Consider the following 109,422-nt stretch of genomic DNA (forward strand, 5'->3'; position numbering starts at 1 on the left):
GATGTGGGTCCTGCGCCGTATCCTGATGCAGATGGGCACGGTCGACGCGATGCAGTTCCTCCTCGACAAGATGAAGGACGCCAAGTCGAACGAGGATTTCTTCGCTTCGATGAACCAGTAAGCGTCGCATGATCGGCTTCCCGACGCTCGATTTCGGAGCGGTGCTGACCGCGGGCGGGCTGTCCAAGCTCGGTCAGATCATCGTCGGCGATCTCACCATGGCGGGCGACAACGTCGTCATCATGGGATCGCTGGCGTCGGGGCTGCCGGAAAAGGACCGGCGCCGCGTCCTGCTGCTCGGCGTCGGCATGGCGCTGGTGTTCCTGATCACCTTTGCAGTGATCGCCACCCAGCTGCTCAAGGTAACCGGCCTGGTCTTTGCGGGCGGTCTGCTGCTGCTGTGGGTCGCCTACAATATGTGGAGTGAAATCCACCCGCGAACCCCGGTGATCAGCGACGATCCGGACACGCCGGAGATCGAAGGCCCACCACGGACCAAGACGTTCCTGCAGGCCGCCATCCAGATCACCGTCGCCGATCTCAGCATGAGCCTGGACAACGTCCTGCTCGTCGCCTCGATCGCGCGGGAAGAGCCGGCGCTGCTGTTCATCGGCCTGACCTGTTCCGTTCTGTTCATGGGCTTAGCGGCCAATTACGTCGCGCGGCTGATCCATCGCTATCATTGGATCAATTACATTGGCCTCGTCGTCATCCTGTGGGTGGCAGTCAACATGATCTACGAAGGCTGGGTGGGCGGCGAGAACGTGCTTGGCCTGCGATCGGCCCTCCACCTCGGCTGAAGCCAAGCACGCGGCCATTGGCGTTGCACTCAGCATCTTCTAGGAAATGGATGTGATCGACACGTTCATGATGTTGGCGGCCGAGGGCGGCGGGACGGGCCTCGGCGGACCCGCCGACATCTGGCACGCGATCCTCCGCGATTTCTCCAGCCTGGATCAACCGGGTGCGCTTGCAGCTTTCGCGCAAGTCCTGATGATCGACCTCGTCCTGGCCGGCGACAATGCAATCGTGGTCGGCGCGCTGGCTGCCGGCCTTCCGGCCGACCAGCGCCGCAAGGTCATCCTCATCGGTGTGCTGGCTGCACTCGTGCTGCGCATCGCCTTTGCTCTTGTCGTCACGCAACTCCTGCAGATCGTGGGATTGATCCTGGCGGGCGGAATCCTGCTCCTGTGGGTTGCCTGGAAGATGTGGCGCGAGCTTCGCCATTCCGGCGAGAGTCCCGGCTCGGAAGAAATCGTCGGCGACGAACATTCCGGCGTGGTGGCGGCCAAGAGCTTTGCCGCCGCTGCGTGGGGAGTGGCGATCGCCGACGTCAGCATGAGCCTCGACAACGTGCTCGCCGTAGCCGGCGCGGCGCGCGAGCACCCTGGTATCCTGATCGTGGGGCTGATCTTCGCGGTCGTGTTGATGGGCATCGCGGCGAACATCATTGCGCGTTACATCGAACGATACCGATGGATCGCTTACGTCGGTCTGCTCGTCATTCTGTATGTCGCGGTGAAGATGATCTGGGACGGGTATCATGACGTCGCGCCAGTGCTTGGCTGGCCGGCCGTTGCCGGCGCCGCCGCCCGCTAGCGTCACGCTGGCATGGAAAAGGTTGGGTCAACGCCGCCGACGATTTTCGCGCTTTCCAGTGGCAGCCCTCCCGCCGGGATCGCGGTGATCCGCATAAGCGGATCGCGCGCCCACGAAGCCGGCAGACTTCTCGCGGGAAACTTGCCGGCTGCCAGGATGGCGGTCGTCCGCGAGATCCGGAATCCGGTCAGCAGCGAATTGCTCGATGAGGCGCTGGTTTTGCGCTTCGATGGACCCGCCAGCGCAACCGGAGAAGACGTCGTGGAGCTGCATTGTCACGGCGGGCGCGCGGTGGTCGATGCCGTGGTGGAAGCGCTGTGCAGGGTTCCCGGCCTGCGGGAGGCGGTACCCGGCGAGTTCACGCGCCGGGCATTCGAGAACGGCCGCGTTGATCTGACCGAAGCCGAGGGGCTAGCCGATCTCCTGGAGGCGGAGACGCAGTCTCAACGCCGCGCGGCGTTGGCGGTTGTCGAGGGAGGTCTGCGTAAACAGATTGCGGAGTGGCAGGATCGGCTGCTCGCGCTGTCCGCGATGGCGGAGCGCGCGATCGATTATGATGATAACGATGAAGCCGTAGATCCAATGCTCACCGATGGGTGCCGCCTTTTGGCTGCCGACCTTGCGACGTGGCTCGATCAGCCGCGGGTCGAACCACTAAAACAAGGCCTGAGAGTCGTGGTAGCCGGCCCGCCAAACGCGGGAAAGTCTAGTCTTATCAATGCATTGGCCGGTGAAGACCGAGCAATCGTAGCGAGCGTTCCAGGAACGACGCGTGACGTGATCGAGGTACCGCTGTCGCTTGACGGGGTCCCGATCGTCCTAACGGACACTGCAGGGCTCAGAGAGAGCAGCGATCCGGTCGAGACGATCGGTATTGCGAAAGCCGAACAGATGCTCGCCGCCGCGGACGTCTTGTTATGGCTTGGCGATCCGAATCTTGCTCCTGATCACAAGCGTAAAATACTCGTCGCATCCAAGTCTGATCTGGCGCCGGTTGAGCCTCCCATTGGGTTGCCAGTGTCCACGCATACTGGCCAGGGTTTGGATAGACTGAAAATGGAGGTTTTGAAGTTGGCCCGCGCGCTGCTGCCAGGTGAAGACGCGGTGGCGCTCAATCGTCGGCAAGCGAGCCTCCTAGCGAGAGCGCATAATAGCTTGCGTGAAGCAGGCGAACAGCGCGACTTGCCAATATTGGCCGAGGATTTGCGGGATGCGCGGGCGGCATTTCAGCAGATTACGGGTCAGTCGGGAGTTGAGAACGTCCTAGACCAATTGTTTGGACGATTCTGCTTGGGGAAGTGATGTTCCACGTGGAACGATTTCCCGCTAATCGGTCGTCATGTACGATGTCTCGGTTATCGGCGCAGGCCACGCGGGTTGCGAAGCGGCAGCGGCGGCGGCTCGTCGGGGTGCACGAGTAGCCCTTCTAACCTTTCGGGAGGCGGACATTGGCCAAATGTCATGCAACCCTTCGATAGGAGGGGTCGGCAAGGGTCATCTTGTGCGGGAAGTCGACGTGTTCGACGGCTTGATGGCGAGAGCCGCGGATCGCGCGGCAATTCACAGACGAATGCTCAATCGCAGCAAAGGTCCGGCGGTGTGGGGGCCGCGCGTTCAGGCTGATCGACGTCTGTATCGCGAAGCTGTCGTGGAGATGCTTGCTGGATCGTCCATCGATCTGATCATCACGGAGGCGACTGGGCTTCGTTTGGATAGCGGGCGCGTAGTCGGGGTGACGACCGCCGATGGGGACATTGAATGTCGTGCCGTAGTTCTCGCAACCGGCACCTTCCTGGACGCTAAAATGTTCGTCGGTGCCCAGACCGAAGCGGGTGGCCGACGGGGCGAGCGAAGCTCTGGACCGATGGCCAGCCTGCTGCGCGAGCTTGGACTGGGGCAGGGGCGACTGAAGACAGGGACGCCGCCGCGTCTCGATGGTCGAACAATCGATTGGTCGCGTCTGCAGGATCAGCCCAGCGATGTGGAAGCATGGCACATGTCAGCGCTCGAAACCGGAGCGTCCATTCCGCAATTGTGTTGCGCCATTTCTCGAACGACGAAGCACACCCACGAGATCATCCAACAGAATTTTGATCGTTCGCCTCTCTTCTCCGGCGACATCGAGGGGCGCGGTCCGCGCTATTGTCCCTCGATTGAAGACAAGGTGAAACGCTTTCCTGACCGGGACGCGCATCAAATTTTCCTTGAGCCGGAGGGTCTGGGCGATCCACTCGTCTATCCCAACGGCATTTCTACGTCGCTTCCGGTCGATGTTCAGCAGGATTTCGTCCGGTCCATCCCGGGTCTGGAAAGAGCGGCCATCGTGCGGCCGGGCTATGCGGTCGAGTATGAGTTCGTCGACCCGCGACGGCTGGGGCAAACATTGGAGACAAGGGAGATCTCCGCGCTGTTCCTCGCCGGCCAGATCAACGGCACGACGGGTTACGAAGAGGCCGCCGCCCAAGGTCTGGTGGCAGGCCTTAACGCTGCTGCTACCGCGCTCGGCGTGGCTCCGGTGAAGTTCGACCGGCGAACCTCTTACATTGGCGTGATGATTGATGACCTGACGCTGCAAGGCGTCAGCGAGCCATACCGTATGATGACCGCCCGCGCCGAACACCGGCTGTATCTGCGTGCAGACAATGCGACTTCACGGTTGGGCGAGGCGGCCATAGAGGCCGGATGTCTTACGCCCGCGCGCCAGACCCAAGTTGTGACCCACCTCGGTAGCCGCAATAGCCAGGCGTGGGGGGACACCGCGGAAGGTCGTGCGGATGCCCTCTATGCACCCTATGTAGAGCGCCAACGGCGTGAGTGGGAAACAGTCCGTCGCGATGCGGCTGTCGCTCTTCCGCCAGGCTTCGATTTCGGTGTCGTTCCCGGACTCTCAACTGAGATGGTGGAGCGATTAGAGGCAGCCGGTCCTGAAACCCTTGATCAGGCGTCGCGGGTTCCAGGGGTCACTCCAGCAGCCCTATCGGCGTTGTACGTGGCTGTATGTCGCAGAGCCGCCTGATATCGCGCTTATCCGCCGCGGTAGGGCGCGATGTTTCACGTGAAACATTTGAGCGGATATCTTGCTACGTCGCGCTATTGAGAGAGGAGGCTGGGCGTCAAAACCTTATCTCGCCGTCAACCCTCGATCAGCTGTGGGAGCGTCATATTATCGATTGCGCACAGTTGGTGCGGTTCGAGCGCTATACAGGGGCGAGTTGGGCGGACATTGGCTCTGGCGCGGGCCTTCCGGGGGTCGTTGTGGCTTGCCTGGCGGAGGGCCAAGTCTGCCTGATTGAGCCGCGACGGCTAAGGGCCGAATTTCTCCACAAGATCGTGGAGCGCCTCGATTTAGCGGCGACGGTTCTTCCAATGAAGGTCGAGCGCGCTTCTGGCAGGTTCGAAACGATTACAGCGAGGGCCGTCACGAGGCTCGCCGATCTGCTGGCGTTATCCTCGCATTTGTCCACAAGAAACACCGTGTGGGCGCTTCCGAAGGGCAAAAGCGCCCTGATGGAACTGGCCGAAGCAAGGAAGCAGTGGCAAGGTGTGTTTCACGTGGAACATAGCGTCACGGATCCAGAATCTCGCATCATCGTGGCGACGGGAGTGGCTAGAAGATGATCCGCATTGCGGTTGCGAACCAGAAGGGCGGCGTTGGCAAGACGACGACCGCGATTAATCTTGCGACCGCGTTGGCGGCGATCGGCTGGCGGGTGCTGCTGGTCGATCTTGACCCGCAGGGAAATGCGTCGACCGGGCTCGGAATTACGCATGCGCAGCGAGAGCGCTCAAGTTATGATGTGCTGATCGGCAGCGCTTCGCCAACCGACGCGGCAGTTGCGACGCGTGTACCCAGACTAGACCTGCTCCCTGCCACTCAGGATCTTTCCGGAGCCGAGGTGGAGATGGTCGGCTTGGATGATCGTGCGCATCGGCTGGACAAGGCTCTTTCGTCGGCGCCGGTCGGCCGCTGGGATATCTGCCTCATCGATTGTCCCCCGTCCTTGGGACTGCTCACCGTGAATGCGCTCGTCGCGGCGCGCCACTTACTAGTGCCGCTTCAGTGCGAATTCTTTGCGCTCGAGGGTCTGAGTCAGCTTCTTCAGACCGTTGAGCGCATCCGGGTCGCATTCAATCCTGATCTTTCGATCCTGGGCGTTGCCCTGACCATGTTCGATCGCCGCAATAACCTTTCGCAGGCGGTAGCAGAAGATGTGCGCGCTTGCCTGGGCGCGGCGGTGTTCGACACCATCGTGCCGCGCAATGTTCGACTGTCGGAGGCGCCAAGCCACGGCTTGCCCGCTCTCATTTACGACCTGAAGTGCCCCGGCTCGGAAGCGTATCTCCGACTTGCGCGCGAGCTCATCGGCCGGTTGCCTCAATTGGCGGTAGCCGCATGAGTGCTGAACGGCCGGCCAAGGGGCTTGGAATGGGCCTGCAGGCGCTCCTCGGCGAAGCTGGCGCTTCCCGACGTCCGGCCGATGAGGCTAGCCAGCAACAGGGCAGGGGCGGCGTGCGGGAAATTGATCTGGCCGAGATCAAGCCGAGCCCGACCCAGCCCCGCGTGCATTTTGACGAAGAGGCGCTGGACGAGCTCGCCGAATCCATTCGTCAGCGCGGCGTCCTGCAGCCGATCCTTCTGCGCGCGGAAGGCGACGGCTACATCATCGTTGCCGGTGAACGACGCTGGAGGGCGGCGCAGCGCGCCCGCATCCATACAATCCCGGCAATCGTTCGTGAGATTGATGATTCTACCCAGGCCGAGCTCGCGTTGATCGAGAATATCCAGCGGCAGGACCTGAACCCGCTAGAAGAGGCCGAAGGATATCGCCAGCTCATCGAGCGTCACCAGCACACCCAAGAAGATATTGGCCGGATCGTTCACAAGTCGAGAAGCCACGTCGCTAACCTATTGAGATTGCTCGACCTTCCCGAATATGTGCGCGACTCGCTCCTGCGAGGCGATATCAGCATGGGTCACGCGCGGGCAGTCGCCGCCAGCGTCGATCCAGAGGAGCTCACGCGTGAAGTCGTCGCCAAGGGGCTCTCGGTCCGGCAGACGGAGGAGCGGGCGCGACGAGAGCGGAATCGCCCCGGTCCCGGCGCCGATATTGGTCGCGCCAGCGCCCGCAATGCCGCAAAGGCCGTTAACGCCGATATCGAGGCGCTTGAGCGCCAGCTAGGTGATGTTCTGGGACTCAAGGTGCAAGTCACGCACAAGGGGCAGGGTGGCAATGTGTCACTGCACTATTCGAGCCTCGACCAGCTCGACATGATTTGCCAGCGATTGTCCGGCGAGCCCATTTAGCTAGAGGCTGCGCGCCTTGCGAGCAATGGCGAGCAACTCTTCTCCCAGCGCCTCTCGTTCGGGCGCATCGGTAAACATCAATGACCGCTCCAGCCTGCTTGCCCGCTCTGTCACAATGGCGAGATCCGCGGCTTTCCATCTCGAAAGCATCCGCTGAATTCTTGCTTTTTCCTTGAAAAAGACGGCGCGGCCAAGTGACGTCATGACGGCATCGACGCGCTCTCCTCGCTCAATGCGCGCTCGCGCCGGGGCCAGCATCAGCAACCGCCGCTGCAAGGACCGCACGACTGGGATTGCCTCCGCTCCCCCGGTTGGCAGCCGGACTAGCTCTTCGGTCAGTTCCGCGATGTCGCCTCCCAGGGCCAAGTCCGCAAGGCGTAGAAAATCGCTCTCCGCGCTCTCGGCGCCCACGTCGTCAAGCGCATCGTGCTCCAACTCCTTCGGCGCATGTGGAGAGGCGTCAAGGTAAAGGGCGAGCTTCTCAAGCTCGCGGAGCACAATGGCCTGATCATTGCCGCAAGCATCCGCGAGGCGAGCAGCGACCGGAGCGCTGACCTTCAGCCCCACCCGGCGCCCAAGATCCGCGACCATTCGCTCGGCATCCTGACCTTCGGGCGCATAGGAGGCGAACGCGGCCGCCAATGGCGAGGATTCCGCTATCTTCAGGAGCGAAGAGGCTTTCGTCAGGGTCCCCGCAATCGCCACGACGAAATTCTCAGGCGGCGGGCCCTCCAGTAACGCCGTTATGCCGTCCTCGATGTCCTTTGTCGCCGGTTCGATCCACACGACGCGCGTGCCACCAAACAAGCTCAGCGCGCCCGCCTGATCAACCAGCGCTGCGGGGTCGGATTTGATCGCGCCGGAAGATAGCAAGATGCGGCTTGCCTGTTGTCCTTCGGCCAGACGCGCGGCGAGAGCGCGTGACTGTCCTTCGTCCGGCCCGTGGAAGAGATAGAAGCGAATGTCGCGGCTGGGCTGGTCCAGTGCCCGGGTCAGGTTAGCCTTGCTAAGCTTCACTTCGCCCCGGCTGTGCGCGACGCGTAGAGCGCCAGACGCGCGGTGATCTGATCTGCGACGGTATCGGCCAGATTCTCAAGCGCGGTCTGTTCGGCAGCCACGGTGGCGTATTCCGAACTGACGATGTCGATACCCATGTCGGATCCGGCAGTGGCATCGAGGACGACCATTCCGCTGCGGCTGTCGACGAGCTGGTAGCGGGCGCGCAGCGTTCGCCGCTCCTGCGTCGCTGCCCGGTCGCTGCGCAGACCAAACGAGGTGATGTTGTCGTCCAGCTTCACTTCGAGGCGATATGCCGAATTGCCTCCTTCCGCGCCCAGCCGATCGATCAATTTGTTGCGCACGAGCCATCCGGCCTGCCCATCGATCGGCGCCACCGACACGGAGCGCAGCGCGCTCGCCACGGGTCCGCTGCTTCCGCCACTATAGACGGGCGTGAGACCGCATCCCGTCAAGGCAATCATAGCAAAAGGCGGAAGGAGCCGCTTCATGCGACGATATTCACCAAGCGGTCGGGCACGACGATCACCTTGCGAGGAGCGGCGCCGTCGAGCTGCCGCTGAACCTTTTCCGATGCCAGCGCCAACGCCTGTGCAGCAGCGCGATCGAGCCCACGTGGCGCGCTGAGCGTGTCGCGGAGCTTGCCATTGATTTGCACGGCGAGGGTTATTTGGTCGTCTACCAGCAATGCAGGATCAAACGTCGGCCATCGCGCATCGACAATCATGCCCGTTTCGCCAAGGGCCGCCCACGCTTCTTCCGCCAGATGTGGCGCCGCGGGCGCCGCGAGCAGGACTAGAGTCTTCACGGCCGGGCGCCGAGTCGCGGAAGGTGGCGCTTTCTCGATGGCGCTGGTCAATTCGTACAGCTGCGCGATCGCCTTGTTAAACTGCAGACCCTCGATCGCTTCGCCGACGGCGGAGACAACCCGATTGACCTTGCGCTCCAGGTCACGATCATCGCCCTCACCATCGGCCACTGTAGTCGCCAGGCGCCAGACGCGCTGCACGACGCGCGCGGCGCCTTCGATGCTGGCTTCCGACCATTCGAGGTCGCGTTCGGGCGGGCTGTCGGAGAGCATGAACCAGCGCACCGCGTCCGCGCCGTATTTGGCGAGGATCGGCTCGGGATCGACCGTATTGCGCTTGGATTTGGACATCTTCTCGACGCGGCCGGCGGTGACCGGATGTCCACTTTCGATGTGCACCCAGTCGTCGCCTTCCTTGCGGACTTCGCCTGGGCTCAGCCAGCTGCCGTCGCCGGCGCGATAGGTTTCGTGCGTGACCATGCCCTGGGTGAAGAGGCCGTTGAACGGCTCAGCCATGCCGATGCGGCCGATGTGCTGGAGCGCGCGTGTCCAGAAGCGGGCATAGAGCAGGTGCAGGATCGCATGCTCGACGCCGCCGATATATTGCGCGACGGGCAGCCATTTTTCCGCTTCGGCGCGGTCGAACGGCTTGTCGCCCGGCTGGCTGGCGAAGCGAATGAAGTACCAACTTGAGTCGACGAACGTGTCGAGCGTGTCCGTCTCGCGGGTCGCCTGACCATTGCAGCTGGGGCAGTCGACGTGCTTCCAGGTCGGGTGCCGCTCTAGGGGGTTGCCCGGCTTCTCGAAATCGATGTCGTCGGGAAGCACGACCGGCAGCTGCTCGCGCGGAACCGGAACCGGGCCGCAGCTGGCGCAATGGATGATCGGAATCGGCGTGCCCCAGTAGCGCTGGCGCGAAACGCCCCAGTCCCGGAGCCGGTATTGCACCGTGCCATGACCCCAGCCGGCTGACTCGGCGCGGCGAATGATTTCCGCCGCCGCCTGCTCGGTGGTCAGGCCGTCGAGAAACTCGGAATTGACGGCGACGCCTGCCGCGTTCTCCGCCTCGTTGCCGATGGGCTCAGACGCGAGATTCGGCGCGAATGCAACAACGCGGCGAACGGGCAACTGATACTGCCTCGCAAATTCGAAATCGCGTTGATCGTGGCCTGGGACACCGAAGATTGCACCCGTGCCGTAATCCATGAGCACGAAATTCGCGATGTAGACTGGCAGGCGCCATTGCGGGTTGAGTGGATGAATGGCCTCGACAGCGGTGCGAAAGCCCTTCTTCTCCGCAGTCTCCAGCTCGGCGGCGCTCGTGCCGCCAGCCTTACACTCGGCAATGAAGGCCGCCGCGGCAGAATCCGCTGCTCCCGCGGCCTGCGCAATCGGGTGATCGGCTGCCACGGCGACGAAACTGGCGCCGAAAATGGTGTCCGGCCGCGTTGTGAAGACCTCGACGGAATCGCTCCCGCCAATTGCTTCGGCGAGGCGGAAGCGAAACTGCAGGCCCTGGCTCTTGCCGATCCAATTCTCCTGCATCAGCCGGACCTTTTCCGGCCATGCGTCGAGACCTTTCAGCCCTTCGAGCAGGTCGTCCGCGAAATCGGTGATCTTCAGGAACCACTGGGCAAGCTTCCGCCGCTCGACCTGTGCCCCGGACCGCCAGCCCTTGCCGTCGATGACCTGCTCGTTGGCGAGCACGGTCATGTCGACCGGGTCCCAATTGACCTCGCTCTCCTTGCGATAGACCAGGCCGCCCTCGAACAGGTCGAGGAAAAGCGCCTGTTCGTGTCCATAATAGGCGGGGTCGCAGGTCGCGAGCTCGCGGCTCCAGTCGAGTGCGAAGCCGATCTGCTTCAGCTGCTCGCGCATCGTCCGGATGTTCGCCCACGTCCATTCGCCCGGATGGACCTTGCGCTCCATCGCCGCATTCTCGGCCGGCATCCCGAACGCATCCCACCCCATCGGGTGCAGCACCTCGTGCCCCTGCATCCGACGGTAGCGCGCGATGACGTCGCCCATCGTGTAGTTGCGGACGTGTCCCATGTGAATGCGCCCCGATGGGTAGGGGAACATCTCCAGCACGTAGGTCTTGGGCTTGTCGCTTTCGCTGTTTGCGCGAAAGCTCTGCGCCTCGTCCCAGCGCGCCTGCCAGCGACGATCGGCTTCAGCCGGGTTGAAGCGGCTGCTCATTGCAAGAAACTAGCCGCGGACGGCGGCGCGGCGCAGGTCGCGAGCACGGGTCAGGATGATGTCCTCCAGCTTCTGGACCGTCGCGGCCGAAACCGGCGCATCGACCCACGCGCCGTTCTGGTTGACCTGGCGGGCTGCGGAAACGCGCAGGGCGTCAGCGCGCAAATCCGGATCGAGCACCGCCACGGTGAGCTTCACCCGCTCGCCCGGCGCGCGCGGATTGGCATACCAGTCAGTGATGATCACGCCATTCTGCGCATTAGCCTGCAGCAGCGGCGCGAAGGAAACGGTATCCACCGCAGCGCGCCACAAATAGGAGTTGATGGCCAGCGTCGTCACCTGCGACGGCGCCATGGTCGTGGGCAGGTCGCGATTGCGCGCGCAGCCGGCGGTGGCGAGGGCCAGAACCATCACGGCGGCGGCGGTCGTTTTGAGGCGGTTCATCAAAGGTCCTTGATAGACGAACTATGGGTTGAGCGGCGTTATAGATGGTCGATGCGCACTCGCAAGCTGTCCCATGCGGGGAAGCGATTGTGCCCTGAAGGCAACAGGCGCGGGATGAATCGATTCCGCTCATGGAACCCAAGGGCGAGTCTATCTATATCGACTCGTGACAGGGAGTTTGGATTGCTCAGAGTCGCGCAGAAGAAGGCAGGGAAGTGGGTTGCGGCAGCCGCCGCGGCCGGCCTCGTGCTGACTCCTGCGATTGCGGCCAATCTGCCGGGCACCAAGAAGAAAGCGCCGGCGATTGCGTTGAGCTTCGATCCCGTGTCCTCATTCACGCCGGCGAATGCGGATCCCAAGCTTGCCGCGGCACTTGCCGGCAAGGGTCTCGCGCTGACCGACTTCAAGTTTACGCCGGCACCGGCCAAGGGTCGTCCTTCACAGGTGCGGGTTGCGATCCGGGCGCGCGTTGCGACCCCGGCGCAGACCCAGCTCGCCAGCGTCGCCGCGCCGACGGCGGCGGTGAATGCGCTGACGCCGACGGGCTACAACCTCGGTGTTGCCGTGGGTTGGAAGCGATTCGCGGTGTCGGGTGACGTCGCGAAGGCCGAGAGTGCCGACAAGGCGATTGGTGGTCGCGAGACCGCGGTGCTTGGCGTCAGCTATTCGCTTAGCAATAAGCTGAGCACGCGCGTTGCTGTTGGTGCCGAACGCAGCACCGGCAATCCGCTGCCGGCGCTTCGCCAGGGCGATAAGGTTTCGGTCGACGCCGGTGCTTCCTACTCGCTATCGCGGCGCCTCGCTCTCACCGGCGGCGTCCGTTACGACCGCGAGCGGGCCTCGACGCTGCGTGATGACCGGCGCGATAGCCAGGCGGTCTACGTCGGCACCGCGTTCAAGTTCTAAACCCCGAAATTCCTGCCCACCCGATGAAGCCGAGCGGCGCGATTTTCGCGTAACGCCGCGCATTCATTCCACCGAGTGCGATCGCCGTCCGATTGGTGAGACGAGCGAGGGTGGCCGCGCGCATGCGCGGCATGGGCTGCCAGTCCGGATGGGTGCGCGTGGCATTGATCGGGGAGATCAAGATGATGGGCGAGCGGCGGCCGAGAGCCCGCCGCAGTTCACGCATATCGTGCACGCGGAACGACGCACCCGCCTTCTCTTCGATCAGGGGAAGCGCTCGGCGCCGGGATAGTCGCTTCACTTCCGTCCGTACGCCTGTCGGAACGTCCGGCAGGAGCAGCAGTCCGTAATGTCCAGTCCGCTCGCGGATGTCGGAAAGCGTTTGCGAACCGGTTACGATGAACCAGCGTTCCGGCAATGTCTGGCGGCGTGTCACGCCGCTTCCTATAGCGCAGGTCAATGAGCAGTCCCGCCCAACGTCGCCAGCAGATTTTGGATGACATCGCCCGCGCGGCGATCGTGGCCAAGCGCGATCCCGCCGATGTGCAGCTGATCGCCGTGAGCAAGGGCCATCCGGTTGAGCTCATCGAGCAACTGATCGACGTCGGCCAGCGCGACTTCGGTGAAAATCGCGTGCAGGAAGCGCTGTCAAAGTGGCCTGCGCTCATCGCCAGGTATCCGGACCTCCGGCTGCACGGCATCGGCCAGTTGCAGTCGAACAAGGCGGCGGAGGCGGTGCGGTTGTTCGACGTCATTCACTCGGTCGATCGTGTCTCGCTGCTCGACGCTCTCGCGAAGGAGGCTGTCAAGGCGGATCGGCGGCCGGCCGTCTATGTTCAGGTGAATATCGGCGAGGAACAGCAAAAGGGTGGCTGCCCGATCGATGAAGTCGGACCCCTGATCGAAGCGGTACGCGATTCCTCGCTTCCGCTTGCGGGCTTGATGGCCATTCCGCCGCAAGGCGTTGAACCATCGCCGTTTTTTGCCCTGCTGGCGAAGATTGCGCGACGTCATGACGTCAACGGTCTCAGCATGGGGATGTCGAGCGACTATAAAGCCGCAGTGATGCTTGGGGCCACTGCCGTGCGTGTCGGCAGCGCATTGTTCGAAGACTGAGCGTGCGGCCGCGGGCAATCATCTTCGACTTCGACGGCGTGCTGCTGGAGAGCGAGCTGGAATTCAACCGGATCGCTGCCGATCTGCTCACCGAACTCGGACATCCCGTGACTGTCGAGGAGGCGCTAACTCACTTCGTTGGCCTTAGCGGCAAGGACGTGGTCTCGGCGATCGAGAGCAAGATCGGTGCGCCGCTCCCGGCCGACTATCAACCGCGGATGAAGGAAAGCGGCCGGCGCGTGCTGCGCGAAGGCATTGCCGCCGTGGCGGGTGCAATCGAGTTTGTGCGATCACTTCCCCCGGAGATGCCGCTTGCCGTCGCTTCGTCCAGCTCAACGCGCTGGATGCAGGGTCACCTCAATCATCTCGGCTTAGCCGACGCTTTCGGCGACCACCTTTACAGTGGCGCCGAGCATGTCGAGCGCGGCAAGCCCGCGCCGGATCTTTATCTCCACGCGGCGCGCTCGCTTGAGGTGTCGATCGACGAGTGCGCGATCATCGAGGATTCGCGCGTCGGCGCGACGGGCGCGCTGGCGTCGGGCGGGCGTGTCATCGGGCTGGCGGCAGGGTCGCATTGTCTCGACGGGCATGCGGACATGTTGCGGGCCCTTGGCGTTAAGGACATTGCGCACAGCTTCGCGGATGTCTCGCGACTGCTCGGACTGGCTTAGCCGCCCAAGTGACCGCTGCGCCGCTGCTTCGTGGCGATATAGTCTGCGTTGTGCGGGTTGGTGGGCATATGATGCGCCACTCGCTCCGCGACCCGGATTCCGGCGGCCACCAGGCCATCGACCTTGCTGGGATTGTTCGTAAGCAGGCGAACTTCGTCGATGCCTAAAGCGCGGAGCATCGCCGCGGCGGGTCCGTAATCGCGGAGGTCGTCGGCAAAGCCGAGCCGCTGATTGGCGTCGACAGTATCGAGGCCCCGGTCCTGCAACGCATAGGCGCGAACCTTGTTGGCCAGACCAATCCCGCGACCTTCCTGTCGCAAGTAGAGGAGCACGCCGCCGCCGGCTTCGCCGATGATCCGGAGCGCCTCTCGAAGCTGCGGTCCGCAATCGCACTTGAGCGAACCGAACACGTCGCCGGTCAGGCACTCGCTGTGCAGGCGCACCAGTGGCGGGCGGCCGCCGAACGCGCCAATGACGAGCGCGATATGCTGCTGGCCATCGTCCATCGCGCGAAAGGCGACGATCTGCGTTGGGGGCAAGTCGTCGAGCGGGAGTTTCGCGCGAGCCACGATCTCCACCTTGGGATTCCGGCGCGCCTCCTCGATGTCCGCCACGCTGACGGCGGTCGTCGCCGCTGTCGGGTTGAGCAGCCAAAGGGCGGGCAGCAACCCGGCACTCCGGGCGAGATCCAGCGCGGCACTTCCGGTCTCAGCGCAAGGCGTGCTGACTGGCTGGAGCGGTCCCGCCGGCGCGCGTTCAACGTCACGGCCGGGATCGGCCAGCGCCAGGGCCGTACGCGCATCGAGCCAACCGGCCCGAGCGATAACGACCGGGGCGGCGGGATCCGCAGCCTCGCGTTCATTCGCCAGGTTCAGGGCGGCAGCGCGCTGGCCGCTGATCAGCAAGTGCGCTTCGTGTTTTGGATCGAGCAGATCCAACAATTCATGCGTCGCGGTTTCCACGGCGAGCACCGCGACCGGCATCGTTCCGTGAATCCGCACCGCCCGCCCAGCACGCAAGCTCGCGATCGCGGCGCGGACGGGGCTGTGTGTCAAACGTCGATCTCGCAAATCAGCGGGACGTGGTCCGACGGCCGTTCCCAGTTCCGGCACGGTTCAAGCACGGCATGGGCCTTGAGGTGACCCGCGAGCGTCGGCGAGGCCCACATGTGATCAAGGCGGCGGCCACGGTCATTCTTCGTCCAGTCGGGTGAGCGATAGCTCCACCAGGTGAACAGCCGCTCGGGCGGGGGCACGAACCTGCGGCCGATATCGATCCAGTCATGCGCCTGCTGCAGCCGGCCGAGCGCCTCGACCTCGACCGGCGTGTGGCTGACGACGTTGATGAGCGCCTTGTGACTCCACACGTCGCACTCCAGCGGCGCGACGTTGAAGTCGCCGACGATGATGGTCGGCTCGCGGAGCCCCTCGGACCAGCGGGTCATGCGCTCGATAAAGTCGAGCTTCTGCCCGAACTTGGGATTGAGGTGACGGTCAGGTGTGTCGCCTCCCGCGGGGACGTAAACGTTCTCGATGCGGATGCCGCATTCGAGCCGCGCGCCGATGTGCCGCGCTTCGCCATTGTCCTGCCAGTCGTGCTTGCCCGGATCCGCGAGCGGAACGCGGCTCAGGATCGCGACGCCATGGTGCATACGCTGTCCGTTGAGCTGGCGGTGCTTGTAGCCGTGACGGTCGAACATCTCGGTCGGGAAGATGCCGTCCACGACCTTGGTCTCCTGCAGGCACAGGATGTCCGGCTGCTGCTCGACGATCAGCCGTTCGACCAGCGCGGGACGCGCGCGGACCGAGTTGATGTTCCAGGACGCAATCTTCACGGCTGCCGCTTAGCCTGCCCCGCCCAGAATACGAAAGGCCCCCGCTCCGGGGGCATGGAGCGAGGGCCGACCGAGCGTAAGTCACGCAAGGGATCCCGATCGCAAGGGTAACAGGGGGAAACCCCAAGCCACAGGATCACGATGCCCCATATGACGTCTCCCCTGACGCCGCGATGAACAAGTCGCAAAAAGAAACGAATTATCGCTTCTTCTTTGGCTCCGCGTAGGTGAACGCGCTTTCGGGCACGGCGACATTGAAGCGGACGTTCGTCAATTTGACTGTGGTGCGGTTGTTTTGCGGGTCAATGGCCGTCCAGCCGTAGAGCTGAAGCCCGCCCGGAGCGGACGCGTTGCGCAGAAAGGCGAGCGTCAGCTGGCCATATTGCCCAGCGCTTTTGGCCCGGGCGACGACGATGCGGTTGTCGGTACTCGGCAGGATCTCCGCCTTGCCGTTGAAGTCCGGCGATCCCGACAGAAGCGGTCCGAGCGGCGTCCGCGACAGCGGCCAACTCGACTTCTGCCCGACGGTATAATCGAGGAAGGTCAGTCGCTTGCCGTCGGCGACCAGCAGGAGGTCGTTGCCGCCATATTGGAAGCGGATGCGGCCAGGCCGTTTCATCTGCAGCGTGCCAGTCGCAGCACGGCCGCGAGCATCGATCTGCGTAAAATTGGCAGTCATTGTCTGGACGCCAGACAGGTGCGCCTTGAGGCGGGCGAGGTCGGGCGATGGGGCCGCCGCGCTGGCCGGGACCGCGGCGACGATGGCCGCTGGAACAAGGGCGCGCGCAAAGGACTTGCTGAACATTCAAAACTCCTGGGATTTTGCCTGTCTTCTGGCGTTCCGGCTTTGAATGCGGACTGAACCTTTCGGTTCCGGCACGTTCAGGCTCAGATCGGATGCCCGTCAGGATCGATCAGGACTTCGCGGCGACCGACGTGGTCGGGCTGCCCGACCAGGCCCTCTTTCTCCATCCGCTCGATGAGCCGCGCAGCGCTATTATAGCCGACGCGAAGCTGCCGCTGGAGGTAGGAGGTCGAGGCTTTCTGGCTTTCGGCGACGATCTGAACCGCCTTGCGGAATAGCTGGGTCTCGGCGTCGTCCTCGCCTGTCGGCTGGCCGTCGAACAGGTAGCCGCCGTCTTCCGGCTCCTCGGTGACAGCCTGAACATAGTCCGGCGCGCCCTGACGCCGCCAATGCTCGGCGACCGCGCGGACTTCCTCGTCGCTGACGAACGGTCCGTGGACGCGGATGATCTGCTTGCCGCCGGGCATGTAGAGCATGTCGCCCTTGCCCAGCAGCTGCTCCGCGCCCTGCTCACCAAGGATGGTGCGGCTATCGATCTTGCTGGTGACCTGAAAGCTGACGCGGGTCGGCAAATTGGCCTTGATGACGCCGGTGATGACGTCGACCGACGGCCGCTGCGTCGCCATGATCAGGTGGATGCCCGCAGCGCGCGCCTTCTGCGCCAAGCGCTGGATCAGGAACTCGACCTCCTTGCCGGCGGTCATCATCAGGTCGGCGAGCTCGTCGACCACAACCACGATCTGCGGCAGCACGTCATATTCCAGTGCTTCGGTTTCGTAGAGCGGCTGGCCGGTATCGGCGTCGTAGCCGGTCTGGACGCGGCGGCCGAGCTTGGCGCCCTTGGCGCGCGCCTCACGCACCTTGGCGTTGAAGCTGGGCAAAGCGCGGACGCCGAGGTTCGCCATCATGCGATAGCGCTCCTCCATCTGCTCGACGGTCCATTTGAGCGCGCGGACAGCCTTGCCGGGTTCTGTCACGACTGGCGACAGCAGGTGCGGAATGTCGTCGTAGATGCTGAGCTCGAGCATCTTAGGATCGATCATGATCATCTTCACCTGGTCCGGCCCGTAGCGGTACAGGAGCGAGAGGATCATGCAGTTGAGGCCGACGGATTTGCCCGATCCGGTGGTGCCGGCGACAAGCAGGTGCGGCATCGGCGCGAGGTCGGCTATGACCGGATCGCCGGCGATATTCTTGCCGAGGATCAGCGGCAGCGACATGTTCTGATCTTCGAACGCCTGGCTTCCGACCAGTTCGGACAGCGACACCATCTCGCGCTTCTGGTTGGGCAGTTCGATGCCGATGACGCTTCGACCCGGGATCGTCGCGACGCGTGCCGACAGCGCCGACATGTTGCGAGCAATGTCATCGGCCAACGCGATCACGCGGCTCGATTTGACGCCGCTCGCGGGTTCCAGCTCGTACATGGTGACGACGGGTCCGGGGCGAACCTCGACGATGTCGCCGCGAACCTTGAAGTCTTCGAGGACGGTCTCGAGCAGGCGGGCGTTCCGTTCGAGGCCGGCGCGGTCGATCTGTTGGCGGGTCTCCTTGGGCGGCGGGGCCAGCAGGTCAATGGTCGGCAGTACGTAGCTGTCGCCAAGGGCCAGCGTCGGCTGCGCGCTTGACGGCTTGCGGCCGGCCGGCTTGGCCGCCGGAGCGACGGCGCGAGCGGGTTCGGCGACCGCTACGGTCGGCTTGGGTCGAGGCGGCGCAGCCGCGGCAGGACGATCTTCCACGATTTCCGTACGACGCGGTGCGGCGCGACGTTCGCGCGGCTCGCGCTGCACCAGACCACGAAGCCAGCCCCGCTCTTCTTCGGCCAAGCCTAGGGCGAAGAAGCCGACGGCAAGACCCGCCAGACCAAACAGCAGCAACAGCGCGAGGCGTGCAGGGCCAGCGATCTGTGCGTTAGGAATCAGGTTCACTAGCGCGTCGACGCCATGTGCCGCGCCCAGGCCGAGGGCACCGCCCCAGCCTGAAGGCAGGCCTGAAACTGCGGAAGCACTCGTGAGGCCTAGAGCGACACCGAGCAGCACGGCGCCGACCGCTGCCAGCAACAACCCGCGGCCAATTCCTGCGACCGGTTGAAGCCGTAAGAGCCGCAGGCCGGCGATCGCGACGACCGGGACGAACAGGGCTGCGCCAAGCCCGAAGAGAAGCAGCAGGATGTCGCTCGAATAGGCGCCGACACTGCCCAGCCAGTTGGTGGGCGGTCCGCCCGCGGCGGTGCTCAGCGACGGATCGTTGGGATTATGCGTCGCCAGCGCGAGACCGCCGGCTACGCTGACAAGGAGCAGCAGCACGCCTCCTGTGCGCACGAAGAATCGCCGTGCCGTTTCGCGCAGCGAATCCCGCCAATCGGGCGCCAGTTCTCGCTTGGCGGCGCGCGTTGCAACCGTTGCCATGTCCCACCCTTCCTTCCCGGCTAGATTCCCCCACGCGGACTCCGCGGTCAAGCGAAGTCGTGGCGTCGCTGCGACGAAGCGGCTAGGGCGTGGCGAATGGAGCGCAGTGACGTGATCATCCTAGGCGGCGGGCTGGTCGGCCTGACCATGGCCGCCGCGCTAGACTCGAGCGGCCTCTCCGCCATCGTGATCGACCCCGCCGATCCCGCGCCGCGCAGCGAGGCAGCGTTCGACGGCCGCACCAGCGCCGTCTCGTCCAGCTCGATGCGGATGCTCGAAACCATCGGCGTCACCGCGCACCTGGGAGCGCCCGGCTGCCCGATCCGCCGCATCGCGGTCGCCGACGGACTGAAGCCGGGCGCGCTGCATTTCGATGCGGATGAAGAAGAGCCGCTCGGTGTGATGCACGAAAACCGCCACCTGCGCCGGGCGTTACAGGCGCGCGCCGAATCTGGCGCCAACATTCAGCTTCTCTGGAAATCGCGTGTCGCGAAAATCGATCGCGGTGAGCACGGAGTTCTGGTTGCGTTCGAGGATGGCCGCCGCTTGACCGCGCCGTTGCTGATTGCCGCCGATGGGCGCAATTCGTGGACGCGCGAAGCGGCCGGCATCAACATCGCCCGCTGGAAGTATGACCATCAGGCGATCGTCTCAGTGCTGCGGCACGAACGACCGCACGACCACGTCGCTTACGAGATTTTCTTTCCGAGCGGACCGTTCGCGCTACTGCCGATGAACGACGATGGCGTCGGTCACCGGTCGGCGATTGTTTGGTCGGTCCCCAACGGCGACGCCGCAGGCTGGCTGTCGCTGAGCGACGCAGATTTCGCCGCCGAAGCCGAAGCGGCGATGGGCGGCTTTTTCGGCAAGGTCGAGATGCTCGCGCCGCGTTCGTCTTTCCCGCTCGGCTTCCACCATGCGGCGCAGATCACCGCGCAGCGGCTGGCGCTGATTGGGGATGCGGCGCATGCGATTCATCCAATCGCTGGGCAGGGTTTGAATCTCGGCTTCCGGGATGTTGCCGCGCTTGCCGAAGTGCTTGTCGAAGGCGCGCGGCTCGGGCTCGATCTCGGCGATCAGCAGTTGCTGACCCGCTATCAGCGCTGGCGCTCGCTCGATGCGCTGTCCGTAGCCTTTGCCACGGACAGCCTGACGCGCCTTTACGGCGTGCCCGGCGCCGCAGCGTCGGCAGTCCGCCGTTTCGGAATGGGAATCGTCAGCAAGATTTCGCCACTGCGCGATCGGCTGAAGAGCGAAGCGCAAGGAACGAGCGGCACGCTACCGCTGCTGCTTCGAGGACTGGCAATCTAATTATTGAAGCGTCGGTTCGATCTCGACGCCGCCGTTCACCGCCATCCGGTGGAATTGCATCAGCTGGACCAGGAGATCGGCGCGGCCGTTGAGCGAGATTTCTTCCAGCAGCGCCTGCTTGGCGCCGACGTCGAAGGGCGCGACCTGTGCAATCGCGTTGACCAGCATCTCATCGTCCAGGCGCGCGACGGCCGCCCAGTCCACCGCCAGGCCCAGGGCATCGCCGAGCTTGCGCGCCTCGCGCTCGACCTCGGCGCGCTGGATCATCGGTAGTGCATCGGGCTCACTGTCATTAAAGGCTGAGATGTCGACTTCGGCGCACCGGTAAAGCGTGTCGTTCTCGATCTCGCGGATGAGCCGGAATCGGTTGGATCCCAGCAGGACGATGTTGAACCGTCCGTCGTCCATCTCCTCGACGCCGACGATTTCGCCAACGCAGCCGACGCCGTAGAGTGGCGCCTTGTTGTCATCGTCGTAGCGCTGCGGCTGGATCATGGCGATCTGACCGCCGCCGTCGATCGCATCGCGGGTCATCTCGCGATAGCGCGGCTCGAAGATGTGGAGTGGAAGCTGCGAGCGCGGGAACAGCAGCGCGCCGGACAGCGGGAAGATGGGAACGCGGAGCGTACGGCTCATGTAAAGAGCAGGGCCGACAGGCGACGCCGCTGCGTGCTTGACCAGGGATCCTCAAGGCCTTGAGCCTCAAGCAACTGCAGGAAGCGCTGGCGAGCAGCACCGTCGTTCCATTCGCGATCCCGCCGGATAATCTCGAGCAACGCATCGGCGGCGGCATCGCGATCACCATCGGCCATTTTCGCGTTCGCGAGTTCTAGTCGCGCCTCATGATCGTCGGGATTGGACGCGAGTCGAGAATCAAGCCCGGACGTGTCGGCCTTTGGCGCCGACGCAATCTCAAAGGCCGCTCGCGCCCGGCTGATCTCGGGCTTCTTCCGCAGATCCTCCGGGAGACTTTCGAGAATGTTGTCGGCTTCGGTCAGCTCGTGGCCGGCAACGAGCGCGCGAATCAGGCCGCCAAGCACCTCCGGATTGTCGGGCGCCATCTCGCGCACCTGCCGGAAGACGTTGGCGGCGCGCGGCGGGTCGCCATCGGCCAGGATCTGCTCACCCATGGCGATCAGCGGCTCGATTTCGGCCTTCGGCGTTGCGCCTTCGGGCTCGATCTTCAGCTGCGCGAGCAACTGGTCGAGCGCCTTCTTGATCTGCCCCTCGCTGCGATAGTTGGTCAGATCTGCGACCGGCTGTCCGCGATAGATGGCGTAGACGGTGGGGATCGACTGGATGCGAAACTGCGCCGCCAGCATCTTTTCCTGGTCGACGTCGATCTTGGCGAGCTTCACGCCCTTGGCGGCATAGTCTTCCGCGACCTTGTCGAGCACGGGCGACAGCTGTTTGCATGGCCCACACCATTCCGCCCAGAAATCGAGAATCACGAGCGCCGTCATCGACGGCTCGATCACGTCGCGTTCGAAGCGCTCGAGCGATTCGCGCTCGGCTTCGGTCATTCCCAGGGTAGCCACGGCCTTGCTGCACTCCTCAAACGCGGGTTGAGGCCCATATGGGCGGGTGTCGAGGCGGTCACAAGCTTGCGCGAAAGGTCCCTTGCGAATGCGCGCATCCCCATGCTAGGCGCGCCGCCTCACCCCGCCGGACCCGTTCCGGCGTGATCGCCGAGCGGGCGTAGCTCAGGGGTAGAGCACAACCTTGCCAAGGTTGGGGTCGAGGGTTCGAATCCCTTCGCCCGCTCCATTTCCTCATAACCGGAACGTTTAGCGCGATCAGCGCCGCATGATCGGCACGCCGCTGTCTTGGTTGCGAAGTGCAACGGGTCTAGGGCTCCGGCAAAGGAGTCGGATATGAACGACCAGGCCCAACTGACCCGCCCTGCCAGCGACGATCGTCTGCAGACCGTTAACCCCGCAACGGGCGAGCCGGGCAAATCCTATGAACTGCACACCCTCGACGAGGCCTTGGACGCCGCGCACCGGGCGCATGATGCTCAGCGCGAATGGCGGCGGACGTCATTCGCCGAGCGCTCGCAAGTCTTTCACGAGGCCGCCGAGATCCTCCGCGCGCGGAAGGACGAGTTCGCCCGGCTGATGACCGAGGAGATGGGCAAGACCATCACCGACGGCCGCGCTGAGGTCGAGAAATGCGCTTTCCACTGCGACTGGTTCGCCGATCACGCGGAAGGATATCTGACGCGGCAGGAGGCCGACATCGGTGGCGGCGAAGCGTTCGTCACCTTCAACCCGATCGGCATCGTGTTGGCGATCATGCCGTGGAATTTTCCGTTCTGGCAGGTGTTCCGCGCGGTCGCGCCGGCGCTGATGGCCGGCAACGGTATGCTGCTGAAGCACGCCAGCAACGTTCCCGGGTGCGCGCTCGCGATCGAAGACGTGTTGCACGGGGCGGGCGTTCCCAAGGACTTGTTCCGGACGCTGCTTCTGCCGACCAAGCATATCGAAGCACTAATCAAGAGTGATCATGTCGCCGCGGTTACGCTGACTGGCAGCGTGGCGGCCGGGAAGGCGGTTGCCAGCGAATCGGGGGCGGTGCTGAAGAAATGCGTGCTGGAGCTGGGCGGGTCAGACGCTTATGTCGTGCTGGAAGATGCCGATGTCGAAGCGGCGGCGAAGGTCGCTGCGAAGGCGCGAATGGTGAACGGCGGGCAGAGTTGCATCGCCGGCAAGCGCTTCATCGTCGTCCGCGACATCCTCCCGCAGTTTGAGGCGGCGCTGGTCGAGGCGATGCGCGGTTTCGTCATGGGTGACCCCAACGATGAAGCCAGCCAGTTCGGTCCGATGGTCAGCATCAAGGCGCGCGATGAGATCCACGAGCAGGTCAAGCAGAGCGTCGCCAACGGTGCGCGGCTGCTGCTCGGCGGCGAAAGGCCCGACCGGCCTGGCGCTTGGTATCCGGCCACCGTGTTGACCGACGTCCGCGCCGGCCAGCCTGCCCACGATGAGGAAGTGTTCGGCCCGGTTGCGGCAATTATTGCCGCCGCCGACGAAGCCGACGCGATCCGCATTGCCAACGACAGCGAGTTCGGGCTCGGCTCGGGCGTGTTGACGTCCGACCTCGACCGGGGGCGGCGCATTGCGGCCGAAGAACTCGAAGCGGGTATGAGCTTCGTCAACGAGAACGTCCGCTCGGACTCACGCACGCCGTTCGGCGGCGTAAAGCACTCGGGCTATGGCCGCGAATGCGGCGTCTTCGGCATCCACGAATTCGTCAACATCAAGACCGTGCACGTGAAGCCGGTCGAGAGGGCCGCACCCGCCAAGGTCGAATAGGCTGACGTCACGACGTCACTGAGCTGGAGGCGTGCCCCCCGTCATAAGCGCCGCCGATTCGATCTCGTCGAGCGCGCGATGGACCGCGACGTAACGTCGCGCTTTGGTGGTCCACGCAGATGCGCTCGCCGCACCAGGCAGCCGCATCGTCTCTGCCAACGCCTGATCGGCATCGCCCGATTGAAGCATCAGCAGTGCTTGATTGTAACGCGCTTCCGTCGTGGTTGCAGGGCGATCGGCGCGATGCACCTGGATCAGCGAACCCAGCTCCCGTTTGGTGTTTGCCCACCAGCTATCCTGGGGACCGCCGCTGCGCAGATCCGGGGCCAGCAATTGATATTCTGAGATCAGGTCGTTCAGGCGCACCGGCTGATGCGATCCGGTTATGATCGTCGCCACGGCTGCCTGGTGTTGGGCAGCGAAGCGTGCGGTGAGCAGGTTTTCGAGATAGCCAAGCGCGACGCCCCGATCGATCGCGCGCCGGGCGGCGAAGGCGATGACCAGCGCATCGGCCCGGCCGGCTGAACCAGCGGCCCGCTCGGTCGCATTTTCGACCTGCGCAATCCGGTTTTCCAGCTGGGCAATCTGCGGAGGTGTTGGCGTAGGCGCCGGTTGTGTGGAGGGCTGCTGCGTCGCAGCGGGAGCCGGGCTGGTGATCAATGCCTGCGACGGTTTCGGCGCGATCCCGAAAAAGCGGGCTGCCGGCTCATAGCGTGCGAGAGACCAGACGGTGGCCGCGGCGCCGGCTAGGATCAGGATGAAGGCGATGAGCAGCCGTGCGCCCCACCCCATCCCACTGGGAGTTCCCGAACCATTCATTACGGGCGCGGCTTGTTACACAGGCGAGCGGCCAGCGCCAGCAACGCCTCGTCGGTCGGATGCTCGGCCACTTCCACTGCGCGCCAGCCGTCGCCAGCCGCATCGGCGGCCGCCTGGCTGATGGCGATTATCGTCAGAACCGATTTGTCCTGCGTCAGTTCTGACAGCCGGGCTCCAGCACGCGCGGAATGGATCAGCGCCGCGTCCGCATCCGGAAATTCGACATCATCGACCGGTTTGGAGCAATACACGGGAATCTCCGTGATTTTCTGCCGCGCTCCATTCGAACTACGACGATCGACGCCGCAGAGATGAAGTAACCTGAGGTCCGGCTCGATTGACCCGAGCAATCGCTCAACGCCCGCATCGCCCGTCGCGGCCACATCGAAACCCGCCTCGCGTGCTGCCTGCGCAGTCGCGTTGCCGACCACGTAGGCCTTGAGTCCGCGCAAGGCCTGGAGCCCGTCGCCGCCGTGCCGCAAAGCATTGGCGCTGGTCAGCAAGATCCCATCAAAGCCTGACGCCTGTGGAACGTCCCATTCGAGCGGCTCGACGACAAAAAGCGGGGTTGCGACAGCGTCCAGTCCCTGTGCGCGCGCCCGCTCGATAGTCGCGCGGGCGCCGGGCTCCGGACGCAGGACCAGCAAGCGCGCCATCTCAGGACTCGAACAGCCTCCGGATGGATTCGGGCGCTGCCGCCAGCATCGAGCGCGCCAATTCTTCGCAACTGCGCAGTTCGTCGCAATCGAACACCGCGCGCTGCTCGACCATCTCGCTGCCGTCCTCATTGAACAGCTGCGCGCGCATGCGGAGATCCCCATCCTCGAGCACGCAAAAGGCAGCGACCGGCGAATGGCAGGTCGCGCCAAGTGCGCGAGTGAAAGCGCGTTCGGCCATCACGCAATTGTATGTGATTTCATTGCTGACGGTGCTGAGGACGCTCTGCGTTCGCGTATCGTTCGTGCGGCATTCCATGCCGATCACCGCCTGGCCGGGCGCCGGCAGGATAATCTCGGTTGGTATCGCCGTGCCGGCATCGATTTCAAGCCGCTTCAGCCCAGCGGAAGCAAGCAATGTCGCATCGACCTCGCCGCTTTCGACCTTGCGTAGCCGCGTTTCGACATTGCCGCGGATCGGCACGATCTTCACGTCGGGCCGGAGCCGCCGCACCTGTGCAGCGCGGCGCGGCGACGATGTCCCCACAACAGCACCCTGCTTCAGCTTCTCAATCGATTCGGCGCCGATGATGCGGTCGCGCACGTCCCCGCGCGGTCGGACGGCGGCGATATGGATTTCGGCCGGTCGCTCACTTTCGACGTCTTTCATCGAATGGACGCAGAAATCGACTTCTCCAGCCAGCAGCGCCCGGTCGAGCTCCTTGGTCCAAAGCGCCTTCCCGCCAATCTCGGCCAGCGGGCGGTCCTGCACCTTGTCGCCGGTGGTGGTCACGGGAACGATCTCGACGAACCCATCGGGCCAGCGCTGCGCGGTCTCGATCGCCGCGGCGACCTTGCGCGCCTGGGCCAGCGCCAGTGGTGATCCGCGAGTCCCGAGGCGAAGTCCTTGCATGCCCCACCCCTAGTGCATCTCGAGAGGATCAGGCAAAGGGCCGGACACGAAATGACAGTCATCTTGGGTCTCGAAAGCAGCTGCGACGATAGCGCCGTGGCGCTCGTCACCGCCGACCGCCGCATCCTCGCGCAGGCGGTGGTGGGCCAGAACAGCGCGCACCAGCCCTACGGCGGCGTGGTGCCGGAGATCGCCGCCCGCGCGCATGTCGAGATTTTGCCCTCGCTTATTCGCAAGGTGCTGGATGACGCCAAGCTGTCGATCCAGGATGTCGATGCGGTCGCTGCGACGGCGGGCCCCGGGCTGATTGGCGGCGTGATGGTCGCGCTTCTGGCCGGCAAGGGGCTGGCGCTGTCGGCGGGCAAGCCACTGATCGCCGTCAACCATCTCGAAGGGCATGCGCTTTCGCCTCGGCTTGCCGATCCGGACCTACAGTTTCCGTACCTGCTGCTGCTGGTTTCGGGCGGACACTGCCAATTGTTGGAGGTGACAGGTGTCGGTGACTATCGCCGCCTCGCCACCACCATAGACGATGCGGCAGGGGAGGCGTTCGACAAGGCGGCCAAGCTGCTCGGCCTGCCCTATCCTGGCGGCCCCGCCATCGAACAGCTTGCCAAGGATGGCAGCGCGGACGCCGTACCATTGCCCCGACCGCTCGTGGGCTCGGGCGAACCGCATTTCTCTTTCGCCGGCCTCAAGAGCGCTGTGCAGCGCGCAGTCGTCTCGGGCGACTTCGCGCCGGCCGACCTCGCCGCCAGTTTCCAGCAAGCGGTAGTCGACTGCCTCGTCGATCGCACCCGCCTTGCGCTCGAACGTAGCGATGCTCCGGCGTTAGTTGTCGCGGGCGGAGTTGCCGCCAACCAAGCGATTCGGTCAGCCCTTGAGGAACTCGCCGCGCGCTATCACCGCCGCTTCAGCGTACCACCGGGCTGGCTGTGCACCGACAACGCGGCGATGATTGCCTGGGCAGGCGCTGAACGGTTTACGCGCGGCGATTGCGACGGACTCGAAGCACCGGCGCGAGCGCGCTGGCCCCTGGATGAAACAGCCGACAAGGTGCGCGGCGCGGGGGTAAAGGCATGAAGCTCGGCATTGTTGGCGGGGGCGCGTGGGGTACGGCGCTGGCGCAAGTTGCCGCGACAGGCGGACGCGAGACCATGCTTTGGGCCTTGGAGCCCGAGGTCGTTGATGCCGTCAACGCGCGCCACGAGAACCCGGCCTATCTTGCGGGCATCCCGCTCGACCTCGCGATCCGCGCGACGTCGGACCTCGCGGATCTCGAGCAGTGCGATGCCTGGCTGATGGTCACCCCGGCCCAGCACATGCGCTCGGTGCTCGAACGCGCGGGCGGTAGCGACCGACCACTGGTCCTCTGCTCCAAGGGCATTGAGGAGGGCAGCGGCGAACTCCTTCATCGTGTGGCGAAGCAGGCTTGCCCCGGCGCGCCGGTCGGCGTGCTATCGGGTCCGACCTTTGCCCATGAAGTGGCCAAAGGACTGCCGACCGCGGTCACGCTTGCCGCCGAGAATGATGGCCTCGCGCAGCAGCTGCGCGACCGGATCGCCCAGCCCACCTTCCGTGTTTACCTGTCGGATGACGTCACAGGCGCGGAGATCGGCGGCGCCGTGAAGAATGTGCTCGCGATCGCCTGCGGCGTCGTCGAAGGCAAAGGCCTCGGCCAGAATGCGCGCGCCGCGCTCATCGGCCGTGGTTTCGCGGAAATGACGCGCTTCGGCATGGCCTTGGGCGCCAAGCGAGAAACGCTCGCCGGTCTCAGCGGTCTCGGGGATCTCGTCCTGACCTGCTCATCGACCAGCTCGCGTAATTATTCTCTAGGAAAGGGCATCGGCGAAGGCCGTGCGGCCGCCGAGCTGATGGCCAATCGCAAGACGGTCGCCGAGGGCGCCTTTACCGCACCGGTCTTGGCGAAGCTTGCCCGCGACAAGGGCATCGACATGCCGATCGTCGCGGCGGTTGATGAGCTGATTTCCGGGCGCGCTAGCGTCGACCAGGTGCTCGATGCACTGCTGACGCGTCCCCCGCGCGCCGAGGGCGTGTGAACGGCAAACCGGTGACCGAAGGACTTGGCGCACGCCGGGCTGCCCTGCAGATCCTGGATGCCGTGCTTCGCCGCGGCCAGACGATCGACGCGGCATCAAGCGCCATCCGCAACCTGTTCGCGCCCGATCGCGCGCTGGCGGTGGCGATCGCCGGAGAAACCCTGCGCCGCCTGCCCGATCTCGACGCCCTGATCGACAGCGCAACGCGCAACCGTCTTCCGGATGACAGCAAGGCGCGCAATGTTCTGCGTCTCGCGCTCGCGCAGAAGATCGGCCTGCAGACGCCGGAGCATGCGTTGGTCGCGACCGCCTTGCCGCTGGTCGATGGGGGTCCACGCCGGCTGGTGCACGGCGTGCTCGGCACGCTGCTCCGTCGGGGTGTTCCGCTGATGGAGGCACCCCTCCTGCCGCCAGAGGTCGAGCGGCGCTGGGGAGAAACTTGGGGCGATGACGTCGTGGCGGCGGCGCGGCGGCAGATCGCCCGGCGCCCGGCACTCGACCTGACCTTCATCGACGACGGCGAGGCTCAGGCCTTCGCGGCGCAACAGAGCGGCGTCTCGCTCGCTCCGCGTCACGTGCGCATCGAGAGCAGTTCGGTCACGGAACTACCCGGCTTCGGCGAAGGACGATGGTGGGTACAGGATCTCGCCGCATCCTTGCCTGCGCGGGTCGTTCCGTCCGAAGCTAGGGAAGTGCTCGATCTGTGCGCAGCGCCCGGCGGCAAGACCATGCAGCTCGCTGCGGCCGGTCACGCCGTCACCAGCGTCGACGCGTCGGGAAGTCGTCTCGGACGACTGCGCGAAAACCTCGAGCGGACGCATCTCAATGCCGACCTCGTCGAAGCCGACGCCCTGAAATGGCGACCGAAGCAGCAATATGACGCTATTCTGCTCGACGCGCCGTGCTCGGCGACCGGCACGTTCCGCCGGCATCCCGAAGTTCTGTATCGCGCACGTCCGCGCGTGATTGCGGAGGGTGCGGAGTTGCAGGGCCAGTTGCTTGATCGTGCCGCGCAGTGGCTCACGCCGAACGGCACACTGATCTACGCCGTCTGCTCGCTCGAAAAGCCCGAGGGTGAAGACGTCGTGACCGCGTTCCTCGATCGCCAGCGCGGTTTCCGTCTCCTCAAGCCCGTGGGACTGCCCGACTTCGCCTCGATGGGCGGCGACAATTCTGGTCGAATCCTCCCCGGCCTGCTGGAAAGTGACGGCGGGCTCGACGGCTTCTTCATCGCGCGCCTTGTCCGCGCCGATTAAACCCGTTTAATCAGGCTCATGCCGCTAATCGCTCCTTCCATCTTGTCCGCCGACTTCGCCAAGCTGGGCGAGGAAGTGCGCGCGATCGACGAGGCGGGCGCCGACTTTATCCACATCGATGTCATGGACGGGCATTTCGTGCCCAACCTGACGATCGGCCCGGCGGTGGTGAAGGCACTCCGGCCATATTCTGCCAAGCCGTTCGACGTGCATCTGATGATCTCGCCGATCGACAATTTCCTCGATGCCTTTGCGGAAGCAGGCGCGGATACGATCACGGTGCATCCCGAGGCGGGCCCTCATCTCCACCGCACGATCCAGCGCATCAAGGGCCTCGGCAAGAAGGCGGGCGTCTCGCTCAATCCGGCGACTCCCGCGAAAATGCTCGATTACGTGCTCGGCGATATCGACCTGGTCCTCGTGATGAGCGTCAATCCGGGCTTCGGCGGGCAGAAGTTCATCGCCAGCCAGCTTAAGAAGATCGAGGCGATCGCCAACCGCATCACGAAAGAGGGCCTGACGGTCGAGCTGGAGGTCGACGGCGGCATCGATGCCGAGACTGCGCACCAGGCCGTCGATGCCGGCGCAACCGCGCTGGTAGCCGGCACGGCGGCCTTCCGCGGCGGCCCATCGGCCTATGCCGACAACATCCGCGCTCTCAGGGGCGGCGGGTGAGCGAAAAGGATTCGGCCGCCGAGCGCGCGGCCGTCAGCAAGCTTGCACGCGGCTCCCTGCTGTCGCGGCTACGGCCTTCGCGCCAGCCGCTAAAGCTCGCCGCCGTCCCCCGCGACCATGTCCACGGCGACCGCTCCCGCGGGGAAGCCTTGCTCGCGGGACGCTTCACGGTCGGCAGCGAAACGCTTCCGCTCAAAGACCTCGACTTCGGCCAGGTCGGCGCCCGCGGTGCGCTGGCTTCCCAACTCCAGGGCTTCTCGTGGTTGCGGGACCTCGCCGCGGCCGCTTCGCGCGAACGCGGCGCTAAACTTGCCGAGGCAGTCGTCGGCCGCTGGCTGCTCACCCATGGCGCCAAGGTCGATGACGCCTGGGCCCCGCATTTGTGGGGCGAGCGTATCCTCTTCTGGACCGCCTACGCCCCGTACATCCTGTCGAGCGGCGACAGCGGTTATCGCTCGGCGCTCCTCAACACGATCGCCCGCGGGGCGCGTCATCTTGACGCCAATGCCGACAAGGCGGCCGCCGGGCTCGACCGCGTGACCGCCTGGCTCGGCGTGGTAGCCGCGGGCTTGCTGCTGCAGGGCGGCATGCAACGCGTCGCCCGTGGCGAGGCGGGCCTCGCCCGCGCACTAGCGTCGGCGCAATATGACGACGGGGGCCTGATCAGCCGCTCACCGTACGAACAGATACTCCTGGTCGACCGCTTTGGCCTACTCCGAGCCTGCTACCTCGCAGCCAAGGCGCAGATCCCCGACGGCATCGAGGCCGCGGCGCAGGCTTCGCTCGCCGCGCTGCACGGCATCGCCATGGGGGACGGCGCCCTGTCGAGCTGGCAGGGTTGCGGTCCCGCCGAGCCTTCCGTCCTGTCCGCCATCATCGACGGCTGCGGCATGCGCGCCCGTCCGCTGCGTAACGCTCGCGGATGGGGCTATCAGCGCATGTCGGCGCTCGGCACGATCCTGGTGCTCGACGCCGCCCCGCCGCCACCGCAGAAGATGACCCAGCAGGGCAACGCCTCCACCCTGGCGTTCGAACTTTCGGACGGTCCGCAGCGTCTCGTCGTGAATTGCGGCGGTCCCGGTCCGCTGCCCAGCGACCTCCCCGACGAGCTGATCGAGGGCCTCCGTACGACGGCGGCGCACAGCACGCTCATTCTCGACGACACTAACTCGACCAACATCCAGCCCGATGGCTCGCTGGGCAAAGGCGTCGAAGACGTTACCATCGACCGCAGCGAGGACAATGATGCCAGCCGCCTCGAATCGAGCCACGACGGCTACGTCCGCGCCTACGGCCTGATCCACAAGCGCAGCCTGATGCTCGGCAACGACGGCAAGGAATTGCGCGGCGCCGATCAGCTGCTGCCCAAGGGCCGGAAGCGCATCCGCGAAGGGCTGCCTTACGCCGTCCGCTTTCACCTCGCCCCAGGCGTCGAGGTCACCGCCACCGCCGACGGCATGGGTGCGATCCTGCGCTCCAAGGGCGCGCCCGCGTGGAACTTCCGCTGCCGCGGTGCCAATCTCACCACCGAGGAAAGCCTGTGGATCGACGGCCGCGGCCGGCCGCAGCGCACGATGCAGCTTGTCATCATCGGCGAGGTATCGGCATTGGGCGGCGAAATCGGCTGGACCTTCCGCCGCGCCAGCTAATTAAGAGGAACATCGATGACCGATCTCGTCCCCGTCCGCCGGGCCCTCATTTCATTATCGGACAAGAGCGGGCTGGGAGATCTCGCGGCGGGCCTAGCGCAGCATGGCGTCGAAATGGTCTCGACCGGCGGCACGGCGGCGAAACTACGCGAAAGTGGCGCCGACGTTCGCGACATCAGCGACCTGACCGGTTTCCCAGAGATGATGGACGGGCGAGTGAAGACGCTGCACCCGAAGGTGCACGGCGGCCTCCTCGGCGTCCGCGACAATCCGGATCACGCGGCGTCGATGGCTGAGCACGACATCGCGCCGATCGATCTCGTCGTCGTCAATCTCTACCCCTTCCTGCAGACGGTCATGAGTGGCGCCGACCGCGATACGATCATCGAGAACATCGACATCGGCGGCCCGTCGATGGTCCGCTCGGCCGCCAAGAACCATGCGCATGTCGCGATCGTCACCGACCCTGCCGATTATGCCGAGCTGCTGGCGGAACTCGACGCGAATGACGGCGCGACGTCACTCACACTGCGCCGCAAGCTGGCGGCCAAGGCCTACGCGCTGACTGCAGAATATGATTCGACCATCTCGCAATGGTTCGCCTTCGCCGATCAGCAGCAGCGCTGGCCGGATAACTGGACGCGCGCGAGCCGCCTGAAGATGCCGCTCCGTTACGGCGAGAACCCGCACCAGCAGGCCGCCCTCTATCTCCCGAGCGGGTCACACGCCCGTGGCATCGCCCAGGCCGAACAGATTCAGGGCAAGGAACTCAGCTACAACAACCTCAACGACGCCAGCGCCGCACTCGAGCTCGTGGCCGAATTCCGCAGCGCCAAGCCGACGGTCGTCATCGTGAAGCACGCCAATCCGTGCGGCGTCGCGAGCCGCGCGAACTTGCTCGACGCCTGGAACGAAGCGCTTGCCTGCGACAGCGTGTCGGCATTCGGCGGCATCGTCGCCACCAATCGCCCGCTCGACGCCGCCACCGCTGAAGCGATCACGCAGATCTTCACCGAAGTCGTCGTCGCGCCCGATGCCGACGAGGACGCGCGCGCGCTGTTCGCGAAGAAAAAGAACCTGCGGCTGCTGCTCACAGGCGAATTGCCTGACCCGGCGCGCGGCGGGCAGAACATCGCCGTCATCGCCGGCGGCATCCTCGTCCAGGACCGCGACAACAAGATTATCACCCGCGACGACCTCAAGGTGGTCACCAGGCGTCAGCCGACCGAGCAGGAACTGGCCGACTGCCTGTTCGCCTGGACCGTCGCCAAGCATGTGAAGTCGAACGCCATCGTCTACGCCAAGGATGGAGCGACCGCGGGCATCGGCGCCGGCCAGATGAACCGCCGCGACAGCGCGCGCATCGCCGCGGCCAAGGCGCAGGAAGCCGCCGAGACCTACGGCTGGCCGCAGCCGCGCACCGTTGGCTCAGCCGTCGCCTCGGATGCATTCTTCCCCTTCGCCGACGGACTTCTCGCTGCCGCCGAAGCCGGTGCGACCGCGGTCATCCAGCCCGGCGGATCGATTCGCGACGATGAAGTCATCGCCGCCGCGGACGAGGCGGGCCTTGCGATGGTCTTCACCGGCGTCCGCCACTTCCGCCACTGACCGCTCAGTAGTCACATCCCGGCCCGCGCCGGTTGAAAACGGCCGTTGGCGCCCACAAGTCAGCGTTGCGGACCGGGCCCCTCTGGCGCGCCCAGCCTAGGTTAGGCGCGTGATGTCGGACCGCATCGGATGATCCGATGCGACGACGGGCGGTCCAGAACTTCCCTTCACAGCGCCGGATCCTTCGATCGAACCTTGGTTTGAGAGGAGTACTGACAATGCGCTCGCGAACATTTCGCTTGCTCGAAATCCACCAGCGGGTCGACGAGGCCCTGCGCCGCGAATTGCGGCGGCGCTGGCCCAACCATCTGCGGGTTACCCGCCTCAAGAAGCTGAAGTTGCGCGTGAAGGATCGCCTCCACCGCCTGACGCCACGCCTGCGCACGGCCTGACGGGAGGACGTAGATGAGTGCACACGCACAGGGCATGCCGTGCCCCAATGACGGCACGCCGCTGGTAATGTCCGAACGGCAGGGGTTCGAGATCGATTACTGCCCGAGCTGCCGTGGCGTCTGGCTGGACCGAGGCGAGCTCGACAAGATTGTGGAGCGATTGGCCGCCCCAGCATCGGCTCCGGCACCGCAGCAAGTGGCGCCGCCCTATCCGCAGCACCTTTCGGGCGGCGGCTATTACAAACAGAAGCGTCGGCAGTCGTTTCTCGAAGAACTGTTCGACTAGACGATCGAATCGCGGATCTGGTCCCGGGCTTCGGCGGCATCTTCCGCTTCCCGAAGCTCGGCGACCTCGCTTTTCCGCAGCTTGAATAGCTCGCGGTCTTCGGGGCCGAACCCCTTGGTCCAGAGTACCGCGCCGAATGCTGCGAGGATCGCCGGAATCCCGATGATCAACTGCAGCGTTTCCGGCAAGAACAGCCGCACCGGCACGCCGACCACCACGGCAGCCGCCGCGGCCCACCAGACGCTCCAGCGCCAACCGGACACAGGCGCGCCGAGCTTCTTGGCAAGCAGGCGCGATTTCACGATCGATGCGAACCCGAGCGCGACACAGAGAGCGATTGCCGGTCCTGTAGCCTGAAATGCAAGTGGTAAGCCTTCGCCTTTCATTATCAGGATAAGCGCCGCCGCAAGCCCCGCCTCGACCGCGAGCATGATCAGACTGATGATCATGTTCCGCGCGCGGGCAACGTAGATCAGCGCGGCCTCGCTTACGACTGCAGCAGCGGCGATTACCTCTGCGGCCAACAGGAAGCCGAGCGTCGCGGTGCCGCCGGTGAACCCAGAGCCAACCAGCCCCATGACCGCGCGCCCAGGAATGCCGAGCGCAAGCGCGATCCCTGCCTGCGCGGCAATAATCCAGTATGTGACCTGACGAACCTGCTTGGCCACCGACAATTTGTCGTTGGCGGCAATCTTTCGCGCGATGGCGGGGCCCAGAACCGGTTCGAAGCTGGTCTTCAGCTTGGCGGGCAGCGTCGCGACCTGTTGCGCGACATAATAAATTCCGACGAAGCTGGCCGGCATGAAGGCGCCGAGCACCGCCAGGTCGACGCGACGCGACGCCCATTCCACGGCGTCGGCGGCTGCCAGCGGGACGTTGCGCACCGCCGTTCCCCACGCCTCCGAAAGGTCGGGGCGCCAGCCCTTCGGCAAGCCGTAGCATCGGAATAGCGGGATCAGCGCCGCAATCAGCGCCGCGACCATCGAGAAGACGTATGAGACGATCAGCCCGTCATCGAGCGAGATGTACGACCAGATGAAGGCGACGATGCTGATCGTCCACGGCTCCACGATTGAGCGGGCTCGGACGGTCGAGGCGACGTCATGCTGATAGGCCAGCGCCGCTAGCGCAATGTCGGTCCAGGCGATGGCGATGACGGTAATCGCCAGCAGGTGGTCCATGCCTGAGATGCGCGTTGTCGGGTACATCGCGCGTGGGAACGCGATGAGGATCGCCATCCCGATAATCGATCCGATCGCGGCGACCAGCAGCGCGTCGGCTACCACGCAGGCGTGCGGTTTCTTGGCGTCAGCCAGCAGTTGCGCGAGACCGCGCCGGAGTCCGAGCGCAGCGATCTGCGCGGCAAACTCTACGACTAGGACGGCGTAAGCGAAGCGGCCGAGCTCCGACGCGCCGTAGACGCGGCCGGCGATGAACAGGAACGGCAGCCGCGCGGCCAGGCGTAGGACGAAACCGAAGGCGTTGAGCCTTCCGCCCCGTGCCAGCGTTGCCATGTCGGCGTCGGGTGCTTCCGCGGTCTTCCCCTGGACGCGCTCGGCGTCGGTCAATGCGCGGCGCCCCAATGCTCGCCCCAGCCGACTTCCACGTCGAGCGGGACATCGAGTTTCATGCCAGGCTCGGCGGCATTGGCCATGACCTGTTTGATCACGGCTGCCGCAGCTTCCTCCTTGCCGTCGGGCACTTCGAATACGAGTTCGTCGTGCACCTGCAGCAGCATGCGGACGTCGCTCAGCCCAGCTTCGGCGAGGGCATCGTCCATCCGCGCCATCGCACGCTTGATCAGGTCGGCGCTGGTCCCCTGGATCGGCGCGTTGATCGCCGCGCGCTCTGCACCGCCGCGGATCGATGGGTTGGGTGAGCGGATGTTCGGCTCGAAATGCGTCTTCCGCCCGAACAAGGTCCTCGTGAAGCCATGTTCGCGGACGAACGCGAGGGTGCTGTGGGTGAAGGCGCGGATGCCGGGAAAGCGTTCGTAATAGCGGTCGATGATCGCCTTGCCCTCGTCCTTGGGCAGGCCGAGCCGGCCAGCGATGCCCCAGGCCGAGCTGCCGTAAAGAATGGCGAAATTGATCGTCTTGGCCTGGTTGCGTGTGTCGCGGTCGACGCGGCCGAACAATTCCTCGGCCGTCATGCTGTGGATGTCGACGCCCTCGCGGAAGGCTTCCTTAAGCTGCGGCACGTCGGCCATGTGCGCGGCCAACCGCAGCTCGATCTGGCTGTAGTCGGCGCTCAGCAACTTGTAGCCCGGCTCAGCGACAAATGCGTCGCGGATCTTGCGGCCTAGCTCGGTGCGGATGGGGATGTTCTGCAGGTTCGGGTCGTTAGACGACAGCCGCCCGGTCTGCGCCCCCGTCATCGAGTAACTGGTGTGCACGCGGCCAGTCGCTGGATTGATCTGGGCCTGTAGCGCGTCGGTGTAGGTCGACTTGAGCTTGGTCAGCTGCCGCCATTCCAGCACCAGCGACGCGCACGTAACCCCTTCCGCGGCCAACCGCTCAAGCTCGTTTACGTCGGTCGAATATTGCCCGCTCTTGCCCTTGCGGCCGCCCTTGAGGCCGAGCCGCCCATAGAGAACTTCGCCGAGCTGCTGCGGGGAGCCGATCGTGAACGGTCCGCATGCTGCCTCATAGATGCGCTCCTCCAGCCGCGCGGTCTCCTCGGCGAACTCCTTGCTGAGCCGCGCTAGATACTCGCGGTCGACCTTGATGCCGCGCTGCTCCATGCGCGCCAGCACCGGCACCAGCGGCCGATCGACGCGCTCATACACCCGCGCAACATTCTCCTGCGCCAGCCGCGGCTTGAGCCGCAGCCATAGCCGCAACGCGATGTCGGCATCTTCACCGGCGTATTCGGTCGCCGGGCCCAGCGGCACCTTGTCGAAGGTGATCTGCTTCGCGCCCGTGCCGCATAGCTGCTTGAACGGGATGCACTCGTGATCGAAGTGCAGCTTTGCCAGTTCCTCCAGCCCATGCCCGAACGACCGTCCGGCATCGAGCGCGAAGCTCATCACCATCGTATCGTCGATCGGCGCGACATTGATGCCGGCCTTGTCGAACATCACCCAGTCGTACTTAAGGTTATGCCCGACCTTCAGGACGGCAGGGTCCTCAAGCAGCGGCTTCAGCTTCCTCAGCACCAGTTCGAGCGGCATTTGATCCGGCGCGTCCGACAGCAGGTCCGCGCCGCTATGGCCGACGGGAATGTAGCAGGCGCGGTTGGGCGCGATCGCCAGGCTGATCCCCGCCAGTTTGGCGACGATGCAGTCGATGCAGTCGGTCTCGGTATCCAGCGCGACATGACCCTGCGCCGCCGCCTCCGCGATCCAGCGTTCGAGCGTCGCCTCGTCGATCACCGTCTCGTACTTCGTGCGGTCGATCTCGATCTGCTCGGCGGGCGGCGGCCCGGCCGGCTTCTTGTCGAGCGACCTCATGACGTCATTGATGCCGCCGCCGCTGCTGCTCCGGCCTTGCGCGGGCCCGCCATTTTCGAGGCGATTGAGCAGCGTCTTGAACCCTTGGTCCGCCAGGAACTCGCGAAGCGGCTCCGGCGGAATGCCCTTCAGGGCTAGGTCTTCCAGCGGCTCCGGCAGGTTCGCGTCGCACACCAGCCGCACGAGCTCGCGGCTCAACCGCGCCGCGTCGGCATGGTCGATCAGCGACTGCTTCAGTTTCGGCTTAGTGATCGCGTCCGTCGAAGCCAGAACTGTCTCCAGATCGCCAAATTGCTGGATCAATTGGCTCGCCGTCTTCGGTCCAATCCCCGGCACCCCCGGCACATTGTCGACGCTGTCGCCCATCAGTGCGAGCACGTCGCCGACCTTCTCCGGCGGCACGCCGAACTTCTCCAGCACTTCCGCGCGACCAATCCGCCGGTCGTTCATCGTGTCGAGCATGTCGATCCCGGCATCCTCGTCGATCAGCTGCATCAGGTCCTTGTCGGAACTGACGATTGTAACTTTCCAGCCCTTCTTCTTGGCTTCGGTGACGTAGCAGCCGATGATGTCGTCGGCCTCCAGCCCGTTCTCCTCGATGCACGGGATAGAAAAGGCGCGCGTGGCGATGCGAATCAGCGGAAATTGCGGGACCAGGTCTTCGGGCGGTGGTGGCCGATGCGCCTTGTACTTATCGTACATCTCGTTGCGGTGCGTGCTTTCCGATGCGTCGAGTATCACCGCCATGTGCGTCGGCCCGTCCGCCCGCGTCAGCCCGTCCGCGAGCTTCCACAGCATCGTCGTATAGCCATAGACCGCCCCCGCGGGCGTACCGTGCCGGTTCGTCAGCGGCGGCAGCCGGTGATAGGCGCGGAAGATGTAGCTCGACCCGTCGACCAGATAGAGGTGCGGCGTCGCGGTCGCCGCGGGAGCATTGCTGGCGGGCGCTTCTTGGGTATCGGTATCGGACATGGGCACTCGGGTTTAGCAGGGTCGCGGCGGGAAGGAAGCTCGCTGCCACGTCATCCCGATATGGGCGCGAGACGCCCGAATTTCAGCCGACCAGCAGCGGCTTGATCACCATGCCCAAGCCGATGATGCTGACCACGTAGGTGATCGTGCGCACCACCGGCACGCCCGCCATGTACAGCGGCAGATAGACAACGCGGGCACCGAGCCAGATCCAGCCGCCGAGCGCGGTCCATTCGCTCGTCCGCTGGGCCACGACTACGCCAATTAGCGCGACGATGGCGATCGGGAATGTCTCCTGGAAATTGACCTGCGCCCGCGCCGTACGGCCGGTCATGGCGTTGGCCGGGGGAAGCGTCTCATCCCGCGCTCCGACGTTCCATTGGCGGCCGTATTGCTGGGTCTTGAACCGCGTCGCGACGAAGATGTGGATGAACAGCAGCACCGCGCCGAGCGCGAGAATTCGGATTTCGACCGGCATTCGTTCCTCCCCTTATGGAACCAGGATCGTGTCTTTCGCCTCGGGCAATAGCCCGGGACAATCGAGCGTATAATGAAGCCCGCGGCTCTCGTGCCGGCCCAGCGCTGAGCGGATAATCAGGTCCGCGACCTCGACCAGGTTGCGAAGCTCGATCAGATCCGGCGTCACTCGGAAGTGTTTGTAATATTCCGCGACCTCCTGCCGCAGCAGGTCAATGCGGTGCTTGGCCCGCTCCAGCCGTTTGGTGGTGCGTACGATCCCGACATAATTCCACATGAAGCGCCGGATCTCGCCCCAGGTCTGGGCGATCACGACCTCTTCGTCACTGTCCGTTACTCGGCTTTCGTCCCAAGGCCGCACGTCGGTCGCGGCCGGGAGCTGGTCCCAGTTAGCAGTGATGTGCCGCGCCGCCGCTTCGCCGAACACGAGACATTCCAGCAGGCTGTTCGACGCAAGCCGGTTGGCGCCATGCAGTCCCGACTGCGTTACTTCGCCGGCGGCATAGAGGCCCGGCGCATCGGTGCAGCCGTGCAAATCCACCAGAACGCCGCCGCAGGTGTAGTGCTGCGCAGGCACCACCGGAATGGGTTCGCGCGTGATGTCGATGCCGAGCCCCCTCAGCTTGTCGTAGATGTTCGGAAAATGCTCGCGCACGAATTCCGGCTCGCGGTGCGAGATGTCGAGCCATACGAAGTCGAGACCGTCGCGCTTGATTTCGTTGTCGATCGCCCGCGCGACGATGTCGCGCGGGGCAAGCTCGCCGCGTTTGTCATAGGCCGGCATGAATCGCTCGCCGGTTTTCGGGTTCTTGAGCAGGCCGCCTTCGCCCCGCACCGCCTCGGTGATCAGGAAGTTCTTGACCTCCAGATTGTACAGGCAGGTTGGGTGGAACTGCATGAATTCCATGTTGGATATGCGGCATCCGGCGCGCCAGGCCATCGCGATCCCGTCGCCCGTCGCCCCGCGCGGGGCGGTGGAATAGAGATACGTTCGACCCGCGCCGCCCGTCGCGAGGATGGTCGCCCGCCCGGTCAGCGCTTCGACCCGCTTCTTCTTGCGGTTGTAGGCGTACAAACCGTGCACCGCGCCGCTGGTCGAAAAGTCCTTCGCGTGCCGCCCGGTGATTAGGTCCACCGCGACCATGTCGGGCACCAAAGTAATGTTCGGATGCTTGGCAGCGGCCGTCTCCAGCGCCTGCTGCACTGCATAACCGGTCGCGTCCGCGACGTGCACGATGCGCCGGTGGCTATGGCCGCCTTCCCGGGTCAGGTGCAGCGCGTCACCATCGGTGGCGAAAGGGACGCCAAGATCGATCAGCCTTTGGATCGCGCGCGGTGCTTCTTCCACGACATGCTCAACGACATGCCGGTCGTTGAGGCCCGCGCCGGCGATCATCGTGTCCTCGACATGCGAAACGAAGCTGTCGCCCTTTTCCAGCACCGCGGCGATGCCGCCCTGCGCCCAGCTCGTGGCGCCTTCGCCCAGCGCGCCCTTGGCGATCACCGCAACCTTGTGCGTCTCGGCCAGATTGAGCGCAGCCGTCAGTCCCGCCGCCCCCGAGCCGACGATCAAGACGTCGGCGGTCTGCTTCACGCGGCAGCCTGAGCGGACGAGGTAAGGCTCAGGAAGACGTCCTCGAGATCCGGGTCGCGTGTGGACACGTCGACGATGCCCAGTCCCGCGTCCGTTAGCGCACTCAGCACCTGCCCGGCATTGGCGCGGTCTTTGCGGTAGGTGATCTCCAGCGTCCGCTCGTCGATCAGGTCGATATTCTCGAAACAGACGTTGGTCGGGACTTTCGCAATGTCCTTGTCGAAGGTGACGACGACCGCTTTCTCCTGCGCCTTCGACACCAGCTCGCGGGTCGGTTCGTTGGCGATCACCTTGCCGTGGTTGATGATCGCGATGCGGTCGCACAGCTCTTCGGCTTCCTCGAGATAGTGCGTAGTCAGCACGATGGTCACGCCCTGCGCGTGCAGCTTGCGAACATAGTCCCACAGCTGGCGGCGCAACTCGACGTCGACGCCAGCGGTCGGCTCGTCGAGCACGAGGATCGGCGGCGAATGGACCATCGCCTTCGCCACCAGCAGGCGTCGCTTCATGCCGCCCGACAGCGTTCGTGAATACGCGTTCGCCTTGTCGGTCAAATGCATCGCCGCGAGCAGCTCGTCGCTGTGGCGCTCGCTCTTCGGCACGCCGTACAGCCCGGCCTGGATTTCCAGCGTCTCGCGTGGGGTGAAGAACGGGTCGAAGATGATTTCCTGCGGCACGATGCCGATCGCGCGCTTCGCATTGCGCGGGTGCTCGTCGATGTCGAAGCCCCAGATGTCGACATTGCCGCTGGTCTTCACGACGAGGCCGGCCAGGATATTGATCAGCGTCGACTTGCCCGCGCCGTTGGGGCCGAGCAGGCCGAAGATCTGCCCGCGCGGCACGTCGAATGTCACGCCGTCCAGCGCCCGCTTGCCGCCCTCGTACGTCTTGCACAGATTCTCGATGCGGATCGCGGCTTCGGTGGTCATAGCGCGTGGCATAAGAGCGGTGCGGTGAGCCGACAAGCTTGTGAGCCCGGCTTCACGCTCCTAACTGACGCGCATGGCATCGAAGATTCCACCGCCCGAGGTCATTCGGGTTCAGACGCTGCAGGTCGCCTGCGACGGATCGGGCGAGATTTCGCCCGCGCTTGGCCACCCGCGTGTGTTCCTGCGCATCGAGGAAGACACTGGGTTCGTCGAGTGCGGCTATTGCGATCGCCGTTTCGTCCTTGAGGGGGGATTAGCGGACACCGGCGCATGACCGGCCCCGATCCGCGCCGCTTCCTTTATCGCAGTCTCGATCCTGACGGCGCCAAGCGCCTTGCAGCGACGCATCTCGCCGGCCACGACGATGGCGAGCTTTACCTGCAGTACAGCACGACCGAAGCTTTCGGCTTCGACGACGGGCGGCTGAAGACTGCCGATTACCACACCAATTCGGGTTTCGGTTTGCGCGGCGTGTCGGGTGAGACGACCGCTTTCGCGCACGCCAACGAGATCAGCGCCGCGGCGATCGACCGCGCGGCAACGACGCTGAAGCTGCTCGATCCGGCCCAAGGCGCTCCTGCCGCCGCGCCCGCCCGCACCAACCAGGCGATGTACGGCGCCGACGATCCGCTCAGCCTCGTGCCGTTCGCCGACAAGGTCGCTTTATGCCAGCAGATCGACGCCGCGGCGCGTGCTCGGGATCCACGGGTGGCGCAGGTCAGCGTCGCGCTGGCGGCGAGCTGGAGTGTCATCGACATCGTCCGCGCCGACGGCTTCGTTGCGTCCGACATCCGGCCGCTGGTGCGCCTCGGCGTGCAGATAGTCGCCGAGCATAACGGGCGGCGCGAGATCGGCTATCACGGTCTTGGCGGGCGCTATCTTTACGACCAGCTATTCGACGAGGCGGTGTGGGGCCGTGCGATCGATGAGTCGCTCAAGCAGGCGCTGGTCAACCTCGACTCGGTCGCCGCGCCAGCCGGCGAGATGCCGGTGGTGATGGGCTCGGGCTGGGCCGGCATCCTTCTTCACGAAGCGATCGGCCACGGGCTCGAAGGCGACTTCAACCGCAAGGGAACGTCGGCCTTCTCCGGCCGCATCGGCGATCGCGTCGCGACGCCGGGTGTCACCATCGTCGACGACGGCTCCATGCGACTTCGCCGCGGGTCGCTAACGATCGATGATGAAGGCACGCCGACCGGCCGCACGGTGCTGATCGAGGACGGCATCCTGAAAGGGTATCTTCAGGACCGACTCAATGCTCGACTGATGGGCATGGCGCCGACCGGCAATGGACGGCGGGAAAGCTATGCACATGCGCCGATGCCGCGCATGACGAACACCTTCATGCTCGCCGGGAAGGACGATCCGCAGGAACTGATCGGTCGGGTGAAGGACGGCATTTACGCCAAGAGTTTTGGCGGCGGGCAGGTGGACATCACCAGCGGCAAGTTCGTGTTCGGCTGCACCGAGGCCTATCGCATCCGCGGCGGCAAGATCGCCGAGCCGGTCAAGGGCGCGACGGTGATCGGGGACGGTCCGACCGTGTTGACCCGGGTCAAGGGCATTGGCCACGACCTCGAGCTCGACGAAGGCATCGGCGTCTGCGGCAAGGGCGGCCAGAGCGTGCCGGCCGGAGTTGGTCAGCCGACTTTGCTCATCGACGGCCTGACGGTGGGCGGCACCGCGACTTGAGCGGCGACTGGCGGGCCGATGTCCTCCGCTTCTGGTTCGGGCTCGATCCCGAGCAATGGTTTCGCGGCGGCGATGCGCTCGATCACCTGGTTCGCGAGAACTTCCTCAAGCTGTGGGAGGCCAAGCGCCAGCTTCCCGCACACTCCTTTCTCGACGATCCACTAAGTGCGCTCGCCGGCACGATCCTGTTCGACCAGTTTCCGCGCAACATGTTCCGCGATCACGCTGACCAGTTCTCGACCGATCATTTGGCGCTGCAGATCGCGCAAGGAGCTCTGGATCGCGAGTTTGACCAGAAACTAGCGCCCGAAGAGCGCTCTTTTCTCTACCTGCCTTTCGAGCACAGCGAAAACCTCGCCGATCAGGATCGTTCGGTCCTGCTGTTCACCGCGCTCGGCAATGAAGAGCAGCTCGACTACGCCAAGCGACACCATGACGTCATCGCCAAGTTCGGGCGATTTCCCCATCGAAACAAGATGTTAGGCCGCCCGCCGCGCCCGGCGGAGCTCGCTGCAGGCGACGTTGTCCCCTGGTGATCTAAAGCAGATGCGCGATCGGGCCGGCGTCGAACCCGGCGTCCGACAGGCACCGTTGCACGTCGTCAGCCGTTTCGCCGCGCTCTCGCTTCGCTAGCGCCAAAGCCAGCGCCGAGCGGTTTCCGGACCGGCAGAAAGCCAGCAATTGGCCGCCCTCAGCCTCCTCCAAGACCTGCCGCATCGCCGCGACCTCGGCCGGGCCGATCCCGCGTGTGATGGGGATGTGGTGATAGGCGATTCCCGCAACTGCGGCGGCGTCCTCAATTTCGTGCGCGCGCGGCTGGTCCGGTTCCTCGCCGTCCGGCCGGTTGTTGACCAGCACCGTTATTCCCTCCGCGGCCAGGTTCGCAACTTCTTGCGGCTGAACCTGGCCCCGAACGGACGCTTGCTGGTCGAGGCGGATCATTGGCCGCGCTCGGTTTTGTTGGTCGTCGCTGCCGGGACCGAAACGGGGACGGGCGGCGGCGTGCTGGCGCCGGGTGCGGGCGCCAAACGCGAATCCAGACCATAATAGTCGAGGTACGGCTGGATCTGCGGATCGTGCCCGGCCCAGCCGCGGTACATCGCCGCCAGGTCCTGCGTGTTGCCGCGCGACAGGACCATGTCGCGGAAGCGCTGACCGTTGGCGCGGGTCAGACCGCCGTTGTTCTCGAACGTCGCGAACGCGTCCTGTCCGAGCATACGGGTCCAGGCGTAGGCGTAGTAAGCCGCCGAATAGCCGTTGGCCCAGATGTGCAGGAAGTAGCTCGACCGGTAACGCGGCGGCACGTCCTTGGTGTCGAAGCCGCCGCTGGCCAAAGCCTGCGCTTCGAACTTGTCGACGTCCTGGCGCGGCGCTGTTGCCGGCAGGGAGTGCCAGTCGAGGTCGAGCCGCGCGGCTTCGAGCGCCTCGCCGACCTCATAACCTTGGTTGAAGGTGCGCGCCTTCATGATCTTCTGCACGAGATCGGCCGGGATCGTCTTTCCGGTCTGATAATGGACGGCGTAGTGCGGCAGGATCTTGGGATCGAGCGCCCAGTTCTCATTGAACTGCGATGGGAATTCGACGAAGTCGCGCGCAACGCTGGTCCCGGACAGCGTCGGATAGGTCTGCGCCGCGAACATGCCATGCAGCGCGTGGCCAAATTCGTGGAACATCGTCGTCACGTCATCGAAACTGATTAGCGCGGGTTGGCCCGGCGCCGGCTTGGTGAAGTTCTCGACGTTGTAGATGACGGGCTTGGTCCCGCGCAGCGTCGACTGGTTGACTAGGTTCGACATCCACGCGCCACCGTTCTTGTTGTCGCGCTTCCACGGGTCGATCATGAAGATCGCCAGCTGCGATCCATCCGCGTTGTTCACCTGGAACACGCGCATGTCCGGGTTCCAGGTGGGGATGTCCTTCCGCTCGGTGAAGGTCAGGCCGTAGAGCTGATAGGCGGCATAGAAGACGCCATCCGTCAGCACCTTGTTGAACTCGAAGTACGGCTTCAGATCGTCGCTGTTGAGCGCGTACCGCTGCTTGCGGATCTGCTCGGCATAGAAGTTCCAGTCCGCCGCAGTCGGCTGGAAGGTCGCACCCTGCGACTTGGCGAGCGCCTCGATATCGGCCCACTCCTGGCGCTGCTTGGCCGAGACCGCGGGCGCCAGGCGATCGAGGAAGCCGACCGCCGTCGCGCGGTTCTTCGCCATCTGATCGTACAAGGTGTAGTCGGCGAAATTCGTGTTGCCGAACAGCGCCGCTTTCTTGGCGCGGAGCTGCGCGATCTCGCTGATCGTCGCGCGCGTGTCGTTGGCGTCGCCATGCTCGGCGCGATTGAGGCTGGCGTCGAGCAGCTTCTGGCGCGTGTCATGGCTCGTCAGCGATTCCAGCGACGGCTGCTGCGTCGTATTCTGCAGCGGCAGGACGTAGCCGGCCACCTTGCGGCCCTTCGCCGCTTCCTGCGCGGCGGCGAGCTGCGCAGGCGACAGGCCGGCCAGCGCTGCAGGATCGGTCACGTGCAGCGCACCAGCCTTTGCAGCCGCAAGGAGCTTTTGACCGAACGCCGTCTGCAGCGTGCTCAGCCGCTGGTTATAGGCCTTGAGCTGGGTTTGCTTGGCTGGAGACAGCTCGGCGCCCGCGTGCACGAATTGGTTGTAATAAACGTCGAGCAGCTTCGCCTGCTCCGGGTTCAGGTTCAACGAAGCCTGATTGTCGTGCAGCGTCTTGAACCGCTGAAACAGCTTGGCGTTGAGATAGATGAAGTCATTGTGCGCGGCGAACATCGGCGAGGTCTTGGTGTCGGTCGCCTGCAGCGTGTCGTTGGTGTTCGCGCCGTTGACCGCGCTGAACGCCAGGTTCGCGCGCTCCAGCAGCAGTCCGGTATTTTCCATCGCGACGACAGTGTTCTCGAATGTCGGCGCGGAACGCTGGTTGGCGATCGCGGTCACTTCGCGCTTCTGTTCGGCCATGCCGGCCAGAATCGCGGGCAGATAATCGCTGTCCTTGATCTTCGAAAAGTCCGGGGTCTCGAGCGGTAGCGTGCTGCGCTGATAGAAGGGGTTCGATGCGGACAGTGTGGACGGCGCAGTGGGCGCATTCGCCTTGGGCGCCGCGCTCAACGGGGCGGCCGAAATCACAGCAAGGGCAGCGGTCGTGAAAAGCAGGGTGCGGTGCATCGGGTTCCTCAGACTCGTTCGATCAGCAGTTAAGCGCCTTTGAACCGTCCGTGGCTTTACGCAAGCCTGAACGTCAGTCGGCTTCGGCCAGTGCTTCCAGCATGGCTGCGCCATAACGCTCGAGCTTGGCCGCACCGACGCCCTGGACTTTGCTCAGCTCGTGTAGGTCGCGCGGTTTGCGCGTGGCGATCTCACGCAAGGTCGAATCGTGAAACACAACGTATGGGGGCACGCCGCTCTCGGCTGCGAGTTTGCGGCGTGTTTCGCGCAGCCGATCGAACAAAGGATCGGCGGGACCGTCATAACGATTGCGAGAGGAGCGGCGTCGGGCGGGCGGAACGGCAATCGTCAGCTGCTGCTCACCTTTCAGGATCGGCTTGGCGCCGGGACCGAAGCTAAGGCCGCCGTAAGCATCGGCACGCAAAGCATCGCGGGCGATTAGCGCGCGTGCGACAGGCCGGATCAGCGTCAGCTCTTCCGCGTTGGCGATGCCGAACACCGACAGCCGGTCGTGGCCGAAGCTGCGCACCTTTTCGCTGTCCTTCCCGGCCAGCACATCGGCCAGGTGCCCAACGCCGAACCGCATTTCCGTGCGGAAGGCTGCGGACAGCAGCTTCCGCGCAATCTCAGTAACATCGACCGTCGCCGGCGGGTCGAGGCAGTTGTCGCAATTGCCACAGCGCTCGGGCGGATCCTCGCCGAAGTGGCGGAGCAGGATTGCGCGTCGGCAGCTTGGCGTTTCGACGAGCGCTGCCAGCGCGTTCAGCCGGTCGCGCTCGCCGGCGCGGCGATCGGGTTCGACTTCGGTTTCGATGCGCTGCCGGGCCCGTGCGAAGTCCTCGGCGCCCCAGAACAGCCAGGCCTCGGCCGGATCGCCGTCGCGACCGGCGCGGCCCGTCTCCTGATAATAAGCCTCGATAGACTTGGGGATGCCGGCGTGCGCGACGAATCGGACGTCGGGCTTGTCGATGCCCATCCCGAACGCGACCGTTGCCGCTATCACCATCTCCTCGGACTCGACGAACGCCGCCTGATTGCGCGCGCGAACCGGCGGTTCGAGGCCGGCGTGGTAGGGCAGCGCAGGGCGCCCGGTCGCAGCAATTTGCTCGGCAATCCGCTCGGTCTTGTCGCGGCTCGGGGCGTAGATGATGCCCGATCCCGGCTGCTGCGCGAGCAGAGCCTTGAGCTGCCCCGCAAGGCCGTCGCGCGGACGGATATTGTAGCGGATGTTCGGGCGGTCGAAGCCCGCAATGACGAGGCCGTCCTCCGGGATGCCGAGCTGCGTCAGGATATCGGCGCGCGTCCGCCTGTCTGCCGTTGCTGTGAGAGCCAACCGCGGCACGTCCGCATTGTCGTCGAGCAGCGGACGCAGCGCACGATAATCCGGCCGGAAATCGTGACCCCATTCACTGACGCAATGCGCCTCGTCGATGGCGATCAGCGACAGGTTCACGCGGCTAAGCAGACGGCGAAACGCGTCGCCGGTCGCGCGCTCGGGAGCTACGTACAGAAGGTCAAGCTCGCCCGACTTAAACCGTTCGACCGTCTGCTCACGGTTCGCATCGGCGGATGTCAGTGATGCTGCCTTCAGCCCGATGGCGTTCGCGCTGCGGATCTGGTCGTGCATCAACGCGATCAGCGGGGAGACGACCAGCGCCGTGCCCTCTCGCGCGATGGCGGGAAGCTGGTAGCACAGCGACTTGCCCGCGCCGGTCGGCATCACAGCCAGCGTATGCTGCCCGTGCATGACGCGATCCACGACGTCTTCCTGCACGCCGCGAAAATGGTCGAAGCCGAAAACGCTTTTGAGGATGTCGTGGGTGGAGGTCATCAACGCTAAGTCCGGCGAGTAGCGTTGCGCGCCAGCGCGGGCTAGCCTCGTCCAATGCACAATTTCCTGTTCAGCCGCCGCTCACTCCTTGGCACGGGGAGCGCGGCGTTGCTGCTCCCCGGCGCGGCCGCATCGGCCAAGCCGGCCCACTGGCGCGCGTTCGGCGAGGATGTGCGCAATGAAATGCGCTGGGCCTGGCGCAATTATCGCGAGCACGCCTGGGGCAAGGATCAGATTAAGCCGATCAGCGGAGGCAACGAAAGCTTCCCGCTCAAGAACCATCACCTCGGCCTGTCGCTCATCGAAGCACTCGACACCTTGTGGATCATGGGGCTGGACGAGGAATTCCGCGACGGCGTCGATTGGGTGAAAGCCAATCTGGATTTCGACGTCGATGGCGAAGTGTCGGTGTTCGAAACGTCGATCCGCCTGGTCGGCGGGCTACTGTCGGCGCATCATTGCAGCGGCGATAAGGTGCTGCTGGCCAAGGCGAAAGACCTCGCAGACCGCCTGTTGCCGAGCTTCAACGCCTCACCGCTCGGCATTCCGCACCGCTACATCAACTTGCGCACCGGCGCGCTGCGTGGACCCGTCACCAACCCGGCCGAGACCGGCACCTTCATCCCCGAATTCGGCTATCTCAGCCGCCACACCGGCGACGACCGGTTTCGCGCCGCCGCCAAGCGCGCGTTGGTGTCGATGTTCGAACGGCGATCCAAGATCGGCCTTCTCGCCGACAGCATCGACTGCATGACCGGCGAATGGAAAAGCCGGCGCGCGACGATCGGCCCTCCGTCGGACAGCTATTACGAATATCTGTGGGACGGCTGGGACCGGCTCGGCGACCGCGACTGCCTGCGCATGTACCGCGCGTGCACGGCAGCGATCCTGAAGCATCAGTCGCGGCGGCAAGGCGCGGATCTTTGGTTTGCAAATGTCGATTTCGAAACCGGCCAGCCGCTCGATGCCGAGCAGGACGAGCTAGGCTCCTTCTATGGCGGCCTGCTCGCGCAAGGCGGCGAGCGCGCGGCGGGCGTGGCGCATACGCGCACCTGGGCGAGGGTTCAGGCGCGCTACGGCATCCTGCCGGAAAGCATCGACTCCACGGACATGCGCGCGCTGAGCAAGACCAACGACCTGCGGCCCGAGCTCGCCGATGCCGCGTTCAACCACTGGCTGCTCGACCGCCGCGAGGAATGGCGGCACCTGGTCCGCGACCACTATCTGGCAATGAGGCGGTGGAGCCGCGCGCGCTATGGCTATGCCGATCTCGCTGACGTTACCACCAAGACGCAGAGCGACCACAATCCCGGCTATTGGTGGTCAGAGCAGATGAAATATTACTATCTGATCTTCGCCGACACCCCGCGCGTCGACTATCGCAAGCTCTACCTCAGTACCGAAGGCAACATTTTGCGCGGCGCGCGCCGCCGCTGATCATTCGGCGGCTTGAGCGATCTCGTCCGCGAGTTGGGCTTCCGCCTGCCGCTGCCACAGCTCGGCATACAGGCCATCCTGGTCGAGCAGCTGTTCATGCGTTCCGCGCTCTGCGACGCGACCTTGGTCAAGGACCACGATCTGGTCGGCGTTGACGATGGTCGACAGGCGATGCGCGATCATGATCGTGGTGCGGCTTTCCGCCACGCGGTCGAGCGTGTCCTGAATCGCCTGCTCGGTCCGGCTGTCGAGCGCGCTGGTCGCCTCGTCCAGCACTAGGATCGGCGGGTTCTTGAGCAGGGTGCGGGCGATCGCCACCCGCTGCTTCTCGCCGCCGGACAGTTTTAATCCGCGTTCGCCGACCATCGACTCATACTTGTCAGGCAGCATGGCGATGAAGGTGTCGATCGCCGCGCCGTTCGCGGCTTGCTCGATGTCGGCCTGTCCGGCGTCGCCACGGCCGTAGCCGATGTTGTAACCGATCGTGTCATTGAACAGCACGGTGTCCTGCGGGACGATGCCGATCGCCGCGCGCAGGCTGGTTTGCTGGACGCTCGCGATATCTTGGTCGTCGATTAGGATGCGGCCCGCCTGCGGGTCGTAGAAGCGGTAGAGCAGCCGCGCGATGGTCGACTTGCCCGCACCCGACGGCCCGACGATCGCGCAGCTCGTTCCCGCAGGAATGTCGACCGACAAGCCCTTCAGGATCTCACGGTCGGCCTCGTAGCCAAAGTGCACGTCGTCGAACTTCACCGCGCCGCGCGTCACGTGGAGCGCAGGCGCACCCGGAGCGTCGACCACTTCGGCTGGCGTATCAAGCAGGTCCCACATCGCTTCCATGTCGATTAGTCCCTGGCGGATCGAGCGATAGACCCATCCAAGCGCATCGAGCGGGCGGAAGAGCTGCAGCAAAAGCCCGTTAATCCACACCACGTCGCCCGGCGAGAAGCGGCCGTTGCTCCATCCCCAAACGGTGAAGATCATCGCGCCGGCCATCATCACGTTGGTGATTAAGGCTTGGCCGATGTTGAGCCACGCGAGGCTGACCTCGTTGCGAACCGCGGCGCGCGCATAGGCGCCGACGGCTTCCTCGTAACGCGCAGACTCCCGTGCCTCGGCGCCGAAATATTTGACCGTCTCGTAATTGAGAAGTGAATCGACGGCGCGCCCGATCGCCTTGTTGTCGACGTCATTCATCTGGCGCTGGATGTTGGTGCGCCAGTCGCTGACCTTGCGCGTGAAGACGATATAGATCGCAACGATCGCCAGCGTCGCCGCAACTAGCCCGAAGCCGAACTTGACGAAGAAGATGACGCAGATGGCGGTCAGCTCGATGATCGTCGGGCCGATGTTGAACAGCAGGAAATAGAGCATCATGTCGATGCTCTTCGTCCCGCGTTCGACGATCTTGGTCAGCGACCCGGTGCGCCGCTCCAGGTGAAAGCGCAGCGACAAGTCGTGGACGTGGCGGAACACCTTGGCCGACAGACGCCGCGCCGCATCCTGCCCGACCTTTTCGAAGATCGCGTTGCGGAGATTGTCCGACAATACACCGCCGAAGCGCGCCAGCGTGTAGGCCAGCACCAGCCCGGCGACGACCGCGAAGGCCGCGTGCGCACTCATGCGGTCGACCGCAAGCTTTAGTGCGTAGGGTCCTGCGAGCGTCACCGCCTTGCCGGCGAGCACCATCAGCACCGCAAAGATGACGCGCGCCTTCAGCTCGGTCTCGCCGCGGGGCCACAGCATCGGCATGAACCGCCACAGCGCAGCCAGCCCGCGGTTGGGGCTCGTCGGTTGGGTTACGTCTGTGGCCATTGTCGACAACGTAGGAAGACCACGGCTCAGCGGCAATCGAAGATGCGAATGTCCACGGAACCGATCGCGAAATCGGCGGTTGAATCAGCAACTTATCGGGGAACTTCGAAATGGGTCCGGGTTACTTCGTCATCGCGATCTTGGGCTGCGCCGATGGTGGCAGCGCCTGCACGCCGGTTGCCACGCTTCAGACCAAGTATGAGAACGAAGCCCAGTGCCAGGCCGCGGCCGCGCCCGCGCTCGAAGCCAATACGCAATTCGATTTTCCCACGCTGCTGGCGCGTTGTCAGGCCGGCACAGGCGGTGCGGTTGAAGCGCAGCGCGACCGGAACAGCCGCTCGCCCATCCGTCGGGGTTAGTTTCGGGAACCGGGCCCGCAGGCCTCGGTTTCCTAACCCATGAACTCATCCGAGCGAAAATCGTCCAAGCCCAAGTTCCCGCGCGGCAAATCCAGTGCGGCAGCTTCCGCTCGTCCGAACCAGGCCACCGGCGCCGAGTTCGAGCGTGAAGGGCTCGGCGTCGCACCAAAGGAGTAAGCGTTATGTCCGACCTCGCCGAACCGATGATCCACGAAGACCGCCTTCCCGGTCATGAAAGCAAGTTGGAGCCGAAGCCGGATTGGGAGCCCCGATACAGGGGTTCGGGCCGTCTGGAGGGCAAAGTGGCGCTGATCACCGGCGCCGATAGTGGTATCGGTCGCGCAGTCGCGGCGCTATTCGCTCGCGAAGGTGCGGACATCGCAATCTCTTATCTGTGCGAACATGACGATGCCGCCGAGACAAAGCGGATTGTCGAAGCGGAAGGCCGGCGAGCCATCACTTTGCCCGGCGATCTTGGTGAAAAAGCATTCTGTGAGAATATCGTACAGCGGACGGTGGGTGAGCTCGGACGCCTCGATATTCTGGTGAATAATGCCGGCGAGCAACATTATGACGAGGATCTGCGGGGCATCACCGAAGATCAGCTGAAGCGCACGTTTCAGACGAACATTTTCGGTATGTTCTTCCTCACGCAAGCTGCGCTCGATCACCTCGGAGAAAGGTCGGCGATCATCAACTGCACCTCGGAAACGACCTACAAGGGTTCGCCGGGTTTGCTCGATTACAGCTCCACCAAGGGCGCGATCATGGGGTTTACCCGGTCCCTCGCGCTCAACCTAGTAGACAAGGGCATTCGTGTGAACGGCGTGGCGCCCGGACCAATCTGGACGCCACTCAATCCGTCGGGCGGTCAACCGCCGGAGAAGATTCCGGAGTTCGGCAAGGACACGCCGATGGGCCGCCCCGGCCAGCCGAATGAGGTCGCGCCCTGCTTCCTCTTCCTCGCGTGCGAGGATTCCAGTTACATGACGGGCCAGGTGCTGCATCCCGACGGCGGGAACACCACGTCCAGCTAAGCCGTCGGCAGATTTTCCCAATTGTCGGGAAAACGGGCTGGTCATTTTAGCGACGAATGGCGACGTCTTACTGAAAAACAACGACAATTTAAAATTGGCACGCCCCGTGCATTGTATTTGGCATGGGCCCGATGGTCGGGTCCGGGAATACAATAAGGGGATTACCAATGTTCGCTTCGCTGTTTGCCGCTCGTGAGACTGCCAGCCTTTTCGCCGGCGCTTTCATTTCCGCGATGCTGCTCGTCTCGGCCGCGACGTCGCTGCCGATCGCCTAACTGCTACGCAAGGAAGCACGCAATGAATGGACGTTTCTTGATCAACCGCGGCGACGCCAAGGTGATGGGCGTCGCCGCCGGGATTGCCGATTATTCGGGCATCGATCCCACCATCGTTCGCCTGGCGCTGGTGGGCCTGACCCTCCTGACCGGGCCGGTAATGATTTTCTTCTACGTACTGACGGGGCTGCTCGCGCCGCGCCAATAGGCGCGAGCCGCTCTTTCAACCTTTGCCCGTCGCGGCCATCCTAAGGCCATGACCTCCACGAAGGGACTCGACCGCTTCATTGAAGCGCAGAGCAGCACCATTGAGGCGGCGCTCGCCGAGCTTCACGCCGGCCAAAAACGAACGCATTGGATGTGGTTCATCTTCCCGCAAATCCATAGCCTTGGGCGTAGCCCGATGGCTCAATTCTTCGCGATCTCTTCCCTCGAGGAGGCCAGGGCATATTTGGCCCATCCGATACTGGGCCGACGTCTTCGCCAATGCACTGCCGCAGCCTTGCCTTGGGCAACCCAGCGCAGCGCCGCGGCCATCTTCGGCGCGGTGGACGCGTTGAAATTCCATTCGTGCATGACGCTGTTCGACTATGTTGCGCGTCATGATGTGTTCGAGCGCGCGCTAAGGGCTTTTTACGGTAGCGCTGCCGATGAGGCGACACTCGCTTTGCTCTTCCGGCAGCGCTAATCAACGGTCGTTCAGCCGTTGGAGATCGCCATGCGCAAGCTTCTGTTCGCAATCGCCGCCACCAGCCTCCTGTCTTCGCCAGCGCTGGCCGCGCTCAAGGTTGGCAGCAAGGCCCCCAACATCGCTACTGTCGGCGCGGTCGGTGGCAAGGAATTCAAGCTCAACCTCGCTGAGCAGCTGCGCAAGGGGCCGGTCGTTCTTTACTTCTTCCCGAAGGCGTTCACCTCGGGTTGCACTGCGGAAGCGCATGCGTTCAGCGAAGCGATCGACGAGTTCAAGAAAGCCGGCGCACAGGTTATCGGCATGTCGGCTGACAATATTGCGACGCTCAGGGACTTCTCGGTCAAAGAATGCCGCAGCGCCTTCCCGGTCGCGACGGCAACCCCGGCGACCCAAAAGGCGTACGACGTTGCCTGGGCCGCGCACCCCGGAATCACTACTCGCACATCCTACGTGATCGACCGCAGCGGCAAGATCGTCATGGTCCACGACGATCTGGATTTCAGCAAGCACGTCGCTCAGACATTAGCCGCGGTTAAAACGCTCAAATAACCTGAACTAACCCGCTGATTCCGGAACAAAAGTTCCATGACTGGACATTTCTTGTGCGAAAACATTAACTTAACTTCATTCGTTTCGGCGCTTTTTGTGCTCTGTCTAGCGCCCGGCGCGGCACTGGGTGACGCGCTGGCGGTTGTTTCCGATTATGAGGAAAACGAACCACTACGCACGGTCCAGCGCCCTGCCCGCGATTGCCGCGGCCCTGGCGCTTTCTTCAACCCCGCTGTTTGCGCAGGAAGCACAGCCAGTGACGGAGCCTGTTCCGCAGGTGACCCCGCCGCCCCCCACAATGGACGCGGCGCCGACGCCGGAGGCCGCTACTACGGCAACGGACGCTGCCGAGCCGACGACGGCTGCTGAGCCTGCGGCTGTCGCTGCGACGCCGGTGAAACGTGCAACGCGCACGGCCACCGCGAAGCCTGTCGCGACAAAGTCAGCGCCGGTTCGCACGGCCAGCACCCAAGCGCCTGCGCGGCCCACTGCGGTCGCTCAGTCCGCTGCGCCAGTGACCGCACCCGTGACTGAACCGGCGGCTACGCCAATTGTCGAACCTTCATCCGCTCCGGCAGCGCCGGCCACCGCTGAGGCAACGCCACCGACAAAGAATGGCAACGAAGTTCCGGTTATTGCCGGCGGTGCCTTGGCACTTCTTGCCTTGGGTGGCGGCGCTTTCGCCATCGCACGTCGTCGCCGTGAGGAAGACGAGGACGTGTGGATCGACGAACAGGCAATGGCAGACGACCGTGCCGAATTCGCCGAACCGGTGCGCGACGAAACCGTGATCGAGCCGATCGAGCATGAGCAGCCGAAGATCGTCGCGCCTGCCGCGTCGGCATTCAGCTGGGGCAATGTTCAGGCTCGTCCGGCGGTCTCCACGCCACCGCCAACGCAGGCTACGGCTGACGATGACCGCATGCCGGGTGAAAGCTGGGTCGATCGCGCTTATCGCGGCCCGACCCCGAACAACCCATCGGCTTCACTCCGTAATCGACTCAAGCGCGCCGCTTTCTTCGACAAGCGTGAGCGCGAGGTCGCCGCAGGGACCGCGGAGCCGGTCGACATGGGCGCCGGCTTGCCAGAGGCCATGATCGATGAGCGCGAGCGCGAACTCGCTTAACCAAATTGATTTCCTGAAAGGACGTGGGCGCCGCTCGATTTTTCCGGCGGCGTCTGCGCGTTTGGCCACTGCGATCTTAACCTTTTCTCAGCATCATCGGCGCATGAAGCGGGCTGCAAATACGCAGCACATCGCGAGGGGTCCGATTCATGGGAGCGCCGGGTTCAGGCACCAAAGCGGCTGACCAGCCGTCCGCAGAAGCTTTGCTGACGGCGTTCAAAAAGATCGACGCGGCCGAACGCCGCCGCCACGCGAGTGTCCTGAATTACTGGCTCTCGATTCGCGGCGACAAGGAATTTCCACCGCTGCATGACCTCGACCCGCTCGAGCTGTCGGACGCCGGCCCTCAGTCTATCCTGATGGAGCTGATCAGCGGCGGTCACGATGCGGAAATCCGCCACATGGGCGAAGCGCTGCGCGGGGACGACTGGCCCGAGCGGATCATGGACGCCGACCAGCCGTCGGTCCTGTCCTGCATCGCCAAGAAATTGCCGATCGTCGCCATCTCCCGCGACTTCCTCGCATTCGAAGACGAATTCGACGCCGGGGACGGTCCAACCCGTTGCTGGGTGACACTGTTGCCGCTCAGCGCCGGTGGCGCGTGGGTCGACTATGTCTATGGCCTTGTCAGCCTCGAAGGCCCCGCGGCCAAGGCGGCAAAGCCGAGCAAGGCGAACAAGACCCCCGATCCGGCGCCGGAGATCGCGCCCGAAGTCATCGACGATGTCGAAGAGACATCCGCTGCGGTTGATGAGCCGATCGCTCAAGTGTCCGAATTCGAGGTTGCCGCCGAGGAATCGGAAGCCGCCGTCGAGCAAGTTGAGGACGTCGTGTCCGAATCAGCGCCAGAACCGTTCGATGTCGTCGACGATTACGAAGAGCCATCGTCGTCCCGCACGGCGAAGGCCGCGCCCGGCTTTTCCAAGCTTCTCGATAGCATCGCCGGCCTGACCGGCTTCTACGGCAGCCAGCCGGTCAAGGTTGAGCCGGTCATCGAGACGGCGGAGCAGACTCCGGATTATCCCGAAAGCGATGAGCCCGTTGCAGAAGAACCCGCCGCCGAGAAGGTAGCCGTTGAGGAGCCTGTCGCGCAGGAACCGGTGGCCGAAGAGCAGACCTTCGAACCCGAACCGGAATCTCAACAAGAACAGGTCGCCGTCGCCGAAGAGCGGGCGCAGCCAGTTACCGAATCACCGACCAGAGCATCGGAGGGATCATTGAAGAACAAGCTAGCCGACGTGCGCACCAAGGCCGACGAGGCCCGCCTCGCCAAGATCCGCGCAAACACCGCGCTCTACGAGGGACTAAGCGCCGCCTACGACTTCGCCCTCGATGCGGAAGAGACGCCTGAAGAATATCTCAAGCTCGTCGAAGCCCAAGGCCTGAAAATCCAACTCCGCTCGCCGATGAAGCCGGTCGTGAAGCTGGCCTTCGAGGGCATGTGCGACGACATGACGATCAAGCAGCTCGAGGCCGTCCTGGCGTGGGCGTTCGACGAAGAACTGCCGCGCGGCACGCTTGCCGAGCGAATCGATTCGGCCGGCGGCATCAGCCAGATCCTGAATGAAAAGAAGGCGGCCTAAGCGCCGCCTTCGCTTCTTTCGACAGAAAGTAAAAAGAGTCGCTTAGGCGGCTTTCGAATCCTCGCCGAGGCGAAGTCCCTCGACCACTGCATCCACCGCGCATTTGCGTGACAGGTCGGCTAGGATGGCGATCTGCGTATCGTCTGCCGCCCGGGCGAGTCGGTTGGCCCGGGTCGCAATGCTGCGCAGCTCGGCGATCGCGCTGTCGGGCAGACGCTGCTGATCCGCCAGCAATCGATCGAATACCGCTTGCGAGAGCGGTCGTTCAAACTCCAGGCCGATGAATTCCTGGCAATGCCAGGCCACCCGGCAGAACTGCGTTTCGAGCCCGGCGATGTTGAGCCAGACCCAGCTGTCGTTCTCGACGTTTGAAGTGCACTCGACCCGGCACCCCTTGATCGACATGTCGATAACGCGGGCGCGAACACGGCTCTTCGTGCCGTCGCGCATTGTCGCATTCAATCGGAGAGCCAGCCGGTCGGCGCTGCGGCGTTCGGGCTGGGTTTTTGAAGCTTGAGCCATGGATGCATACCCCTTGGCTCCATTTTGGTCTTTCAATGGTGAACAAATAGTATGTCGAGGCGGGCGAAAAACGCCCGCCCCGTGGGGTGCTTAGCGGACCTGAACGCGGACCACGGGCCGCGCCCATCCGCGTGCCAGCGGGGCATATTTCAACCGCACCTCGGAGACATCGCGGGCGGCGCCGCGAAGATCCAGGTTCCGCGTGCAGGTGCCCGCGCGCATCAGGCTGCGAGTCCCGATATCCTGATGACCGCCGTTGCGGAAGCGGACATCAACGTCGCGCATCTGGATCGGGCCACCGAACACGCAAACCCGCATCTGCCGATACCGCGCAGTGCCCGGCACGCGGATCGAGTCCGTATCGCGCCCGTCGACCGTCTCCACGGCAATAGTGCGCCAATTGTTCGAATGGTGATTGTTCCAGCGCTGCGCATCGGCAGGAGCCGCGGCAGCGACCGCGGCCAAGACAGCGGCGCCGAGCATCAGGGTGCGTGTCATCGTATGTCTCCTTGCATTCACTAACACCCGAACGGGTACGCCCCCTAGGCTGTTGCCCCGCTGAACCCTTGATTCATCTCACCTCAACGAAAGTTAAGCGTGTTGGGGCTGCTTACCCGCACACGGCGCGATCGCCGGTCGAGGATAAGCGGCTGATCGTCGAGGTCGGCGAGGTGCTGATGGCAACCGCTTCAGAGCCGCAGCGCCGCAGCTGGAACCGGACCTTGCGTGAATGAAAGTCGAGCGAGACCCGGCGAAAGGTTTCCAGCAGGTCTGTACCGAGGAGCAGAGCCGGCTCGTCATTCACGCCGAAGACGGTGAACGGCGGCACATCGGCGAAGGCGAGAGGCACATTGCCGAGCGTGACCGAGCCCAGTTTGAGTTCTTTGATTGTCCCGAGTTGCAGGTCGATCGTCTTACCGGTGACCCCCGTCGCCGCCACCGTCCACACCTTTCGGTTCCGGCTGGACTTCAGGAGCTTGTCGCGAAGCGCCAGATTGCCGATCGAGATCTCGGAGCCGGTATCGATGATCGCGTTGAGCCGCAGGCCGCCGGCGCGCACTTCTGTCAGGATAAGTTGCCCGCGTTGCCGCTTTGCTGTGATGACAATCTCGTCTGGGTAACGCGGCGGCGGCTTTGCGGCGTCCTCGACCTTGATGATCCGTGCGTCAAAATCGAGCATGAGGCGCTGGCGGACGAGGGCGTCGATGCCGATCATCCCGTCGCCGCCCAAGTTGCTCTCGCTAAGCGCCGGTAACTCGAGGCTGGTAATGGTACTCGGGCCCAACGTCAGCGACGCGACCTTGACCCGGTCGACCACATTGCGGTCGGTGATGGCGTTCAGCAGTACTGGCGTTCCTGCCGGGAGCTGCAGGTCGCGGGCGAGGCGCAGGCCAACGGCGGACGTATCGGCGCCGCTGTCGACCACGAAATGATACGGGCCGCGTCCATTGACGCGGACCTCGACGGTCATCCGCGTTTCGACCTTGCGGGCGTTGACCTCGTCGCCGCCGATCTGGAGTCCGTTGTCGATCACTGCCGGCGGGAGCGGCGCCATCGTGGACGGTCCCGGCGGTGCCGGACGCGGCCTCCCGACAGGCGGAGGCGCAGCGGATGCAACTCCCCAGGAAATCAGCGCCAAACCACAGGCCTGGCCGAAGCGCACGCCACCTCCCGTTTCAGCGAACCCTGAACAGCTACGCCGACCGAGTTTGGTCGCCTAGCCTTATCCGATGGGCAGCCGCCGCTTTCGACGGGCGGCTGTCAGCGTCCGTCGGGTTGCGTCGGCTTGGTTGCCGGATTGCTTTGTGCCGCGATGTTGTCGACGCGGCTGACCACCGCCTGAAAGTTCTTGATGCATTCGCTCATCAGCGGACCATCGTTGGCGTCGTTGATCGTCGCCATCTGCTGGTCGAACAGGCTCTTCAGCTGAGCGCTGCTCGCCGTCGGGCTGACTCTGCCCAGGTAGAAATTCAGCGCCGCCTGCGCGAGCTGCTTAGCCTGATCGTTCGGTCCAGCACGGGCGAAGGCGCTGCTGAGGACGATGCACCGCGCATCGGTGTTGCTCTGCGCCGTCGCGGCAGTGCCCGAGGCAATCGCCGCCGCCGCGGCAGCGATGCGTACAAGCTTCTTCATCAATCGGGTCTCCATGGACATTCGGCGCGGCGCCTATCAGCGGCAACCAGCACTGACCATGAACAACGCGTCAGGCCGCGCGAGCCTCGGGATATTCTGCAAACACGAGCATGGCCCGGGGATGTAGGCCGTTCACCGCGGCGATCAGCTGTCGTCCAAAGACGTCGAGGCAATGAAGCCCGCGCCCTTCGGGACAGCGGACATCAAGCCCGAAACTGTCCCAGATGGCGTTAGGGTCGCGGCGATACTCGCCGAGCATCGCGAACTGATCTTCCCACTGGTCGCGGGTGAAGCGGTCGCGGACACTGTCGGGCAGCGCCGCATAACGGATATCGTGCTCGGTGATGTTGAACAGCGCCCGCGACGTTTCGTCCACCAGATGCGGCAGCTCTTCAAGTTCGTCGTCCAGCAGGCGGTCGCGGACCCGCATGTCGAGCTGCCGCTCGATTTCGGCAACCCCGGGCAAATCGCGGAACAGGATTGGCGTCATGAAGCTGGAATCAACGAGATTCCAAGGAGTTCCATTGTCCGGCATCGCACACCTCTCCTTCCCATGAGGTCCCGCCGCGCATCATGAATCAGGCGAGTCGCGGAAGGAAGAGTCCGAATACGCTGGCGCCGCGAAAGCTGGGGATAGTCCTCAACGGACTGCGGTCAGCGTGGTGCGATTGCGCGCCAGCCATTCATTCTTGGCGTCGTCGGTGAAGTCGACCTCCTTGAGCGTCACCAACAAGTCGCCGTCGCGGGTGGTGGTGAGCCGGATGGTGGCGGGCCGGTTGTCATCGGTCGCCGTGACGGTTTCGACCAGCGTCCAGTGCGTGGCGTCCTTCGCCGCAGTCAGTTTCAGCGCCGAGGTCTCAACCTCGACCGTCTTGGCCTTCCGAAAGGTGGCGCTGCTTTCATGGGTGCCGTCCGCGGCGAGCATGGAGACTGTGGTGATGCGCACGTTCCCAGTCTTCGGCCCGTCGTCATAATCGGCGGTACGGATCAGCGTGACGCTGTCCCCGCCGTCGCGGACCTCAACCTTCACCGGCAGCCCGAACCATTTGTCTGCCTGGTAATCACGGTATTCGAGCTTACCCTGCCAGCGGCCGACCAGGCTGGAACGGGCAGCGGCAATATCGGGCGCCGCGGCGGCAAACATCAGCAGAGCGATCATCGTCCCCTCCTCGGCGAAGTCTCTGCATCGGACGCATCGTCGGCAATACCGCCTCTAGGACCGTTCGAAAGCGGTGATGATCGGGCAAGGGCCCCTGCGTTTGTGAGCGCAGGCCGTGGCGAGTGCCGACAGCGCGTCGCGGGCTTCGGTCAACTCGGCGATCTTCGCGTCGATCGCAGCGACGCGGTCGCGGGCCAGTTCGCGGGCACGGACCCGGTCGTCGCCGGCGTCGAGGTCGAGCAGCTCCTTGATTTCGGCGAGGGTGAAGCCCGCGGCCTGGGCGCTGCGGATGAAACGCAGGCGTTTGACGTCGGCATCGCCGTACCGGCGCACTTCGCCCGGCGGCCGCGCCGGCTCCGTCAGCAGTCCGCGCCGCTGATAATAACGCACCGTTTCCACCCCGACGCCTGCCGCTGCGGCGAGACCGCCGATCGTGTCCGAAGTTCTCGCTTGATTCCGTACCATGGTACAGGGGTCATACAGCCTTCACGCGGCGCGAATCAACGCGGCGCGGGACAGGAGAAACACCATGACCACCCAGAACGAATTGCAGACCAAGGCTGCCGAACTCGACACCCGCGGCGGGTGCCAGTGCAAACCATGCACCTGCAAGAATTGCAGCTGCTGACCTTGTGACGGGACACCGCCCGGCTGACTGGGCGGTGTCCTGTGCTAGGCGTCTGCCGGCATTGCCGCGTAGGCGGTCAGGATCGATTTGATCAGGCCGGGAAAGCGCGCATCGATCTCCGCGCAGCGCGAATAATTGCGCATCTCGATGCCTACCCGTTCGGAGCGGATCAGACCGGCGTCGCGCAGGATCTTGAAGTGCTGCGACAGCGAGGACTTGGGGATCACCCGGTCGCCTGCATCGGCCATCTGCGAACAGCGCTGGACGCAATCCGCTCCGGCAATCCCGGCGAAGATCGCCGCCCGCTCCGGATCGGCGAGCGCGTGAAGGATCGCCTCAGGCCGGATATCGTCGGCGGAAGGGTGAAGCAGAGGACGCATTTCGATTTTCAAATAGAGGTCCTTGAACCGCTGTTCAACAGTTCCATATTTCTGAACTATCGGAGTAACGGACCGCGGTCGGCCCGTCAGAGCCGATCGGAGAAGGACAGGAAAAATGGGAAAACTGGCAGGCAAGGTCGCGGTCGTGACGGGCGCATCGAAGGGCATCGGTGCGGGCATCGCCAAGGCACTGGCGGCTGAAGGCGCGTCCGTCGTCGTCAATTACGCGTCGAGCAAGGACGGCGCGGACGCCGTCGTCGACACCATCGGCCAGGCGGGCGGCAAGGCCGTCGCGGTGAAGGCCGACGTCTCGAAGGAAGCCGAGGCCAAGGGCCTGGTCGACGCCGCGATCGACGAGTTCGGGCAGCTCGACATCCTCGTCAACAACAGCGGGGTCTATGCCTTTTCGGCCATCGAGGACGTCAGCGAGGACGAGTATCGCCGCCAGTTCGACGTCAACGTGCTCGGCCCGCTGCTGACCACCAAGGCGGCCGTCCCGCACCTCAAGGACGGGGCGAGCGTGATCAACATTTCCAGCAACATCACCAGCGTGCTGGTGCCCCAGTCGGCAATCTACAGCGGCACCAAGGGCGCGCTCGACGCGGTGACGGGCGTGCTGGCCAACGAGCTCGCGCCGCGCGGCATCCGCGTGAACGCGATCCTGCCCGGCTACACCGAAACCGAAGGTACCGGGAATGCCGGCATCAGCGGCACCGAATTCGTCGACCAGCTGGTCGCCCAGACCCCGCTGGCCCGCGCCGGCACGCCCGACGACATCGCCAAGGTCGCGGTGTTCCTGGCGTCCAACGACAGCGGCTGGCTGACCGGGGAGCGCATTGCCGCCAGCGGCGGCATGCGTTGACCGGCCGAGGCGCGCGGCTCTCCTCTCCCCGGGTCGCGCGCCTCCTATCGGGTCTACTCTAGCCCAAGCGCTTGCGGTTGGCGCGGACGCGCTTGCCGTAGGTGCCGATCGCGGCGCGCGCCGCTCCTTCGGGCGATTTCACCCGGCCGCTGGCGACCGCACCGGCAAGCTCGAAACCCGCCTCGACCTTTTCGCTGACCATCCGCTCCGCCTCCCGCACGGCGGGTCGTCCGCCGGCCATCATCCGCCAGCCGCGCATGGTCATCACCATCGCCGCGTCGGCCATCAGGAACGACGTGTCGAGCCAGAGGCGGCTCCAGGCGGCGGCGGTGGCGGCGGGAACGGGGCGGGTCATAAGCGGTATCCTCGATACGACGCGAACGGCCGCGCACCCCATCAACGTGCTGCACTGCAACATGGGTCCGAGCCTTTCGCCAAAGAGGCGGCTTAACAACCTACGGACGCACCCCTAGGGCGGCGGCATGAGCGAAGTCCGCATCCTGGTCGACGCCGACGCCTGCCCGGTGAAGGACGAGGTGTACAAGGTCGCGTGGCGGGGCGCGGTGCCGGTGACGGTGGTCAGCAACGCGCCGATCCGGGTGCCCGATCATGTGCTGATCGAGCGGGTGCTGGTGTCCGACGCCTTCGACGCCGCCGACGACTGGATCGCCGAGCGGGCGGATGCGCGGACGGTGGTCGTCACCGGCGACATCCTGCTGGCCAACCGCTGCCTGAAGCAGGGCGCGACGGTCATCGGCCACAACGGCAAGCCCTTCACCAGCGCCAGCATCGGCGGTGCCATCGCGACGCGCGCCATCATGGCCGACCTCCGCGCGGGGGCCGGCATCACCGGCGGCCCGGCGCCGTTCGCGAAGGCCGACCGCTCACGGTTCCTGCAGGCGCTCGACGAGGCGCTGGTGCGATTGGCGAAGTCCTAAGTCGTCGCTGGCCGCGCCAGGGCCTGCCCGCTTGATTACGCTGGCCCATGGTCCATATCGAAAGCATGACCGAGCATCCCGTCTTCGACCGGTCCCGGCTGCACCCAGGCAGCAGCACCGCACGACTCTAACGCCCTGAGCGGGCCGCTGCCGCGTGGCAGCGCGCTTGGGGCCTCCCATAACCGAGCCGTGTCCGCCCCAGGCGGATGCACTTCGAAAATTCGATGGCGAGCGATGCGCCGCCGGCCCCGAGCCGGCGCGGCCGCCTCGCCAAGGGAGAAGACCAATGAATGCCACCCAACCGGCGACCCACGGACGTCCGCCGATCCATTTGCTGGCGGCGGAGTCGGACATGGTCGCCAGCCTCGCGCTGCGCGCCGAGCATCAGCAGCCGGTGGTCGCCGCCATGCTGCTGGAGGAGATCGAGCGCGCCGAGCTGCACGATGCGGACACGTTGCCCGAAGGCCACGTCGGCCTGAACTCGACCGTCGCCTTCGTCGACGAGCGCACGCACGAGATGCGCGAGCTGAAGCTGGTCATGCCGGGCGAGGCAAACATCGCCGAAGGGCGCATTTCGATCATGACGCCGATGGGCGCCGCGCTGTACGGGCTGGCGGCGGGCCATTCGATCGCCTGGCCCGACCTTCACGGAAACAGCCGGCCGATCCGCATCGTGCGGGTGACGCCGCCCGAGTGAACCCCGGCGCTATTCCGCCTGCAGCGTGTTAATTCCCGCGCTAGCATCTGTTTCCGGCGCGGGCGGCGGCACGTGCCGGTCGCGATAGCTGGGGATGTCGGGCGCGTTGGCCGCGGGCGGGTTGGCCTCCAGCCGCGCGATGTGGCGCTTCATCTCGGCGATCTCGCGCACCTGCGCGTCGATGATCCCGTCGGCCAGCTTGCGCACTTCCGGATCCCTGATGTGCGCCCGCTCGCTGGTCATGATCGCGATCGAATGATGCGGGATCATCGCCTTCATGTAGGCGACGTCGCCCACCGTTTCCTGGCTGCGCACCAGCCACAGAGCGATCGCGAAGACCGCAATGCTGCCGGCGACGATGCCGAGGTTCGCGGCGCGATTCCGGTACATCCCCCACATGAAGCCGATCATGATCAGCGCCATCACCGCGCCCATCAGCAGCGCCATCCACATTCGCGTCTGGCTGAACGCGACATGGTCGAGCGCGTAGGTGTTGAGATACATCAGCCCGAACATCACCACGGTCGAGGTGGCGATCATCGCGGCAAAGCGGCCGTAACCCATGTTCATTGGCAAACCTCCAGCAACGAAACGGTCGGGACCGCTTATGGTGGCGAAGGCTGTTACGCCGGAACGGCGCTGCCGATGGGGCCGATGTCCGCTTCTTCGCCGCGCGAGTAGGTGCCGACGAGGACGCCGGCGGCGAGGATGCGGCCGGACACGTGGTCGATGAAATCGGCGCGGCCGGGGGAGTTCTTGTCGTCGGCCTCCGCGTCGGCGCTCAGCGCGAGGAGCTGGAAGATGTAATCGTGGCTGCCGTGGCCGGTCGGCGGGTCGGGCGGCAGCCAGCCTTCGCCGAAGCCCGAGTTGCGGCCGACGTCCTTGCCGTCCGCGCCCGCGCCGTCGGGGCGGATCGCGCCTTCGGGCAGGCTGCCGAGCGCCGGATCAATGTCGACGACGATGGCATGGACCATCGGCCGCGGCGTCGGCGCGTCGGGATCCTCGACGATCAGCGCCAGGCTGGCCGTCCCCTCCGGCACGCCGCGCCACAGCAAGGGCGGCGACACGCCCTCGCCATCGGCGGTGAAGCGCGGCGGCAAGCGTCCGCCGGGCGCGAAGGCGGGGCTGGTCAGGTCGAGCGAGGCGGCGCCGGCGAGGTCGAGGCGGGCCAGCGTCAGCTTGTCATGCCCGGCGCGGACGTTCGCGAGCGCCGCGCCGAGCCAGTGGGGGATGTGTTCAAGCATGCGGGGGTGAACGCTCCGGTTCCAACCCGGATGCAGTCCTCACCACGTTCTCCGGAGAACCTACCGCCGGAACGTGCTTGGGGATAAGTATCGTTCGTCACTTGTTCCCAGGCCGTGTTCGCGCAATGTTCGCATAGCCAACGTGAGTCGCATTCGCATTTCCGAGGAGATTCGCATGATAACGTAGGAACTTAGATCGCATCACCTGCTCCCACTGACTGACTAACGGGTTGGGTTTAGCTCGGGCTCGCCGGCGGAAACGTAAAGCTTATGCTTGATACCAGAAGCGGGATCATCGGCTCATCGAAAACCTCAGTACGCGCAGGCACGGGAAGCATTCGGCACATCCTCAAGGAGGAGTGGCATATGGATCTTCAGAAGTTCATTCACATGGACGATCGCTGGATGTGGCGGTGGTACATCACCGACCGCCGCGGAGCGCTTTTGTCCATGTCACTTGGACAGTTTTCAACGCGGGAAGAAGCGTTGAGAGACCTTGAAGCCATTCGCCTCGCCATAGCGGCCTAAAAGGAAGCCGAGCGGCTCTCGTTGGCACCGGCGCTTTCTTGGTGAGGTAGTTTGATGGCTGGGAAAAAATTCACGCGATATTTCCGTGACCCCGCATTTCGCGAAGCGGTCGACCAGCAATTCGCGCACGCCGATCAGGCGACCGTCAGTGGGAAATGGATCACTTACGCGATTCACGATCCGACGCTGTCGGATGCCATTGCGAACCGAGTTGAAGGGACGATAATTTACGTTGGCCAATCGAAAGAATTTCGGAAACGCGTTCGGAAGCGTTTTAGAAACGCGGGAACGGCGGTTGGTCGTCCGAAGGACCGCATTGATGGCTCGTGCTACGACATAATGGCGCGAGGCGGCGTTCCGAGATTCTCAGTCTTAGAAACGACCGAAAATGCGCTCGATTCATTAGTCTCAGAGACCAACTGGACGAAGCGTCTTCGAGCGGCCGGTTACAGGCTACTAAATCAATGGACTGAGCAGAAGTTCGGTGGACGTGAAATCGACCGACATACGGTGCCGCACAATTGGATTTGGCCTTTGACAGCAGAGGACGCAGTCGGTTCAAGAATCGATCTGGTAGTTAGCGATCTGGAGTGTCCCGATCAGATGGTAGCTGATCTAGCCGCTTTTCCTCCGAACACCCGCCTTCGAGAAATTCGTGACTTGTTGAAAGGCAAAGGGCGTCAATCGAGGATCGTCGTTCGATAGTAGGACCGCCCTAAATATTCGTCTGCTCCGGCGGCACGTTCGCCGGCAGCCGCGCGGCGCAGGTTGGGTGCTTGCGCAGCTCCAGGTCGGCGCCGAGGCCGTAGCAACTCATCGAGATCGACCCCATCGAATAGCCGCGCACCAGCGGCTCGAGCGCGGCGCCTTCGGCTTCGGCAAGGCCGGCGAGATAGAGCATCGGGATGAAATGGTCGGGCGTCGGCACGGCCAGGCGGTAATCGGGGTGCTCGGCGAGCTTCAGGATGTCGCCGGGGGCGCTCGTCAGCCGGTCGGCGGCGGCATCGTCGAAGCGCTCGGCCCAGTCGGTGCCGAGGTCGGGCTCGTTCCACTGCAGGCGGCCGAGGTTGTGGACGATGTTGCCGCTGCCGACGATCATCACGCCGCGGTCGCGTAAAGGCGCGAGGCGGCGCGCGAGGGCGAGGTGATAATCGAGCGGGCGGGTCGCGTTGATCGACAGCTGCAGCACCGGAATGTCGGCCCCGGGGTAGAGATGCGCCAGCACCGACCAGGTGCCGTGGTCGAGGCCCCACTGGTCGCGGTCGAGGCCGACCCATTCCGGCTTGACCGTCTCGACGATCTCCGCGGCGAGATTGGGGTCGCCGGCGGCGGGATAGTCGAACGCGAACAACTCCGGCGGGAAGCCGTAGAAATCGTGGATGGTGCGCGGGCGCGGCATGGCGGTGACGGCGGTCGCGCCGAAATACCAGTGGGCGGAGACGCAGAGGATCGCCCGCGGGCGCGGCAGGTGCCGGCCGAACGCGCGCCATGCCTCGGTGTAGCCGTTCAACTCCAGCGTGTTCATCGGGCTGCCGTGGCCGATGAAGAGGGCGGGAGTGCGGGTAGCTGTCACGCGCGGACTAAGGTCAGGGTTTGGCGAGGAAGTCGCGGACGAGCTTCACGGTGGCGGCGGGATTCTCTTCCATGATCCAGTGGCCGGATGCGGGGACGATGCCGCCGGTGACGTCGGTCGCGCCGGCGCGCATTACCTCGGCCATTTGCGTGCCGAAGCTCTTTTCTCCGCCGAGCGCGAGGACGGGCATGGCGAGCTTGCCCTTGGCCGCGAGCCAGGCGCGGTTGTCGACCGCGTCCTGGTCGAAGGCGTGGAACTGCTCGAAGCCCGAATGCATCGCGCCGGGGAGGGCATAGAGTTTCGCGTAATGCTGGCGGCTGGCCTCGTCGAAATGCTTGGGGTCGGCGGAGAATTCGTTCCAGAAGCGGTCGAGGTAGATGCGCTCGCGGCCGGCGACGAGCCGCTCCATGTCCGGACCGCCGAAGCGGAAGTGCCAGAGGAGCGGGTTCTGGATGATCTGCTCCCACGGGCCGACGCCGGGGACCGGCGCGTCGATCAGCGCCCAGCGCCGGACGCGATCGGGATGCTCCATGGCGAAGGCGAAGCCGACCATGTTGCCGATGTCGTGGGTGACGACGTCGGCTTTGGCGACGTGCAGCGCGTCGAGCACGCCGGCGACGTCCTCGCCCTGCGTCTTCTTGTCGAACCCCGACTTGGGCTTGGCGGACAGGCCCATGCCGCGGAGGTCGGGGACGATGACCTGGTGATCGCGCACCAGCTCGGCGGCGAGCGGGGACCACATATCGCCGGTCTCGCCATAGCCGTGGAGCAGGACCACGGCCGGGCCCTTGCCGCCGACGCGCACGTGGATGGTGGTGCCGTTGGTGGCGATTTCCTGGGTATGGAAGGACGCCGGATACGGCGGGACGGCAGCGGCGGCCGGAACAGCGAAAGCGACGGAAACGGCGACGAGCGCCGCGCGGATGGACATGCCCCTTCTCCCTCAAACGAGGTGGATGCAGCGGACGCCCATACGCGACTCGACGACGCAACTTGCGTCGTTGTCATAGGGTGAAACATCCGTGGCCGAAATGCACTTGAGTCCGACGCTCGGCCGCCCTGGCACGGGCCCTGTCAGCTTGCCTGTTTCGCCTTATGCTCGGCGATCAGGCGGTCGAGCTCCTCGATCCGCTGGCGTTCGCGCGAGCCCTTGGGCAGGCCCTTGAGGCGGCAGGTGGCCCACAGGGTCTTGCGTTCGGACTCCAGCGCCTTGGCGTAGAGGTCGGCCATCAGTCGTGGGTCCGGTCGCCCGCGCCGATGTACAGCTCGCGCCCGGTCTCCTCGTAGACGCGGCTCATCTCCGCCATGCCGGCTTCGGCATCGGCGGGCAGGCCGTCGGACTTGCCGCGGTCAGGGTTCTCGGTCGTCGGCATGGGCGGGTTGAGGCGCGCGAACTCGCGGACTTCCTGGCTGATCTTCATCGAGCAGAACTTGGGGCCGCACATGCTGCAGAAGTGCGCGGTCTTGGCGCCTTCGGCGGGCAGCGTCTGGTCGTGATATTGCTCCGCCGTCTCGGGGTCGAGCGACAGGTTGAACTGGTCGCGCCAGCGGAACTCGAAGCGGGCGCGGCTGAGCGCGTCGTCGTGCAGGCGCGCGGCGGGGTGGCCCTTGGCGAGGTCCGCGGCGTGGGCAGCGAGCTTGTAGGTGACGACGCCGACCTTGACGTCGTCGCGGTCGGGCAGGCCGAGATGCTCCTTGGGCGTGACGTAGCAAAGCATGGCGGTGCCGAACCAGCCGATCATCGCGGCGCCGATGCCGCTGGTGATGTGGTCGTAGCCGGGGGCGACGTCGGTCACGAGCGGCCCGAGGGTGTAGAAGGGCGCCTCGCCGCAGCTTTCCAGCTGCTTGTCCATGTTCTCCTTGACCTTGTGCATCGGCACGTGGCCGGGACCCTCGATCATCACCTGGCAGTCGTGCTCCCAGGCTTTCTTCGTCAGCTCGCCGAGCGTGTAGAGTTCGGCGAACTGTGCCTCGTCATTGGCGTCGGCGGTGCTGCCGGGGCGGAGGCCGTCGCCGAGGCTGAAGGCGATGTCGTAGGCCTTCATGATCTCGCAGATTTCGTCGAAGCGTTCGTAGAGGAAGCTCTCGCGGTGGTGGGCGAGGCACCATTTGGCCATGATCGAGCCGCCGCGGCTGACGATGCCGGTGACGCGGTTTGCGGCCAACGGGACGTAGGGCAGGCGGACGCCTGCGTGGATGGTGAAATAGTCGACGCCCTGCTCGGCCTGTTCGACGAGGGTGTCGCGATAGACGTCCCAGGTCAGGTCCTCGGCGATGCCGCCGACCTTTTCCAGCGCCTGGTAGATGGGGACGGTGCCGATCGGCACGGGCGAGTTGCGGATGATCCATTCGCGCGTGTCGTGGATGTTGCGGCCGGTCGAGAGGTCCATGACCGTGTCGGCGCCCCAGCGGATCGCCCACACCATCTTGTCGACCTCGGACGCAACATCCGAGGCTACGGCGCTGTTGCCGATGTTGGCGTTGATCTTGACCAGGAAGTTGCGGCCGATCGCCATCGGCTCGGATTCCGGGTGGTTGATGTTGTTGGGGATGATGGCGCGTCCGCGCGCGATCTCGTCGCGGACGAATTCGGGCGTGACGAAGTCGGGGATGGCAGCGCCGAAGCTTTCGCCGTCGCGGATTTGGTTCAGCGCGGCTTCGCGGCCGAGGTTCTCGCGGTGGGCGACATATTCCATCTCCGGCGTGATGATTCCGCGCCGCGCATAGTGCATCTGCGTGACGTTCGCCCCAGCCTTGGCGCGAAGAACCTTTTTCCGAACGTTTGGAAAGGGTTGCACCCCGCCGGACCGGTCGGGGCCAAGCTGTCCGTTGTCTTCCGGCAGCACTTCCCGCTGCGCCACTTCCTCGACGTCGCCGCGGGCCCGTATCCACTCGCGCCGCAGCTCCGGCAGGCCGGCCATAATGTCGATCCGTACGTTCGGGTCGGTGTAGGGGCCGCTGGTGTCATAAAGGACGACGGGCGGCTCTCCGGAGGAGGGCTCGAGATCGACGGCGCGCATCGCGACGCCGAGGGGGCCGACGTGGATCTTGCGGCTGCCGCGGATCGAGCCGGTGGTGACTTTGAGTTCGGTGCGCGCGGGAACGTCCGCCATTTGACTCTCCTTCTCCCTACGCCGGTGTGAGCCGGATCAGGTTCGATGGGTCCCGGCACCATGCCGATCTCAGCCGCTTGGCGGCTCCCCAGGGAAGAGTCGTCCTTAGGCCGGGCGGCCGGCCGGCGCTAGGCTATCGTTGGCCCGCGACGGCGCGGGCTTCGGTGGGCGAGACGACGCCGTCGCGGTTGGTGTCGGCGCGATTGAACTTGGCGAGGTCGGGCGCGCGAAACTCGTTGGCATCGACAGTTCCGTTGCGATTGGTATCGAGCTTGGCGAGCAGCTGATCAGGGGTTTCCGCGGTATTGATATTGGGCATCGCCGCCTGGAACTCTGCAAGGCTGAGCGAGCCATTCTTGTTGGTATCGAGCTGCCGGAACTTGGCGGCGAGCTGCTGCTGGATCCGCTGGCGCGCCACGGCAAGCTCACGCTGCTGGGCGGCGGCCATTTCCTTGCGGTCGATCTTGCCGTCGCGGTTGAGGTCGACGGCGGCGAAGCGGGCGCTGTTGGCCTTCAGGAATTCGGCCCGGCTCACCGGCCGGGGTGCCGCCTGCGCAATCAGCGGAGAGGCGGCCGTCATGATCAGTGCGGCAAACGCCAGTTTCATCCTCACGCGATACTCTCCTTCGGCGGCGAATGGCCGCGAGTGACAAGTTCGCACGAAGCGGGCACATCGCGCAATCGATGAGCAGTCCCCTGTCCCATCTCGACCGGCTCGAGGCGGAAAGCATCTTCATCCTGCGCGAAACGGTCGCGGAAAGCGCGCGGCCGGTGATGCTCTACTCGATGGGCAAGGACAGCGCGGTGATGCTGCACCTGGCGCGCAAGGCGTTCTTTCCGGGGCCGCTGCCGTTCCCGCTGTTGCACGTCGATACGACGTGGAAGTTCCGCGACATGTACGTAGAGCGCGACCGTGTGGCGGCGCTGCCGGGCGTACGGCTGATCGTGCATCAGAACTTGGACGCGGTGGCGCGGGGGATCAACCCGTTCGACCACGGGCCGATGCACACCGATTTGTGGAAGACCGAGGGGCTGAAGCAGGCGCTGGATGCCGGCAAGTTCGATGCGGCGTTCGGCGGTGCTCGGCGCGACGAGGAAAAGAGCCGGGCGAAGGAGCGGGTGTTCAGCTTCCGCGACCGGAATCATCGGTGGGACCCGAAGCGCCAGCGCCCGGAGCTGTGGTCGCTGTACAATGCGCGCATCGCGGCGGGCGAAAGCATGCGGGTGTTCCCGCTCAGCAACTGGACCGAGCTCGACGTGTGGGAATATGTGATGCGCGAGGGGATCGAGGTGGTCCCGCTCTACTTCGCCGCGGCGCGCCCGACGGTGGTTCGCGACGGCCTGATCCTGATGGTGGACGATGAGCGGATGCGGCTGGCCGACGGCGAGCAGGTCGAGACGCGCACCGTGCGATTTCGGACGCTGGGCTGTTACCCGCTGTCGGGCGCAGTGGAGAGCGACGCGGCAAGTGTCGAGGACATCGTCGCCGAGATGCTGGCGAGCTCGACCAGCGAGCGGCAGGGCCGCGCCATTGATCGCGACGCGGGCAGCGGATCGATGGAGAAGAAGAAGCAGGAGGGGTATTTCTGATGCGCCTCGTCGTGCCAGCGAAGGCTGGCATCCATGTCGCGAAGATTATTGCACGCGAGCCGACCTGGACCCCAGCCTTCGCTGGGGTGACGGTCTAAAATGACCGCGCCTGCCGACGTCCGTGCCTGGCTGGCCGAACAGGAGCGGAAGGAGCGGCTGCGCTTCCTCACCTGCGGCAGCGTCGATGACGGCAAGTCCACGCTGATCGGGCGGCTGCTGTACGAGACGCGGCAGATCTTCGACGACCAGCTGGCGGCGCTGGAGGCGGACAGCAAGCGGCACGGGACGCAGGGCGAAGCCGTCGATCTGGCGCTGCTCGTCGACGGGCTGGCGGCGGAACGCGAGCAGGGCATCACCATCGACGTCGCCTATCGCTATTTCGCGAGCGAGCGGCGCAAGTTCATCGTCGCCGATACGCCGGGCCACGAGCAATATACGCGCAATATGGTCACCGGCGCGTCGACCGCCGACCTGGCAGTAGTGCTGGTCGATGCGCGCAAAGGCGTGCTGACCCAGACGCGGCGGCATTCGTACCTCGCGCGCCTGCTTGGCATCCGGCGGACCGTGCTGGCGGTGAACAAGATGGACCTGGTCGATTTCGACCAGGCGGCGTTCGCGGCGATCACTGCCGACTATCGCGCCTTTGCCGAGCAGGTCGGTATCGAGGGGTGGACGGCGATCCCGCTGTCGGGATTGACCGGCGACAATGTCGTGCAGCGCGGAACGGCGATGCCGTGGTTCGACGGGCCGAGCCTGCTCGAGCATCTCGATACCATCCCGCTCGATGCTGATGCGGATGCCGACAAGCCGCTGCGCATGCCGGTGCAGCGGGTGAGCCGGCCCAGTCACGAGTTCCGCGGTTTTACCGGCCAGATTGCCTCAGGCGTTGTGACGCGGTCGCAAGATATTCGCGTGCTGCCGTCAGGCAGGACGACGCGGATCGAGCGGATCGTCACCGCCGACGGCGACTTGGAGCGCGCCGTTGCCGGTCAGTCGGTGACGCTGACCTTCACGCACGAAGTGGACTGCTCGCGCGGCGACGTGATCGCGGCAGCGGATGCGCCGCCCGAAGTGGCCGACCAGTTCGAAGCAACAATCGTCTGGATGGACGAGCAAGAATTGCTGCCCGGGCGTGGTTACTGGCTGAAGCTCGGTACCCAGCTGGTGACCGCGACGGTTCAGGCGCCCAAGTACGAGATCAACGTCAACACGCTGGAGCATCTGGCGGCGCAGACGCTGGAGCTGAATGCCATCGGCGTCGCGACCATCGCTACCGATCGCGAACTGGTGTTCGAGCCTTATGCGGTGGATGGGGGATCGCCTAACCGCGTGTCCCCTAATCGTGTTTTGGGCGGCTTCATCCTGATCGACAAGCTGACCAATGCGACGGTGGCCGCTGGAATGCTGCACTTCGCGCTGCGGCGGGCGCTCAACATCCACCGCCAGCCGCTGGAAGTCAGCCGGGAGACGCATGCGGCGCTGCTGGGCCAGAAACCGGCGGTGCTGTGGTTCACGGGACTGTCTGGGTCGGGCAAGTCGACCATTGCCAATATGGTCGAAAAGAAGTTGGCGGCGCGTGGGCGCCATACCTTCCTGCTGGACGGCGACAATGTGCGTCATGGCCTCAACCGTGACCTTGGCTTCACCGAGGCTGACCGCATCGAGAACGTCCGCCGCGTGGGCGAGGTGGCGCGGCTGATGGCCGACGCGGGCCTGATCGTGCTGACCGCGTTCATATCGCCCTTCCGGGCCGAGCGTGAGCTGGTCCGGCGGATGCTGCCGGAAGGCGAGTTCTTCGAGATCTTCGTCGACACGCCGCTGGCGGAAGCGGAGCGCCGGGACGTCAAGGGTCTCTACGCCAAGGCGAGGAGCGGTGAGCTCAAGAATTTCACGGGGATCGACAGTCCGTACGAGCGGCCCGAGCAGCCCGACATCCGGATCGACACCACCATGACTAGCGTCGAAGAAGCGGCCGAAATGATCGTGGAGCGGTTGCTGTTGCGGCACTGACGCCACAGTGCGCACACGATCGCAACGGATGTGCAACTAAATGCAATCGCGGCTGTTTGGGGCCAGATGAAAAATCTTCTGATCGGCTTGGCCGCGCTTCTGCCAGCCTGGGGCGCAGCCGACGCTCAGGAAAATCGGGACATTCGGGTGCGGGTCGGGATCGGTCCGCAGATCGAGCCGAAATACATCGGCGCCGACAGTTACAAGATTGCCCCGCTTTTCCATTTCAAGATCGCGCACGGCGACAAGCAGTTTGGCTTTAGCGCGCCTGACGACGGGCCGAGCCTTGGGATTGTATCGTCGGACGGCTTCAAGCTGGGTGTCACCGGGAAAATCCAGGGCAAGCGCAAGGCGTCCGACGTCGGCGCTGCCGTGGGCGACGTGAAGACGACCTATGAACTCGGCGGCTTCGCGCAGTACGAATGGCAGGATAGCCTGCGTGTTCGCGCCAAGCTGCTCAAAGGCCTGAATGGCCATGACGGTGTGGTCGGCGAGGTCAGCGCCGACAAGATCTGGCGCGACGGCGACCGATATGTGTTTTCGGTTGGGCCGCGGGTGATGTTTTCGGACGCGAAGTTTCAGCGCGCTTATTTTGGCGTCACGCCCGCCGTGGCCTCGGTCACCGGATTACCGGCCTACCGCCCCGGGAGTGGCATCTACGCCGCTGCCGCGGCTGCCGGTGCGACCTATGCGCTCAGCAACAATTGGGGGCTATTCGGCTACGCGCGATACGAACGGCTGGTCGGCGATGCCGCCAAGTCGCCGATCGTGCGGCAGTTCGGATCGCGCAACCAGCTGTCGGCCGGCGGCGGGGTGAACTACACCTTCACGATCCACCGGTCGCCCAAATAGGCGGCCAGCAGCCGCGGCTCAGTCGTATTCGCCCGGCGCCGTAGTTTAGTCGCCCTCGCCCGGCTCCGGGCTGAAGTATTTGTCGTACTTGCCTTCTTCGCCCTTGTGCTCGTCGGCGTCGGCGGGGCTGTCCTTCTTGCGCGTGATGTTCGGCCAGCTGGACGAGAAATTGGCGTTGACCTCGAGCCACTTTTCGAGCCCGCTTTCGGTGTCCGGCAGGATGGCCTCGGCCGGACATTCCGGCTCGCACACGCCGCAGTCGATGCACTCGTTGGGGTTGATGACGAGCATGTTCTCGCCCTCGTAGAAGCAGTCGACCGGACAGACCTCGACGCAGTCCATGTACTTACAGCGGATGCAGGCGTCGGTAACGACGTAGGTCATGTGTTCAGGCTCCCTTTGCCGCTTCGCTAGGTCGCGGGTTTCGGCTCGTCAACGCCCAGTTCCTCGTAGTGGGTGCGAGCTTCGGTCGCGGGCCCGCGGCGGTCCGGCAAGCTGAGCACGCGCAGGATACGAATGCGGTCGTGAAGCGGAAAGGCGATGACGCTGCCGACGCGAACTTCCTCAGCGGTCTTGGTGATCCGCTTGCCGTCGATGCGGACATGGCCCTCTTCGACCAGCGACTGGGCGAGAGTGCGGCTCTTGAGCAGACGGATGCAGTGCAGGAAGCGGTCGATCCTCACTTCTTGAGCTTTGCCAGTTCGGCGAACGCGTTGGTCCCGGGGCGCCAGGCGTCGGGACGCGATCCGCGCCGGCCGTGCCACTTCCACGCATCGCCAGCACGGGCAAAGCCGATGTCATTCATCAGCCGCGACAGAGCTTCGTCGTCGAGGCCGACGGATATCGCGAGATCGCGGTCGACAGGATCGTTGCCGCCGGCGGAGCGAACCTTGCGGGCATGGCTGGCGAGGCGGTCGGCGAGGTCGATGCGCAGCCAGGTCTTGCCGAGGCGGCGGTAGGCTAGCGCCGCGCCGCGCGGGTCCGCGTCCGCCGTGAGCGTCGCTGCGCCGGGGGCGGGTAGCGTCGGCATCGGCTGGCCCTGCTTCACGGCGAGAAGCGCGGCACGCCAATATTGCGCGGCGGGCTTCAGCAGCAGCGGCAGGAACACGTCCAGAGGGCCGAGGCGGACCCTCAGACGGTGTACGGCTTGGCGATCGGCTTGTTCGAGATGGGCGATGGCACTGAGCGCAGTCTTTCGCGGAAGGTGACCGCCTGCGTCGGCCAGCATGGCGGCGAGCGCACGGACCGAGGACGGCGTCGCCGGATCGCCAGCGGCAGCGGCCAGCTGCTTTAGCGAGCCGAGGTGCCGACCAATCTGTGTTTCGAGCCACGCTTCAAGGCGTTGCCGAAGCGCTGCGCGTGCCGGAGCGGATAGGCGGTCGAGGGCGCGCGCGGTGCGGAGGGCGGGTTCGAGGAGCGAGCGGCCGGGCGCCAGGCGGGCGAGGACATGACCTTCCCAGCAGACGGCCAGGCCGCCGGTATCCTCGATGATCAGCTGGAATGTTTCATCCTTCGCCTCGACCAGCGCCTTGGCGCGGCGGTCGAGCTCGTCGCCTAGGCGGCGCTCGGCGGCGGCGAGGAGCAGGCGCTTGTCGGCGAGCTTGGCGGAGGGGTCGACGCGGAAGTCGAACCCGGTGAGATGGCCGATGGGCTCGGGGCCCACGCTGACCTCGCCATCGGCGGCGACGGTCACCGGCAGCGCGTCGGCGCCGCGGGCGCCGATGTCGCGGACGAGGACGGAGGTGCGGCGATCGACGAAGCGCTGGGTGAGCCGCTCGTGCAGCGCGTCACTCAGCCGCGCCTCGACCTCGCGGGTGCGGTCGGCCCATTTGACCGGCTCCTTCAGCCAGTCGGCGCGGTGCGCGATGTAGGCCCAGCTGCGGATGCCGGCGAGGCGGTCAGCGAGGGCCTCGATATCGCCGCTCATGTTATCGAGCCGGGCAACCTCCGCGGCGAACCATTCGTGAGGGACGTGGCCGCCTTCGCCAATGTAGCTGAACAGGCGGCGGACCATGCGCGCGTGGTGCATCGGCCCGACCTTGCGGAAGTCGGGCAGGCCGCAGACGGCCCACAGGCGACGGGCGTGAATGCCGCGCCGGGCGGCGATGGCGGGGTCTTCGGCGACTAGTTTCAGCACCGAGAGGTCGATCGCTTCGGGCGCTGAGCGCAAAATCGGGTCGTCGCTCTTCTGTTCGAGACTTTTGATCAGCGCGCGGACGTCGGTGAAGTCGAGGTTTGCGTTGCGCCAGTAGAGGCTGTCGAGGGGCCGGAAGCGATGGTCTTCGATCGCGTTGACCTCTTCCTCGGAAAAGCCGCCGCTCTCTTCGGTCAGGCCAAGCGTGCCGAAGGTGCCGTCCTTCTGGTGGCGCCCGGCGCGACCGGCGATCTGCGCCATTTCGGGGATCGTCAGGCGGCGGTCGCGGCGCCCGTCAAACTTCTCCAGGCCGGCAAAGGCGACGTGCGTGACGTCCATGTTGAGGCCCATGCCGATGGCATCGGTAGCGACCAGATAATCGACCTCGCCGCGCTGGAACATGGCAACCTGGGCGTTGCGCGTGGCGGGCGAAAGCGCGCCCATGACCACTGCGGCGCCGCCCTTGAAGCGGCGGAGCATCTCGGCAAGCGCGTACACCTGCTCGGCGGAGAAGGCGACGACGGCTGAGCGCGGCGGCAGGCGCGAGAGCTTGACGCTGCCGGCGTAACGGAGGGTGGAAAAGCGCGGGCGGCTGACGATCTCGGCCTCGGGCAGCAGCTCGCGGATGATCGGCCGCAGCGTGTCCGAGCCGAGGATGAGCGTCTCCTCGCGGCCGCGGGCGCGGAGCAGGCGGTCGGTGAAGACGTGCCCGCGTTCCGGGTCGATGCCGAGTTGCGCCTCATCGATCGCCGCGAAGGCGAAGTCGCGATTTTGCTCGCCCTCGTGATGGCTGGCGCCGCCGGGGACGGGCATGCTCTCGGCGGTGCACAGGAAATAGCGGGCCGTGGGCGGAACGATGCGTTCCTCGCCAGTCAGCAGTGCGACCTGCTTTTCGCCCTTTAGGGCGACGACGCGGTCGTAGACTTCACGCGCTAGGAGACGCAGCGGGAAGCCGATGACGCCCGAGGAGTGAGCGCACATGCGTTCGATCGCGAGGTACGTCTTCCCCGTGTTGGTCGGCCCGAGGATCGCCCGGACCGTAGCGTCTGAACGCGGCGCCATCATGTTCGAATGTGGCAGCGCGGGAAGGAAGCGCAAGGTTCCTTCGACGAGTGGATTAGGTCCGTCTTAACCTCGATTTGGCATCAGAGAGGGGTGCTGACGTCACGCAACCTGTTCGGCTGGAAAAGCGCCGGCTTGGCCGCCCTGCTGTGCAGCGGCGTCGCTTGGGCCTCGCTTCCGCGCCCCGCGGTGGGGGCGGCGACCGACGATCAACGGCAGTGGCATGCGCTTGGCGTCGCATCGATGTCCGGCGGCAGCGCGACAGGAATGCCGATGGCGCCGACGGCTGCGGTCGAAACGGTGGATTTCGTGCCCAAGCGGGCGGTGAAATTTGCCGAACCGGCGGTTGCGCCGAAGCGGGCGGTGATTGCCGCAAGCCCGCTGCGCATTCGCGGCCGGGCCGGCGACGGGCTCTATTGGGCATTGCGCGCGGCGGGCGCTTCACCGGAGGTGGCGGCGCAGTATCTGACGGCGCTCGCGACGCAGATCGACGTCGGTGAGATCGGGGCCGGTGATGGGTTCGACCTGGTGCTCAACGCGGACCGCCAGTTGCTTTATGCCGGACTGAACCGGCTCGGTGGGTCGTCGCTGCAACTGGTGCGGTGGACGGCCAACGGCCGCAGCGAATGGATCGACGCGGCGAACGCGGAACGGCCCGCGCCGGTGCAGAGCGGCCTGGTGATGCCGGCGAACGGCCCGATCACGTCCTACTTCGGCTATCGCTATCACCCGATCCTGCATTTTACGCGATTCCACGCGGGCGTGGATATCGGTGCGAGTTGGGGCAGCCCGATTGTCGCCGCCGCAGATGGACAAGTTGCCGCAGCCGGCTGGGCCGGCGGCTACGGTCGACAGGTCCAGATCGCGCACGGCGGCGGCATCGTCAGCACTTACAGCCACATGAGCGACATCGTCGCGCAGCCGGGCAGCTACGTTCGTCGCGGGCAGGTGATCGGCTATGTCGGATCGTCGGGGCTATCGACCGGGCCGCACCTCCATTTCGAAGTCAAGCAGAGCGGTCAGCCGGTCAATCCGCTCGGCGTCCGGCTGGTCAGCGCGCCGGTCGTCGACACGCGCCTTGCCGAAGCATTAAAGGCGCGGCTCAAGGCCTTACTGACGGTCGGGATCAAACGGGCCTAGACGCGAGCCGGCCAGAACGACCGGTTGAACAGGTGAATGCCGGCGGCGACGCCGAGCACGGGCGCCACCAGGTTCACGAACGGGATCAGGAACAGCACGCTGACCAGCACGCCGAGCAGATGCTGCTCGCCGCGCTTTGCGCGCAGCCAGGTCCGGCGGGATACGCGGTCGCCGTGACGCGCCGCGGCCAGCTCGCCGATGTCGCGGCCGAACGCAAAGCCGTTGACGATCACAAACAGAATGAATGGCCCGACGCCGGTGATCAGCAGCAGGATGTAAAAGGGTGCGGCAATCAGATTGAACAGGAACAGCCGGCCGGCGGAACGAAGACCCATCCCCAGTCCGGCCAAGATGCCGATTGGGTGGGCAGCCCGGGCCGCTTCCGGATAATGCAGTTCCTCAATGGTCCGGCCGATCTTGTCGGCGAAAGTCATGATTACTGCCAGCGCGACTGCGGGGAAGAGGAACCAGCCGGCTAAGAGGGTCAGGAGGAGCGCGCCGATGCCGCCGCTGCCGGCATCCAGCGGGCAGCTGTCGAGCCCGATTGCGGCGCAAGGGTCGGCTCCGTTCAACAGCCAGACCAGCACCGCCGCGAGCAGCGCGAAGATCGCCAGCGTGATGAGAAGCGCCTGGAACATGATCGCCATGACGCGGCGATTGCCGAGGTCGGCTAAAGCGAGGCTTAGAGCGCGCAACATGGTTGGGGAGGTGCCAGAACTTCCACCGCAGTGCCAGCCACGGGCGGTGGGTAGAAAATGCCAATCGCGTTGCCGAGCCGAAAAAGCTTTGCCGCCAACTATTTGCTGATTATGGTTAACTTAAATTTACTCGGGGGCGAGTCTTATGCGTAAATTTGCTTGGCGTGCGTTAGCGTGTGCAATCCTCACGGCGGGGATCTGGGCTCAGCCCGCAATTGCGGGTCGCACCGTGATCGATGGCGGCGCGAATTGGATGCTTTCCGGCTACTGCAGTCCCAAGACCGATGGGAGTTGCACGCCCTACACGTTCGCGACGCCGCTCAGCATCGGCGGGACATCGTACAGCCAATTCTATGTCAACAGTAACGGCACGGTCTCGCTAGGATCGATCCAGTCTTTCCTGACGCCGCAGGTGAATGGCGATACCTCGACGGTTCAGACGCAACTTTCCGCCTACGCGCCTACGCCGGTCTTCAGCGCGCGTTTCGTGGACGGGCCGGGCGTCGAAGATTTTTTTGGCGGCGGTGGATACGACGGGACCTACGTCGCCGATACGTCGATCAATTCGAACGGCTTCACGGTGTCTTTTTACGGATGCACCAACCCGCTGAATTGTGGACAGCGTAGCATCGATCTTGTCCAGAACGCCACGTTCAGTCAGCAGTCCTACGACAATTTCGGTTTATCGAAGACGATCGTCGACGCCTCGACGTTGAGCGACCCCAACGCCACGCTTCAGCAGAGGTTCGACTCGGGCAAGGCCAACCTCCTGGCGGGTTATTCGACCTCGCTGCGCGTTTACACGATCACGCTGATCGAACTGCTTGACGGGTTCCAGGTCAACTATTCTTACAATGCCGCAGCTCAGCTGGTCTCGGGCACGTACGGATTCAACTTGCCGAATGCTCAGGTCCAGGAGACGGGGCCGCTGCAAAATCGATCGTACCTGTTCGACAGCCGCGGGTCGTTGATTGGCGCGGTTCCGGAGCCGGCGACGTGGTTGACGATGCTGCTCGGCTTCGCCGGAATTGGAATAGCGGTGCGCCGGCGACGCGCGAAGTCCGTTCCCGCCTGATTGCCGACACGGCGAGAGCTGATGCGGTACTCCGCGTTTATCAGCTACAATCACAAGGATCGCCGATGGGCTGCGTGGCTCCATCGCGAATTGGAGCGCTACCGCCTACCGAAAGCGATGGTCGGCCGGCCGACGTCCTGGGGGACGCTCGAGCGCCGACTGCCGCCCGTCTTCCAGGATCGCGAAGAACTGGCGGCCTCGGCCAACCTAGCCGATTCGGTTCGACAGGCCTTGGAAGAGTCGGCCAGCCTGATCGTCATCTGCTCGCGCAATGGCGCAGCTTCGCGCTGGGTTAACGAAGAGGTTCGAACCTTTGCCGCGCTCGGGCGAGCGGGGAGCATCCAATGTTTGCTGGTGCCGGAGGCCGACGGCTCGGCCGTTCCCGGCGAAAGCTTTTTTCCGCCTGCGCTTTTGGAGCTCGGCGGGGAGCCACTTGCGGCGGACGCGCGCAAGTCCGGGGACGGCCGACGCAACGCATTTCTCAAGCTCGTCGCCGGGGTCGTCGGCGCGCGCTACGACGATCTACGGCAGCGAGAGCAGCACAGGCGCCAACGGCGGTTGCTTGCGCTGGCGGCCGCAGCCACCGTCGGGTTCGTCATCATGACCGGCCTTGCCGGCTTCGCTCTCGTATCGCGCGCGCAAGCTGTCCGAGAGCGCGACATCGCTCGGCAGAAGACCATGACCGCCGAGCGCACGACGGACTTCGTGAAGGGGCTCTTCGCGGTCGCGGATCCACAGGAGGCGCAGGGCGATAAGGTGACGGTGGTCGAAGCGCTGGACAAGGGCGCGCGGCAGCTGGACGGCGCACTCTCCAATGAGCCTGACGTGAAGGCGGAACTCATCAGCACGCTTAGCGACGTCTACATGGGGCTCGGCTCATTCCGCCGAGCGGACGAACTGATCAGGCGATCTTTTGCATTGCCGGTGGCCCGTGGCGAAACGCGCGTTCGCCAGTTGGCCACCTTTGCGACATCGCGATCGCAACAAGGTGAATATGAGCAGGCGCAGCAACTTTTCGGCAAAGCACTGGCCGGGATTGGCGACCCGGCCCAATTGGTCGACACCGGACTCTATTCGCGCATTCTCATCGGACGGGCCGAGGCCCTTTCGAAGCTAGACCGCTTCGATGATGCGCGACCGCTCATCAACAAAGCGTTGGCTTGGGATCGCTCGCACGACGGACCGAAGGCGCCGTCGGTCGCCCGCGACCTGGAAGCGAGCGCCTGGACCAATCAAATGGCTGGCGAACTGGCAACCTCGACGCGGGAGTATGAAGAAGCGCTGAGGATTCGGGCGGCGGTACAGGGCCAACTTCATCCCAAGGTCTCCGAAGACCTCAATCAACTCGGGGCCAACGCCTATCTGGACAACAAACCCGACGCCGCAGTGCGTTACTGGCGACAGAATTTGGCGCTCGATGAAAGAGTGCTCGGACCCAACCATCCGGATCTGGCGTCGACGCTGAACAATCTTGCGCGGGTGATGATCGAGCAGCGCCGCTTAAGGGAAGCGATCCCCCTGCTGACCCGGAGCATGAATATTTATCTCGCGCAGCGCGAGGACACGCACGACGACCTCGCCTTTATTTTTGCGAATCTGGCGCTGGCGAAACGAGGCATCGGGCAAGACGTCGAAGCCGAGGCGCTGTTTCGCCGCGGGCTGACGGCAGCCGAAGTCCATCAGAACCGCCTGATGGCACCTATCCTCACGGACTTGGCGGATCTGCTGTGCACGCACCGACGGTTCGGCGAAGCCGAGCAGATGCTGGCACGCGCTGCGCCCATCATGGCAAAGACCTATCCCGATGATGCCTGGCGCACCGCATGGGTCGATAATAGCCGCGGAGCCTGTCTTGTGGCGCAGGGCAAGCGATCCGGCATTCAACTGGTGCGTGCCAGTGCGCCCATTGTCCTCAAGCGCTGGCGTGCAGGCACCATGTACGGCGCGCAAGTCCAGCAGCGATTACGCACGGCTTCTATTCTTGGCGGCTGACTAAAACTCCTAGCGGCCGTGACCGCGCCACCGCTTGATGGTGCGGTTGATGATGCCTTCTTCGTCGCCGGTTTCGCGCCATAGGCGGGCGAAGCTGGGGTCGGATGAGGCGGGGCGCTTCTCGGGCTCGAGGTCGTCGAAGCGGACGCGGATCGGGATAGCCACGCCTTCGCCGCAGACGATGCATTCGCGATTGCGAAGCGCGGGAATTGCGTCGAGGAAACCGCGCGCACCTTCCGGCATGGCGGCACGGACGCACGCCTGGTCGCGGTCGTTGTTTAACCGCATGGAGACGATCGTGCCGCACTGCGACAGCACGCCTTCGGCAAGGTCGGACGGACGCTGCGTAATCAGGCCGAGCGAGACGCCATACTTACGGCCTTCCTTGGCGATACGCTCGAGGATCTTGCGGACGGCCTGGGCGCCGCTGTTCTCGTCCTTGGGCACGTAGCGGTGGGCTTCTTCGCAGACGAGCAGCAGCGGACGCTGTGCCTCGGTGCGCGACCAGATGGCGTAGTCGAACACCATGCGGGCGAGCACCGAGACGACTACGCTGGTGACTTCGGACGGGACGCCGGACACATCGACGATCGAGATCGGACGGCCGAGGCTCGGCAGGCGGAACAGCTTGGCGAGGAAGCTGCCCATCGAGTCCGAGACGAGCATGCCGGAGAACATGAAGGTGTAGCGCGGATCGGCGCGAAGCTCGTCGAGCTTGGTCTTGATGCGCTGGAACGGCAACGTGTCGCCGGCGCGGTCGAGCTTGCCCATTTCGTTGACGATGATCGCGTTGAGATCGGTCAGCAGGTACGGGATCGGGCTGTCGACGGTGACCTTGCCGTACTGGCTCATGTCCTTGCCCTTGGTACGGGCGGCGAGCAGGCACTTGCCGAGGATGTCGGCGTCGCGCTGACGCTCGGCACCGTCGGTGGTCAGGAACACTTCGCAATGTTCCTCGAAGTTCATCAGCCAATAGGGAAGCTGGAGGTTGTCGACGTTGAACAGCTCGCCGCAGCCCTTGAAGGCGGCAGAATATTCGCCGTGCGGGTCGATCATCACGATGTGACCTTCGGGGCTGAGCTGCGAGATGCGGTGCAGGATGAGCGCGACCGAGGTCGACTTACCGGTGCCGGTCGAGCCGAGGACCGCAAAGTGCTTCGACAGCATCGGATCGACGTAAAGCGCGCCGCGGATGTCGTCGGTCGGATAGACAGTACCGATCTCGATGTGCGGCTCATCCGTGGCAGCGAAGATCGAGCGCATGTCCTGGGTGCTGACGGGCATCACTTCGGCGCCCGGGATCGGGTAGCGCGTCACGCCACGACGGAAGTTGGACATGCCGCCATCCGAATCGCGCGAGCCTTCGCCGAGGAAGTCGATGTAGGCAATGAGCTCGCCGGGATTGCCGGCGCGAAGGGTACGAACGTTGGCGATCAGCCAGCTGTTGCCGACGACGGTTTTCACCTGGCTGCCGACCTGGCCGGACATCGCGACCGAAGGATCCTTGTGTGACTGAAGGGCCGCGACGGTCGCGGCATCGAGCACGATCTGCGAGCCCGAACCCGCGATCTCGACGACCTTGCCGATTGCCGTCAGGTTCTGCGCAGGCGCCTTGGGCTGCGCCGAGGGCGTTTCCTCCTGGAAACTACTTACCTCGTTCAGGAACTCCCGCAGGTTCGGCTGCTCGTTCATGTTTTCCATTTTTCGCCCAAAAACTCCCTGTGCGGGCACGGGCATAACCGGGAGCGGTTAAGATTAACTTGAGGATATTGCCGGCGAGCGCGTCAAAAGCGGCGGCGGAACGCAGCTGCGGCAGCCCAGCCTAGTCCGAGCGACAAGGCGACGCAGGTCAGGCCGTAGGCGACGCGCTGACGGCGGGCGGCGACGGCAACGAAGCGCTCGAACCCCGACTTGTCGATCTGAATGTCCCGAGTTGCGGCCGCGATCACCTTGCCGCGATCGATGAGGAAGGTCTCCGCCGTGTAGGCGCCCACGGGCACCTGGCTGGGGATGGTGATGGTCGCGCGGTACAGGACGCCGCCGGTAATCTCCACGCCATGGTCGTTTTCCGCGTACAGTCCCTGCCGCCCACGGAGGTCAAGGAGGCCTGCCTCGAAGCGGCGCTCCTTTTCGGGGAGCGCGCCGCCACCGGGCGAGAGTTGGAGGTTCTGGACACCGAGCTCGTAGATCGCTGCGGTCCGGCTATCGAGCAGGTCATTGATGGGGCGCGTCGACGCGACGGCGTAGAATGACGGCGCCGAACGGAAGCGGTTGGAATCGGCGTTCATCCAGATCCCGGCGATCTTCTGCTTTTCGCGAACCAGGATGGGCTGGACGGGACCGCGCAGGACCACCGCGATGTCGAGTTGGCGGTCGGGCGGACGCCCGCCCGGGTAGACGACCGCGCCGAACAGCAGCAGCTGGGCGCCGTTGAAGCTGTAACGGATCTGCACCTGACGCGCGGAAATGTCAGGCACCAGGACGGGCTTGTCGGCGGCGATCAGCAGCGGCGCGAGCAGGGCCAGCAGAAGGGGCGCGCGGCGGATCACAAATACTCGATCGAGAAGATTTCCTCGGGCCGCCAGGCGAGGCCAAGCGCCATGCGCAGGGCGACGAGGAGGATGATCACGGCGAGCGCAAGCCTCAGGTAATCCGGTTTGATGCGAAGCGTCAGGAGTGCGCCATATTGTGCGCCGATGACGCCGCCGGCGAGGAGCAGGGCAGCAAGCACGACGTCCACGGCGCGCGTGGTGACGGCGTGGACCATTGTCGTCGCGGCGCTGACGGCAAGGATCATGACCAAGCTGGTGCCGATGACGACACGCGCCGGCATGCCGAGGATGTAGATCATCGCCGGGACCAGCACGAACCCGCCGCCGATGCCGAGGAAAACGGTCAGCACGCCGGCAAGCGCGCCGAGCGCAAAGGGGGCGACCGGCGAGATGTAGATACCCGAGCTGTTGAACCGCCAGCGATAGGGCAATGATGCCACCCAGCGGTTGTGACGCGGCCGCGGTGTGTCGGCGGCCTTGGCGGGAACGTAGCCGAGCGTCCGGAGGCTATCCAGCAGCATGACCGAGCCGATCCAGCCAAGGATCAGCACGTACATGAAGCCGATCACCACATCGATCTGGCCGCTCGACTGCAGCAGTCGGAACAGCACGGCGCCGACAACCGAACCGAGCAGGCCGCCGGCGATCATGACGCCCGCCATCTTCAAATCGACACCGCCACGACGCATGTGGACCATCGCGCCGGATACGCTGGCGCCCGTGATCTGCGTTGTGGCGGACGCGACCGCGACCGTAGGCGGAATGCCGTAGAAGATGAGGATCGGCGTGGTGAGAAAGCCGCCGCCTACCCCGAACATGCCCGACAATAGGCCGACCCCGAAGCCGAGCACGACGATCAGCAGTGCGTTGACGGACTGACCGGCGATCGGGAGGTAGATGTCCATCGGCGCCGTTACCTAACCGGAAAGGCCGACGGCTTCCAACCCGCGAGCGCCTAGAAATCCCCTGCCAGCGTGAGCACGGGGCCCGACCCCGGCCGGGCATTGCCGGCCAGCTTTTGCCGCCAGTCGACGTGAACCTTGAGGTTGTTGCGTACCCGCATGGTGATCCGGGGCCCGGCATCCACGCGGTAAAGACCGGGCTGAGCCCCACCCCACACCCCGAAGCCGGCGGAAAACTGGCGATAGACAGGCCGGCTGACCGTGACTGCGCCATCCACGAACAAGTCACGGGTCTTGAGGCCGACGACGCCGCCCTCGAGATAGCCGTCTAGCGCGAAGTCCCACGGCAGCGGCTGCTGATAAAAGCCGCCTTCCATGAACAAGGCAAAATCGCTGCGGCCCCCGCCATATTTGCCGACCGCCTGACGCCGCTCGGCGGTGATCCAGACGGGGACGCTGACCAACGGTCTTACGCGGATGCCCAGTGCCGCCTCGCCACCGCGTCGGCCGACCTCGCTGCTGAAGCGCGCGGCGACGCCAATCCGGCGATCAATGTTGTAGATTAGGCGAACGCCGCCTTGGCTGGCGCCGAGCTGTCCGCCGCTGGCGAGCGAACGCGATCCGGCGGTTCCTGTCTGCTGATTACGCAGCAGCGCCCAGGAGGAGAGTTGAAGACGGTCGAGTTTGTGCGGGTCGATGGGCGGGACTGGCGCGGCGGGCATGCTTTGCGGTGTGGACACGAAGGTGCTAGGCAACGACATGGCTGCGAGGCGGGTAGCCGGCCAGCCGTCGACTTCCGGTAGTTGGGCATAGCCTTCGACGCCCGCGCTGCGCGCGTCATAGTAACGCGCCGGGCGCCCAGGCCGCGCCGGCATTGCGGCCGGCAATTGGTAGACTGGCACAACGCCGCGCGTCATTGCCACGGGCACACCGACCATTCCCTGTACGTATCGAATTGCCGGCGCCGCTGCGGCCATTGCGGCTTCCACCGGCGCCGGTTGGGGTTCCACCGCGATCGGCCGGGCTGGAGCGATAGGCTCGATCTCAGCAAACTGGGTTGGTGTGATCTCGGCGGCCTTGGCCTCGGTCGGACGAAACTTGAAAAAGTCGGGATTCGGCAAATGGCCAACCGTGATCATCCGCACGCCGATCCAACCAGCGGTCGCGAGCGCGAGAAAGCGTAGGGAACGGCTCATTGCGGAAGCTCGGCGGGGAAAATGTGCCGGGTTTTGTCCCACCGCTTCGCGCCGCCGCGCAGGTGGATCGAAAGCGCTCGCGCCGCGGCGAGCATCGCGATGACGTTGCCGACGAACAACCGGGGAATGGAGAAAAAGCCTTCGACCCAGCCGTAAGCGGATTTCGTAAACCAAAAGCGCATTAGCACCCGCCAGGCGAGCAACCATGCGTTGACGGTCAGCAGCAGGGTCAGCGTCGGGTTCATGCGGGCTTGGACCGGCGCGCCGAGCGCTTCAGCGAGCCAGAGTTGCGACCAAAGGAGCGCTGCGAGATAGGCGGCGAGCAGCAGCACTGCCGCTAGCGGACCGCGGCGATCACGCATCCGCATCCATCGCTCGCCGAGGCCACCGCTCCAGCCAAGGCGATCCCAGCCGGTCAACGCAATGCCGCCTAGCCAGCGGGCCTTTTGGCGCACGGCTTCGCCAAGCGTGGCGGGGAAATGTCCGCGGCTGGAGACGACGCCGCGCTCGCCAGGCTCCGCCGGAATGCGCACGAACATGGTTTTTAGGCCGAGCGCGCCCAGCTTGAGGCCAAGTTCGTAATCCTCGGTCATGCTGCCTCGCGCGAACGGCTTGCCGTCTTGCAGTGCGGCCAAGCGGCACAAGGCGCGACGCTCGATCGCGCAGCCGACGCCGGCCAAGGGGATAGCGGCACCGACCGCTTCGCGCACAACCAGTTCCTTGATGTGCGCCTCGGCGAATTCGTCACAATAGTGGCCCGAGATCCAGCGCGATTGCGGGTCGGGCAGGGGGAGCACGGGAAGCTGGACGACCGCAGCGCGGTCGATCAGCCCGTCGAAGATCCGCAGCTCGTAACGATGAACGACGTCCTCGGCATCGTGAAGGACAACGGCTTTCGCTTCGCAGTCATGCGCAAGTTCGTAGGATTGCAGCGCATCGTAGAGATGATTGAGGCAATCGGCCTTGGTCGTCGGGCCGTTCGCGGCAACTTCGACCGCCTCGACACGCTTGTCGACAACGCTCGCGATGGCGGCGGCGGTGGCGGGATCGTTGCGGTAATAGCCGACGAAGATGCGGTAATTGTCATAGTCGATGCGCTTCAGCATCGCCTTCAGCATCGGCGCGATAACCGGCGCCTCGTCCCAGGCGGGAACGAAGACCGCGAGCAAGCCCGGATCCTTGTTGAACACGAAATAGCTGGCGTAGGCCCGCTGGTGCCGGCTGTAGACGCCGATCGCCCGCCACAGCCGGCGAGCGAAGAAGATCAGGTCGACAGCAAGATCGTTGAGCGCGAAGACCAGGAAGCCGACGCCAGCGAACAGCGCCAGCTCCGCCGCGAGGCGGGGCAGAATATCAGCGATGGTCACTGCTCAATCAGGCAGTAAACAATGCGCCGGGAACGACTGTTCTGGGATATACTCGGACCATGACGCCCCCTGTTGGCGAATCGTGATAACCGAGCGTCCAAGGGGATGGCATAATCGGATTTAAACGACAAGTTCGGTTGGTTAAGGCGTCGTTTTGGATGATTACTGTTCAACGAAAGTGGCTAAGGCTGTTTTACTTGCTTCGACTTGCACCCTTCTTCTGCGCGCTGGTGCTTCCCAGTGCGGCTAGCGCGGGAATCCTGAGCGCTGGCGGTGCGTGGGTGGCGATCGATCGGGGCGCGAGTTGTGAAGCGCTGACGCGGTCCCTGAGGGTGGCGACAAAGGACAAGATCCAGGCGCTGGCCGGACTAACATTTGCCGCGGACGGCCGCCGCTGGGCGGAATTCCATGCGCGGCTGAGCCGAATCCCACGCGGCGACGCAAGCGTGATGCTGAAGATTGGCGACCAGCCATTCCTGCTGGTGACACGGAACGGCTGGGCGTGGAGCCGCGGGCCGCAGCAGGCGCAGGCGATTGTGGAAGCCTTGCGCGTGGCGACCACGATGAGCGTGGAGAGCCGCGATCAGGGAGGAAGTCGTTTCAGCGATCCCTATCTGCTCGATGGGGCGCCCACGGCCATCGATTCGGCGGCGGCCCGGTGCGCGCTTCGCAGCGCTGGCAAAATCCGTTGATCGTAACTAGATAGCGCGCCTCACCATGAGTGCCGACACCAACCTGATGCCCATTCCGGGCGCCGTCGACCCTGTGCCCGTGCCGCGGGCCGTGAAGCCGCGCGCCGACGGCAAGGTCGACCTGGTTGGTCTGTCGAAGGACGAGATCCGCGCTGCGCTGGAAGTGGCGGGGCTAGAGCCGAAGCAGGCGAAGCTGCGCGGCAAGCAGATTTGGCACTGGACCTACAATCGCGGGGTCACCGACTTCGCGCTGATGAGCGACATCGCCAAAGCGCAGCGCGGCTGGTTCGAGGAGCGGTTCGTAGTGTCGCGGCCGGAAGTGGTCGAGGCGCAGGTGTCGTCCGACGGCACGCGCAAGTGGCTGCTGAAGACCCACGACGGCCACGATTTCGAGATGGTGTTCATCCCCGACGCGGATCGCGGGACGCTGTGCGTATCGAGCCAAGTCGGCTGCACGCTCAACTGCCGGTTCTGCCACACGGGAACGATGGCGCTGGTGCGCAACCTGGAACCGGCGGAGATCGTCGGGCAGGTGATGTTGGCGCGCGATGCGCTGGGCGAATGGCCGAGCCAGCCGGAAGGCCGCATGCTGACCAACATCGTCATGATGGGCATGGGCGAGCCGCTTTACAATTTCGACAATGTCCGCGACGCGCTGAAGATCGTAATGGACGGCGATGGGCTGGGCCTGTCGCGTCGGCGGATCACGCTGTCGACCAGCGGGGTCGTGCCGATGATGGAGCGCGCGGGTGCGGAGATCGGCGTGAACCTTGCCGTATCGCTGCACGCAGTGACCAAGGAAATCCGCGACGAGATCGTGCCGCTCAACCGCAAGTACGGGATCGAGCAGTTGCTCGAGGCGTGCGCCGCTTATCCGGGCGCGAACAACGCACGGCGCATCACGTTCGAATACGTGATGCTGAAGGACAAGAACGACAGCGACGAGCATGCGCGCGAGCTGGTGCGGCTGATCCGCCATTACCGGCTGCCCGCGAAGGTCAATCTGATCCCGTTCAACCCGTGGGGCGGCGCGCCTTACGAATGCTCGTCGGACGAGCGCATCCGCTCGTTCAGCAACATCATCTTCGAGGCGGGCATCTCGGCGCCGGTGCGGACTCCGCGCGGCCGCGACATCGACGCCGCCTGCGGCCAGCTGAAGACCGCGGCCGAACGGAAGCGCCGCAGCGCCGCTGCCTGATCCAAGCGTCATCGCATTGGCTGCTGGCGCAGGATTCGTCGGCGGTGCGATGAACGCGCTTGCCGGCGGCGGCACCTTCGCCACCTTGCCCGCGCTGATTGCGCTGGGCCTCCCCGCCAATGTTGCGAATGCGACCTCCAATGTCGCACTGCTGCCAGGCGCCGCAGCGAGCGCCGCCGAATATCGCGACGAACTCGAGCCGGTCGGCGGCATGTCGGTGCGAATGCTGGCGGCGATCACGTTTGTCGGCGGGCTGGTGGGCAGCGTGCTCCTGGTTCTGACCCCGAGCCGAGCATTCGACTTCATCATTCCGTGGCTGCTGTTCGTCGGGCTGATCGCGATGCTGTTCGGACAGCGCGCGTCGGCCTGGCTCCATGAGCGGGTGATCATCGGCCGGCCAACCCTCGTCACCGCGCAATCGCTGCTCGCGATCTACGGCGGCTATTTCGGCGGAGGCGTGGGCCTAATGATGACCGCGACCTACGGATTGCTGGCCGGCGCGCATCCGCGATCGCTGTTTGCTGCGCGGACCTTGATGCTCGCGATCGCCAATCTTGCTGCGGCGATGGTTTTCGCCAGCGTCGGCCTCGTGCGTTGGGCGGCGTGCGTGCCCATGCTGGTGGGGGCGATCCTCGGTGGCTGGCTCGGTGCCAAGCTGGGCAAGCGCCTACCCCTCGGACTGGTGCGGGCGTGGACATTGGCGGTCACTGCAGCGACGACGCTCGTTTTCTTCGTGCGAGCCTACGGTTGATGCTGACCCCGATCCGCCGCGCGTTGGTGAAGCAGGTTCGCAGCACCTTCAACGACCGCTCGAAAGGCGAGCGGCCCGTCGCGCGATCGGATCACGCGCTGTTCGCACCGGATTCGGTTGTGTGGCGCGTGCACGGCGACGTGACCTCCATGATGGCCGGCGGGATCGCCGCGCTGCTGCTGCAGATGCTGCATCCGAAAGCGCTCGGCGGCGTGTGGGATCATAGCGACGTGCAATCCGACATGATCGGACGCCTGCGTCGGACCGCGCGGTTCATTGCCGTCACGACGTATGGCGAGCGCGACGCCGCGCTAACGGCAATCGATCGCGTGCGACGCATCCACGATCAGGTCGGCGGGACGCTGGCCGATGGCACCCGGTACCAAGCGGGCGACCCGCGTCTGCTGGCTTGGGTGCATGTCGCCGGTGCGATCATGTTCTTGGACGGCTGGCGCCGCTACGGCGAGCCGCGGATGAGCGCGGGAGATCAGGACCGCTACTTTGAAGAAAGCGGCGAGGTGGCGCGGCTGCTTGGCGCCGATCCGGTGCCGCAAACGCGTAGGGCGGCTGAGCGCATGCTTACTGACTTTCGTGCGGAGCTGAGAACTGACGAGCGAACCCGCGCTTTCCGCGACTTCGTCCTGCGCGCGCCGGCACCAAGCCTGGGCGAAGTGGCCGCGCAGAAATTGCTCATGCAGGCGGCCGTCGACCTGCTCCCGCATTGGGCGCAGCGGATGCACGACGTCCGGCCGCTTCCCTTCTCCGCGCCGGCGATCCGCGCGGCGACATTCGGCCTGGCGGGTACCTTGCGTTGGGCCTTTGCGCACGAGGCCTATCGCTAGCTGCAATGGCGTGGCAATCGGCGCCAGCGGAAATGGAGTTTATAGCGCATGTCCCTGATTGGCCGGTTCATCGACCAGATCCTTCCCGTCGGTAGCATCACCCTGATCCAGGCGGATGGCAGCCGCGGGACCTACGGGCCAGGCGGGGGGAAGAGCATCACCGTCAAGCTCCACGATAGGCGCGCGACCTTCGAACTGTTTCGCAATCCGCGGCTCAAGCTCGGCGAGCTATACATGGACGGCCGGCTGACGATCGAGGACGGCACGATCCTCGACCTGCTTGAACTCATCGTCGGGGCGCAGCCGTGGGAACAGGGCGGCCGCAAGGCGCTCGGCAAGGGCAAGGCGGGTAAGCTCAAGTCACTGTTCCGTCGCAACCCGGTCGGCAAGGCCCGCAGCAACGTCGCGCATCACTATGACATTGGGAATGAGCTGTACGCGCTCTTCCTCGACGACGACCTGCAGTACAGCTGCGCCTACTTCACCAATCCGAAAAACAGCCTGGAGCAGGCGCAGGCCGACAAGAAAGCGCACATCGCCGCCAAGTTGAACCTGAAGCCGGGCCAGCGCGTGCTCGACATCGGCTGCGGCTGGGGCGGGATGGCGCTATATCTGAACCGCGTTGCCGACGTCGACGTGCTCGGCGTGACGCTATCCGAAGAGCAACTGAAGATCGCGAAGAAGCGGGCGGCGGATGCGGGTGTTGCAGATCGCGTGAAGTTTCAGCTGATCGACTATCGCGAACTCGACGGCCGGTTCGACCGCATCGTTTCGGTCGGCATGTTCGAACATGTCGGCGCGGCGCATTATGACGAATTCTACTCCAAGTGCCGCGAACTGCTGACGGACGACGGCGTGATGTTGCTTCACACGATCGGCAAGCTTGGCGGCGCCGGTACGCCCGATCCCTTCACCGATAAATGGATTTTTCCCGGCTATCATCTGCCGAGCCTGTCGCAGATGTGCTCGTCGAGCGAGAAGGTGCGGATGATCGTCGGCGACGTCGAGACGCTACGCCTGCATTATGCCTACACACTGCGTCACTGGCTGGACCGCGCGACGAAGAAGCGTGCGGAGATCGAGCGGTTGTACGACGCGCGCTTCTTCCGGATGTGGGAATTCTACCTGGCCGGCGGTATTGTCATGTTTGAAAGTGGCGCCGCCTGCAATTTCCAGGTGCAATATGTGCGCGACCGGCACGCAACGCCGATCACCCGTGACTACATGTTCGAAGTCGAGAAAAAGTACCGCGAGGCCGAGGCGGGTGCAAAACCGGCGCCGGCGAAGAAGTCGCGCGGCGCCGGAAAGAAAGTGGCTGCGAAGACCTAGCTATGGCGTTCCATGCGCATGATGCGGACGTTCTTTCGTTCGTCCGGGGTGATCTTACCGTCGTGATTGGCGTCGGCGCGATCGAAATGCGCGAAGGCCGCCGCCTGCGCTTCGGCAAGCGAGACCCGGCCGTCATGGTTGGTGTCGGCCATGTCGAACATCTTCCCGCCGAAGCCCATGCCGCCCATGTGCATCATGCGCATCTTCATGCCGCCGTGGCCCGGCATTTCAGGCATCGCGCCAGGCGCCATGGGACCCTTGCCGTCGCGCATGACGATCACGCGCTGCTCGCGGATTTCGGGACGGCCGGCCATGAATTCCTGACGGCTGATGCTGCCGTCGCGGTTGGTGTCGAGCCGGTCGAAGGCGGCGCCGCGATCGCCCCGGCCCATGCCCCGCTGGGCCATGCGCTTTTTCATCTCCGGGCCCATGGCCATCATCTTCTGATGCGTGGCCTGAATTTCCTCTCGCGTTAGATAGCCGTCATGGTTCGCGTCGAGATGCGCGAACATCCGCGCGACATGCTCGCTAACCTCCGCGCGGGTCATCGGCTTGTTCATCATGATCATGACGTTCGGCTGTCCCCGCCGCACCATCGGCGCCTGGGGTGCGCGCGGAGCCATCGGCGGCGCGACGGTCGTGCCCTGCGCGACCCCTGGCGGCGGAGCGACCTGAGCGACAGCCGGTGCGACTGCGACGACCATGACGGCGACTGCGCTGCCCATCAAAAGCTTGTTCATGGATGCCTCCTCCACTGATCTTGAGGAATGGCTAACCCTCACAAGCTTTCTGCAATTTGAACGAGGGCGAAACGACTTCAGCGCTTGCCGTAGGGGCGCACCGAGATGTCATTCCACTTCTGCTCGATACCCGGTCTGCGCACCGCCGCCAGAGCGTGCGGCAGATCGCTCGACGGATCGAAGACGCCGCTTTGCCGCGAGACGAGCCAGATCGTCGCAATTTTTTGCACCGCAGGATCATGGACAACGGCGTTGGCCTGTTTGGCGGTCAGTGAGACGACCGCCGGCGAACCCGCCCGGATCGGGCCCCTGAACCCGTTGGCGGGATAGTCGCCGGGCAGGCCGCGTATCGGCAGCCGGCTTCCTGCTTCGAGCAAGGGCAGCGCGCTGTCATTGGGGTATACCCACACCTGGTCACCTGGGCGGACATGAGTTCGAAGATAGGCGCTCACCTCATCCCATGGCTCGGTTGACGGCCGAAGCGCGACTTGGACTGCGGCCGGCATGATCGTGATAACCAATGCCGCGCCGAGCACTAACCGCTCGCGCGATGAAGGGACGCGCGCGAGTGCGCCCGCAATCGCCAGGTAGGCGGGGATCAGCGTGGGCGTCAGCGTGCGTGGCAAAAACACCGGCATCGCCAGCATCGATATGGCGATGGCCAGCAGTGGCGGCCCCCACCACAGCAATAGGATTGCGCGGTCCGCAGTCCAGCCGGTTTGCTCGACCGCCCGCTGAAACGCGCGCTTGGCAAGCAGGACGATGGTCAGCGCGGTGACCGCGGAACTGATTGTCAGAACCTCGACTGGGATTGTGTACAGGCCCAGCAATTGCAGCATCATGCTTGGTTGCCAGCTGAGCCAGCCGCTGCCCCAGTCGCCGGCGCGCTGCGCCATCATCAAAAGGCAAGGAACGTACAGCGCGACGATTAACGCAGCCGCACCGGCGCCGAGCAAAAAACGTCGGCGGTCGAGACCGTTTACTAACGCCGGCGCCAACGCGACCGCGAGGCATGCGGCGTACAGGAGACCGAGACCGTGCGCCCATAGTCCCAGTTCGGCGCCGACAATCAGTGCGAGCCAGGACGTCGCCGTGCCGGGGCCTTCGCAAAATTCCCGAGTCAGGCGAAGGACGCCGAGGGTGGCAGTCGCATAGGCCAGGATGAGGAGTGGATAGGGACGAGCCTCTGCGCCCATCAGCACCAGCATTGGCGATGCCGCTGTCAGGCACATGGCGATGCCCGAGCGCAGCAATGGCCGGCCCGATGGGTTCTGCCGCTCGAGTTCGTTGCTTGCAGCAGCAACGATCGGGATCGTCACCAGCGTGAACAGCATCGACAACGAACGCAGGGCCATGCCGCCATCGCCGGCCAAGGCGCGCCACAGTTTTAGGATCGAATAATAAAATGGCGGGTGTGGTTCGTACTTGGGAACTTCCGACCAGAGGACAGTCCAGCTGCGTGATGAGAACCAGGCACTGTAGGCTTCGTCCAGCCAAAGCGGGCGGCCGATGGCGCCCAACATCCGCAAGCCAAGCGCCAGCAACGTGAGGGCAGCAGCGACCTGCCATGTTGAAAAGCGCACACCGTCGGATTTCGTCGGGGCAGTCAGGGTAATTGATGACACGGCGTCCATGTTGTGCCGGTCGTAGGGCGAAGATGGTTAATAGCTTGTAATTCGACGCGCCCCAGATGGACAATTGAGCAAGCCCCGCTAGGACGCCGCGAGCGTTTCATGGCGGGCATGTGAACATGGGGGCTTCGGCCGCTCAGGAAATCGAAACGGCCGAGACGGCGCGCCCGTGGTGGGAGCGCCGCTGGTTCCTCGCGCTTGTCGTCCTGTCGACCGCGATCCCGCTGCTCTATCCGCCGATACCGCCCCTGGTCGATCTGTTCGGCCACATGGGCCGCTATCGGGTCGAACTCGACCTCGCCACCTCGCCATATCTGCAGCGCTATTACGACTACCATTGGGCTGCGATCGGCAATCTTGGCGTCGATCTGCTTATCATCCCGCTCGGCAAGCTGATCGGCCTGGAACCGGCCATCAAGCTGATCGTGCTGGCGATCCCTCCGATGACCGCTGCAGGATTCCTGTGGTGCGCGCGTGAGGTGCACGGCCGCGAGCCGCCGACCGCCTTCTTCGCGCTACCCTTTATCTACGGTTACCCGTTCTTATTCGGCTTCGTGAATTTCACCTTGTCGGTGGCGCTGGCCTTTCTCGCGTTCGGTCTCTGGTTGCGGCTGGGACGGCTGGACAAGACGGTGCTGCGTGGCTGGCTGTTCGCGCCAATCTCGCTGATCATTTTCTTCTGCCACACCTATGGTTGGGGCCTCCTCGGGCTCATGTGCTTTTCGGCCGACGCGGTACGCATCCATGACCGAGGACGGACGTGGTGGCGCGCCGGGATCGAAGCCGCGCTGCACTGCTCGGTGATGGCCCTGCCGCTCGCAGTGATGCTGCTGTGGCGCAGCGAAGCGCACGGCGGGCAAACCATCGACTGGTTCAATTGGAAGATCAAATGGCGATGGATCTATGCCGCGCTGCGAGATCGCTGGAAATGGTTCGATATCGGCTCGCTGGTCGTGCCGCTGCTGGTGTTTCTGTACGCGATCTTCAGCCGCAAGCTGACGCTGTCGCGCAACCTGGCCTTCTCCGCCATCGTGCTGGCGATCGCGTTTGCCGCAGTGCCGCGCATCGTTTTCGGTTCGGCCTACGCCGACATGCGGCTTGTTCCGTACCTGATGGCGGTGATGATCCTCGCCATTCGTTTTCCCGGCGCCCCCGACCGGACGACGGCCCAGGTGCTGGCCGTGCTAGGACTGTTGTTCTTCGCCACGCGGACGGTGGCAAATACGGTAAGCCTCGCCTGGGCGGCTAACGATCAAACAGCGAAATTGCGCGCGATCGACCTGATGCCGCGGGGCGCGCGCGTCATCAGCCTGGTCGGGATGACCTGCGCCGAATATTGGCCTCCACTGCGTAATGGTCACCTTGGGGCGATGGTCATCGTCCGGAAGGACGGTTTCTCGAACGACCAGTGGCTGCTCGAGGGCGTCAACCTGCTCGACCTCAAGTATCGACGCGCCGGCTACTTCGCCGCCGATCCGTCGCAGCTGGTGCGGCCCAACAATTGCCGCGACAATCTTCATCGGCAGGTGAATGAGTCTCTGCGCAACCTGCCGCGCGACGATTTCGACTATGTCTGGCTGATCGATGCGCCGGCGTACGACCCGGCGACAGTGTCCGATATGCGGTTGGTCTGGCGCGGGCCGGGGACTGTGCTCTACAAAACGCACCAATGACCGCGCTGTCGATCGTCGTTCCCTGCTTCAATGAGGAAGCATGCCTGCCCGAGCTGCATCAGCGGCTAAGCGCGGCGGCGCGGATCGCGGTTGGCGATGATCACGAGATCGTTCTCATCAATGACGGTTCGCGCGATGGCAGCTGGGCAGCGATGGAACAGCTTGCGGCGAGCGACCCGCACGTCGTGGCGATCAACCTTTCACGGAACCATGGGCACCAGCTGGCACTGACAGCTGGGCTCGACCTGTGCTGTGGCGATGCAATCCTCATCATCGACGCCGACCTTCAGGATCCACCGGAACTGCTGTCGCCGATGCTGAAAACCATGCGCGAGCAGGATGCCGACGTCGTCTATGGCGTGCGCAAGAGCCGCGCCGGCGAGACCGCGTTCAAGCGCGCGACGGCGCACGGCTTCTATCGCCTGCTGTCGCGCGCCACCGAGGTCGATATCCCGCTCGACGCGGGCGACTTCCGGCTGATGAGCCGCCGTGCGCTCGATGCCTTGCTAGCGATGCCGGAACAGGCGCGATTCATCCGCGGGATGGTCGCGTGGATCGGTTTCCGGCAGGTCCCATTCGCTTACGACCGGCAGGAACGCTTTGCGGGCGAGACCAAATATCCGCTGAGCAAAATGGTGCGTTTCGCGCTCGACGCACTGACAGGATTTTCGTCCGCGCCGCTGAAGCTGGCCAGCCATGCCGGTCTTGTGCTGTCCTTCGGGTCGGTGCTTCTGGTCCTGTATATCGCGTACGCGTGGATGTCCGGGCAGAGCATCCAGGGTTGGACCTCGCTGATGCTCATCGTCGTCGTGCTCGGCGCGATTCAGATGTTCGTTCTGGCGCTGATGGGCGAATATATCGGCCGCCTCTACAATGAGGCGAAGCAGCGGCCGCTGTACATCGTGCAGGAGATCGCCGGCGGCGACCGGATCGCGCGCAGCGATGCCCGGCTCGGCTACCTCGCCGAAGCGACGGCGAACAGCGACAGGCCGGGCGGCAAGGGCAGGCGCCCGACCGCGTAGCGCTCGGCTTCGAATACCTTCTCCAGGACGGCGTTGAGCGGCTTGGGCGGCAAAGTGACGTCACCGCTGTCTTTGCGCCGCAACTTCGACGCGGTCCGCTCGGCGACGGCCAGCGGGAACAGCAGGCTGTTGAAATAACCGAGGCGGTCGATCTGAAGCGGTGAACCGTCAAACAATTGGCGCAGCGAGCGCTTGGAGTAGCGGCGCTTGTGATGATTGACGACATCGTGCGCCGTCCACATCCACTGGTGCGCGGGCACAGTCATGATGAATTTGCCGCCGGGCTTCAGCTTGGTCGCGATCGAGGCCAGCGCCGCGACATCGTCCTCGATGTGCTCGATCACATCGAACGCCCCGACCAGATCGTAATGACGATCTGCGACGCCGTTTAGCTCCGGCAACGGCGAACTCATGATTTCACGGCCGAGCCGCTGCGCAGACATTTCGCGCGCTTCGTCGTCGAGCTCCAGACCGTCGACATGGCCAAAGCCAGCTAGCATCGAAAGATTATGGCCAGTGCCGCAGCCGAGTTCCAAGATGCGCGCATCGGGACCGGGGCGGACCTCGCGGCGGATCAGGTCGGCGATGATCCGGCGGCGCGCGCGGTACCACCAGTGCCGCTCGTCGAGCTCGGCCATTTGCTGATAGACGACGCGTTCCATTTAGCGGAACACCAGCTGGCGGTTCAGCGCAAAGGTCGCGAGCGGCGTGACGAAGATCGCGGGGACGAGCGGCCACCAGGTCGGCCCGTGCATCGGACCGGTCAGGACCCAGGTGAAAATCTCGTTCAGGACGAAACCCGAGCTCTGCACCAGCAGGAACTTGATCTTCAGCCGGTGGTCTTCCTGCGCGCCGTGGCCGCGGAAACTCCACCGGCTATGCGCGACGAAGCCAAGGCTGACCGAAACGAGGAAGGCGATGACCACCGCCACGACGGGCGGCATCACGTAGGTCGCCAGCACCCAGTAGATGACCGAATAGACACCCGCGAGTGAGAAGCCGACCACGGCAAACCGCATAAGCTGACCGACGGTTTCATGTTGAAGGTTTAATCTGGAAGCCATGCCCCGGCTGCTTGCCGTTTAGAATCAGACGGCTAGAGCGCGAAACATGGAGCAAAGCAAGGCGGGGGATTGGGAGGCGCGCGCCCTCGATTGGCTGGGTCGCAACTGGAAGCTCGTTACCTTCCTGGTCTGGCTGGGCTTTTCCATTTGGTTCATCGCCGACAAGTGGCAGCAGATCCGCTGGTTCGGGCTTGGCGACACCGACGATAACATGCGGATCATGCAGGTCCGGGCCTGGATGCATGGGCAGGGCTGGTATGACCTTCGTAACTACCGGCTGAACCCGCCGTTCGGCGCGAACATCCACTGGTCGCGACTGGTCGATCTGCCCATTGCCGGACTTATTTTTGGCCTGAGGCCGTTCCTTGGCGGCGCCGGCGCGGAGCGCTGGGCGGTCGCGATCGCCCCGCTGCTACCCTATCTGGTCCTGTTGTTTGCGCTGGCGCTGACCGCGCGGCGATTGCTCGGCCACACCGCCTATCTCATCGCTTTCCTGGCCCTGTTTTTCGCCGGGTCGACCAACGGCATGTTCATGCCCGAGCGGATCGATCACCATGGCTGGCAGCTTGCGCTGCTCGCGATCAGTATCGCCGGGATTGCCGATCCGAAGAAGGTCCGAGGGGGTTTCACGCTTGGGCTCTCCAGCGCGCTTTCATTGGCGATCGGGCTTGAGATGATCATCTATCTTGCGCTCGCTGGCGTGGCGATGGTGCTGTTCTGGGTCGACGACCGCGAGGAGCGCGCTCGGCTACTCGCTTATGCGGTATCGCTGAGCGGCGCGACGGCCCTCGGCTTCCTGGTGTTCGCGTCCAACGACAATTGGGGCGCCGTCTGCGACGCCTTGTCGCCGGTTTGGCTGTCCGATGCGCTAGTCGGCGGTGCACTGATGTTCGGACTGGCTTGGCTGTCCCCGCTCGATTGGAAGCGTCGATTGCTGCTCGCGATCGGTGCCGGTGCCGCTATCGCCGGCTGGCACGCCTTGATGTTCCCGCACTGCCTCCAGCGGCTTGAGGGCGTGTCACCCGAGGTCGAGCAGCTTTGGCTTAGTCACGTGAAGGAGGCGAGACCGATCTACCGTCACGGCTGGCGCATCGCGACGTTGATTCTCGCCTTGCCCATCACTGGACTGATCGGCTGGGGTTTGACCATTTGGATGCGGCGCTCTGACCGAGAGCTTTTGCGGCGCGTGATCGGCGCCGCAGTTCCCGGTCTCGCCGCCACCGCGCTGCTGCTTTGGCAGACGCGCACAGGCCCCGCCTCGCAAATGATGGCCGTCGTCGGCGCCGCGGCCTTCGCCTGGTTCCTGCTGCCTCGTGCGTGGCACAGCAGTAGCCCGATTACCCGAGTCTTGGGCGGCGCGCTGGTCGTGATCTGCGCCGCCGGTGCCATCGTCCCGATGGTCGTCGGTTATATACCGGAGGCCAAGGCGAGTGCGCGAGACAAGGCCATTGGCAAGGCCAACCGTCTGTGCGGATCGATGTGGGGCCTGCGCCCGATCGCGCTGCAGCCAAAAGGCCGCGTGTTCACCTTCATCGACCTCAGTCCCCGGCTCATCACGGTCACGCATCACGATGCCGTGGCTGGTCCCTACCACCGCAACGGCCAGCAGATCGCGGACGTGATGAACTTCTGGCGCGGGCCTGAGGCCCAGGCCCACCGCATCGTCCAGAAGTACAGGTCGGACTATGTGCTAAGCTGCCCGAACAGCTCGACGACGACGATCTTCGCGGCAGAAGCGCCAAAGGGATTTTACGTCCAGCTTCAGCAGGGCAAGCTCCCGGCGTGGCTGAAGCCCGTCCCGCTGCCAAAGGATTCGCCGTTCCGGATGTGGCGCGTGGTCGGCTGATCAGCCGAGCACGTTCGGAAAGCTTTGCTTCAACCCATCGACGATGAACTGCGCTGCCAAGGCAGCCAGGATGACGCCGAGGATGCGCGTGATCATCGCCTCCAGCTTCTCGCCGATCAGTCGCATCAGCGGTCCCGCGGCGAGCAGAGTAAGCATCGTCATCAGCATCACGACGGTGATCGCGGCGAGGACAACGATGACGTGGGTCGGGGTTTCGGCCCGTGACACCCAAAGCATGGCGCTGGCGATCGAACCGGGCCCGGTGATCATCGGAATCGCCATCGGGAAGACACTGATGTCCTCCGCCTCGGGCGTGCCCTCGATTTCCTCGGCACGCTTTTCGCGCCGTTCGGTCCGCCGTTCGAACACCATGTCGAGCGCGATCATGAACAGCATGATGCCGCCGGCAATGCGAAAGCTGGCGAGGCTGATGCCGAGCGCATGGAGCATCGGCCGGCCGAGCAGCGCGAAGAACATCAGGATCGCCCAGGCGATCAGCACCGACCGGACCGCCATCGCGCGGCGATGCGCCGGGGGCGTGCCACGCGTGAGGCTGGCGAAGATCGGCGCGCAACCCGGCGGGTCGATGATGACCAGAAAGGTCACCAGGGCCGATCCGAACAGTTCGATCATTTGGTGCGTGGGGCCGGAATCTCATCGGACAGCACTTGGGCATAGGAACGGCCGTTCCACTGGAAGACCCGGAGCTTGCGCGAGCCGTCCTTCTCGACCTTCCAATCCCAACCCACGCTTCGGTCCGCCGACTGGCCACGACCGCTGTCTTCAGGCGTCTGCCGCGCTTCGCGGTTCGTCAGTGGGGGCGGGGCAGAGATTGGCGCGCCGGGGGCCTTACGTGCGCAGTTCGCACGTTTAACCTCGACCTTCATGCCCGGTGTGCTGGTGCCCTCCGGATATTCGCCGCCACCGTCGTAGACCCAGCGCCATCCGCGGGGTGTCCGCTGCCAAACAGTGGTGAAGAAGCCGCCCAGCTTGTCGTCCTGCTTAAACCAGGGGCCGGTGTTCACGGCGGTGCGCCCATCGCAGGAAACGAAGCTGCGCGCTGGGCGCCAGGTGATGGCGTTGGGCGGGTCTTTCAGAGTCTTGAGGAAGGTGCTCGCCCAAACTGCCTGCGGCGTGAACATGACCGCATCCCGGTCCGCCCATTTGCGGAAGGCGCTCCACTGGCCGATCCGCTTCGCGTCGCGGGCGAAGGCATGTTCAGCGTCAACGGCGGTGACCACGCGAGCGGGCGCCGCCGGCGCCGTTGCGGTGGCAAGGAGGAACGCGATCATCATAAGCTTTTCTCATAAGAATAGCCTTCGCGCCGCGCAGCGGAGACGAAGGTGTTGCGGATCAGCATGGCGATGGTCATCGGACCGACCCCGCCAGGGACAGGCGTAATCGCACCTGCGATTTCCGATGCAGATGTGAAGTCGACGTCGCCGACCAGGCCGGCCTCGGTGCGATTGATGCCGACATCGATTACGGTCGCCCCCGGTTTCAGCCAATCGCCGGTGATCATGTTCGGACGACCGACGGCGGCCACGACGATATCCGCGCGGCGGACCACTTCGGGCAGGTTCCGCGTCCGGCTATGCGCGATGGTCACGGTGCAACTCTCGCGCAGCAGCAGCAGCGCCATCGGCTTGCCCACGATATTGGACCGGCCAACCACGACCGCATCCTTGCCAGACAGCTCCCCGAGCTCGGCCTGAAGCAATCGCAGGCAGCCAAGCGGCGTGCAGGGCACGAAGCCGTGCAGCCCGATCGCAAGGCGGCCGGCATTGACCGGGTGGAAGCCGTCGACGTCCTTGTCAGGCGAGATGCGGGTGATGATCACTTGCTCGTCGATCTGCGGAGGAAGCGGTAGTTGAACGAGGATGCCATCGACCGCAGGATCGGCATTCAGCCGGTCGACCAGCGCCACCAGTTCGTCCTGGCTTGTCGTCGCTGACAGACGGTGTTCAAACCCCTGCATACCCGCCTGCTCCGTCGCGCGGGCTTTAGAGCGCACGTAGACGGCGGACGCGGAATCGTCGCCAACTAGAACGACCGCCAAACCGGGAACCCGCCCGACCTGCTGGCGGAAGGCATCGACTTCGGTGGCGATGCGATCGCGGATGCCCTGCGCTGCGGCTTTCCCGTCGATCCGCTTCGCGGTCATGTGAGGGTGTTGCCGGCTTCCATCAGAATGCCCGGAAGAACCTTCGACCGGAGAACGCCGATGATCAGCAGGATGACGAGCGGCGAGAAATCGATGCCGCCGAAATCGGGCAACAAGCGCCGGATCGGCCGGTACAGCGGCTCGGTCATCCGCTCCATGGCGCCAATGATCGTGCGCACACCGTTCGAGTGCACGTTGATCACGTTAAACGCGATGAGCCAGCTGACGATCACCTGCGCTATGATGACGTACATCGCCACGGCGAGGATGAGGTCGATGATTCCAATGACGGCGTAAATCATGCCCTGCGCTTAGCCGCGCCGCCCCGCGGCGGCTAGGGGGCGAAGCGGTTCGGTTCGGCCACCGCCAGGATCTCGGCAAAGTCTCCTGCCGGGTCGGTCCACTCGGCGATCGGTGTCCAGCCGCCAGCGAGCATCAGCACTCGGCCGCCACGCTGGCCGTATTTGTGGCTGTTCTCGACATGGATCGATGAGCCTTCTGCGAAGGTGAAGGTGCGCCCGTCGATGATAAACCCCACGTCGCGCAGCGCGACGAGGTGAATCTCGATCCGCGACAGGATGTCGTTCCAGCGCGCTTCGTGGCGGAAGGCATCCTCAGGGATGTCGGCGTCCAGCTCGCGATTGATGCGCGTCAGTAGGTTCAATGAGAATTTCGCAGTTACACCCTCGGGATCGTCATAGGCGGCGATTAGGCGATCAACCGGCTTTACCCGATCCATCCCGATCAGCAGCTGTGACCCAGGTCCAAGCAGGTCGCGGAACTGCCGCAGCAGGTCGGTCGCGCTGCGGGGCACGAAGTTTCCGATGGTGGAGCCGGGGAAGAAGCCGAGCTTCGGGCGATCGTCGAGGCCGCCGGGCAGGGCGAAGGGCCGGGCGAAATCGGCGGTGACCGGGATGACCTCAACTTGAGGGAAGCTGGCCTGAAGATCGGCAGCGCTCTGCTCGAGATAGTCGCCGGAGATGTCGACGGGCACGTAGGCCGAGGGTTTAATCGCGTCGAGCAGGATTGGCGTCTTGGTCTGTGACCCGGCGCCGAATTCGACGACCACGGCGCCCTTGGGAACGCGTGAGGCGATGTCATCCATGATGGTGTGGAAAATCGCGGTTTCGGTTCGTGTCGGATAGTAGGACGGGAGGCGCGTGATCTCGTCGAACAGTTCCGACCCGCGACGGTCGTAGAGCCAACGGGCCGGGATCGAGGGAATAGGCGCGGCGAGCCCCGCCAGCACATCATCGTGAAACTGCTGTGCCTGTTGATCAACTGTCGCGAGCAAGGCGGACCCCTGTGAATTGCCAGCGCGCGGCGGGCGGGAAGAAATTGCGGTAGGAAGCGCGGCTGTGCCCGCGCGGGGTGGCGCAACTGGCGCCCTTCAGCACGAACTGCCCACACATGAATTTGCCATTATATTCGCCGACCGCGCCTTCGGCGGTGGTGAACCCGGGGTAGGAAGCGAATGCGCTTTGGGTCCATTCCCAGACATCGCCGAACACGCCGCCGCCGGGACGCGGCATCACCGCGGCTTCCGCGTCGAGCTGGTTGCCAATGGCCGGATCGGCACCGCTGGCGAAATCCTCCCATTCGGCTTCCGTCGGGAGTCGGGCGTTGGACCAGCGGGCGAAGGCGTCGGCCTCGAAATAGCTCACGTGCGCAATTGGAGCCGCGCGGTCGATCTCGCGTCGTCCGGCGAGCGTGAACTCGGTGCCGTCGTCATTCCAGTAGAGAGGCGCGTTAACGGCGTCGCGCTGCACCCAGTCCCAGCCTTCGGACAGCCACAAGGTCGGAATGCGGTAACCGCCGTCGGCGATGAAGTCCTGCCATTCGCCATTGGTCACGCGCCGCGTGGCCATCTCATGCGGGTGGAGCAGGATGCGGTGGCGCGGCCGCTCCGAGTCGAAGGCGAACCCGGTGTCGGACGCGCCAATTTCCACAACGCCGTCGCGCCCGCGGTGCCAGGCCAGAGGCTCGACACCGAAGCAGGCCGCCGGTGGGGCTTCCGCGTAGGCGGGCTCCGTCGGATTGGCGGCGAAGGTTGCGAGGATGTCCGTTAGGAACAGTTCCTGATGCTGCTGCTCATGGTTGATGCCGAGCTCGATCAGGTCGAGGGCTGCGGCGGGCAGATTGGGAAGCGCCTGGACCAGCGCCTCGTCGACGTGCGCCCGATAGGCGCGAACCTCGTCGAGCGACGGGCGCGAGAGCATGCCGCGGCGTGGGCGTTCGTGGCGGGGTCCTTCGGCTTCATAATAGCTGTTGAACAGGAACGCGAAGCGATCGTCGAAGGCGCGGTAGCTGGGCACGTGATCGCGCAGCACGAAGGTCTCAAAGAACCAGGTCGTGTGGGCCAGATGCCATTTTGCCGGCGAAGCGTCCGGAAAGGGCTGGATCGTCGCATCGGCGTCCGACAGCGGCGCAGCGAGATCGAGCGTCAGCTTGCGCGTCGCGAACAGCCGGTCGCTGAGCGCGCCGGCCGCGAACGTCGATCGGGCTTCGGGCCGGTTCATTTGCTGGGCTTCATCCCCGGATAGTTTCCGCCCTGTAACATAGTGGCGAGATGCGCGGCATTCGAGGCCAGCATTTTGGCGGTCTCCTCGACCTGTTTTGGCGTCTTCTTGAGATCCTTGAAGTCGACCTTCCCCATCGCTTCGCCGACCCAGTAGCAGGCGGCTGCGGCCGGGATGGTCCAGCCAACGTCATTCAGCGCCTGAAACAAGGTGGCGCTGATATGGTGCGCGCCATCCTCGTTGCCGACGATCGCGCAGACCGCGACCTTGCCGTAGGCGGGCGTCCGCGACGCATCGTCGGTCTCGCTGAGGAAAGCGTCCATGCGTTCGGTCACGCGCTTGGCGATGCTCGACATCTGGCCCATCCACACGGGCGTGCCGAGGATAAGGATGTCGGCGTCGAGCACCTTCTTGCGGATTTCGGGCCAGTCATCCCCGTCGCCTTCGTCCGAGCTGACGCCCGGCAGGACATTGAAGTCGGCGACGCGGATCGTCTCGGTCAGCTCGACATCATGATCGACAAAATGCTTCGCGAGCAGGTCGATCATTGCGTCGGTCGAGGATTTCTCGCCACTGCTGCGCTTGAGCGTGCAGTTGAGCGCAATTGCTTTCAATTTTGCCATGCGGCCCGAACGTGCCGGGGCGCGGAAGGTGCCGAACTGGGGCTTAGTCCCGTGTCGCGCCCGGCTTCCACAACACTTCGCCGCCCTCTCGTCCGGCGACAAAGCGCGCCGTGACAAAGAGATGGTCGGACAAGCGGTTCAGGTAGGCGAGGACCTGCGGGTTGAGGGGCTCGGCCTCGTTGAGCGCGACCGCTGAGCGCTCCGCCCGCCGAACGATCGCGCGGGCGAGGTGGAGGGCGGCTACGGTTGCCGATCCGCCTGGCAGAATGAAGCTTTCCAGCGGCGCCAGGCCCGCGTTCATGACGTCGATGTCGCGCTCCAGACGCTCGACCTGCGAGCCGACGATGCGGAGCGCGCCCTCGATCTTGCCAGGCGTTGCGACGTCCGCGCCGAGATCGAACAGGTCGTTCTGAATCTCTGTATACTGGTCGGCGATCGCGTCCTTCTCGAGCACGGCGATGGCCATGCCGATCGCGGCATTGGCCTCGTCGACGTCGCCGATGGCGGCCATGCGCAGGCTCGACTTGCTGACGCGGCTGCCGTCGACCAGTCCCGCCGTGCCCTTGTCGCCCGTGCGGGTGTAGATCTTGTTGAGCTTGACCATCAGTGACCGGCTTGGCCGGCCACGACCAGGATCAGGACGATGATGACGATCGCCACGCCCTGGAACAGCACGCGCTTGCGCATGTAATTCTGCTGCTGCTCGCCGGTGAGGTCTTTGCCGGACGCCATGGCGATGACGCCGCGGACGAGGACGTAGGCCGTGGCGGCCATGGCCAGCACGAGCAGGATGATGAGGATGGGGGTCATGGGCGCTATTTAGGCGTCCTGAAGGCGAAAGCCAGACGGCACTTCGCCCGCGAGAAGCTGGCGGACAAGCGTTGGCCCATCGACGCCGGCGTCCCGCATTGCCGCGAGTGTCGGCGCGAGGTCGCGCTTGGCAAGGCGGCGGCCGTCGAGGTGGGTGATCAGCGGGTGATGGAGGTAGGCCGGCTCGGGCAGGCCTAGCAGTTGCTGGAGCAAGCGCTGGATCGGTGTCGATGGGCGCAAGTCCGCGCCGCGCACGACCATTGTCACGCCGCTCTCCGCGTCATCCACGACGCAAGAAAGGTGGTATGAGGCGGGCGCATCCTTGCGGGCGAGGATCGCGTCGCCGATGTCCTCGGCTTTGGCGCTGAAGGTGCGGCCGTCATGCTCGGTCCATGTTGGCAGCCCGGTCAGCTCAAGCGCCGCCGCCGAATTTAATCGCCAGCTATGCGGCGTCGACGCGCGCCGTTCCGGATCGTCGGGCAGATGGCGACAAGTGCCGGGGTAAGACGTGGCAGCATCGCCGTGGGGCGCGGTCAGCGACTGGGCGATGTCGGCGCGGGTGCAGAAGCAGGCGTAGGCCAGGCCTCGGGCACGCAGATCGTCGCGCGCGGCCTGATAATGCGCGGTACGCTGCGATTGCACCAGCACCGGTTCGTCCCAATCGATGCCGAGCCAGCGCAAATCCTCGAAGATGCCATCGACGAATTCCGGCTTGCAGCGAGTCTGATCCAAATCTTCGATCCGCAGCCGAAAGCTGTCCCCCGCCGCTCGGCCGATGGCCGCGCTGTAAGCATGGCCTAGATGCAGCCGCCCCGACGGCGACGGCGCGAAACGCGTAACAATCATGTGAATTGTGCCGCAAAGGACTCTTGACGGTGAGTCATGGAAAGTGGTGTCATGCGCATGTCACGCCGGGTTGGCATCCGGAGGGCAACAAGGGAAGATGGGCCGCACCGCCCTCTCCACCTTGAGTGCGACGGGGCCGGAGAGCAGCAGTTCGGTTCGAACCGAACGAAAGGCTGTTCGCGCGTCCATGTATCACCCCGAACTCATCCGCCATCCCGAAAGCTGCCCGGCGCTGGTGCTCAACGCCGACTACACGCCGCTGTCCTATTACCCATTGTCGCTG

Annotated in this window: 114 protein-coding genes, 1 tRNA gene and 1 riboswitch (2 of these 116 cut by a window edge); of the genes, 53 read left to right on the top strand and 62 right to left on the bottom strand. The window is 64.7% G+C overall.

Annotation, left to right across the window (positions count from 1 at the left end):
• The 8 genes from rho to QU596_RS09140 form a co-directional block, all read left to right on the top strand.
• On the top strand, nt 1–121 hold the 3' portion of the coding sequence (gene rho, locus QU596_RS09105; protein WP_308515150.1) for a transcription termination factor Rho. Its footprint begins 1,136 nt before the window's first position; 121 of the gene's 1,257 nt are visible here — the last part of the coding sequence; its start codon lies beyond the left edge, outside the window; its stop codon occupies nt 119–121.
• A 7-nt stretch (nt 122–128) separates the two neighbouring features.
• Nucleotides 129–800 (top strand): YjbE family putative metal transport protein, encoded by a 672-nt coding sequence (locus QU596_RS09110; RefSeq protein ID WP_308515151.1) that lies wholly within the window; start codon nt 129–131, stop codon nt 798–800.
• 70 nt (nt 801–870) lie between these two features.
• Nucleotides 871–1,599, top strand: a complete 729-nt coding sequence (locus tag QU596_RS09115) for a YjbE family putative metal transport protein (protein ID WP_420030973.1) — start codon at nt 871–873, stop codon at nt 1,597–1,599.
• A gap of 12 nt (nt 1,600–1,611) precedes the next feature.
• Nucleotides 1,612–2,901 (top strand): tRNA uridine-5-carboxymethylaminomethyl(34) synthesis GTPase MnmE, encoded by a 1,290-nt coding sequence (gene mnmE, locus QU596_RS09120; RefSeq protein WP_308515152.1) that lies wholly within the window; start codon nt 1,612–1,614, stop codon nt 2,899–2,901.
• A 37-nt stretch (nt 2,902–2,938) separates the two neighbouring features.
• Nucleotides 2,939–4,615, top strand: a complete 1,677-nt coding sequence (gene mnmG, locus QU596_RS09125; protein WP_308515154.1) for a tRNA uridine-5-carboxymethylaminomethyl(34) synthesis enzyme MnmG — start codon at nt 2,939–2,941, stop codon at nt 4,613–4,615.
• Nucleotides 4,597–5,217 (top strand): 16S rRNA (guanine(527)-N(7))-methyltransferase RsmG, encoded by a 621-nt coding sequence (gene rsmG, locus QU596_RS09130; RefSeq protein ID WP_308515156.1) that lies wholly within the window; start codon nt 4,597–4,599, stop codon nt 5,215–5,217. The genes mnmG and rsmG overlap by 19 nt, the downstream gene beginning before the upstream one ends.
• On the top strand, nt 5,214–5,996 hold the full coding sequence (locus tag QU596_RS09135; protein ID WP_308515157.1) for a ParA family protein: 783 nt from the start codon (nt 5,214–5,216) through the stop codon (nt 5,994–5,996). The genes rsmG and QU596_RS09135 overlap by 4 nt, the downstream gene beginning before the upstream one ends.
• Nucleotides 5,993–6,904, top strand: a complete 912-nt coding sequence (locus QU596_RS09140; RefSeq protein WP_308515158.1) for a ParB/RepB/Spo0J family partition protein — start codon at nt 5,993–5,995, stop codon at nt 6,902–6,904. Before QU596_RS09135 ends, QU596_RS09140 begins: the two co-directional genes overlap by 4 nt.
• On the opposite strand, the gene holA is transcribed toward QU596_RS09140, so the two are convergent.
• Genes holA through QU596_RS09160 form a run of 4 tightly spaced genes read right to left on the bottom strand, consistent with a single transcriptional unit; the run spans nt 6,905 to nt 11,372 of the window.
• Nucleotides 6,905–7,921: a DNA polymerase III subunit delta gene (gene holA / locus QU596_RS09145; protein ID WP_308515160.1), complete on the bottom strand. Its 1,017-nt coding sequence runs from the start codon at nt 7,919–7,921 to the stop codon at nt 6,905–6,907. It abuts the gene before it with no gap.
• The gene (lptE, locus tag QU596_RS09150) at nt 7,918–8,412 is read right to left on the bottom strand and encodes an LPS assembly lipoprotein LptE (RefSeq protein WP_308515162.1); all 495 of its coding nucleotides are present in this window, start codon (nt 8,410–8,412) and stop codon (nt 7,918–7,920) included. The genes holA and lptE overlap by 4 nt, the downstream gene beginning before the upstream one ends.
• A complete protein-coding gene (gene leuS / locus QU596_RS09155; RefSeq protein WP_308515164.1) occupies nt 8,409–10,928 on the bottom strand; it encodes a leucine--tRNA ligase in 2,520 nt (839 codons plus the stop codon). The genes lptE and leuS overlap by 4 nt, the downstream gene beginning before the upstream one ends.
• A 9-nt stretch (nt 10,929–10,937) precedes the next feature.
• Entirely contained in the window at nt 10,938–11,372 is a 435-nt protein-coding gene (locus QU596_RS09160; protein ID WP_420030908.1) for a DUF3576 domain-containing protein, read from the bottom strand.
• 183 nt (nt 11,373–11,555) lie between these two features.
• Between QU596_RS09160 and QU596_RS09165 the strand changes: the two genes are divergently transcribed.
• Nucleotides 11,556–12,278 carry a porin gene (locus QU596_RS09165; protein WP_308515167.1) on the top strand — a complete coding sequence of 241 codons (723 nt, stop codon included), beginning with the start codon at nt 11,556–11,558 and terminating at the stop codon, nt 12,276–12,278.
• Here QU596_RS09165 and QU596_RS09170 read toward each other — a convergent pair.
• Nucleotides 12,268–12,714: a thiamine phosphate synthase gene (locus tag QU596_RS09170; RefSeq protein WP_308515169.1), complete on the bottom strand. Its 447-nt coding sequence runs from the start codon at nt 12,712–12,714 to the stop codon at nt 12,268–12,270. The genes QU596_RS09165 and QU596_RS09170 overlap by 11 nt on opposite strands.
• A 23-nt stretch (nt 12,715–12,737) precedes the next feature.
• Between QU596_RS09170 and QU596_RS09175 the strand changes: the two genes are divergently transcribed.
• A complete protein-coding gene (locus tag QU596_RS09175; protein WP_308515171.1) occupies nt 12,738–13,394 on the top strand; it encodes a YggS family pyridoxal phosphate-dependent enzyme in 657 nt (218 codons plus the stop codon).
• Nucleotides 13,395–13,396: 2 nt separating this feature from the next.
• Entirely contained in the window at nt 13,397–14,065 is a 669-nt protein-coding gene (locus QU596_RS09180) for an HAD family hydrolase (RefSeq protein ID WP_308515173.1), read from the top strand.
• On the opposite strand, the gene ribA is transcribed toward QU596_RS09180, so the two are convergent.
• The 4 genes from ribA to QU596_RS09200 all read right to left on the bottom strand — a co-directional run bounded on the left by ribA (nt 14,062) and on the right by QU596_RS09200 (nt 19,112).
• Entirely contained in the window at nt 14,062–15,048 is a 987-nt protein-coding gene (ribA, locus tag QU596_RS09185; RefSeq protein ID WP_308515175.1) for a GTP cyclohydrolase II, read from the bottom strand. The two genes, QU596_RS09180 and ribA, sit on opposite strands and share 4 nt — an antisense overlap.
• Before the next feature lie 68 nt (nt 15,049–15,116).
• Nucleotides 15,117–15,899, bottom strand: a complete 783-nt coding sequence (locus tag QU596_RS09190; protein ID WP_308515177.1) for an exodeoxyribonuclease III — start codon at nt 15,897–15,899, stop codon at nt 15,117–15,119.
• 199 nt (nt 15,900–16,098) lie between these two features.
• On the bottom strand, nt 16,099–16,704 hold the full coding sequence (locus QU596_RS09195) for a LolA family protein (RefSeq protein ID WP_308515179.1): 606 nt from the start codon (nt 16,702–16,704) through the stop codon (nt 16,099–16,101).
• A gap of 83 nt (nt 16,705–16,787) precedes the next feature.
• The gene (locus QU596_RS09200) at nt 16,788–19,112 is read right to left on the bottom strand and encodes an FtsK/SpoIIIE family DNA translocase (protein ID WP_308515181.1); all 2,325 of its coding nucleotides are present in this window, start codon (nt 19,110–19,112) and stop codon (nt 16,788–16,790) included.
• Nucleotides 19,113–19,208: 96 nt separating this feature from the next.
• Here QU596_RS09200 and QU596_RS09205 point away from each other — a divergent pair, with 96 nt between their 5' ends.
• Nucleotides 19,209–20,423: a UbiH/UbiF/VisC/COQ6 family ubiquinone biosynthesis hydroxylase gene (locus QU596_RS09205; RefSeq protein WP_308515183.1), complete on the top strand. Its 1,215-nt coding sequence runs from the start codon at nt 19,209–19,211 to the stop codon at nt 20,421–20,423.
• On the opposite strand, the gene QU596_RS09210 is transcribed toward QU596_RS09205, so the two are convergent.
• Together QU596_RS09210 and QU596_RS09215 are read right to left on the bottom strand one after the other, a co-directional pair.
• Entirely contained in the window at nt 20,424–21,059 is a 636-nt protein-coding gene (locus tag QU596_RS09210; RefSeq protein WP_308515185.1) for an LON peptidase substrate-binding domain-containing protein, read from the bottom strand.
• Nucleotides 21,056–21,946, bottom strand: coding sequence for a tetratricopeptide repeat protein (locus QU596_RS09215; protein WP_308515187.1), 891 nt, complete (start codon nt 21,944–21,946; stop codon nt 21,056–21,058). Before QU596_RS09215 ends, QU596_RS09210 begins: the two co-directional genes overlap by 4 nt.
• A gap of 169 nt (nt 21,947–22,115) precedes the next feature.
• On the opposite strand from QU596_RS09215, the gene QU596_RS09220 reads away from it, so the two are divergent.
• Together QU596_RS09220 and QU596_RS09225 are read left to right on the top strand one after the other, a co-directional pair.
• Nucleotides 22,116–22,190 (top strand) — tRNA-Gly (locus QU596_RS09220).
• A gap of 107 nt (nt 22,191–22,297) precedes the next feature.
• The gene (locus QU596_RS09225; protein WP_308515189.1) at nt 22,298–23,737 is read left to right on the top strand and encodes an NAD-dependent succinate-semialdehyde dehydrogenase; all 1,440 of its coding nucleotides are present in this window, start codon (nt 22,298–22,300) and stop codon (nt 23,735–23,737) included.
• A 15-nt stretch (nt 23,738–23,752) separates the two neighbouring features.
• Here QU596_RS09225 and QU596_RS09230 read toward each other — a convergent pair whose 3' ends face one another.
• The 3 genes from QU596_RS09230 to hemC are packed head-to-tail and all read right to left on the bottom strand — an operon-like array spanning nt 23,753 to nt 26,125.
• Nucleotides 23,753–24,556, bottom strand: coding sequence for a hypothetical protein (locus tag QU596_RS09230; RefSeq protein ID WP_308515191.1), 804 nt, complete (start codon nt 24,554–24,556; stop codon nt 23,753–23,755).
• Entirely contained in the window at nt 24,556–25,212 is a 657-nt protein-coding gene (locus QU596_RS09235) for a uroporphyrinogen-III synthase (protein WP_308515193.1), read from the bottom strand. Before QU596_RS09235 ends, QU596_RS09230 begins: the two co-directional genes overlap by 1 nt.
• A gap of 1 nt (nt 25,213) precedes the next feature.
• Nucleotides 25,214–26,125, bottom strand: coding sequence for a hydroxymethylbilane synthase (hemC, locus tag QU596_RS09240; RefSeq protein WP_308515195.1), 912 nt, complete (start codon nt 26,123–26,125; stop codon nt 25,214–25,216).
• A gap of 51 nt (nt 26,126–26,176) precedes the next feature.
• Between hemC and tsaD the strand changes: the two genes are divergently transcribed.
• From tsaD to QU596_RS09280, 8 genes are all read left to right on the top strand, one after another.
• Complete coding sequence (gene tsaD, locus QU596_RS09245; RefSeq protein WP_308515197.1) at nt 26,177–27,208, top strand: tRNA (adenosine(37)-N6)-threonylcarbamoyltransferase complex transferase subunit TsaD; 1,032 nt, start codon at nt 26,177–26,179, stop codon at nt 27,206–27,208.
• Nucleotides 27,205–28,185, top strand: coding sequence for an NAD(P)H-dependent glycerol-3-phosphate dehydrogenase (locus QU596_RS09250; RefSeq protein ID WP_308515198.1), 981 nt, complete (start codon nt 27,205–27,207; stop codon nt 28,183–28,185). Before tsaD ends, QU596_RS09250 begins: the two co-directional genes overlap by 4 nt.
• Nucleotides 28,186–28,196: 11 nt before the next feature.
• The gene (locus tag QU596_RS09255; protein ID WP_308515201.1) at nt 28,197–29,441 is read left to right on the top strand and encodes an RsmB/NOP family class I SAM-dependent RNA methyltransferase; all 1,245 of its coding nucleotides are present in this window, start codon (nt 28,197–28,199) and stop codon (nt 29,439–29,441) included.
• A gap of 18 nt (nt 29,442–29,459) precedes the next feature.
• Entirely contained in the window at nt 29,460–30,116 is a 657-nt protein-coding gene (rpe, locus tag QU596_RS09260; protein ID WP_308515202.1) for a ribulose-phosphate 3-epimerase, read from the top strand.
• Nucleotides 30,113–31,765 carry a heparinase II/III family protein gene (locus tag QU596_RS09265; RefSeq protein ID WP_308515204.1) on the top strand — a complete coding sequence of 551 codons (1,653 nt, stop codon included), beginning with the start codon at nt 30,113–30,115 and terminating at the stop codon, nt 31,763–31,765. Before rpe ends, QU596_RS09265 begins: the two co-directional genes overlap by 4 nt.
• A gap of 15 nt (nt 31,766–31,780) precedes the next feature.
• On the top strand, nt 31,781–33,373 hold the full coding sequence (gene purH / locus QU596_RS09270; protein ID WP_308515207.1) for a bifunctional phosphoribosylaminoimidazolecarboxamide formyltransferase/IMP cyclohydrolase: 1,593 nt from the start codon (nt 31,781–31,783) through the stop codon (nt 33,371–33,373).
• Between the two features lie 218 nt (nt 33,374–33,591).
• A complete protein-coding gene (locus QU596_RS09275; RefSeq protein WP_308515209.1) occupies nt 33,592–33,765 on the top strand; it encodes a DUF465 domain-containing protein in 174 nt (57 codons plus the stop codon).
• 13 nt (nt 33,766–33,778) lie between these two features.
• Entirely contained in the window at nt 33,779–34,051 is a 273-nt protein-coding gene (locus tag QU596_RS09280; RefSeq protein WP_308515211.1) for a TFIIB-type zinc ribbon-containing protein, read from the top strand.
• Here QU596_RS09280 and QU596_RS09285 read toward each other — a convergent pair.
• The 5 genes from QU596_RS09285 to QU596_RS09305 all read right to left on the bottom strand — a co-directional run bounded on the left by QU596_RS09285 (nt 34,048) and on the right by QU596_RS09305 (nt 41,474).
• Nucleotides 34,048–35,565 carry a lipopolysaccharide biosynthesis protein gene (locus tag QU596_RS09285; RefSeq protein ID WP_308517971.1) on the bottom strand — a complete coding sequence of 506 codons (1,518 nt, stop codon included), beginning with the start codon at nt 35,563–35,565 and terminating at the stop codon, nt 34,048–34,050. The genes QU596_RS09280 and QU596_RS09285 overlap by 4 nt on opposite strands.
• Nucleotides 35,566–35,615: 50 nt before the next feature.
• Nucleotides 35,616–38,474 (bottom strand): DNA polymerase I, encoded by a 2,859-nt coding sequence (gene polA / locus QU596_RS09290; protein ID WP_308515213.1) that lies wholly within the window; start codon nt 38,472–38,474, stop codon nt 35,616–35,618.
• Nucleotides 38,475–38,556: 82 nt separating this feature from the next.
• Nucleotides 38,557–38,952, bottom strand: a complete 396-nt coding sequence (locus tag QU596_RS09295; RefSeq protein WP_308515214.1) for an MAPEG family protein — start codon at nt 38,950–38,952, stop codon at nt 38,557–38,559.
• Between the two features lie 12 nt (nt 38,953–38,964).
• Nucleotides 38,965–40,545, bottom strand: coding sequence for an L-aspartate oxidase (gene nadB / locus QU596_RS09300; RefSeq protein ID WP_308515216.1), 1,581 nt, complete (start codon nt 40,543–40,545; stop codon nt 38,965–38,967).
• Complete coding sequence (locus QU596_RS09305; RefSeq protein ID WP_308515218.1) at nt 40,542–41,474, bottom strand: ABC transporter ATP-binding protein; 933 nt, start codon at nt 41,472–41,474, stop codon at nt 40,542–40,544. Before QU596_RS09305 ends, nadB begins: the two co-directional genes overlap by 4 nt.
• A 73-nt stretch (nt 41,475–41,547) precedes the next feature.
• Between QU596_RS09305 and QU596_RS09310 the strand changes: the two genes are divergently transcribed.
• Genes QU596_RS09310 through QU596_RS09320 form a run of 3 tightly spaced genes read left to right on the top strand, consistent with a single transcriptional unit; the run spans nt 41,548 to nt 43,702 of the window.
• Nucleotides 41,548–41,748: a zinc-finger domain-containing protein gene (locus QU596_RS09310; RefSeq protein ID WP_308515220.1), complete on the top strand. Its 201-nt coding sequence runs from the start codon at nt 41,548–41,550 to the stop codon at nt 41,746–41,748.
• Nucleotides 41,745–43,166 (top strand): metalloprotease TldD, encoded by a 1,422-nt coding sequence (gene tldD, locus QU596_RS09315; protein WP_308515222.1) that lies wholly within the window; start codon nt 41,745–41,747, stop codon nt 43,164–43,166. Before QU596_RS09310 ends, tldD begins: the two co-directional genes overlap by 4 nt.
• Nucleotides 43,163–43,702: a DUF924 family protein gene (locus QU596_RS09320; RefSeq protein WP_308515225.1), complete on the top strand. Its 540-nt coding sequence runs from the start codon at nt 43,163–43,165 to the stop codon at nt 43,700–43,702. The genes tldD and QU596_RS09320 overlap by 4 nt, the downstream gene beginning before the upstream one ends.
• Before the next feature lies 1 nt (nt 43,703).
• Here QU596_RS09320 and QU596_RS09325 read toward each other — a convergent pair whose 3' ends face one another.
• From QU596_RS09325 to recQ, 3 genes are all read right to left on the bottom strand, one after another.
• Nucleotides 43,704–44,108 (bottom strand): protein tyrosine phosphatase family protein, encoded by a 405-nt coding sequence (locus QU596_RS09325; RefSeq protein WP_308515227.1) that lies wholly within the window; start codon nt 44,106–44,108, stop codon nt 43,704–43,706.
• Nucleotides 44,105–46,339 (bottom strand): M3 family metallopeptidase, encoded by a 2,235-nt coding sequence (locus QU596_RS09330; protein ID WP_308515229.1) that lies wholly within the window; start codon nt 46,337–46,339, stop codon nt 44,105–44,107. The genes QU596_RS09325 and QU596_RS09330 overlap by 4 nt, the downstream gene beginning before the upstream one ends.
• A 73-nt stretch (nt 46,340–46,412) precedes the next feature.
• A complete protein-coding gene (gene recQ, locus QU596_RS09335; RefSeq protein ID WP_308515231.1) occupies nt 46,413–48,170 on the bottom strand; it encodes a DNA helicase RecQ in 1,758 nt (585 codons plus the stop codon).
• A gap of 54 nt (nt 48,171–48,224) precedes the next feature.
• On the opposite strand from recQ, the gene QU596_RS09340 reads away from it, so the two are divergent.
• The gene (locus tag QU596_RS09340; RefSeq protein WP_308515233.1) at nt 48,225–49,607 is read left to right on the top strand and encodes a glycoside hydrolase family 47 protein; all 1,383 of its coding nucleotides are present in this window, start codon (nt 48,225–48,227) and stop codon (nt 49,605–49,607) included.
• Here QU596_RS09340 and QU596_RS09345 read toward each other — a convergent pair whose 3' ends face one another.
• On the bottom strand, nt 49,608–51,422 hold the full coding sequence (locus QU596_RS09345; RefSeq protein ID WP_308515235.1) for an ABCB family ABC transporter ATP-binding protein/permease: 1,815 nt from the start codon (nt 51,420–51,422) through the stop codon (nt 49,608–49,610).
• A gap of 110 nt (nt 51,423–51,532) precedes the next feature.
• On the opposite strand from QU596_RS09345, the gene QU596_RS09350 reads away from it, so the two are divergent.
• The 7 genes from QU596_RS09350 (at nt 51,533) to QU596_RS09380 (ending at nt 57,042) form a co-directional block, all read left to right on the top strand.
• Nucleotides 51,533–51,781 carry a hypothetical protein gene (locus QU596_RS09350; RefSeq protein WP_308515237.1) on the top strand — a complete coding sequence of 83 codons (249 nt, stop codon included), beginning with the start codon at nt 51,533–51,535 and terminating at the stop codon, nt 51,779–51,781.
• 182 nt (nt 51,782–51,963) lie between these two features.
• Complete coding sequence (locus tag QU596_RS09355; protein ID WP_308515239.1) at nt 51,964–52,818, top strand: SDR family oxidoreductase; 855 nt, start codon at nt 51,964–51,966, stop codon at nt 52,816–52,818.
• Nucleotides 52,819–53,115: 297 nt separating this feature from the next.
• Complete coding sequence (locus QU596_RS09360) at nt 53,116–53,301, top strand: PspC domain-containing protein (RefSeq protein WP_308515241.1); 186 nt, start codon at nt 53,116–53,118, stop codon at nt 53,299–53,301.
• Between the two features lie 48 nt (nt 53,302–53,349).
• Complete coding sequence (locus QU596_RS09365) at nt 53,350–53,781, top strand: DUF1810 domain-containing protein (RefSeq protein WP_308515243.1); 432 nt, start codon at nt 53,350–53,352, stop codon at nt 53,779–53,781.
• 30 nt (nt 53,782–53,811) lie between these two features.
• Nucleotides 53,812–54,333 (top strand): peroxiredoxin, encoded by a 522-nt coding sequence (locus QU596_RS09370; RefSeq protein WP_308515245.1) that lies wholly within the window; start codon nt 53,812–53,814, stop codon nt 54,331–54,333.
• A gap of 154 nt (nt 54,334–54,487) precedes the next feature.
• A complete protein-coding gene (locus tag QU596_RS09375; protein WP_308515247.1) occupies nt 54,488–55,459 on the top strand; it encodes a hypothetical protein in 972 nt (323 codons plus the stop codon).
• 149 nt (nt 55,460–55,608) lie between these two features.
• Nucleotides 55,609–57,042, top strand: coding sequence for a PAS domain-containing protein (locus tag QU596_RS09380; RefSeq protein ID WP_308515249.1), 1,434 nt, complete (start codon nt 55,609–55,611; stop codon nt 57,040–57,042).
• A gap of 42 nt (nt 57,043–57,084) precedes the next feature.
• On the opposite strand, the gene QU596_RS09385 is transcribed toward QU596_RS09380, so the two are convergent.
• The 8 genes from QU596_RS09385 to QU596_RS09420 all read right to left on the bottom strand — a co-directional run bounded on the left by QU596_RS09385 (nt 57,085) and on the right by QU596_RS09420 (nt 61,864).
• A complete protein-coding gene (locus QU596_RS09385) occupies nt 57,085–57,564 on the bottom strand; it encodes a PilZ domain-containing protein (RefSeq protein WP_308515251.1) in 480 nt (159 codons plus the stop codon).
• Between the two features lie 90 nt (nt 57,565–57,654).
• On the bottom strand, nt 57,655–58,062 hold the full coding sequence (locus QU596_RS09390; protein WP_308515253.1) for a hypothetical protein: 408 nt from the start codon (nt 58,060–58,062) through the stop codon (nt 57,655–57,657).
• Between the two features lie 112 nt (nt 58,063–58,174).
• On the bottom strand, nt 58,175–59,119 hold the full coding sequence (locus tag QU596_RS09395) for an aspartyl protease family protein (protein WP_308515255.1): 945 nt from the start codon (nt 59,117–59,119) through the stop codon (nt 58,175–58,177).
• Between the two features lie 206 nt (nt 59,120–59,325).
• Nucleotides 59,326–59,697, bottom strand: a complete 372-nt coding sequence (locus QU596_RS09400; RefSeq protein WP_308515257.1) for a hypothetical protein — start codon at nt 59,695–59,697, stop codon at nt 59,326–59,328.
• Nucleotides 59,698–59,767: 70 nt separating this feature from the next.
• A complete protein-coding gene (locus QU596_RS09405) occupies nt 59,768–60,232 on the bottom strand; it encodes a hypothetical protein (RefSeq protein ID WP_308515258.1) in 465 nt (154 codons plus the stop codon).
• A gap of 105 nt (nt 60,233–60,337) precedes the next feature.
• The gene (locus QU596_RS09410; RefSeq protein WP_308515260.1) at nt 60,338–60,856 is read right to left on the bottom strand and encodes a hypothetical protein; all 519 of its coding nucleotides are present in this window, start codon (nt 60,854–60,856) and stop codon (nt 60,338–60,340) included.
• Between the two features lie 54 nt (nt 60,857–60,910).
• Complete coding sequence (locus tag QU596_RS09415) at nt 60,911–61,321, bottom strand: MerR family transcriptional regulator (RefSeq protein ID WP_308515262.1); 411 nt, start codon at nt 61,319–61,321, stop codon at nt 60,911–60,913.
• Between the two features lie 207 nt (nt 61,322–61,528).
• Nucleotides 61,529–61,864 (bottom strand): helix-turn-helix domain-containing protein, encoded by a 336-nt coding sequence (locus tag QU596_RS09420; protein WP_308515264.1) that lies wholly within the window; start codon nt 61,862–61,864, stop codon nt 61,529–61,531.
• 115 nt (nt 61,865–61,979) lie between these two features.
• Between QU596_RS09420 and QU596_RS09425 the strand changes: the two genes are divergently transcribed.
• Entirely contained in the window at nt 61,980–62,726 is a 747-nt protein-coding gene (locus QU596_RS09425; RefSeq protein ID WP_308515265.1) for an SDR family NAD(P)-dependent oxidoreductase, read from the top strand.
• 58 nt (nt 62,727–62,784) lie between these two features.
• Here QU596_RS09425 and QU596_RS09430 read toward each other — a convergent pair whose 3' ends face one another.
• Nucleotides 62,785–63,081: a hypothetical protein gene (locus QU596_RS09430; RefSeq protein ID WP_308515266.1), complete on the bottom strand. Its 297-nt coding sequence runs from the start codon at nt 63,079–63,081 to the stop codon at nt 62,785–62,787.
• Between the two features lie 127 nt (nt 63,082–63,208).
• On the opposite strand from QU596_RS09430, the gene QU596_RS09435 reads away from it, so the two are divergent.
• Nucleotides 63,209–63,664, top strand: a complete 456-nt coding sequence (locus tag QU596_RS09435) for a YaiI/YqxD family protein (RefSeq protein WP_308515267.1) — start codon at nt 63,209–63,211, stop codon at nt 63,662–63,664.
• 286 nt (nt 63,665–63,950) lie between these two features.
• Entirely contained in the window at nt 63,951–64,361 is a 411-nt protein-coding gene (locus QU596_RS09440; RefSeq protein WP_308515268.1) for a GreA/GreB family elongation factor, read from the top strand.
• A 9-nt stretch (nt 64,362–64,370) separates the two neighbouring features.
• On the opposite strand, the gene QU596_RS09445 is transcribed toward QU596_RS09440, so the two are convergent.
• Nucleotides 64,371–64,931 carry a DUF305 domain-containing protein gene (locus tag QU596_RS09445; RefSeq protein ID WP_308515269.1) on the bottom strand — a complete coding sequence of 187 codons (561 nt, stop codon included), beginning with the start codon at nt 64,929–64,931 and terminating at the stop codon, nt 64,371–64,373.
• Nucleotides 64,932–64,984: 53 nt separating this feature from the next.
• Complete coding sequence (locus tag QU596_RS09450; RefSeq protein ID WP_308515270.1) at nt 64,985–65,605, bottom strand: YbhB/YbcL family Raf kinase inhibitor-like protein; 621 nt, start codon at nt 65,603–65,605, stop codon at nt 64,985–64,987.
• Between the two features lie 270 nt (nt 65,606–65,875).
• Between QU596_RS09450 and QU596_RS09455 the strand changes: the two genes are divergently transcribed.
• Complete coding sequence (locus tag QU596_RS09455; protein ID WP_308515271.1) at nt 65,876–66,133, top strand: hypothetical protein; 258 nt, start codon at nt 65,876–65,878, stop codon at nt 66,131–66,133.
• A gap of 54 nt (nt 66,134–66,187) precedes the next feature.
• Nucleotides 66,188–66,838, top strand: a complete 651-nt coding sequence (locus QU596_RS09460; protein WP_308515272.1) for a hypothetical protein — start codon at nt 66,188–66,190, stop codon at nt 66,836–66,838.
• A gap of 10 nt (nt 66,839–66,848) precedes the next feature.
• On the opposite strand, the gene ygiD is transcribed toward QU596_RS09460, so the two are convergent.
• From ygiD to QU596_RS09485, 5 genes are all read right to left on the bottom strand, one after another.
• Entirely contained in the window at nt 66,849–67,706 is an 858-nt protein-coding gene (gene ygiD, locus QU596_RS09465; RefSeq protein WP_308515273.1) for a 4,5-DOPA-extradiol-dioxygenase, read from the bottom strand.
• Nucleotides 67,707–67,719: 13 nt separating this feature from the next.
• Entirely contained in the window at nt 67,720–68,637 is a 918-nt protein-coding gene (locus QU596_RS09470) for an alpha/beta fold hydrolase (RefSeq protein WP_308515274.1), read from the bottom strand.
• 143 nt (nt 68,638–68,780) lie between these two features.
• On the bottom strand, nt 68,781–68,936 hold the full coding sequence (locus QU596_RS09475) for a hypothetical protein (protein ID WP_308515275.1): 156 nt from the start codon (nt 68,934–68,936) through the stop codon (nt 68,781–68,783).
• Nucleotides 68,936–70,819: a phosphomethylpyrimidine synthase ThiC gene (thiC, locus tag QU596_RS09480; protein ID WP_308515276.1), complete on the bottom strand. Its 1,884-nt coding sequence runs from the start codon at nt 70,817–70,819 to the stop codon at nt 68,936–68,938. Before thiC ends, QU596_RS09475 begins: the two co-directional genes overlap by 1 nt.
• Nucleotides 70,816–70,920: riboswitch (TPP riboswitch) on the bottom strand. (Overlaps the previous gene by 4 nt.)
• A gap of 32 nt (nt 70,921–70,952) precedes the next feature.
• Nucleotides 70,953–71,426, bottom strand: a complete 474-nt coding sequence (locus tag QU596_RS09485; protein WP_308517972.1) for an EF-hand domain-containing protein — start codon at nt 71,424–71,426, stop codon at nt 70,953–70,955.
• A 77-nt stretch (nt 71,427–71,503) separates the two neighbouring features.
• On the opposite strand from QU596_RS09485, the gene cysD reads away from it, so the two are divergent.
• The 3 genes from cysD to QU596_RS09500 all read left to right on the top strand — a co-directional run bounded on the left by cysD (nt 71,504) and on the right by QU596_RS09500 (nt 75,271).
• Nucleotides 71,504–72,409: a sulfate adenylyltransferase subunit CysD gene (gene cysD, locus QU596_RS09490; RefSeq protein WP_420030974.1), complete on the top strand. Its 906-nt coding sequence runs from the start codon at nt 71,504–71,506 to the stop codon at nt 72,407–72,409.
• A 99-nt stretch (nt 72,410–72,508) separates the two neighbouring features.
• Nucleotides 72,509–74,419 (top strand): sulfate adenylyltransferase subunit CysN, encoded by a 1,911-nt coding sequence (gene cysN, locus QU596_RS09495; RefSeq protein ID WP_308515278.1) that lies wholly within the window; start codon nt 72,509–72,511, stop codon nt 74,417–74,419.
• A 66-nt stretch (nt 74,420–74,485) separates the two neighbouring features.
• Nucleotides 74,486–75,271 carry a MipA/OmpV family protein gene (locus tag QU596_RS09500; protein ID WP_308515279.1) on the top strand — a complete coding sequence of 262 codons (786 nt, stop codon included), beginning with the start codon at nt 74,486–74,488 and terminating at the stop codon, nt 75,269–75,271.
• 45 nt (nt 75,272–75,316) lie between these two features.
• On the opposite strand, the gene fdxA is transcribed toward QU596_RS09500, so the two are convergent.
• The 3 genes from fdxA to QU596_RS09515 are packed head-to-tail and all read right to left on the bottom strand — an operon-like array spanning nt 75,317 to nt 78,467.
• Entirely contained in the window at nt 75,317–75,655 is a 339-nt protein-coding gene (gene fdxA, locus QU596_RS09505) for a ferredoxin FdxA (protein WP_308515280.1), read from the bottom strand.
• Nucleotides 75,656–75,681: 26 nt separating this feature from the next.
• A complete protein-coding gene (locus QU596_RS09510; RefSeq protein ID WP_308515281.1) occupies nt 75,682–75,954 on the bottom strand; it encodes an RNA-binding S4 domain-containing protein in 273 nt (90 codons plus the stop codon).
• The gene (locus QU596_RS09515) at nt 75,951–78,467 is read right to left on the bottom strand and encodes a helicase-related protein (protein WP_308515282.1); all 2,517 of its coding nucleotides are present in this window, start codon (nt 78,465–78,467) and stop codon (nt 75,951–75,953) included. The genes QU596_RS09510 and QU596_RS09515 overlap by 4 nt, the downstream gene beginning before the upstream one ends.
• 93 nt (nt 78,468–78,560) lie before the next feature.
• On the opposite strand from QU596_RS09515, the gene QU596_RS09520 reads away from it, so the two are divergent.
• Complete coding sequence (locus tag QU596_RS09520; RefSeq protein WP_308515283.1) at nt 78,561–79,607, top strand: M23 family metallopeptidase; 1,047 nt, start codon at nt 78,561–78,563, stop codon at nt 79,605–79,607.
• On the opposite strand, the gene QU596_RS09525 is transcribed toward QU596_RS09520, so the two are convergent.
• Complete coding sequence (locus tag QU596_RS09525; RefSeq protein WP_308515284.1) at nt 79,604–80,305, bottom strand: EI24 domain-containing protein; 702 nt, start codon at nt 80,303–80,305, stop codon at nt 79,604–79,606. The genes QU596_RS09520 and QU596_RS09525 overlap by 4 nt on opposite strands.
• Before the next feature lie 145 nt (nt 80,306–80,450).
• Between QU596_RS09525 and QU596_RS09530 the strand changes: the two genes are divergently transcribed.
• The gene (locus QU596_RS09530) at nt 80,451–81,380 is read left to right on the top strand and encodes a PEPxxWA-CTERM sorting domain-containing protein (RefSeq protein WP_308515285.1); all 930 of its coding nucleotides are present in this window, start codon (nt 80,451–80,453) and stop codon (nt 81,378–81,380) included.
• 21 nt (nt 81,381–81,401) lie between these two features.
• A complete protein-coding gene (locus tag QU596_RS09535; RefSeq protein WP_308515286.1) occupies nt 81,402–83,372 on the top strand; it encodes a tetratricopeptide repeat protein in 1,971 nt (656 codons plus the stop codon).
• A 9-nt stretch (nt 83,373–83,381) separates the two neighbouring features.
• Here QU596_RS09535 and QU596_RS09540 read toward each other — a convergent pair whose 3' ends face one another.
• The 5 genes from QU596_RS09540 to QU596_RS09560 form a co-directional block, all read right to left on the bottom strand.
• On the bottom strand, nt 83,382–85,064 hold the full coding sequence (locus QU596_RS09540; protein WP_308515287.1) for an ATP-binding protein: 1,683 nt from the start codon (nt 85,062–85,064) through the stop codon (nt 83,382–83,384).
• 92 nt (nt 85,065–85,156) lie between these two features.
• Complete coding sequence (locus QU596_RS09545) at nt 85,157–85,918, bottom strand: TIGR02186 family protein (RefSeq protein ID WP_308517973.1); 762 nt, start codon at nt 85,916–85,918, stop codon at nt 85,157–85,159.
• Nucleotides 85,918–86,829, bottom strand: coding sequence for a sulfite exporter TauE/SafE family protein (locus QU596_RS09550; RefSeq protein ID WP_308515288.1), 912 nt, complete (start codon nt 86,827–86,829; stop codon nt 85,918–85,920). The genes QU596_RS09545 and QU596_RS09550 overlap by 1 nt, the downstream gene beginning before the upstream one ends.
• A 50-nt stretch (nt 86,830–86,879) precedes the next feature.
• Complete coding sequence (locus QU596_RS09555; RefSeq protein ID WP_308515289.1) at nt 86,880–88,022, bottom strand: hypothetical protein; 1,143 nt, start codon at nt 88,020–88,022, stop codon at nt 86,880–86,882.
• Entirely contained in the window at nt 88,019–89,389 is a 1,371-nt protein-coding gene (locus QU596_RS09560; RefSeq protein ID WP_308515290.1) for a glycosyl transferase family protein, read from the bottom strand. Before QU596_RS09560 ends, QU596_RS09555 begins: the two co-directional genes overlap by 4 nt.
• 197 nt (nt 89,390–89,586) lie before the next feature.
• On the opposite strand from QU596_RS09560, the gene QU596_RS09565 reads away from it, so the two are divergent.
• The 5 genes from QU596_RS09565 to QU596_RS09585 are packed head-to-tail and all read left to right on the top strand — an operon-like array spanning nt 89,587 to nt 94,201.
• A complete protein-coding gene (locus tag QU596_RS09565; RefSeq protein WP_308515291.1) occupies nt 89,587–90,081 on the top strand; it encodes a hypothetical protein in 495 nt (164 codons plus the stop codon).
• 25 nt (nt 90,082–90,106) lie between these two features.
• Nucleotides 90,107–91,279: a dual-specificity RNA methyltransferase RlmN gene (rlmN, locus tag QU596_RS09570; RefSeq protein ID WP_420030909.1), complete on the top strand. Its 1,173-nt coding sequence runs from the start codon at nt 90,107–90,109 to the stop codon at nt 91,277–91,279.
• A 49-nt stretch (nt 91,280–91,328) separates the two neighbouring features.
• On the top strand, nt 91,329–92,030 hold the full coding sequence (locus QU596_RS09575; RefSeq protein WP_420030910.1) for a sulfite exporter TauE/SafE family protein: 702 nt from the start codon (nt 91,329–91,331) through the stop codon (nt 92,028–92,030).
• Nucleotides 92,030–92,872, top strand: coding sequence for an oxygenase MpaB family protein (locus QU596_RS09580; protein ID WP_308515293.1), 843 nt, complete (start codon nt 92,030–92,032; stop codon nt 92,870–92,872). The genes QU596_RS09575 and QU596_RS09580 overlap by 1 nt, the downstream gene beginning before the upstream one ends.
• 48 nt (nt 92,873–92,920) lie before the next feature.
• A complete protein-coding gene (locus QU596_RS09585; RefSeq protein WP_308515294.1) occupies nt 92,921–94,201 on the top strand; it encodes a cyclopropane-fatty-acyl-phospholipid synthase family protein in 1,281 nt (426 codons plus the stop codon).
• Here the strand turns inward: QU596_RS09585 and QU596_RS09590 are convergent.
• Together QU596_RS09590 and QU596_RS09595 are read right to left on the bottom strand one after the other, a co-directional pair.
• Nucleotides 94,198–94,941 carry an EF-hand domain-containing protein gene (locus tag QU596_RS09590; protein WP_308515295.1) on the bottom strand — a complete coding sequence of 248 codons (744 nt, stop codon included), beginning with the start codon at nt 94,939–94,941 and terminating at the stop codon, nt 94,198–94,200. The genes QU596_RS09585 and QU596_RS09590 overlap by 4 nt on opposite strands.
• Nucleotides 94,942–95,018: 77 nt before the next feature.
• A complete protein-coding gene (locus QU596_RS09595) occupies nt 95,019–96,566 on the bottom strand; it encodes a glycosyltransferase family 39 protein (protein WP_308515296.1) in 1,548 nt (515 codons plus the stop codon).
• 125 nt (nt 96,567–96,691) lie between these two features.
• On the opposite strand from QU596_RS09595, the gene QU596_RS09600 reads away from it, so the two are divergent.
• Together QU596_RS09600 and QU596_RS09605 are read left to right on the top strand one after the other, a co-directional pair.
• Nucleotides 96,692–98,245 carry a hypothetical protein gene (locus QU596_RS09600; RefSeq protein WP_308515297.1) on the top strand — a complete coding sequence of 518 codons (1,554 nt, stop codon included), beginning with the start codon at nt 96,692–96,694 and terminating at the stop codon, nt 98,243–98,245.
• Nucleotides 98,242–99,267 carry a glycosyltransferase family 2 protein gene (locus tag QU596_RS09605; RefSeq protein WP_308515298.1) on the top strand — a complete coding sequence of 342 codons (1,026 nt, stop codon included), beginning with the start codon at nt 98,242–98,244 and terminating at the stop codon, nt 99,265–99,267. The genes QU596_RS09600 and QU596_RS09605 overlap by 4 nt, the downstream gene beginning before the upstream one ends.
• Here the strand turns inward: QU596_RS09605 and QU596_RS09610 are convergent.
• Entirely contained in the window at nt 99,201–99,929 is a 729-nt protein-coding gene (locus QU596_RS09610; RefSeq protein ID WP_308515299.1) for a class I SAM-dependent methyltransferase, read from the bottom strand. The two genes, QU596_RS09605 and QU596_RS09610, sit on opposite strands and share 67 nt — an antisense overlap.
• Entirely contained in the window at nt 99,930–100,331 is a 402-nt protein-coding gene (locus QU596_RS09615; protein WP_308515300.1) for a GtrA family protein, read from the bottom strand.
• Between the two features lie 46 nt (nt 100,332–100,377).
• Here QU596_RS09615 and QU596_RS09620 point away from each other — a divergent pair, with 46 nt between their 5' ends.
• Nucleotides 100,378–102,177 carry an AcrB/AcrD/AcrF family protein gene (locus QU596_RS09620; protein ID WP_308515301.1) on the top strand — a complete coding sequence of 600 codons (1,800 nt, stop codon included), beginning with the start codon at nt 100,378–100,380 and terminating at the stop codon, nt 102,175–102,177.
• Here the strand turns inward: QU596_RS09620 and QU596_RS09625 are convergent, their stop codons facing one another.
• From QU596_RS09625 to gluQRS, 10 genes are read right to left on the bottom strand one after another with little or no spacing between them, the layout of a single operon-like run.
• Entirely contained in the window at nt 102,178–102,810 is a 633-nt protein-coding gene (locus tag QU596_RS09625) for a MarC family protein (protein WP_308515302.1), read from the bottom strand.
• Nucleotides 102,807–103,472, bottom strand: coding sequence for a hypothetical protein (locus QU596_RS09630; RefSeq protein ID WP_308515303.1), 666 nt, complete (start codon nt 103,470–103,472; stop codon nt 102,807–102,809). The genes QU596_RS09625 and QU596_RS09630 overlap by 4 nt, the downstream gene beginning before the upstream one ends.
• Nucleotides 103,469–104,341 carry a bifunctional methylenetetrahydrofolate dehydrogenase/methenyltetrahydrofolate cyclohydrolase FolD gene (gene folD / locus QU596_RS09635; RefSeq protein WP_308515304.1) on the bottom strand — a complete coding sequence of 291 codons (873 nt, stop codon included), beginning with the start codon at nt 104,339–104,341 and terminating at the stop codon, nt 103,469–103,471. Before folD ends, QU596_RS09630 begins: the two co-directional genes overlap by 4 nt.
• Nucleotides 104,338–104,643, bottom strand: coding sequence for a YggT family protein (locus tag QU596_RS09640; protein WP_308515305.1), 306 nt, complete (start codon nt 104,641–104,643; stop codon nt 104,338–104,340). Before QU596_RS09640 ends, folD begins: the two co-directional genes overlap by 4 nt.
• Nucleotides 104,644–104,675: 32 nt before the next feature.
• Nucleotides 104,676–105,635: an L-histidine N(alpha)-methyltransferase gene (gene egtD / locus QU596_RS09645; protein WP_308515306.1), complete on the bottom strand. Its 960-nt coding sequence runs from the start codon at nt 105,633–105,635 to the stop codon at nt 104,676–104,678.
• Complete coding sequence (gene egtB, locus QU596_RS09650; RefSeq protein ID WP_308515307.1) at nt 105,619–106,860, bottom strand: ergothioneine biosynthesis protein EgtB; 1,242 nt, start codon at nt 106,858–106,860, stop codon at nt 105,619–105,621. Before egtB ends, egtD begins: the two co-directional genes overlap by 17 nt.
• The gene (locus tag QU596_RS09655; RefSeq protein WP_308515308.1) at nt 106,857–107,483 is read right to left on the bottom strand and encodes a flavodoxin family protein; all 627 of its coding nucleotides are present in this window, start codon (nt 107,481–107,483) and stop codon (nt 106,857–106,859) included. The genes egtB and QU596_RS09655 overlap by 4 nt, the downstream gene beginning before the upstream one ends.
• A gap of 43 nt (nt 107,484–107,526) precedes the next feature.
• Nucleotides 107,527–108,087: a cob(I)yrinic acid a,c-diamide adenosyltransferase gene (locus QU596_RS09660; protein ID WP_308515309.1), complete on the bottom strand. Its 561-nt coding sequence runs from the start codon at nt 108,085–108,087 to the stop codon at nt 107,527–107,529.
• Entirely contained in the window at nt 108,087–108,293 is a 207-nt protein-coding gene (locus QU596_RS09665; RefSeq protein WP_308515310.1) for a twin transmembrane helix small protein, read from the bottom strand. Before QU596_RS09665 ends, QU596_RS09660 begins: the two co-directional genes overlap by 1 nt.
• Before the next feature lie 9 nt (nt 108,294–108,302).
• Nucleotides 108,303–109,139 carry a tRNA glutamyl-Q(34) synthetase GluQRS gene (gluQRS, locus tag QU596_RS09670; protein WP_308515311.1) on the bottom strand — a complete coding sequence of 279 codons (837 nt, stop codon included), beginning with the start codon at nt 109,137–109,139 and terminating at the stop codon, nt 108,303–108,305.
• A gap of 187 nt (nt 109,140–109,326) precedes the next feature.
• Here gluQRS and QU596_RS09675 point away from each other — a divergent pair, with 187 nt between their 5' ends.
• Nucleotides 109,327–109,422 carry the 5' end (the start) of an HNH endonuclease gene (locus QU596_RS09675; protein WP_308517975.1) on the top strand. Its footprint extends 471 nt past the window's final position, so only the first 96 of its 567 coding nucleotides appear in the window; its start codon is at nt 109,327–109,329; the stop codon falls past the right edge of the window.

Origin of the sequence: Sphingomonas flavescens (assembly GCF_030866745.1) — a bacterium.
GTDB classification, from domain to species: domain Bacteria; phylum Pseudomonadota; class Alphaproteobacteria; order Sphingomonadales; family Sphingomonadaceae; genus Sphingomicrobium; species Sphingomicrobium flavescens.

Excerpts from the sequence above, each read along its gene's own strand:
- rlmN (WP_420030909.1), top strand. The coding sequence starts at position 90,107 with ATGAGTGCCGACACCAACCTGATGCCCATTCCGGGCGCCGTCGACCCT.
- QU596_RS09225 (WP_308515189.1), top strand. The coding sequence starts at position 22,298 with ATGAACGACCAGGCCCAACTGACCCGCCCTGCCAGCGACGATCGTCTG.
- QU596_RS09175 (WP_308515171.1), top strand. The coding sequence starts at position 12,738 with ATGAGCAGTCCCGCCCAACGTCGCCAGCAGATTTTGGATGACATCGCC.
- cysN (WP_308515278.1), top strand. The coding sequence starts at position 72,509 with ATGACCGCGCCTGCCGACGTCCGTGCCTGGCTGGCCGAACAGGAGCGG.
- QU596_RS09485 (WP_308517972.1), bottom strand. The coding sequence starts at position 71,426 with ATGAAACTGGCGTTTGCCGCACTGATCATGACGGCCGCCTCTCCGCTG.
- QU596_RS09660 (WP_308515309.1), bottom strand. The coding sequence starts at position 108,087 with ATGGTCAAGCTCAACAAGATCTACACCCGCACGGGCGACAAGGGCACG.
- QU596_RS09195 (WP_308515179.1), bottom strand. The coding sequence starts at position 16,704 with ATGTTCAGCAAGTCCTTTGCGCGCGCCCTTGTTCCAGCGGCCATCGTC.
- rpe (WP_308515202.1), top strand. The coding sequence starts at position 29,460 with ATGCCGCTAATCGCTCCTTCCATCTTGTCCGCCGACTTCGCCAAGCTG.
- QU596_RS09585 (WP_308515294.1), top strand. The coding sequence starts at position 92,921 with ATGTCCCTGATTGGCCGGTTCATCGACCAGATCCTTCCCGTCGGTAGC.
- folD (WP_308515304.1), bottom strand. The coding sequence starts at position 104,341 with ATGACCGCGAAGCGGATCGACGGGAAAGCCGCAGCGCAGGGCATCCGC.
- QU596_RS09420 (WP_308515264.1), bottom strand. The coding sequence starts at position 61,864 with ATGCGTCCTCTGCTTCACCCTTCCGCCGACGATATCCGGCCTGAGGCG.
- QU596_RS09295 (WP_308515214.1), bottom strand. The coding sequence starts at position 38,952 with ATGCCGGTCGAAATCCGAATTCTCGCGCTCGGCGCGGTGCTGCTGTTC.
- QU596_RS09450 (WP_308515270.1), bottom strand. The coding sequence starts at position 65,605 with ATGCTTGAACACATCCCCCACTGGCTCGGCGCGGCGCTCGCGAACGTC.
- egtB (WP_308515307.1), bottom strand. The coding sequence starts at position 106,860 with ATGAACCGGCCCGAAGCCCGATCGACGTTCGCGGCCGGCGCGCTCAGC.
- ribA (WP_308515175.1), bottom strand. The coding sequence starts at position 15,048 with ATGCCGGTCGCGGTGCTCGCCGTGGAAACCGCGACGCATGAATTGTTG.
- thiC (WP_308515276.1), bottom strand. The coding sequence starts at position 70,819 with ATGGCGGACGTTCCCGCGCGCACCGAACTCAAAGTCACCACCGGCTCG.
- QU596_RS09210 (WP_308515185.1), bottom strand. The coding sequence starts at position 21,059 with ATGAGCCGTACGCTCCGCGTTCCCATCTTCCCGCTGTCCGGCGCGCTG.
- QU596_RS09475 (WP_308515275.1), bottom strand. The coding sequence starts at position 68,936 with ATGGCCGACCTCTACGCCAAGGCGCTGGAGTCCGAACGCAAGACCCTG.
- QU596_RS09310 (WP_308515220.1), top strand. The coding sequence starts at position 41,548 with ATGGCATCGAAGATTCCACCGCCCGAGGTCATTCGGGTTCAGACGCTG.
- QU596_RS09430 (WP_308515266.1), bottom strand. The coding sequence starts at position 63,081 with ATGACCCGCCCCGTTCCCGCCGCCACCGCCGCCGCCTGGAGCCGCCTC.
- QU596_RS09250 (WP_308515198.1), top strand. The coding sequence starts at position 27,205 with ATGAAGCTCGGCATTGTTGGCGGGGGCGCGTGGGGTACGGCGCTGGCG.
- QU596_RS09425 (WP_308515265.1), top strand. The coding sequence starts at position 61,980 with ATGGGAAAACTGGCAGGCAAGGTCGCGGTCGTGACGGGCGCATCGAAG.
- QU596_RS09535 (WP_308515286.1), top strand. The coding sequence starts at position 81,402 with ATGCGGTACTCCGCGTTTATCAGCTACAATCACAAGGATCGCCGATGG.
- QU596_RS09390 (WP_308515253.1), bottom strand. The coding sequence starts at position 58,062 with ATGACACGCACCCTGATGCTCGGCGCCGCTGTCTTGGCCGCGGTCGCT.
- leuS (WP_308515164.1), bottom strand. The coding sequence starts at position 10,928 with ATGAGCAGCCGCTTCAACCCGGCTGAAGCCGATCGTCGCTGGCAGGCG.
- QU596_RS09160 (WP_420030908.1), bottom strand. The coding sequence starts at position 11,372 with ATGAACCGCCTCAAAACGACCGCCGCCGCCGTGATGGTTCTGGCCCTC.
- tldD (WP_308515222.1), top strand. The coding sequence starts at position 41,745 with ATGACCGGCCCCGATCCGCGCCGCTTCCTTTATCGCAGTCTCGATCCT.
- QU596_RS09440 (WP_308515268.1), top strand. The coding sequence starts at position 63,951 with ATGAATGCCACCCAACCGGCGACCCACGGACGTCCGCCGATCCATTTG.
- QU596_RS09375 (WP_308515247.1), top strand. The coding sequence starts at position 54,488 with ATGAGGAAAACGAACCACTACGCACGGTCCAGCGCCCTGCCCGCGATT.
- QU596_RS09230 (WP_308515191.1), bottom strand. The coding sequence starts at position 24,556 with ATGAATGGTTCGGGAACTCCCAGTGGGATGGGGTGGGGCGCACGGCTG.
- cysD (WP_420030974.1), top strand. The coding sequence starts at position 71,504 with ATGAGCAGTCCCCTGTCCCATCTCGACCGGCTCGAGGCGGAAAGCATC.
- QU596_RS09600 (WP_308515297.1), top strand. The coding sequence starts at position 96,692 with ATGGGGGCTTCGGCCGCTCAGGAAATCGAAACGGCCGAGACGGCGCGC.
- QU596_RS09385 (WP_308515251.1), bottom strand. The coding sequence starts at position 57,564 with ATGGCTCAAGCTTCAAAAACCCAGCCCGAACGCCGCAGCGCCGACCGG.
- QU596_RS09355 (WP_308515239.1), top strand. The coding sequence starts at position 51,964 with ATGTCCGACCTCGCCGAACCGATGATCCACGAAGACCGCCTTCCCGGT.
- QU596_RS09350 (WP_308515237.1), top strand. The coding sequence starts at position 51,533 with ATGGGTCCGGGTTACTTCGTCATCGCGATCTTGGGCTGCGCCGATGGT.
- QU596_RS09530 (WP_308515285.1), top strand. The coding sequence starts at position 80,451 with ATGCGTAAATTTGCTTGGCGTGCGTTAGCGTGTGCAATCCTCACGGCG.
- fdxA (WP_308515280.1), bottom strand. The coding sequence starts at position 75,655 with ATGACCTACGTCGTTACCGACGCCTGCATCCGCTGTAAGTACATGGAC.
- QU596_RS09415 (WP_308515262.1), bottom strand. The coding sequence starts at position 61,321 with ATGGTACGGAATCAAGCGAGAACTTCGGACACGATCGGCGGTCTCGCC.
- QU596_RS09345 (WP_308515235.1), bottom strand. The coding sequence starts at position 51,422 with ATGGCCACAGACGTAACCCAACCGACGAGCCCCAACCGCGGGCTGGCT.
- polA (WP_308515213.1), bottom strand. The coding sequence starts at position 38,474 with ATGTCCGATACCGATACCCAAGAAGCGCCCGCCAGCAATGCTCCCGCG.
- QU596_RS09235 (WP_308515193.1), bottom strand. The coding sequence starts at position 25,212 with ATGGCGCGCTTGCTGGTCCTGCGTCCGGAGCCCGGCGCCCGCGCGACT.
- QU596_RS09325 (WP_308515227.1), bottom strand. The coding sequence starts at position 44,108 with ATGATCCGCCTCGACCAGCAAGCGTCCGTTCGGGGCCAGGTTCAGCCG.
- QU596_RS09215 (WP_308515187.1), bottom strand. The coding sequence starts at position 21,946 with ATGACCGAAGCCGAGCGCGAATCGCTCGAGCGCTTCGAACGCGACGTG.
- QU596_RS09140 (WP_308515158.1), top strand. The coding sequence starts at position 5,993 with ATGAGTGCTGAACGGCCGGCCAAGGGGCTTGGAATGGGCCTGCAGGCG.
- QU596_RS09640 (WP_308515305.1), bottom strand. The coding sequence starts at position 104,643 with ATGATTTACGCCGTCATTGGAATCATCGACCTCATCCTCGCCGTGGCG.
- QU596_RS09610 (WP_308515299.1), bottom strand. The coding sequence starts at position 99,929 with ATGGAACGCGTCGTCTATCAGCAAATGGCCGAGCTCGACGAGCGGCAC.
- QU596_RS09575 (WP_420030910.1), top strand. The coding sequence starts at position 91,329 with ATGAACGCGCTTGCCGGCGGCGGCACCTTCGCCACCTTGCCCGCGCTG.
- tsaD (WP_308515197.1), top strand. The coding sequence starts at position 26,177 with ATGACAGTCATCTTGGGTCTCGAAAGCAGCTGCGACGATAGCGCCGTG.
- QU596_RS09630 (WP_308515303.1), bottom strand. The coding sequence starts at position 103,472 with ATGATGATCGCGTTCCTCCTTGCCACCGCAACGGCGCCGGCGGCGCCC.
- QU596_RS09550 (WP_308515288.1), bottom strand. The coding sequence starts at position 86,829 with ATGGACATCTACCTCCCGATCGCCGGTCAGTCCGTCAACGCACTGCTG.
- QU596_RS09435 (WP_308515267.1), top strand. The coding sequence starts at position 63,209 with ATGAGCGAAGTCCGCATCCTGGTCGACGCCGACGCCTGCCCGGTGAAG.
- QU596_RS09620 (WP_308515301.1), top strand. The coding sequence starts at position 100,378 with ATGGAGCAAAGCAAGGCGGGGGATTGGGAGGCGCGCGCCCTCGATTGG.
- QU596_RS09330 (WP_308515229.1), bottom strand. The coding sequence starts at position 46,339 with ATGCACCGCACCCTGCTTTTCACGACCGCTGCCCTTGCTGTGATTTCG.
- recQ (WP_308515231.1), bottom strand. The coding sequence starts at position 48,170 with ATGACCTCCACCCACGACATCCTCAAAAGCGTTTTCGGCTTCGACCAT.
- QU596_RS09395 (WP_308515255.1), bottom strand. The coding sequence starts at position 59,119 with ATGGCGCCGCTCCCGCCGGCAGTGATCGACAACGGACTCCAGATCGGC.
- QU596_RS09665 (WP_308515310.1), bottom strand. The coding sequence starts at position 108,293 with ATGACCCCCATCCTCATCATCCTGCTCGTGCTGGCCATGGCCGCCACG.
- QU596_RS09525 (WP_308515284.1), bottom strand. The coding sequence starts at position 80,305 with ATGTTGCGCGCTCTAAGCCTCGCTTTAGCCGACCTCGGCAATCGCCGC.
- QU596_RS09380 (WP_308515249.1), top strand. The coding sequence starts at position 55,609 with ATGGGAGCGCCGGGTTCAGGCACCAAAGCGGCTGACCAGCCGTCCGCA.
- lptE (WP_308515162.1), bottom strand. The coding sequence starts at position 8,412 with ATGAAGCGGCTCCTTCCGCCTTTTGCTATGATTGCCTTGACGGGATGC.
- QU596_RS09365 (WP_308515243.1), top strand. The coding sequence starts at position 53,350 with ATGACCTCCACGAAGGGACTCGACCGCTTCATTGAAGCGCAGAGCAGC.
- QU596_RS09205 (WP_308515183.1), top strand. The coding sequence starts at position 19,209 with ATGGAGCGCAGTGACGTGATCATCCTAGGCGGCGGGCTGGTCGGCCTG.
- mnmG (WP_308515154.1), top strand. The coding sequence starts at position 2,939 with ATGTACGATGTCTCGGTTATCGGCGCAGGCCACGCGGGTTGCGAAGCG.
- QU596_RS09605 (WP_308515298.1), top strand. The coding sequence starts at position 98,242 with ATGACCGCGCTGTCGATCGTCGTTCCCTGCTTCAATGAGGAAGCATGC.
- QU596_RS09455 (WP_308515271.1), top strand. The coding sequence starts at position 65,876 with ATGCTTGATACCAGAAGCGGGATCATCGGCTCATCGAAAACCTCAGTA.
- QU596_RS09110 (WP_308515151.1), top strand. The coding sequence starts at position 129 with ATGATCGGCTTCCCGACGCTCGATTTCGGAGCGGTGCTGACCGCGGGC.
- QU596_RS09405 (WP_308515258.1), bottom strand. The coding sequence starts at position 60,232 with ATGCCGGACAATGGAACTCCTTGGAATCTCGTTGATTCCAGCTTCATG.
- QU596_RS09280 (WP_308515211.1), top strand. The coding sequence starts at position 33,779 with ATGAGTGCACACGCACAGGGCATGCCGTGCCCCAATGACGGCACGCCG.
- QU596_RS09515 (WP_308515282.1), bottom strand. The coding sequence starts at position 78,467 with ATGGCGCCGCGTTCAGACGCTACGGTCCGGGCGATCCTCGGGCCGACC.
- QU596_RS09470 (WP_308515274.1), bottom strand. The coding sequence starts at position 68,637 with ATGTCCATCCGCGCGGCGCTCGTCGCCGTTTCCGTCGCTTTCGCTGTT.
- QU596_RS09625 (WP_308515302.1), bottom strand. The coding sequence starts at position 102,810 with ATGATCGAACTGTTCGGATCGGCCCTGGTGACCTTTCTGGTCATCATC.
- QU596_RS09590 (WP_308515295.1), bottom strand. The coding sequence starts at position 94,941 with ATGAACAAGCTTTTGATGGGCAGCGCAGTCGCCGTCATGGTCGTCGCA.
- QU596_RS09285 (WP_308517971.1), bottom strand. The coding sequence starts at position 35,565 with ATGGCAACGCTGGCACGGGGCGGAAGGCTCAACGCCTTCGGTTTCGTC.
- QU596_RS09360 (WP_308515241.1), top strand. The coding sequence starts at position 53,116 with ATGAATGGACGTTTCTTGATCAACCGCGGCGACGCCAAGGTGATGGGC.
- QU596_RS09370 (WP_308515245.1), top strand. The coding sequence starts at position 53,812 with ATGCGCAAGCTTCTGTTCGCAATCGCCGCCACCAGCCTCCTGTCTTCG.
- QU596_RS09540 (WP_308515287.1), bottom strand. The coding sequence starts at position 85,064 with ATGAACGAGCAGCCGAACCTGCGGGAGTTCCTGAACGAGGTAAGTAGT.
- rsmG (WP_308515156.1), top strand. The coding sequence starts at position 4,597 with ATGTCGCAGAGCCGCCTGATATCGCGCTTATCCGCCGCGGTAGGGCGC.
- hemC (WP_308515195.1), bottom strand. The coding sequence starts at position 26,125 with ATGCAAGGACTTCGCCTCGGGACTCGCGGATCACCACTGGCGCTGGCC.
- QU596_RS09275 (WP_308515209.1), top strand. The coding sequence starts at position 33,592 with ATGCGCTCGCGAACATTTCGCTTGCTCGAAATCCACCAGCGGGTCGAC.
- purH (WP_308515207.1), top strand. The coding sequence starts at position 31,781 with ATGACCGATCTCGTCCCCGTCCGCCGGGCCCTCATTTCATTATCGGAC.
- QU596_RS09115 (WP_420030973.1), top strand. The coding sequence starts at position 871 with ATGTTGGCGGCCGAGGGCGGCGGGACGGGCCTCGGCGGACCCGCCGAC.
- QU596_RS09655 (WP_308515308.1), bottom strand. The coding sequence starts at position 107,483 with ATGGCAAAATTGAAAGCAATTGCGCTCAACTGCACGCTCAAGCGCAGC.
- QU596_RS09410 (WP_308515260.1), bottom strand. The coding sequence starts at position 60,856 with ATGATCGCTCTGCTGATGTTTGCCGCCGCGGCGCCCGATATTGCCGCT.
- QU596_RS09200 (WP_308515181.1), bottom strand. The coding sequence starts at position 19,112 with ATGGCAACGGTTGCAACGCGCGCCGCCAAGCGAGAACTGGCGCCCGAT.
- mnmE (WP_308515152.1), top strand. The coding sequence starts at position 1,612 with ATGGAAAAGGTTGGGTCAACGCCGCCGACGATTTTCGCGCTTTCCAGT.
- QU596_RS09445 (WP_308515269.1), bottom strand. The coding sequence starts at position 64,931 with ATGAACATGGGTTACGGCCGCTTTGCCGCGATGATCGCCACCTCGACC.
- QU596_RS09555 (WP_308515289.1), bottom strand. The coding sequence starts at position 88,022 with ATGAGCCGTTCCCTACGCTTTCTCGCGCTCGCGACCGCTGGTTGGATC.
- QU596_RS09305 (WP_308515218.1), bottom strand. The coding sequence starts at position 41,474 with ATGACCACCGAAGCCGCGATCCGCATCGAGAATCTGTGCAAGACGTAC.
- QU596_RS09615 (WP_308515300.1), bottom strand. The coding sequence starts at position 100,331 with ATGGCTTCCAGATTAAACCTTCAACATGAAACCGTCGGTCAGCTTATG.
- QU596_RS09135 (WP_308515157.1), top strand. The coding sequence starts at position 5,214 with ATGATCCGCATTGCGGTTGCGAACCAGAAGGGCGGCGTTGGCAAGACG.
- QU596_RS09340 (WP_308515233.1), top strand. The coding sequence starts at position 48,225 with ATGCACAATTTCCTGTTCAGCCGCCGCTCACTCCTTGGCACGGGGAGC.
- QU596_RS09500 (WP_308515279.1), top strand. The coding sequence starts at position 74,486 with ATGAAAAATCTTCTGATCGGCTTGGCCGCGCTTCTGCCAGCCTGGGGC.
- gluQRS (WP_308515311.1), bottom strand. The coding sequence starts at position 109,139 with ATGATTGTTACGCGTTTCGCGCCGTCGCCGTCGGGGCGGCTGCATCTA.
- QU596_RS09580 (WP_308515293.1), top strand. The coding sequence starts at position 92,030 with ATGCTGACCCCGATCCGCCGCGCGTTGGTGAAGCAGGTTCGCAGCACC.
- QU596_RS09400 (WP_308515257.1), bottom strand. The coding sequence starts at position 59,697 with ATGAAGAAGCTTGTACGCATCGCTGCCGCGGCGGCGGCGATTGCCTCG.
- QU596_RS09460 (WP_308515272.1), top strand. The coding sequence starts at position 66,188 with ATGGCTGGGAAAAAATTCACGCGATATTTCCGTGACCCCGCATTTCGC.